This is a genomic window from uncultured Algibacter sp. (assembly GCF_947487575.1).
Taxonomy (GTDB): domain Bacteria; phylum Bacteroidota; class Bacteroidia; order Flavobacteriales; family Flavobacteriaceae; genus Algibacter_B.
In genome coordinates this window covers 1-115,343 of the sequence record NZ_CANKXG010000004.1, presented here as the reverse complement: position 1 = coordinate 115,343, position 115,343 = coordinate 1, and the positions used below count along the sequence as shown (strand labels likewise).

Genomic DNA, 115,343 nt, shown 5'->3' with positions numbered 1-115,343 from the left:
AAAGACTTTCGCGGTTTTCTCATACATGGCTTTTATTGAATCAATTACCGAATAGCCATGTTTACTTGTTGGCTTAAAGCCGTACTTCTTTTCTATTCTATCGAGAAATGCTTGAGGAGCAGATTCCCAAATACCAACCGTTCTATCGCCTTGCACATTTGAATGTCCACGTACAGGACAAGTTCCTGCGCCTTCTTTTCCTATACTACCCTTAAGCAATAATAGATTAACTAATTCACGGATATTATCAACAGCGTTTTCGTGTTGTGTTAAGCCCATAGCCCAACAAATAATGATTTTATCATTGTTCAAAATTAAATCGAAAACCTGATTAAAAACCTCTAAAGTTACTCCAGAACCTTTAATACATTCTAGGAAATTATACGTTTTTAAATCACTAATAAATGTATCATAACCTTGAGTAAATTCATTTATAAAAGTCTTATCAAATATATTTCCCTGTGTGTCTTCTTTTTCTAAAAGCTTTAAAAGTATTGCTTTAAAAAAAGCAACATCACCATTAATAGTAATTGGTACAAAAACATCAGCTATTTGTGTACCACCAGTTAATAATTTAATAGGACTTTGAGGATTGGTAAACTTTATCAATCCAGCTTCTGGAAGTGGATTAATTGCTATTATTTTACCACCATTATTTTTTGTTTTCTCTAAAGCAGAAAGCATTCTTGGATGATTCGTTCCTGGGTTTTGCCCAACAACGATAACGACTTCGGCTTTGTATAAATCATCTAAAGTTACCGAACCTTTACCAATGCCTAAAGTTTCAGAAAGGGCACTTCCACTCGCTTCATGACACATATTAGAGCAATCTGGCAAGTTTGAAGTTCCGAATTCTCGAACAAATAATTGATATAAAAATGCCGCTTCGTTTGTTGTTCTACCAGAGGTATAAAATACCGCTTCATCAGGGTTGTTTAAATTATTCAAATGCTCTCCTACTTTTTCAAAAGCAGCTTCCCAAGAAATGGGTTGGTAATGTTTAGCTCCTTCAGCAAGAAACATAGGTTCTGCTAAACGTCCTGATTTACCAATTTCGAAATCAGACCAACTTGATAATTCATCAACTGAATGTTTTGCAAAAAAATCAGCACCAATCGTTTTGTTTTGAGCTTCCTCAGCAATAGCTTTAATACCATTTTCGCAAAACTCTCCTAAAGATGAGCGTTCATCATCTGGGTCTGGCCATGCACAACCGGGGCAATCAAAACCTCCTTTCTGATTCATTTTCGTTGCCAACTTCAATGCATCAGAAGCATTCATGTATTTTGAAACTTGACCAATAGCAGTCGTAATACTTTTAAAACCTACGCTGTTTTTTGGTGGTTTAGTGCTTTTTAGATTTTCAAAAACTTCTGGTGTTAATGCTTTATCTTTCGATGACTTTCTCATTTAGTTTTAAAATTCTCCCTGTATAATTTTTCGTAATCTTCTTTCGAATCTAAATCTACATTTTTTACAGGAGGTTTAAAAGTTTTCACGCAAGATTCGTGAGTTTTCAAAAGTTGTTTCGCTCCATTATCGCCCGTTAAATTTGATAGTTCTTGAAAGTAGACCTTACCAAAAAGTACAGGCACGCCTTTATTATTATCATAAGATGTTGCAATAATTTGATTTAAGTCTTGATAAAAGTGAGTCATTATATCATTTAAATAATGACTATCAATAAGAGGCTGGTCTGCTAAAGTTATCAATATGCCTTCAACCTGAGGTTTCGATTTTAAAACATACTCTGTTGCACAAGCTATAGATTTTCCTAAACCTAAATCCCAGTCTTCATTGTTTAAAATAGTAATAGAACGATGCTTAACACCCGCTTCAATTAATTTATGATTTGCACCTAGCACGACAATCACTTCATAAGCATCAATTTCTAAAACTGTTTTTATAGCATGATTTAATAAAGTGTCATTGCCCCATTTTAAAAGTTGCTTAGGGCTTCCCATTCGTTTTGAAGCACCTGCGGCTAGAATTACTATGGCAATGTTTGGAATTGACTTCAAGACTTATTGTTTCTGATGAATACGCCCTGTCTTTTGGTTTAGAGATTTCGGGTTTCGATTTCTAGTCACAGCCAAAATCTCTGAAACGATAGAAATTGCAATTTCCTGAGGCGTTTCTGACCCTATGTCTAAACCTGCTGGTCCGTGAATAGATTCTAAAAATTTTTCTGATATCTCAGGACAATATTCAATGAGTTGAGATAGTAAATCTTCACGCCGTTTTGTTGGCCCTAGAAGACCAATATAATTTGGGCTTGTTTCTGCCAAGGCAACTAGGTAACGTAAATCGTAAGCAAAATTATGGGTCATTAATACAACTGCTGTATGAATATCAATTGATAATGTATCTAGATCTTCTGGAGTAGTGGTTATTAAGTTATTGGCACCTTCAAAATAATCAACTGTTTTGGCTTCTGAAACACCCGCGACTATGGTAACTTCCCAACCTGTTGATGCTGCATATTTACATAATTGGACCGCATCATGTTCTGCGCCAATAATCAATAATTTAAAACATGGAGGCATAGTTTGAGAAAACGTCAAGCACTTAACATTTAAAGAGGTTTTATTCGAGATAGAAAAAGGAGTATTACCAATTTTAACTTCTGTCCCAACACCTTCAAAAATACCTTCTTCTTTTTCATATTTTGAAATGACTTCAAAAGATTTTCTGTTTTTCAAACATTCAAAAAAAGCGGTTTCAAAAGGGGTTTCAAAAGTAATCTCTTCTAATAAAATATATAAAACACCCTCACAGCCTAAACGGTATCTACCATCATAAGTCATCATTTTTGATATCCCGGTTTCAAATACAGATTGTGCTTGCAATATCACTTCTTTTTCCACACAACCACCGCTTACAGCTCCTACCATAGCTCCATTTTCTAAAATAAGCATACGAACTCCTGGTTGTCTGTATGATGAACCATCCAAATCCACAACTGATGCTAAAACAGATTTAAATCCATTGCTTTTAGCTTGAATAGACTTCACTATGATATGTTTAAATTCGTGCGTCATAGATAAGTTTATCCGACTATTTCAGTTTTAGAATTCATGTTTTTTATATAGGGTAGTTTCGTTAAGCGCTTACCTGTGGCTTTATAAATAGCATTGGCAACCGCTGCTCCTACTGGCGGTAAAGTTGGCTCACCTAAGCCGGTTGGCGCAATATTACTTTCAATAAAATGAACATCTACTTTTGGTGTTTGTCCCATTCTTATAAGTTGGTAACTATTAAAATTATTGGCAGACGGCACACCATCTTTGAAACTAAAATCAGCATACATGGCATGACCTATTCCATCTAAAACACCTCCTTTTGCTTGGTTCATAGCGCCTAAAGGATTCACAACAATACCACAATCTATAGCACAGGTTACTTTTTTAACCACAGGCACACCATTTTCCATAGTAACATCAGCAACTTCAGCAACATGGGTATTATGACAATAATATACCGACAAACCTTGATAAACACCATCGGCTACATTTCCCCAGTCTGATTTTTCAACTACCATTTTTAGAACGCCTTGTAGTCGTTCAGGGCTATAATCTATTTTTGGATTTGGATTACGTTTTACGTTTTCTAATAAATCCATATGTAATTGTACGCGATCTACCTGTAACTCTTCTGCTAATTCATCAAAGAAACTTTGTTCGGCACTAGCTAAGAAATTCGTATACGGCGCTCTCCATGCACCAACGGTGATGTTACTTTTTAAACGGGCACTATCTACTTGATAATTTTCAATCGCCCCTGCAGGAAAAAAATTTGGAATCAAACCATACATATTACTGTTTACACAAGCTTCTTTTAAATGATAACCTGTTAGTTTTCCGTCTTTTATAGCTGCCGAAATTTTATATGTACTAGCAGGACGATATACACCCGTTGTCATATCATCTTCTCTGGTAGATAACATTTTTACAGGCTTTTTAATAGCTTCTGAAATTTCAGCTACTTCCATAACATAATCATTATATAATCGTCTACCAAAACCACCACCCATTCTAGTAAGGTCTACATGCACCTCTTCTATAGGTCTGCCTAACAAACTAGCTACAGCATTTGCAGCAGCTTCAGGAGTTTGTGTTGGCCCTACCAAATGTACTTTCTCAGGAGTTACATTAGCGAAAAAATTCATGGGCTCCATGGTATTATGTGGCAAAAATGTAGATTCATAAACACGTTCTAAAACTTTATCAGCATTAGCAAACGCTTTATTCACATTGCCATCTTTACGTCGTGTTCTAAATTTTTTACCGTTTACTAAGCTTAATAACTTTTCATTATGTTCTTCAGAGCTTTCTAACGCAGAATCAGTTTTCCACTTGGCTTTTATCGCTTTTTTACCTTTTATGACATCCCAAGTTGTTTTACCAATAACCACAACTTTATCTGTTGTACTTAATTTTACACTCCAATTGGGTTTACCCGCTTTTAATAAAGCTCTAGCTTTTTTACCTATTGTAATCACATCAATAACCCCCAATAAATCTTTAGCTTCAGAGGCATCAAAAGATTCTAATACTTGTCCGAATGCAGGTGGTCGTAATACAGATGCATACACCATACCTTCTTCTTTATAATCTAAACCAAATAAGGGTTTTCCTGTAGTAATCTTATCAATATCTACATTTCCTTTTCCTTGTCCGATAATCGTAAAATCTTTTGGATCCTTTAATGACACTTCCTCTGGAACATCCAATAACGCAGCAGCTTCAACCACATCGCCATAACCCAATGTTTCACCATTTGCGTTAGAAATTATTCCCATTTTAGCTGAACAGGTATTCACATCAACATCCCACTGCGCAGCTGCGGCATTAATCAACATTTGTTTAGCAGTAGCTCCTGTTTCGCGTAAAGGTTGCCAGCTTCTTCTAATAGACTGACTTCCTCCAGCCACTTGACCACTATAATTTTCGATATCTAAAGGTGCTTGCACCACGTAAACATCGTCCCAATCCACATCTAATTCTTCAGCTATAATCATGGGCATTGATGTTTTTACGCCTTGACCAATTTCAGGGTTAACAGAATATATGGTGACTTTCCCTTCTGGGGAAATTTTTATATACGCGTTAAAATCTTTGTAGTTAAGCTGACTTAAATCTACAGGAAGTTTAACATCAGATTTGCAGGCATTAAACAGGTTAAACCCAATTAACATACCACCACTTGCGAGTGCCGATGTTTTTAAGAATGATCTTCTATTGAATGAATTTTTCATTTTCTTCGTTATAAATTGGATTAACTTATTTTTTTTGATGCTAATTTTACGGCTTCTTCAATACTATTGTAAGATGCACATCTACATATATTACCATTCATAGCATTTCGAATATCTTCATTTGAAGGATTTGGGTTTTCATTCAAGAATGCTGAAGCTGTCATAATTTGTCCAGCTTGACAATAACCACATTGCGGCACATCAATGGCCTTCCACGCTTCCTGTACAGGGTGTGTACCGTGTTCTGAAAGTCCTTCGATAGTGGTAATTTCCATACCTTCTGCCTGAGATACTTGCAACAAACAACTACGCATAGCATTACCATCAACATGAACGGTACATGCGCCACATTGCCCAATTCCACAACCAAATTTGGTGCCTACAAGATTAATTTTATCTCTTAAAACCCACAATAACGGTGTATCGGCATCTGCTTCCACAGTATGAGTTTTATCATTAATTTTTAAGTTGAATGTTGGCATATTATAATTTTTTAATAAGGTATAAAAAATATAAATGCATCAAAAGCAGAGTGTTGAATTTTAACAATCACTTAACTAGTTTGAAAAAAAATAATTTATTTTGAATGGGTTTTACAAAATTCCAACGCACGTTTTTCATTATAATACACATTATTTTTATCAATAAACCCGGCATGCCCACCATGATTTGGCATTTCCAAATATAAATTAGCATTGTCTTTAGCCTCTTTAACAGGGTAACATTCTGAAGATAAAAAAGAATCATTTAATGCATTAATAATTAATGTAGGTGTTTTTATTTTTGATAAAAATTGCAAACTACTACATCTTGTATAATAATCTAAAGCACCCTCAAAACCATGCGCTTTTGCCGTATAAACATTATCAAAATCTGTTAGTGTTTTAATCGATTTCAAGGTGTCATCACTTAATAATTCTGGAAATCGCTTTTGTTTTATTTTCAACTTATTACACAAATGCTTTAAAAACCTATCGTGATATAATTTATTTTTTAACGTATGTAATTCTCTAGCAGAACCAGTTAAAAAACAAGGCACCGAAACAGCAATAGCAGCTTTAACTTGAGCATGAATAATGTCTCGCTCTCCCATATATTTCAAAATAATATTTGCGCCAAGACTAATCCCTTTTAAGTAAATTTTCGAATATTTCTTGTTAGAAATAGCATGTTCAATTACGGCTTTCAAATCTTCGGTAGCTCCAGAATGGTAACTATAATATTTCAAATTGTCTTCACCACTACAACCTCTAAAATTTACACAAACTGCATCAACATTATTTTCATTAAAAAGTTTTGCTGTACCTCTCATATAAGGTCGTTGTCCATTGCCTTCTAAACCGTGTAATAGAATGATAAGTTTATCACTTTTTTCTTTTGAAAAACTCCAATCTAAATCCAGAAAATCGCCATCTTTTAAAGTAATACGTTCTCGTTCTTGTTTAAGAGAAACACGTCTTACTAATCCTGAATAAACTGTTGAAATAAATCCGTTTTTAAAGTAAAATGGTGGTTTGTAGGTTGATTCTATTATTGGCATATTTCAGTTGACAGTCGCAGTTTACAGTTATTCTAGGTCATAATTCAAGTGGTACAAATTTAAAATCTTTTCCGTTAAACAAACCTTTATCGCTTAATTTTAATGAAGGAATTACTAATAATGCCATAAATGACAATGTCATATACGGTGCATATAATTGACTTCCTAAAGCTTTAGCTATTTTATCCAATTCGGCATATTGCTTACCTATGGTTTCTCCATCTTTATCACTCATAATACCTGCCACAGGAAGTGATACTATGTTTTCCTCTGAATTGGAAATAGCACATATACCACCTCTATTTTCGATAATGAGATTAACGGCTCTACAAATAGCATCATCTGAAACACCAACAGCAATAATATTATGAGAATCGTGACCTACTGATGATGCAATGGCGCCTTCTTTTAATCCAAAGTTTTTTATAAATGCTATGGCTGGCTTTTGATTTTGATAACGATTAACTACAGTCATTTTTAAAATATCATTCTCCGTATTTGAAACGAAATTTCCGTTTTCAATCGTGGCTTCTTCAACTAATTCATTGGTTACTAGTTGCCCTTCTAAAGCTTCAATAACCCGTATTTTTTTTGAAGATGCTTCAAATTTAAAATCTGAAACTACTTTGGTTTCACAATTGAAGTTATTTAAGTTTTTAAAACTAATTGGCGGTATTAAGGATTCTCCATTATCAAATACCAATTCGCCATTTATGTACGTTTGAAGGGGTTTAAAATCTTTTAAATCTTCAACCACTATAAAATCTGCATCGTCCCCTTTTTGCAATAAACCAACATCTAGATTATAATGCTTTACAGGATTTACACAAGCTGCTTGTAATACTTTAAAAACATCTATCCCTTTTGCTACAGCTCTAGAGCATAGTTGGTTTATGTGTCCGATTATTAAATCGTCTGGGTGTTTATCATCGCTACAAAACATTATGTTTTCAAAATGTTCTGGTAATAAATCAATTAAAGCTTCAAAGTTTCTAGCAGCACTACCCTCGCGAATTAAGACTTTCATGCCTTTTTGAAGTTTCTCTAAGGCTTCCTCATACGTAAAACACTCATGGTCTGTTGAAATGCCTGCGCTAATATATTTAGTAACATCATCACCTCTTAATCCTGGTGCGTGACCATCAATAGGTTTGTTATAATGTTTTGCCCAAGCTATTTTTTTCAGTACCTCTTCATCATCAAAAAGTACACCTGGGTAATTCATCATTTCTGCTAGATATTTAATGTCGGGATTTTCTAGAAGTGATTTTATGTCTTCAGAATCAATGACTGCACCAGCAGATTCAAAATTGGTAGCTGGCACGCATGATGGTGCACCAAAATTAAATTTAAAAGGCACTTGCTTTCCATTTTCAATCATGAATTCCACACCTTTAATGCCTAATACATTGGCTATTTCGTGTGGGTCTGAAACGGTTGAAACCGTTCCGTGTTTTATGGCTAGTCGAGCAAATTCACTTGGAACTAGCATGGAACTTTCTATATGAATATGGGCGTCTACAAACCCAGGTAAGATATAATGATTTACATTATGGTCTTTCTCTTGAATGGCTATTATTTGTCCGTTTTCAAAAGCTATTTCCCCTTTGTAAATGCGTTTGTTTTTTATATCTACTATTTGACCTTGTAACGTCATTTTTAAAAATTGTATACCAAGCGTTATGAATTAACGAATTTACGTGGTTTATTTAACTTAAAAAAAGCAAAAAGAACCAAACAACATGTTTGACTCTTTTTGCTTTTATATAGCTTAATAACTTAGAAAGAAATTATTTCCAAGTTACAATATCCTCAGTATTTCTTCTTGTTTTTGGGTGCTCTGGGTCTGCTTTTCTATGACCAAAAGCTACCATATAAGAAAGTCCATATTTAGCTGTATCTACACCAAACTTTTCTTGTAATAAGGCTTCCGCTTTTTCTTGATGGAACCCTTCTATTGGGCAGCTATCAATACCATGTAATGCAGCTGCTGTCATCATGTTTGCTAATGCAATGTAAGTTTGTTTTGATGCCCAATCAAATAACTTTTTATCAGTATCTAAATCAAAATCTGTTTCTTGAAAGTTTTTATAGAAGTCCGTATACATTTCTATAACATCTTTAGGAAATTGTTTTATATCCTTCATCATGTGCATAATGTAGTCTGCATTCCATTTCGTCATTGGAGCTTTCATACTTAAGCCTAGTATAAAATGGCTTGCAGTATCCAACTTTACAGGTGCACCCCATGCTACTGGCTTTAATAATTCTCTTAACTCTTGGTCTTGCACAACAATAAAATGCCAAGGTTCAAAACCAAAGGAACTTGGTGATAAATTTGCTGTTTTCAAGACAAAATCAATATCGTCTTTAGATAGTTTTTTAGTCGCATCAAACTCTTTTGTGGCGTGTCTAAAATTAAATGCATTTAAAATGTCTTCTTTTGAAATATTAGATGTTTTCATATTTTTAAATTTTAACTATACTTTTTATAGTTGCAAACTTAAGTATAGTATTTTATCTTTGCAATAACGGTCATAAATGATAGTTAGAAAAAAAACTTAAATCATGTATACATTTAAAGGTAAAACTTACCCGTGTTGCACCAGTTTAACCATGGGTATTATTGGTGGTAAGTGGAAAACAGTTATTTTATATCATCTTATTGATAATACGTTACGATATAATGAATTGCGCAAGGAAATACCCTCGGTTACTGAACGCACATTGAGTTTGCAATTAAAAACTTTGGAAAAAGACGGGCTTATTGAACGTAAAGTTTATACCTCAAAACCACCATTGAAGGTAGAATATAAGTTGACTGAGTTTGGAAAAACTACTATTCCATTAATTCAGTCCATTATTGATTGGGGCGAGCATGTTATTGAAAAGCATGTGGAAAAGTAGTTTTTTACTTTTTTAAAAGGAGTGCTGCCTGCGCAATAATGACAATTATTATGCTTTTACCCACTCTGTCCTTCAGACATCTCTCCAAAGGAGAGAATTAGTTCAATCTAATTTTTAAAATATGCTTTGTGTTTTCAGTTACTTTAAATCGATTATCTGCTCTTCTGTTGATTACCCAAACGATATCATTTTCTGAACATAACAACCACGTGTTTTCTTTATCTAAAAGGGATAGTTTTTCGTCTTTAAAGTATTTGCTTAGTTTCTTTTTACCAGTCATTCCCAATGGATAAAAGATATCGCCTTCTTTATATTTCCTGATGGTTAATGGAAATTTCAACGTGCTTTTATCTACATAAATGATGTTGGTTCGTTTTCCGAAAATAGCATCTGCTTCATCAAAAAAAAGCGTTCCGAATGGGGTTTCCACTTGTTTTTGGTTTTCTGAAATTGAAATTATTTTGGATGTTTCTGAAATAATTTCACTTAAAAGTAAATGTTCCCTGTTTTTAATTAATCTGTGGGTTGATGAATATACCTGTTTCCCAGTTTCGGCATCTAGCAAATCAACAACATCGTTCCATTCGGTAAATCCGTAGTCTTTAAAAACTTCAAACAAATAGGCTTTTGGATTGTTTACTTTTTTGAATTCTGAAATTTTAAATGCAATATGATTTTCATCAATAGTTTCAATGGCGCGTTTTAAAACGGCATTTGTACTTTCTTCAACAATATCGGCCGTATCGCTTAAATTTTCAAGTGTAGATTGAAAACTTTGTAACAAACTCGGGTTGATTTCTTTTAGAATTGGAATAACTTCGTGTCGTAATTTATTTCTTAAATACTTGGTAGATTTGTTACTACTATCGTCTCGCCATTTTATGTTGTTTGCTTTAGCATACGCTTTAATATCTTTACTTGAAAATGTCAACAACGGACGCACAAAAACACCATTAATTTCAGGAATTCCGGTTAAGCCTTCTAGTCCTGTACCTCTAGTGAAATTTATTAAAAATGTTTCTAAATTATCATCAGCGTGATGTGCGGTTAAAATATAATCGAATTGTAATTGTTTTGCGAGTTCTGAAAACCATTCGTAACGCAATTCGCGCGCTGCCATTTGAATGGAAACCTTGTTTTCTTCGGCATATTGCTTGGTATCAAAACGCTGAACAAAAACCTCTACATCTAAATGTTCTGCTAATTGTAAAACGAAATCTTCGTCGGCATCACTTTCGTCTCCACGTAAATTGAAGTTGCAATGTGCTAGCGAAATGTTTAGTTTTAGTTGATGGCATAAATGTGTTAAAACAACACTATCTACACCTCCAGAAATGGCGATAAGCAGTTTTGAATTCTTTAAAAAAGGAAGCCTTTTATCTATATGTTTATTTAAGTTTTCAAGCACGCTCAAAGTTAAGTTTTATTTTATTCTCGCAAAGACGCAAAGGCGCAAAGTTTTAGGGTAAGATATTAAATTGCTTTTTTGAAACTGTACTAGCTGATTGCTGCGCAAGGGATAGTAGTGGATAGCCCACAGCCCGACGAAGGAGGTGCGAGGACTTGCAACGGATAGCCCGACCCTTTTGGGTTGCGCCATAAATATTTTAATTTGACATGACAAAAATCATAACTTCATTTTAGAGGTTTTGTACCTTTAATGAACTAATTTTTAAATTATTGAGTTATGTGCGCGATTGATAAATTAAACGATAAGACGACCCAAACGGAATTTGATAAAAAGGTGATTTCGGCAACACAACATTTGCAAGCTTATGTAAAGCACCGCTTGTATATTGCGGAATCAACTAAGATTATCCCGAAAAACATGTATAAATCGAACGATATTATTGATGAGGGTGTCGCTAAGTTTTACGAAAACGGGTATAATATTGATGCAGACGAGAATGCGATTAAAATTGAACTTTTTAAAATTGTTGATTCTGATTTGGATGAGCTGTTTAAGAATGAATCGTTTCATCAAAATACGATGAGTACGGACTCTATTTTAAAAGACGAACTTGATGGTTTGGATGAGGAATTTACTGTAGATGAGGATTATGATTTGATTATGCATGATGAATTAAGCGATATTTCATATCATCAAGACCAAGAAGATAAGCACGTATTTGTTTATGATGATAACAATTCGTCTATTCAGAACGCTTTTGAAATTTCGGATATTTCAACGACACGCAACAAGCATTTATTGGGTAAATATTATACGTGGTTGCCGCTTAGAGTTTCTGATATTGTGGATTTATTTGTGTTCGGAAAATTATCTTTTAAAGACATTGCAACCATTAAAAACATTGAGATAAAACGTGTAGAGCGTGTTCTAGAATTAGCTATTGAAGATTTTAAGGAACATCTTATTTAGTTTATTATTATTGTTTTAGAAGTTGAAAAAGGCATTAGTTAATAGTCATAAGGCATTAACTAGCAAGTTTATTAATAAGTGAATTGAGCATTTTTTCAACTTCTACAGATAAAACATTAATTTTATTTAAATCTTCTTTAACAATAAAACCTAGATTGAAGGCTACTTGTAGCTGTGTTTGCATTTCATATAAAGAGCCTCTTGCAATATTTAAAAATCTGGTGTAATCTTTTGTGTAATTTCTACCATAACCTTCGGCTATATTAGATGGAACAGAGACTGAGCTTCTCTTAATTTGCGACGTTAGTCCGAATTTTTCATCATCAGGAAATTGCTTTACAAGTTTATAGATTATTGTTACAACATCCATCGATTTTTGCCTTATCTCTGAACTAATCCCTTTTTACAAAATTAGTTCTCCAAAACTTCGCGCATGGCTTTGGCTTTAACCAAACATTCTTCGTATTCCTTTAACGGGTTACTTTTTGCTGTGATAGCACCTCCTACGGAATAGGATACGTACTTTTTTGTAGCGTTGTATAGAATGCTACGAATAACCACGTTGAAATCGAAATCGCCATTTGGAGCAAAATAACCAATAGCTCCTGAATACACTCCGCGCTTAGTTTCCTCGAGTGTTTCGATAATTTGCATTGCTGAAATTTTTGGTGCTCCCGTCATGCTTCCCATGGGGAATGTACTCTTGATGATATCTACGGGATGTGTCTGTTCATTTACTTTTGAAGTGACTGTAGAAATCATTTGATGGACTTGGTCGAAGGTATATACTTTACATAATTCTTCTACTTTAACACTGCCTTTAAGTGCGGTTTTTGATAAATCATTTCGGACCAAATCGACTATCATGATGTTTTCGCTTCGTTCCTTTTCATCGTTTGCTAAATTGGTTTTTAATGCTAAATCATCATCAGGATTTATAGCTCTTTTAGCGGTTCCTTTTATGGGCTGAGAAATAATGGTAGTTCCTTCTTTTTTTATGTAACGTTCTGGCGATGCCCCTAAAATGTATTTATCCTCCAACTTTACAAATGTTGCAAATGGGGGTTTAGAAATGCCGTTTAATTTTTGATAGGTTTCTAAAGGGTTAATTTGCGTGTTTTCAGCATAGAATTCTTGACAAAAATTAGCTTCGTAAATATCGCCACGATGAATACGCTCTAGCATATTATTGACTTTATCAAAATAGGCATCTTTATGGATGCGTAGTTTTATCTTTATATCAGAAAACACTTTGCCACGTGCGGCTTGTGCAAGGTATCTGATGGCCATTAAATCGTCATCTAATTCGTCATCAACAAACTTTAAATATTGAATTTCAACCTGATTACCTTTAAATAAAAAGACTTTTTTAGGCTGAAAAAAGCATAAATCTGAAAAGCCTAACCCGTCATGGTTATTAGAGCTTAAATCTTCTACATCATTTTTTAAATCGTAGGTTAAATAACCGAAAATCCAATCTTTAGTATAGGTTTGGTATTCTTTAAGTTTTTCGAAACCTTGATGATAATCCGTTTTAATACTGGTAAATGCATCTACTGCTAGAATGGCATCATAATTAGAATATTGCTGCTCGAAATTGTTAGAATCCAACCAAACCAAATCATCAAATTGCTGTGCCCAGTTTAATAACTGATTTTTAAAATTTTCGATATCCTCGAAAGTATGAATGTGTTTTGTCCTCAATTAAAAATATTATAAAGAATTCATCTTGACTTTTTCTATTTCCTAAAAAATGTTTAAAATTCACCTATATTTCGTTACTTTTTTTTATGCGTAGCCATGCTATGCCTTTCTAAAAGTGCCTCATCTAGATAAATTTTATCTCATTTTCGGTTAAACACAAAAAGTTAAGATGAATTCTAAGCAAAGTTAATTAGAATCCTTAAAAGTTTAAGTATTTTGTGCATTAGTTTAAACATTGAATAGTATGCACACATTACAAAACAATAAACTTAAAATAGCCATTAAAAAAACTGGCGCAGAACTTTGCAAAATAGCCTCGACTAAAAACGGCACTGAATTCATGTGGCATGCCGATCCAGATATCTGGGGGAGCTTTGCACCTAACCTATTCCCTATAATTGGCGCTTTAAAAGAGCATACTTTTATTTATGAAAGTGAAAAATATGAGCTTCCTAAACATGGATTTGTAAGGCATAATGATGATATAATTTTGCATGAAAAAACTGAAAATAGTTTAACTTTCAAATTAACCTCAAATGAAAAATTATTAAAAATATATCCTTTTAAATTTGAATTCTATATCACCTATACTTTAAAGGATAATGTTATTGAAGTTAAGCATACCATTAAAAACCTAGATGATAAAACCATGTATTTCTCGGTTGGTGGGCACCCAGCTTTTAAATGTCCTGTGTATGATGGCGAACATTATGATGATTATGCTTTAGAGTTTGAGCATGCAGAAAACTCGAAAAGGCATTTGATAAATATGGAAAACGGGCTTATTTCTTCAAAAACAGAAACGGTTTTTAACGACTCTAGCACACTGCCATTAACACACCATTTATTTAATAAAGACGCCCTTGTTTTTAAAGACACAACCTCGAGAAAAATTACTTTAAAAAGTAATAAAAATGGAGCTATTCTTTCTGTTGAATATCCAGGATTTCCTTATTTAGGAATTTGGGCAAAACCAAACGGCAACTATGTTTGTATTGAACCATGGCTAGGAATAGCAGATAGCGAAACCACCAATCAGGTTCTAAAAAACAAAGAAGGCATTTTAAGTTTAGATGCCAACAAAACATTTGAGGCGACTTATACAATTGAAATACATAACAGTCATTTAGTCTAAAGCCAAGAATAAGTGTAACTTTGCCAGCTAAATAGCTAGATTTTGACTTTTTCTGATTTAAATATAAACACACCACTTTTTAATGCCTTAGACGATTTAGGTTTTACAACACCTACGCCTATTCAGGAGCAGGCTTTTAATGTTGTAGCCTCCGGAAAAGATGTGGTTGGTATTGCACAAACGGGTACAGGAAAAACCTTTGCCTACATGTTGCCTATTTTAAAAAACTTAAAATATTCTGAACAAGAAAACCCTCGCGTTTTGGTTTTAGTACCTACACGCGAATTGGTGGTTCAAGTAGTTGATGAAATTGAAAAGCTTTCAAAATACATTAATAACAGAGTGCTTGGTGTTTATGGGGGCACTAATATTAACACACAAAAACAAGCTATTGCACAAGGTATAGATATTTTAGTTGCCACTCCAGGGCGTTTGTATGATTTGGCATTAACTCGCGTTTTACAACTAAAATCCATACAAAAATTAGTGATTGATGAAGTAGACGTCATGCTAGATTTAGGGTTTAGACATCAACTGATTAATATTTTTGATATCCTACCACAACGCCGACAAAACATTATGTTTTCGGCAACCATGACACAGGATGTAGATTTTCTAATTAACGATTTCTTTAAAAGTCCAGAGCGCGTATCTATTGCAGTTTCGGGTACGCCGCTTGATAATATTTCGCAACAACGCTATAACGTGCCTAACTTTTATACGAAAGTAAATTTGTTGGTGCATTTATTAAATGATACCGAACATTATAATAAGGTTTTAATATTTGTGGCTTTTAAGCGTATGGCAGACCGCTTATTTGAAAAGTTAGATGAACAGTTTCATGATGAGTTATGTGTGATTCACTCCAATAAAACACAGAATTACAGACTACGAAGCATCGAGCAATTTAGAAATGGCGAAAACCGTATTTTAATTGCTACCGATGTTATGGCGCGTGGATTAGATATTGATAATGTTTCTCATGTCATCAATTTTGACACGCCTGCTTTCCCAGAAAACTACATGCACCGTATTGGTAGAACAGGCCGTGCAGAACGTAAAGGTGAAGCGCTGGTGTTTTCTACTGAAAAGGAACACGAGGCTATTGAGGGCATTGAGGCTTTAATGAAAATGACAATTCCTGTGTTGGAAATTCCAGAAACCGTTGAAATTTCTACAGAACTGATTGAAGAAGAACGCCCGCAAATAAAAGAGCGCAACAACCCACATAAACGCAGAGACGAAGATGCGCCTGGGCCAGCATTTCATGAAAAATCCGAAAAAAACTCCAAAGAAAACCTCGGCGGAAGCTACAAATTTAAAATAGCCGCCAAATACAAAAAGCCAAAAACACGAGGCGATAAAAATTACAATAAACGTAATAAACGAAAGTAGATTTTGGGCGTTACCCGAAAAGGGTCGGGCTTTTTGCTATATCTTTTTAAAACGTCATTGCGAGGAGCGAGCGACGTGGCAATCTTTAAAAGTTTAGTTCTACACTTAGTTAATTACTTCCAAAGCTTTAAAAAGGATGACGCTGCAATCCCTAACGCGGGTATCCGCCAAATTCAGTTCTTATTAAGTATTTTTGTCATTCCTGCGCAGGCAGGAATCCATTTTCAAAGACAAGTGTAAATGCATAAAAACATACACCAATATTACCTATATATACTTTCCAACAAAAAGAACGGAACCTTATACATTGGTGTTACAAACGACTTAGAACGAAGAATGTTCGAACACAAAAACAAACTCGTTGAAGGTTTTACCGAAAAATACGGACTTGATAAACTGATTTATTTTGAAACTTACCAATATGTAAACGATGCCATAAAGCGTGAAAAAAACATGAAGAAATGGAAACGTCAATGGAAAATCAACCTAATTGATGAAGAAAATTCCAGTTGGGAAGATTTATCTGCAGATTGGACTTATTTAATTGATTGATTTTATTCTGGATTCCTGCCTGCGCAGGAATGACAAATAAATGTAATTTGGCTTTTAAGTATAATTATAATGTAAATTTTAATTTACTTTTCACTTAAAAAACCAATACGATAACTAAAAAACACTGCTGTCATTCCTGCGCAGGCAGCAATCTATTTTACATTATTCTCTGTTCTTATTCTTTTCAAAATCAGATTCAGTATCGATTTCTTGAGCATGAATTCTAATTTTATCTGTATAAGATAAAATATTATTAGATTCGTAAAACTTATCCAAATCTTCAATTTCAATCCATCTCGAACCAGCTAAGTTAGTATTGAATAATTCTTCAAAAATGTGTCCTTTAATACTCCTTTCAGAACAGTCCTCTTTACTAATCATTCCTTTCTCTTTAATTATTTTCATAGCTTCACAAATCGGCAAATGTAAACCAGTACTAATTAATTTGCTATCAGCTCTTTGTAGCTTTGAAGTTGGCCTTAAAAACCCTGAACAATATGGAAATCTATAATCTCTATTTTTTGTCTCTGGTCCATTACATAACCCACTCGAACACAAATTATTTTTCATTTTATAAAGTTGCGGATTCAAGTTTTTTGCCTGAGAAATATATAAAGTTTTATTATTCCAAGCCTTATATTGCATATGAGCAAAACGAACTTTATTTGTTCTCATATCAAAATGTTCATAAATCAAATCTACACCTAAAATAGTTTCTTCCCGATCAGGATGCAAAAGTCTCAATCTCAAAACCTTGTCTTTGTTTATTTTAAAATCTTTATAACTATCATTCTCATAAAGAGGTTCTCCAAAATACTCATATCGAGAACGAAGGTAAAAGTCATGATTCAAGGTCTTATGTTCACTTTGATTTCTTGGTGTAAAATATTCTTTTGCTGCAAAAAGGTTAAACTTCTTTTTATTTAAATATGTAAATTTTCCATTTTTTTTTGAAAGTAGCTCTTCAACTCTGCTTAATTCTTTTTCAATTAAATCAACAGGTTCAACTTTATGATCAATTGTAGATTCTGCTTCTGCCTCATCTCTATAATATCTCACTAATTCATTTTCATTTTTACTAGTTAATAGTGTTACAATTGATTTATACAGTTTTGGATTTAAATCATTAATAATTCCAAAAGCGAACTCATAGGTAATTGAAAGCGTAGAATTCCTTGCTAAAGTTACAGATTCTCTAATTGCATTTACTGTTTGAAATGCAGCATCTCTTCTTTCTTCTTCTGGAATTGAATTGTTAGTATAAAAATCTGGATCTTCCGTTGTATTCATAATTGTCAAATCAAGGATACTTTAAATTATTTAAATAATTCAAAGTTAAAAGCTAAGTTAAAACTTTACTTACAAAATCTACAACAAACTTATAAACACTTGTAAACAAATTAAATATGGATTCCTGCCTGCGCAGGAATGACAAAAAGGAATATTACGTATTTTAAAGTTAATAATCTGTAAACCGTTATTTAATTAAAAAATTCTTCAATGTTTCTAGAATTAATATAATGTGTTCTGTCATTCCTGCGAAGGCAGGAATCCACAAATACAAAACTCAAACAAAAAAAATCCCCTTTTCAAATACATGAAAAAGAGATTTTTTAAGTTGTTGGGGTTCTTGATTGATGAAGAACCTTTACCCTACTAGCTTTTCTGTAATGCTTTTAAAATAAGAATTAATAATACCGCACTTACAATAAGCAGAAGTTATAAAAAAGGCGTTTTAGAAGTACTAGAAAAATTTTAGTTGAAGATTCCTTTTTTTGGTTTTAGAATGGTTGGTGCCCAAACTTTAATATCATCAAATTTACCCGTATCATCAAACGAACCAAAACCTAAATATCCAGATTTAAAATGCGCATCTGTTGCTTTCATGATAGGTTTTGTCATGTCATCAAAATAAATTTCAATACCCCCTTCTTTAACTTTTCTAACCGCTCTAGCGGTATGCCAATCGTCCACCGCGCCCCAACTAGTCCCCTTAGTTCTTTCCGAAGCTATACTTTTTCGAGGATTATCATTAACTATAAAAATAGAATTTGCGTGTGCATCTGCTTTTGAAGCGATATGTGTGTAATAAAAATTAGATGCGTTAGTAATGCCAAACATTAAACATAAATCGCGGTGCCCATACTCTCTTCCGTTTTGGTTTAGTCTTATTTCATAAATAAAATCACCAAGAAGCACATTTTTTATCAAAGCTATATTATATGGCGACCTTACTTCTGGTTTGTAATTGCTTTTCCCAACAAGCTCTAAACAGTTGCCGTTGCTTCCTTTTGAAATGCGCCAGACTTTACTGTCCGTCATTTCAAAATCATGTATCGCCTCTGTAGATTCAAAATCTTGACTGTAAACTAGTTTATAATCCTCTGGAATGGTGGCTTGGGCACATAGTTTTATACTTAAAGTAAAACATACAAAAAGAGTAAAAGGAATTTTCATGTAGTGAATATTTATTGTTCTCTAAATTATCACTTTAGATTTTAATAATAAAAAAAATCCCTTTCCAAATTCATGAAAAGGGATTATAACATGTAGAGAGTTTTTCGGTTTACAGAAAAGTAACCAACCAAATTTTAACCCTAACTTAAAGTTAATCCTGTATTCTTACTTGACTCTCTACAATATCTTTAATAGGCACTATTAATTTTCCTTCTTTTGTTTTTAATGTTACTGTTATGCCATCAATAGATTCAACTTCAGCTTTAATACCATTAAATTCTATTTTCTGACCTATTTCGTATGTTTTTCTTGTGTAAAATGTTTTTAATAAATCGCCTACTACTTTTTGTGCTCCAAAACCTAGTGCTAATGCAAAGGCTAATAAGAACGCTGCTAAAATCATTGTTAAATTACTTGTAATAATTTCAGTATCAATTCCTGCTTGGTTTAACGCGGTAATAGAAACAAAAATCAATATGATAAAAAACACAACTTGACTTATTATTTTGGCTCCTGATAAATCCATGGATTCAAAAAATGATTTCAGTCCTTTTTTAATGAGGTTTGCTAAAATTAATCCTACTGTAAATATAACTAGTGCAGCAAATAATTGTGGTAAATAGCCTAAAAGGTTACTAATTTGCTCAGAAATCATAGTTAGATTCATAATATCTGATGCCATGATTAATAGCATGATATACATGACCCATTTTACAAAATTTGATACTACCTTTATTGTATCAAAGTTTAGTTGTTTGCCTTCAACAATTTCTATTTCATTTATTGCATCGTCTAACTTGTTTGCTTTTGCTAGTTTTAACGCCTTTTTAATAATCTTTACAATTAGTTTTGTTAAAAGCCATCCCAGTACTAGCACAATTATAGTTCCAATAATGTTTGGGAATATTGCAGAAATTTCCAGCCACATGGTTGTTAAAGATTCCATGGCTATATTTTTCCATTGTGTTGCTTTTTCCATTGTTAATCTATTTAAGTTAGGGTAATTTATATTTTATTTGTTGGTTTTTCTACTTCTCATAACGGTTTCTATAACATCACCAATATTATATGAAAACAGGGCAGCCAACTCCATTATGAGTTTTGCCATGGCAATATCACTCATAACCTTCGACTTAAGTTCCTGTGGAACCTCCTTAAGCGGTTGGTTTATATGTTTAAATGGATTATCCATTATAATTTGAGTTTTCGTTATAAACGGTTATTAATTTGTCTTTAGCGCGTTTAATTCGCATTTTAACTGCGCTTTCTCCAATATCTAAAGCACTTCCAATCTCCTTTATAGTAAGGAAATCTTGATATTTTAATAATAAAACCATTTTCTCCTCAGGAGAAATAAGTTCTAATGCTACTTTTAATTTATCAACTTTCATATCCAGAAAACTATTATCGTCTTCTTCATAATCATCAGAAAGGTTTTCTATATCTTTATAATCAACCGATTGCTTTTCAAATTTCTTGGCTGTATTTCTGGTTACATAATTTACACAATGATTATAAGTAAACGCATACAACCATGTTGAAAATTTCGATTTTCCTTTAAAACTAGCCAATTTAACAAAGAGTTTTAAAAAAACATCTTGTGTTAAATCTTTAGCTTCGTCCCCATCTTTAGCAAAACCATAGCATTTGTTATATACCAATCCTGCATATCTATCGTACAGAACCTCAAAAAGCAATGTGTCATTAGTAGTCACAATGGCTTTCACCAGATCTTCATCAGATAACTTATTAATGTTGTTGAGGGTCTTCAAATTTAGCTTTCGCTATTTAGTTGTTATAATGTTTAAGACACGACCTTTTTTGATGGGTCACTTAATTTGCAAAAAAAACAAAAAATATATGTATTAGACTAAAAAAGGTGTTATTTATACTTACTCATTTATTACGCAAAAGGGTTTTTATTGAAATATATTGCATAATAAAATATAGTTGATATAATATAAAATATGTTTAAGTTACAATAAAATCTTAAAAATTAGTAATTTTAAATTTAATAAAAAACTTACAACCAAATATTTATAAGAACATGAAAAAAATAATTCTAACCTTAATCGCCTTTAATCTATTTTTTTCTTGTAAAAAAACAAATAAACAACCCAAAGAACTTATTGTAAACAAAACATCTACTTCCAAGTACGCTTGTGTACCTCCTATTACAGATGCACAATGGTATAAAGAAGACAATATTGCACCACTTTTAGATGGTTATGATGTCATTGATTACCCAATAACCACTCAAAATGATTTAGTACAACAGTATTTTAATCAAGGTATGGCTTTAGCTTATGCTTTTAATCATGCCGAAGCTGCACGATCTTTTCATTACGCCACAAAATTAGACCCTACTTGTGCTATGGCTTATTTTGGGTTTTCCTATGTTTTAGGACCAAATTATAATGCTGGTATGGAACCAGATAATTACGAACGTGCTTATACTGCGATTCAAAAGGCAAAATCATTATCTAATAATGCTACAAAAAAAGAAAAACAATTTATTGAAGCTTTAGCAAAGCGATATGCTCCCGAACCACCTGAAGACCGAATTCAATTAGACATCGATTATTCTAAAGCTTTAAAGAAATTATACAATGCATACCCCGATGATACTGAAATTTCTGCGCTTTATGTGGAATCTATGATGAATTTGCATCCTTGGGATTTATATGATAAAAAGGGACAAGCCAAACCTTGGACTCCGGAAATTATATCCACCTTAGAGACATTAATTAAAAAGAATCCCAAACACCCAGGAGCGCATCATTTTTATATTCATGCTGTTGAAATGTCTAACACTCCCGAACGTTCAGATGCATCAGCAAAACTATTTGATCAAGGCTTGGTTTCTGGTTCTGGACATTTATTACACATGCCTTCTCACACTTATATTAGAACGGGCGAGTATCACAAAGGCACGTTATCAAATATTGCAGCCGTAAAAGCTGATAGTACTTATGTTAGTAATTGTCATGCTCAAGGCGCTTATCCATTAGGATATTATCCACATAATTATCATTTTATGGCTGCCACAGCAACTCTTGAAGGAAATAGTCATTGGGCTATGATTGGTGCCAATAAAGTATCTGAATATGTATACCCAGAAATCATGAAAGAACCGGGTTGGGGCACACTACAGCACTATTATACCATACCTTATTATGTGGCTGCAAAGTTTAAAATGTGGGATGAAATTATTGATATGAAATTAGAAACCCATAATTTAAAATACCCTAAAGCCATAAGACATTATGCTGAAGGCCTAGCGCATTTAGGAAAAGGAAATATCAATAAAGCAAAGGCTGAACTTTCTGCACTTGAAATATTAGCAAAAGACGAAAGCTTAAAAGAAGTGACTATTTGGGATATTAATGACGTTCATGTTTTGGTTCAAATAGCTGTAAAAGTTTTAAAAGCTGAAATTCTGGCTCATGAGAAAGATTACAAAGCTAGCATTGTAATCTTGAGAGAAGCCATAGCTATTGAAGATGCACTTAATTATAACGAACCACCAGATTGGTTTTTCTCTATTCGTCATCATTTAGGCCCTGTGCTTATGAAGAATGGACAAAATAGAGTCGCTATTGAATTATATGAAGAAGATTTAAAAAACTTCCCCAATAATGGATGGGCGCATCATGGTTTAAAACAAGCTTATAAAGCTTTAAACGATAACGATAACATAACAAGAATGAATAACCACATTGCTGAAAGTTGGGCATATGCTGATTATGAAATCTAGAGATTCATTAAACTTTTGTTAACTCTATTTTTAAACATGATTCTTATACTTGATATTTATAAATTAGCTAAAAAATTAAGCTTATGAAATTCCTTTGTACCTGCTTTATCGCTATCATTTTTATTTTACCATCAAAGAGTCATGCCGTAGACAATTTTTGGGGAGCAACTGGCCATCGCGTTGTTGGAAAAATAGCTGATGATTATTTATGTGGAAAAGCTAAACGTGAAGTTAAGCGCTTATTAAAAAGAAAATCACTTGCTTTTGTTTCAACATTTGCAGACGAGATAAAAGCAGATAAACGTTATAATGAATTTTACACTTGGCATTACATTAATATGCCACTTGATGAAAACTACGAGAACTCAAAGAAAAACCCGAAAGGTGATTTAGTAACCGGAATAGCGTATTGCAAAAAAATTATTACTGATGATAAATCTTCTGATAATGACAAAGCATTTTACTTGAAGTTATTAGTTCATCTTATTGGCGATTTACACCAACCAATGCATATTGGTTTAGAGAAAGATAGAGGTGGAAACGACTTTAAAGTACAATGGCATTATAAAGATTCAAACCTACACAGAGTTTGGGATAGCGAAATGATTGAGAAATACAACATGACTTATACAGAATTAGCTAATAACGCAGATATTTTAACAAAAAATCAAGTAAAAGCTATTCAAAAAGGGTCTGTTATTGATTGGGTAAATGAAACACATGAACTCACAAAAAAAGTATATGCTTCAGCTAAGCCTGAGGAAAATTTAAGATATCGTTATTCTTATAACAATTTTAAAACAGTTAGAAGTCAATTACAAATTGCTGGAATTCGTTTGGCTAAGGTTTTGAATGAATTGTTTTAAAGATAATATTTATCTTATAAAATAAAAAAGGTTGACTAATTACGTCAACCTTTTTTATTTTATAAGATTCTTGCCTTCACAGGAATTTGTTAAATATGTAATGCCCTATCCTCAGTAGCCGCCAAAGCCGCTTCTTTAATAGCCTCTGTAAATGTTGGATGCGCATGAGACATACGAGATATATCTTCAGCAGATGCTCGATATTCCATAGCTACAACCGCTTCAGCAATCATATCTGCAGCACGAGCTCCAATCATGTGTACCCCTAAAATTTCATCAGTCGTTTTATCAGCTAAGATTTTCACAAAACCATCTAAATCCATGCTTGCTCTACTTCTACCTAAAGCACGCATAGGAAAAGAACCCACTTTGTAATCTACTCCAGCTTCTTTTAATTCTTCTTCAGTTTTACCAACTGCTGCAACTTCTGGCCATGTGTAAACAACACCAGGAATTAAATTATAATCAATATGTGGTTTTTGTCCTGCTAAAGTTTCAGCTACAAAAACACCTTCTTCTTCAGCTTTGTGTGCCAACATAGCACCTTTAACTACATCCCCAATAGCATAAATATTGGATGCTGATGTTTGTAAATGTCCGTTTACTTCCACTCTACCTCTATCATCTAACTTCACACCTGCAGCTTCAGCATTTAAACCATCTGTATAAGGACGACGGCCAACAGATACTAAACAATAATCACCTTTAAATTCAACTTCTTCACCTTTTTTGTTATCAGCTTTTACGATAATTTCATCGCCAACGCGCTCAACAGATTTTACTTTGTGAGACACTTGCATTTTAAATTTCGCTTTCTTGAAAACCTTATTTAATTCTTTAGATAAACCAGCATCCATGGTTGGGATGATTCTATCCATAAATTCTACAACAGTAACTTCTGCACCTAATCGACGGTAAACTTGACCTAATTCTAAACCAATTACACCACCTCCAATAACAATCATGTGTTTTGGAATTTCTTTTAACTTTAAAGCTTCAGTAGATGTTATAATACGCTCTTTATCAATATTTATAAACGGTAGGCTTGATGGCTTACTACCCGTTGCAATAATGGTGTTTTTAGCTTCAATCTCTTCATTCTTATCGCCAGAAATATTAATATGAGTGGCATCCTTAAAGCTTCCTAAACCTTGATAAACATCAATTTTATTCTTCTTCATTAAGAAATCAATACCTCCTGTAGTTTGGTCTACAACGGCTTGTTTACGCGCAATCATCTTCTCTAAATTCACTTTTACTTCACCTGGTACTTCAATACCATGTTCCTCAAAATGCTTTACCGCATCATCATAGTGATGAGATGAATCTAAAAGTGCCTTACTTGGAATACAACCTACATTTAAACAGGTTCCTCCTAATGTGGAATATTTTTCTATAATGGCAGTTTTCATGCCTAATTGTGCGCAACGAATAGCTGCAACATAACCTCCAGGACCAGAACCGATAACGGCTACATCGTATGAATTCATATAATATTTCTTTGATTAAAAAAAGATGCTTTGACTGTGCTCAGCACAACAAAACAAAACTAAAATCAAAAATACGAATTTAGATTCAAGGGCTTTAAAGGATTAAGAGTTTTTTAAACAATTTAATGATGTTTATGAATATCATTTAAAATCCACTCCAATTCAGTATCAATATTTGATTTTCTATCCTTTAAATTTGGTAAAATCTCAACATCTGGTTTAATACCAAATCCGTCTGGTATTTGTTTTTGCGGTGCTTCAATTTGCATTAATCCCATACGTACTTTTACTTTAGATGTCGGTAATTCATATAATTTATAAATACCTGCAACAGTTCCGTTATATGCTCCACCAGTTTCCTCTCCAACAAAAGTAGCACGATTTTTAGCTTTTAAATGTGTTGATAATAGTGATGAGGCCGAAAACGAATTACCATTTATTAGCACATACATCTTTCCTTTAAAATTGAGCGTATTAGGTTCTTTAACCTTAGCGTGCTTACTAAACTTATAGTAAATTTTTCCATCTCTTTTTCTAGTCTTTAAAAGATTATGAGTAGCTACAATTGGAAACAATAACGCACCAGCCACTTTAACACTATTAGGTGTTGTATTACTCATAAATGATTTTAAAAAAGGGGTTCTGCTTTTTACTTCACTTTCAGTAATAAATTGATAATCTTTATCTGTGAGATAAGAATACAAATAATCTATTTCTGAAATACGTCCGCCTCCATTGTCTCTTAAATCTAAAATGAAATACTTTGTCTTTGATGACTTTATTTTTGCAAAACTTTCTTTATAAAACTTTTTATATGGCCCGTTACTAAAACTTCTAATTTTCATATAAGCTATTGTACTATCTTTTCCTATAAAACTAAAGTTACGTGTGTATTGCTTACGCTTTCCTAAATAACCGTATTTTCTATTATTCTTTTTTCTTTTTTTGTTTGCAAGTTTAATTGCCTGTTTTTCTTCTTTAGTTAATTTTTTAGGTTTTGTTTTTTCTACGGAAGTGGTATCTGCTAACTTTTTATTTCCTTTTTTATTTTCATCTTTTTCAACACGTCTAAACATTTTTGAAAACAACGTATCTTTAGACTTAAAGAGTATTTTTAAACTATCTAAATAACCTTTATCCTTGTAATAAAAAACAGAAAATCCTTTTGAAACAAATCTATCATGAAGTGTTTTGTTATGGCCATCAGAAGCAAAACGGGTTTTGTAGGTTTCAACTAATTTTAAAGCAGGCTCATCATTTATACTCACAATTTCATTACCAACTAAAGTAGAGTCTTTTCCTCTGTATGCTTTAACCCAAAGTTTGCCTTCTAAATATTCAAAATCTAAATCGTAAAATTCAAACTTCTTCTTTTTAAGTGCTTTTCGCTCTTTTTTTGTAAACCACTTACTAACTGAACCTACAGACACATGTCCCTGTTTAACTTCTGCAACAACAGGCGCTAATTTTTTGTAAAATGTTCTTGAATCTAAAGGCTGACTTATAGAAGTCTTAAGGCTATCAAATTTAAAATCTAAAATTTCTTTTGAAGTATATTGATATAATTTGGGATGATGTTTCTTTAATTGACTATATAACTTATCAATATCTTCTTGTAAATCAGCAACAGAATGCAACTTGGTAATTTGCTCATTATGTTTCTTTACACTTTTACATGACCCTAATAAAAACAATAAAAGAAATGATAAAAAAACTTTATTCATATAAGCTAAAATAAGAGTATTTATAATATCTAAAAACAGATTAATGTTTCTTTAACTTTTGAATACATTCAAACGAAATCCTTTGAATAATTTATGTAATTTTGTGCTTCATGCAAAAACACATTAACATACAAAACAAGAAAGCACGCTTTCAATATGAAATTTTAGATAAGTACACCGCTGGTATTGTGCTAACAGGTACTGAAATAAAATCGATTAGAAGTAGCAAAGCTTCTATTGCTGAAAGTTTTTGCGAGTTTAGTGAAAATGGTGAATTATTTGTAGTGAATATGACCATTCAAGAATATGCTTTTGGTAATTACTACAACCATAAACCAAAAGCGACCAGAAAGTTACTTTTAAACAAAAAGGAACTTAAAAAATTAAATAAAGAAGTTCAGAATACGGGACTTACTATTATTCCATTACGTTTATTTATCAATGATAAAGGTTACGCTAAGTTAGAGATTGCTCTAGCGAAAGGTAAAAAGCTTTATGATAAACGTGAAACTATTAAAGATAGAGACAATAAGCGCGATTTAGATAGAATCAAGAAAGCTTACAAATAGCATATACTATGCTTAGATTCCCATTTTCAATAGGAATGACAAGTTCAAATAAAACCACAATAAAAATTGTGGAAACCCTTTAAAATTTAAGGGTTTATTAACGCTTCAATTTATTAGTATTCTCTATTTTACAATTCTAAAAACTTTATCATGAAAAAACTATTAGCATTTCTATTTATTGGTGTTATGACATTCAATATTCAAGCTCAAGAAAAGCCTAAAAAAGAAGTTGTAGAAACTAATGAATTTAAAATTGATAGCGCTTCTGTTTTAACTTTAGATAGCACCATAAAAACTTTATACGCTGTAATTTCTGGTGAAAAAGGAGAAGAAAGAAATTGGGAACAATTTAAGTTTCTTTTTAAACCTGATGCCAAATTAATTCCATCTGGAAAAGATAAATCTGGAACTTACAGAGTACGTTATATGACTCCTGACGACTACATTAAAGGTTCGGGCAAATGGTTAGTTGAAAACGGTTTTTTTGAAAAAGAAATACATCGAGAAATAGATACCTTCGGAAATATTACGCAAGTTTTCAGTAGTTATGAATCTTTCTATAGTGAATCGGATGAAAAACCTTTTATGAGAGGTATTAATAGTATTCAATTATTGAACGATGGTAAACGCTGGTGGATAATTAATATTTATTGGACACAAGAATCTGAAGAAAATCCTATCCCACAAAAATACTTACCTTAAACAAGAATAGACCATATAAATTTTAATCCATTATGCTAAAAAAAACAACCTTATTATTTATACTTTTAATAGTACTTACTTTTGAAGTTAAAGCGCAAGAAACTACTAAACCTATTTTTAAAGATGGGGAGGCACAAATAGTTGAAGCTTTTAGTACACCCGAAAAATGGGTAAGACATGATTTATTTGTTGAAACCGAATTTGATACTGATGGCGACGGAAAACTAGACCGCGTACATGTAGATGTTACAAGACCATATCAAACAGATACCGAAGGCTTAAAACTACCCGTAATTTATGAATCTAGTCCGTATTACGCTGGTGTTGCACCAGATGTTGATGGTGTTTTTTGGGATGTAAAACATGAGTTAGGTGACTCGGTAAAAGAACGTGTTCATCCTGAAGTAATACGATTAGGTGAGCGACCAATAATTTCTAATTCGCAAATTGAAAAGTGGGTTCCAAGAGGTTATATCGTTGTGCATTCATCTTCCCCTGGAACAGGATTGTCACAAGGCTCACCTACTGTTGGTGGTGACAATGAATCATTGGCTCCTAAAGCAGTTATTGATTGGTTATGTGGTAGAGCAAAAGGCTATACAGAGCCTTACGGAACTGAAGAAGTTAAAGCCTTTTGGAGTACTGGTAAAGTAGGTATGACAGGAACATCATACAATGGAACAATTCCTTTGGCAGCAGCAACAACAGGTGTAGAAGGGTTAGAAGTTATTATTCCGGTTGCACCTAATACATCATACTATCACTATTACCGTTCAAATGGTTTAGTACGTTCTCCTGGTGGTTATCTAGGTGAAGATATAGATGTGCTTTATGACTATATTCATAGTGGCGGTGAAGAAGCTTTTATACCAAAATCTAAAGAAAAAATAAACGATGCAGAAATCCCTAAAGCTTTTAAAAACAAAAGAGCATATAGTAATACTATGGTTAGAGATACTGAAATGAAAAATGGCATGGATAGAATTACTGGAGATTATAATGATTTTTGGGCTGGACGCGATTATCTAAATGATATGACTCCTATGAAAGCAGCTATGTTAATGTCGCATGGGTTTAATGATTGGAATGTGATGCCAGAACATAGCTATCGTATTTATAAAAAAGCAAAAGAAATGGGTTTAGAAACTGGTGTTTATTACCACCAATACGGACATGGTGGACCACCACCTGTAAGTATGATGAATAAATGGTTTACGCATTATTTACACGGTATTGAAAACGGTATTGAAAACGAATCCAATAAAGCTTGGATTGTTCGAGAAGACGATAAAATGGAAGCACCAACAGCTTACAAAGATTATCCAAATCCTGACGCAGAAGCTGTAATACTACACCTTACCTCGGGCGCCCCAGAAATTGGAGGTTTAACAACTACAAAAACTCAAAAACAAGGCAAAGAAACATTAACCGACAATTACTCTTTTTCTGGAGAAACTTTAGCTCGAGCAGAAATTACAAGTCATCGTTTATTGTATGTAACTCCAAAACTTAAAAAAGATGTTCACATTTCAGGTGTACCACAAATTACAGTAAAATTAACAAGTAATAAACCCGCTGCTAATTTATCCGTTTGGTTAGTTTCATTGCCGTGGAATGATAGCAGAAAAGCAAAAACTACCGATAATATTATAACACGTGGTTGGGCAGACCCACAAAATCATAAGTCGTTAACAGAAAGTGAACCTTTAAAGCCTGGTAAGTTTTATGATGTTACTTTTGACTTACAACCAGATGACCAAATTATTAAAGCTGGACAACAAATTGGTTTGATGATTTTTTCTAGTGATAAAGAATATACTTTACATCCAAAACCGGGTGCAGAATTAACTATTGATTTGGATGGAACGCATTTAACGTTGCCTGTTGTTGGAGGTAGTGAGAATTTGGATTAAATAGTAAACCCTTAATATTTTATAACTAAAAAGTCCTTGATCAAATCAAGGACTTTTTTAATTCTTATCTTCTAATAGAGGCACAAATCTAAACTCTCCAAATTCTTCTTGTTCAAATTCCTTTGGTCCCTTTCTGGTAAACATAGTCATGACTTGAACATCGTCTCCAACAGGAATAACAAGCTTACCGCCTATTTTTAGCTGACTCAATAAAGGCTTTGGAACAAAAGGGGCTCCAGCAGTTACAATAACACCATCAAAAGGGGCTTCTTCTTCCAGACCAATATAACCATCTCCAAAAATGAGTTTTTTAGCACGATACCCTAATTTAGGAAGAAACTTACTCGTTTTTTTAAACAATTCGTTTTGGCGTTCTATACTATAAACCTTCGCACCCAACTCACATAAAACAGCAGTTTGATAACCGCTACCAGTACCTATTTCTAGTATTTTATCTCCTGCTTTTATTTGCAATAATTCAGATTGAAATGCTACCGTATAAGGTTGAGAAATGGTTTGGTCTGCACCAATAGGAAACGCTTTATCTTGATACGCATGATCTAAAAATCCAGAATCCATAAACAAATGCCTTGGTATTTTCCCAATAGCTTTTAAAACATTGATATCGGTTATACCCTTGTTTTTTAATATATTAACTAGTTTCTGTCTTAATCCTTGATGTTTAAAAGTGTCTTTCAATTTTTGGTGGCGTTTGGTTTGCTAAAATTAGGCAAAGATTTTCAAGCTTTAAACTATTTATTCAGATTTTATTTTTCATATCTTTAAAATGAAAAATTCACATTAATAATGCTATTTTTGTTTAAAACGTAAAATTATGCTAAAAGCTGGAGTTCTTGGTGCTGGTCACTTAGGTAAAATTCATTTAAGACTTCTTAAACAATCTGAAAAATATGAGCTTGTTGGGTTTTATGATGCCGATGAAGAAAATGGTAAAGAAGTAGAAGCTGAATTTGGTTATAAATTTTTCAACTCGATTGATGCTTTAATTGATGCTGTAGACATGGTTGATATTGTAACGCCTACACTATCACACTATGATTGTGCTAAACAAGCCATTGCTAGAGGCAAACATATTTTTATAGAAAAACCAATTACCAACACGGTTGAAGAAGCAGAACATATTAGACAACTTTTAGCTGAAAACAATTTACGAGGACAAGTTGGTCATGTAGAGCGATTTAACCCTGCCTATCTTGCTGTTAAGGATGAAATTAACTCACCTATGTTTATTGAAACACATCGTTTAGCAGAATTTAACCCCAGAGGTACTGATGTACCCGTGGTACTAGATTTAATGATTCATGACATTGATATCATTTTAAGTGTTGTAAAATCTAAAGTGAAAAAAGTTTCAGCTAGTGGCGTTGCTGTAATTAGTGACACACCCGATATTGCTAATGCACGTTTAGAGTTTGAAAATGGTTGTGTAGCTAACTTAACAGCTAGTAGAATTTCTTTAAAGAAAATGCGTAAAGCACGATTTTTTCAAAAAGATGCCTATATCTCAGTTGATTTTTTAACAAAAAAATGTGAGGTTGTTAAAATGAAAGACGCGCCTGAAAACCCTGGAGATTTTGATATGATTCTCCAAAATGCTGAGGGTGTTAAAAAGCAAATATATTTTGATAATCCATCTGTACCAGATAATAATTCCATTTTAGATGAATTAGAAACTTTTGCAGATGCTATAAATAATAATACGACGCCTATTGTAACGCTACATGACGGAACAGAAGCCTTACGAGTTGCTACGCAAATTATAAATAGTTTTTAGATGAAAAACGTTGCAGTAATTGGAGCAGGTACTATGGGAAATGGTATTGCTCACACTTTCGCTCAAAGCGGCTTTAAAGTTCAGCTAATTGATGTTAGTGAAGACGCTCTAAAAAAAGGTATACAAACCATAGCTAAGAATTTAGATAGAATGGTTTCCAAAGAAAAAATTACTGAGCAACAGAAAACCGAGACTTTAAATAATATAACCCCTTACACCAATATTAAAGATGGTGTTGATTCTGCTACTCTAGTTGTTGAAGCTGCTACAGAAAATTTAGAACTAAAACTCAATATTTTTAAAACGCTAGATAAGGCGTGTTCAGAATCAGTAATTTTAGCTACTAATACATCTTCTATTTCCATAACCCAAATTGCAGCTGCTACATCAAGACCAGAGCGCGTTATTGGAATGCACTTTATGAACCCTGTACCCATAATGAAATTGGTAGAAATTATTAGAGGTTACAACACTAGTGATGATGTCTCTAATACCATCATGGAACTTTCTAAAAGCTTAGGGAAAATTCCTGTTGAAGTAAATGATTATCCTGGTTTTGTAGCAAATCGTATTTTAATGCCTATGCTCAACGAATCTATTGAAACGCTTTACAATGGTGTGGCTGGTGTTGAAGAGATTGATACCGTTATGAAGTTAGGTATGGCACACCCAATGGGGCCTCTACAACTTGCTGATTTTATAGGTTTAGATGTATGCTTATCTATTTTAAATGTGATGTATGATGGTTTTAAAAACCCAAAATATGCACCATGTCCACTCTTAGTTAATATGGTAAGAGCTGGTAAATTAGGTATAAAGTCTGGTGAAGGATTCTACGATTATGCTGAAAGTAGAAAAGCGGAGAAAGTTTCAACTCAATTTTTAAAGTAAACAGTCTCAGTCGCCGTTATCAGTACTGACACTGAACACTGCGATTGCTATCTTAAAATTATGGCAAAAATAATTCCATTTAAAGCGGTGCGACCAACCCGAGCTATTGTAGGTTTGGTAGCAGCAAGACCTTATCAAAGTTACACGGTTGAGGAGCGCGAATCAAGAATGGATTATAATCCTTACAGTTTTCTTCATATCGTAAATCCAGGATATAAATATCATCAAACTATTCATGGTGAAGCCCGTTATAAACTTGTTCGAAATAGATATTTAGAGTTTAAAGAGGATGGCATTTTTATTCAAGATGAAAAGCCTTCATTGTATGTTTACAAGATAGTTGATAGACACGGACAAAAATTTAACGGTATTATTGCAGCTACCAGTGCTAAAGATTATGAGAATAATGTTATAAAAAAACATGAAGATACTATTGCTAAACGTGAGCAAACCTTTAAAAGCTATTTAAAAACCGTTGGGTTTAATGCAGAACCTGTACTTCTCACCTATCCTGATAATAAAGTAATTTCATCTATAATAGAGCAAACTCAAAAAAATCATGCAGAATTTGAGTTTACCATGACCTACAGAGACACCCATTATTTATGGAAAATAGAAGATGAAGAAGCTATTAATCAAATTCAGAACGAGTTTGAGAAAATGAAGACTATATACATTGCAGATGGACATCACAGATCATCGTCATCTTATCTGTTATATAAAGATGAAAAAGATAAAAACCCAAATCATAATGGTACAGAATCCTATAACTTTTTCATGTCTTATCTAATTCCAGAATCAGATTTGGTAATCCATGAGTTTAATAGACTTGTAAAAGACTTAAATGGATTAACAAAAGAAGCATTTTTAATTCGTTTAGATTCTGCTTATCGAATAGAGAACAGAGGTAACATTCCCTATACCCCATCAAAACCTCATCATTTTAGTATGTATTTGGATGGTAATTTTTATTCTTTATACCTCAGAAAAGCACGATATAAAGTTAATACGGCTTTAGATGAACTTGATGCAGAATTACTATACAAAACCATACTACAGCCTATATTGGGTATAAACGATTTAAGAAACGATAATCGCATAGAATATGTGAATGGGAAACACGATATAATTACTATAAAAAGCAGCGTAGATAGTGGCGAATTTAAAATTGGGTTTGGCATGTGTCCTGCTACTATCAAACAAATAAAAAACATAGCAAATGAAGGTTTAACTATGCCTCCAAAAAGCACTTATATTTTACCTAAATTAAGAAGTGGCATAACCATTTATGAGTTTTGATATTTATAGCTTTTCTATACTTATTTAATATCTCATTAAAACATTTTAAATAAAACAATGTCTATTAAAAATAATTTAAAAAACATAAAATCCGTTCTACCAGAGCATGTTACGCTTGTAGCTGTATCAAAAACCAAACCTGTAAATGACCTCATGGAAGCATATAATGCTGGTCAGCGTATTTTTGGCGAAAATAAAATCCAAGAAATAGCAGAGAAATATGAAGAAATGCCTAAAGATATTGAATGGCATATGATTGGGCATGTACAACGTAACAAAGTCAAATACATGTCGGGTTTTGTCTCTTTAATTCATGGTGTAGATAATTTTAAATTACTCAAGGAAATAAATAAGCAGGCTAAAAAGAGTGAAAGAGTCATTAATTGTTTATTTCAAATAAAAATAGCTTCAGAAGATTCTAAATTTGGTATGACTCCAGAAGACGCTTCAAACATTATTCAATCTAAAGATTTTTCAGAACTAGAAAACATCAAAATCACGGGTGTTATGGGAATGGCAACATTTACTGACAATCAAAGTCAAATAGAAAATGAATTCAAACAATTAAAATCTACTTTTGAAACATTAAAAGTACTTAATACTAACAATTGTAAACTAGAAACTATTAGTATGGGTATGAGTAGCGATTATCCATTAGCAATTGACTGCGGAAGCACCATGATTCGAGTTGGAAGTAGTATATTTGGACATAGAAGTTATAAAAATTAAGCTTTTAAACAATAAAATAACAACTTCCTATTTACGCAATTTTAGACATAGAAACTACCGGTGGAAAGTACAACGAAGAAGGCATAACAGAAATTGCTATTTACAAGTATGATGGGCATGAGGTAATAGATCAATTTATAAGTCTCGTAAATCCTGAGCGTGAGATACAACCTTTTGTGGTTAATTTAACTGGTATAAATAGTAACATGCTTCGCAATGCTCCAAAATTCTATGAAGTTGCAAAACGTATTATAGAAATTACTGAAGATTGCATTTTAGTAGCTCACAATGCGCAATTTGATCACCGTATTTTATGCACTGAGTTCAGACGACTAGGTTATGAATATGAAAGAAAATCACTTTGTACCGTGGAGCTTTCCAAAGATTTAATTCCTGGGCAAGCATCTTATAGCTTAGGTAAATTAGTTCGATCACTCGGAATCCCTGTAACTGACAGACACCGTGCATCTGGAGATGCATTGGCAACAGTCAAGTTATTTAAGATGTTATTAGATAAAGACACCACAAAAAGTATTATTCAAAATTCCATTAGGCTAAACCCCAAACGCCAAATAGAACCAAGACATTTAGATATTATTGATGCTTTACCTGCTATTACAGGTGTTTACTATATCCACAAAGAGAACGGAGATATTATTTACATTGGTAAAAGCAAAAACATAAAAAAACGTATTAATCAACATTTTACAGGTACTAACCATAAATCTAAAAAAATACAAGCCCAAGTAACCACTGTAACTTATGAAGCTACTGGAAGTGAACTTGTTGCGCTTTTAAAAGAAAGTGAGGAAATAAAAAAAGTAAAACCTATACATAACAGAGCATTACGTCGTTCTATTTTTACACACGCTTTGTATAGTTTTAAAGACGAAAACAACTATATAAACTTAAAAATTGATGTCGCAGATGGTCGTAAAAAGCCCATTACTACCTTTAGTAATCGCCAAAGCGGAAAGAGTTTTATAACTAAAGCTGTTGAAGATTATAATTTATGCCAAAAACTTACAGGACTTTATAAAACAAAAACTAGTTGTTTTAATTTCGAAATTAAAAGCTGTGAAGGTGCCTGTGTACAAAAAGAAGCTCCTGAGGTATACAACAAACGCGTTGAAGCGTTAATTGAGAAAAACAGTTATACCAACAAAAACATGATAATTATTGACAGAGGTAGAGACATCGATGAACGAAGTGCTATACTAATAGAAAATGGCGTTTTTAAAGGGATTGGTTTTTTCAATTTAAACTATCAAATTACTAATCTTAAAGTTCTAGAGTCCATAATAACACCTATGCAAAATAATAGGGATACCCAGCATATAATTCAAAGTTACCTTAGAAAAAATAAACACCTTAAAATACTTTCAATAGATTAAACATGAAATACACCGCTTTACTTCTATTCCTAAGTTTTTATATTAATATAAATTCTCAGGAAAATTATAATTCAGAATCATATAGAGTTACTCTAGGAGATATAGAAAGTAAAACCTTCTCCAAAGACTCCACTGCGAATGCCTTAGTCATTTATGAAAAAGGCAATAGTTATGTTAGTAAAAATGATTTTGATTTAAGAACTGAAGAAAAACATAAAATAAAAATTTTAAAAAGAGAAGGTTTTGAACATGCCACAGTAGAAATTCACTTATACAGTAATGGATCTAGAGTTGAAAAAGTAGAAAAGATACTAGCCACTACCTATACCATTATAGATGGAGAGGTAATCAAAACCAAATTGGATGAAGAAAATATCTTCACTGAAAAATACGACGAAAACCACACTCTTGTTAAATTTACGCTTCCAAATGTAAAAGTAGGCTCAGTAATTAGTTATAGTTATACCATTATTTCTCCCTTTATGATGAAATATCATGGATGGGATTTTCAAGGCAGTATTCCAAAACTTTATAGTGAATACACGCCTAGTATTCCAGGTAATTGGGAATACAATATTAAACTTGTTGGTGGCCAAAAACTAGCTATTAACGAATCAGAAGTTGAGAAAAACTGTCTTATTGCAGGTAATGGAGCATCTTCACATTGTTTTAATGCAAGATATGTAATGATGGATATTCCTGCTTTTATTGAGGAAGATTACATGACAAGTAAATCTAATTATTTGATAAAAATAGAATACGATTTAAAAACCTTCAGAAGGTTTGATGGCACTTTAGATCATATTACAAAAACTTGGAAAACCGTTGACAAAGAATTAAAAACACACCCAAAAATCGGAAAACAACTAAACAAATCGGTTGATTTAGAAGAATTCCTATCCGCAGACATCATAAACGAAACAGACCTACTTAAAAAGGCACAATCCATTTTTAAATACGTACAAAACAATTATAATTGGAACGAAGAGTATCTAATTTTCAGTGAAACATCGGTAAAAGATTTGATAAAAAGTAAATCTGGTAACGTCGCTTCAATAAATATTCTATTACATAATTTACTAAATGAAAGTGGGATTGAAGTAAACCCTTTACTAGTATCGACAAGAGACAATGGTTTTCCCACTAAAGTTTTTCCAGTTTTATACGACTTCAATTACCTTATTGTTCAAGTAAACATAAATGATAAAAAATTTATGTTGGATGCTACAGATAGTTTTTTAAATTTCGGTGAGATTCCGTTTAGATGCTTAAACCAATATGGCAGGTTAGTTGACTTTAAAAATGGTAGTAATTGGGTGGACTTGAAACCATACAAGCCTTCAAACATTTTTTATCAAGCTAATTTACATTTTAATGAAAACGGAGACCTTATTGGAGACATAAAATCTAAAAGAACGGGGTATCATGCTTTTTACAAAAAAAAATCTTTCTACTCTAATAAAAATGAATATCTAGATAAACTTGAAAACACTTTTCCTTACATAGGAATATCTGATTTTGATGTAACAAGCGAAGGTAAAAATAGTGAAGACTTCAAGGAAGCCTACAATGTAGAATACAATTTTGATGAGGCAGGAAACAATATATATTTAAACCCTTTTCTTGTAAAGTTTTTTGATGAGAACCCTTTTAAACTACAAGAACGTACCTACCCTATCGATTTTGGCTATAAGGATAGTTACTTCTACATGTTCAAGTTTGAGTTAAATGATAATTACAAGATTGTTGAAATGCCTCAACCAAAAAATGTTATGTTACCAAATGGTTCAGGACAAATCTTATTCAATGCAACTCAAATTGGAAATACAGTAAACGTAAGTTTAAAAATAGCTTTCAAAAAGTCTATTTATAATGCTGAATATTACACATACTTAAAGGAGTTTATGAATGAGGTTGTGAATATTCAGAACAACACCATAATTTTAGTTCAAAAAACTAACTAATCTTTTTATTACTTTTGAGTTTATGAGTAAATACACAAGAAATAAATGGAGGTTAAGACTTCAAGAAATTATTTATGAAGCAGATACACCTTCTGGAAAATTATTTGATGTTGTCTTATTAATAACAATTTTAGCTAGTATTGTACTAGTTATGCTAGAAAGTGTTAATAGCATTGATGAAAATTTTCATGATTTTCTTAATATCTCTGAATGGATTATTACCATATTATTCAGTTTAGAATATATAGCGAGAATTATTACGGTAAGAAAACCACTTAACTATGTCTTTAGTTTTTATGGTATTATAGATTTACTATCTACTATTCCCAAATATATTTCATTAATTTTTGGTGGTATTCATGCACTTGCTGCGTTACGCGCTTTAAGATTATTACGTGTTTTTCGAATATTAAAACTAGCACGTTATTTAGGTGCATCTCACAATCTGATAAATGCTCTAAAAGCTAGTAAAGCAAAAATATCAGTATTCTTATTTGCAGTTATAATTGTTGCTATTATTTTAGGTACAATAATGTATTTAATAGAAGGCGAAGAAAATGGTTTTACTAACATCCCAAAAAGTGTGTATTGGTGTATTGTAACACTAACTACAGTTGGGTTTGGAGATATTGCTCCCCAAACACCCCTTGGGCAATTTATAGCTTCGTTAGTTATGATTTTGGGTTACGGTATTATAGCAGTACCTACTGGTATTGTATCTGCCGAATATACCAATCAAAACAATACGGATAAAAACAAAAAGAATCCCCAAGATTCAGAAATCAACTTAAATTCACAATCCTGTAAAAACTGTCTCACCACGGGTCATAAAGACAAAGCAGAGTTTTGTTTTAATTGTGGCGAAAATCTAAAAAATTAATATTTGGGCTTTACCAATACAACCCTTAACGCTGGTTGTTTTAAATAAAATTAATTGATTAATTTGTAAAGGCATGTTAACTGTGTTTTGCATAAGAATATCTAAAAGTCTGTCAAGAACATTATGTATTTCCTACTGCAAAAGTTTCAAGCCCAATTTTGTTGGTTATCAAACATTTTTTCTCAAATTGCACTCAACATTTCTCGGATATGAAATCGTTTTAATACTTAAACAAGTTTAGCACAGGTGTTTTATATCCGACTTAAACGAAGTTAGTTGCTTTTTTTACAAAAAAAAGCAACTATATAAATCAATGTTTCTATTAAACATTTTAATTCGCATAAATGATTTATTCAAATTAACTTTACCAAATAAATACAACAAGCTATAAACTCAAACGCAAAATATCTCATTTCCATAGTTGGTCCAACAGCCATCGGAAAAACAGCGCTAAGTATAAAACTAGCACAACACTTTAAAACCGAAATTATTTCAGCAGATTCTCGTCAATTTTTTAAAGAGATGCAAATTGGTACTGCTGCACCAACACCCGAAGAATTAGCTGGAGCAAACCATCATTTCATCCATCATAAATCTATAAAAGATAATTACAATGTAGGCGCTTTCGAGAAAGACGCCATAAAACTCTTAGATGATTTATTCAAAAAAAAAGATACAGTAATTATGGTTGGTGGTTCAGGGCTATATATAGATGCAGTCACTAAAGGTCTAGACCATTTTCCAGAAGTAGATGCAACTATTAGAGAAACATTAAACAACCAATTAGCTACAAAGGGTTTAGAATCTCTTCAACACCAATTACAAACCTTAGATCCTGTATCATATAAAAACATAGCCATAGATAACCCACATCGTGTTATTCGTGCTTTAGAAATCTGTATAGGCTCAGGAAAACCTTATTCATCATTTTTAAATAAAGACAAAGGTAAGCGCACTTTTAAAACCATAACGATTGGGCTTTCTGCCAAAAGAGAATTCATATACAACCGTATAAACCAACGTGTTGATATTATGATAAAAGATGGCTTATTAAACGAAGTAATAAGTTTGTTAGAATACCAAAATTTAAACGCTTTAAACACCGTTGGTTATAAAGAACTATTTAATTATTTAAACGGCAATTGGGAATTAGAATTCGCCATTTCAGAAATAAAAAAGAATACTAGACGCTTTGCAAAACGCCAACTGACTTGGTTTAAGAAGAATGAAGATATTATTTGGTTTGATTATCTAACCGAAAAAGAAGAAATTATAAAACACTTAAAAAAGAAATAATAGATAAGTAATTTTACTCCATAGTAACGTGGCTATATTTAGCATTAATTATAATGTTTTTTCCACTTGCTAAATCTCCAGTAGAAAAATTAGAAACATGTTCATCATCCAATTGTTTTGGATGTTTTATATGTGACCGCGTGCCTTTATACTGCACATTACAATTAACGTTTGGTAACTCAATAAAAGCATCATTATTTTGAAGAATCATATTCAAACTAATAAAGTTATCATCAATATTATAGATTTTTACATCTCCAATATTGCCATCAATAATGGCACTTCCAAACAAATTTTCAACATCAATATTAGACGATACCGAGTTTAAAATTAAATGCTTCACATTTTCAAGTTCAACAGCTTTTACATGGTTTAAATTCAATTCTCCTAAATTCCAGTTGGTTACATAAATCGGTGAATAAGAAGCATTAATGGAAGTTAAACTTCCATTAATGCTTTCTGCTGTAAATTTTGTGTACTGTAAATCGGCTTCTAAATTATCAATATTAGCCGCAAATTCAATTTCGCCATGCTTAACATTAACCCTTAATTTAGCGCCTTTTGGCATTTTAATTTTAATTGTTTTATTAACATCGCTATTCGATTTGTTATGAAACAATCGTTCAATCTCTTTCTCTCTATCTTTAATTAAAATAGTACGTTTTTTATGCGCTTTTGCACGTGCCTTTGCTTGCTCTTTATGTGCTTCTTCACGTTCTTTGTGAGCCTCTGCACGCGCCTTTTGAGCTTCTATACGTTCAGCTTGCCCTTCCATTTGTTTAGCAAAACGTTCTCCCCAAGCTTCCATCTTTTTAGCATAATCTTCTCCATACTTTTCTTCCCATTCCTTGCCAAATTTCTCTCCCCATGCTTCCATCTTTTTTGCATAGTCTTTTCCATATCTAGATTCAAATTTTTCAGACCATTCCTCTAAATACTTTTCACCGTTCTTCTGATAAGCATCATAATCAAATTTAATAGCATTAACACCTTCAGGTAATTCAGGTAATTCAGGCATTACTGGCATTTCCGGCATCTCTGGCATTTCAAAATCGAAATCAAAATCAAAATCCATATCAGGCATATCAGCAAGTTCAAATTTTAATTCATTTAATATGGCACCTACCGAGTGGTTAACATGCTCACAACCATCACAACTATCAGAATCTCTATGCACCCATAAAGAAGTACTACGACCACCTCTAGTAGAAATTGAAACCTCATTACTTGTAGCATCAATATCAACATCCCAAGATTTCAAAGCAACTTCAAGTTCTTCCTTACTAAGTTTTTCGCCTTCAATATAAGCCTCTATTTCCATGGTATCTCTATTCCATGTATCAATTATAATATTGCTATAACTAGTGTTTAAGTCAACCACCACATCTTTATCTACTTTTATAGATTGCGATACTTTAGTTAATTTTTGCTGCGCCATAATACCCCCTGTTATAAAGAAGCATAACGCCAATAATCTGATTTGATTTATAATTCTGTTCATTTTTTGATTTTTTAAATTGATTGTAAAACTTCATCTGCCAAAGCATCAGAAGTATTAAATTCTTGCAATTGCGCTCTTAACCGATACAATAAATTCAAACGTAATTTTAAATTATCAATTAAGGCATTTACTGTTAATTCACTTGGTCCAGCCTCGGTTAACTCTAAAGATAGTTTTTGGTATTCCTTATCTAGTTCATTTAACTGAATTAAATAGCCATCAAACAACTCCTTAGTTTCTGGTGTGTATTCCATTTTAGACAATTCTAAATTAATACTCGCTAAATAGTAATCTTCAACCTTTTTTAACCCAGGCGAAATATCACCCAAGGTTTTAGTATCCACCGTTTTGTTAGCAACAACCACTGGTGCATCTGCTATAACATCTGGCTGAAAATACTTAAACGCACCTAAACTTAAACCTAAAAGCACCACAATACTAGCTGCAATTTGCATCCAACTAAACTTGGGTTGTTTTTGCTCTGGCAAGGCAGCATCTAACTTGTCAAGAAAACGTTCTTGATGATTTTTAGGCATCTTCTCACCCGATATCTTGTCATTTTTAAATAACTCTCTAAGATCTTGTGCCATCTTTTCTAAGTGTTAACAGTTTTTGTAATTTTACTTTTCCTCTAGATAGTTGTGTTCTAGATGCAACTTCAGAAATATCTAGAATCTCCGAAATTTCTTGATGGTCATACCCTTCAATTAAATACAACATCACAACGTATTGATACTTTTCCGGCAATATATTAATAGCTGCCTTAACATCATCCAATGTTATTGTATCCTCTACCAACCATTTGTCGTCTTTTGGTGTATCAACAACCTTTAAATGCGCCTCATCCAACTCCACAAGTAGCTGTTTTTTGACCTTTAAAAAATCGATACTTTTATTAACAACAATACGTTTTAACCATGCTCCAAAAGTGACTTCCGCTTTGTACTGGTGTAGTTTAGTAAAAGCCTTAATAAAAGCCTCTTGCACCACATCCTCAGCATCAGCAGCATCTTTCAAAAACCGTTTAGCAACAATATACATCCCGTCGCAATACTGGTTGTATAACTGCAATTGCGCCTTACGGTTATTCTGTTTACATTGTTCAATAATGTCAACTTGAAACATGCTCAATTTACTTTTGGTATAAGTTAGTTCATCTTAAAGACGATTAAAAAATCAGAGTGTTGCAAAAAATTAAAAATCTTTTTCAAAAAAAGGTTTTGGCGTTACCCATCGCTCATACCTACAAGGTTTTTAAAACCTCGCAGGATCGCTCAAGGTCGAGCTATCCGTTACAAGTCCTCGCTCCTATCGTCGCTGTGGGCTTTCCACTGCAATCTCTAACGCGAGTCAATCAGCTAAATTGAGTTTTCAGTAGCAGTCACAATCTCAGTTTACAAACTCCAAACTGTTTGTTCAACTGAGTAAGTCTTCGCGACTTAGCGCCTTTGCGAGATAAAAAACTCAGCAGAGTAATCACCTAAGAGTAATTGTTTCTATTCACATCCTTCAAACTTTCCTCTTCTAACTTCTAACTTCTTCACAACAAAACTAAATAAATTAGCGTTTGCATTTTACTAATAATGCCTTTTAAATTATCTTTATGCTCTTAATAAATTGCTATATATGAACACCTTCTTAAAACGCGTCTTAATTTTACTATCTCTAATAGCATTAGGTTTATTTTTATATTCCACTTTCATAGAAAATATTTTTGTGCAACGTTTAAGTCCAAAAGATACCGTAGAATTTAAGCTAAACGATTTAAAACTTGAAGTGTTTTACAATAGACCCTACAGAAAAGAGCGCGAAATTTTTGGGGCTTTAGTACCTTTTAACCAAGTATGGCGAACTGGAGCAAACGAAGCTACTACCTTCGAAACCAACAAACCTCTACAAGTAAACGGCATGCCATTAGCTAAAGGTAAATATACACTTTGGACGGTTCCAAAAGATTCAACATGGAACGTCATTTTCAACTCAAAACAATATTCTTGGGGTGTAAATGCCGAAATGAAACCCATGTGGGATCCAAACTACGATGCCTTAAACATCGAAGTTCCTGTACAAAAACTAAACAACCACGTAGAGCAATTTACCATTGCCTTTGATAATTCTACAGATAACCTATTTTTAACTATGGCTTGGGATGATGTTAAGGTTGCGGTACCACTTAAATAAGTTACCAGTCGCTGTGTCAGTTTATAGTTCACAAAAAATAAAATTGTAAATTAGACAAACATTAATCTACTAGTGTCAAAACAAAAAAAATCTGCATTACAAGAAAAAAAAGGGGTTTCTATTTCAGAAATTACTAACTCCTCATCTATTGAATCTATTAAAGATAAGCGCAAAGCAAAAATTAGCACAGATAATTTAGTAGAATCTATCCTAAAAAAAGATATTACTGCATTAAGTCGGGCCATAACTTTAGTAGAAAGTAAAAACAAAAAACATAAAGCACAAGCCAACGCAGTATTAAAAGCATGCTTACCACATGCCAATAACTCTATTAGAATTGGTATTACAGGCGTTCCTGGCGTTGGTAAAAGCACATTCATTGAAGCCCTTGGAAAACACTTAACAACTATTAGGAAACGCGTTGCCGTTTTAGCCATAGACCCAAGTAGCAACATAACCAAAGGTAGTATTCTAGGAGATAAAACTCGAATGGAAGATTTAGTAAAAGACGAAAATGCTTTTATTCGTCCGTCTGCTTCAGGTGATTCTCTTGGTGGAGTGGCAAGAAAAACTAGAGAAACCATAATACTCTGCGAAGCCGCTGGTTTTGATATTATTATAATTGAAACGGTTGGTGTAGGTCAAAGTGAAACCACTGTACATAGTATGGTCGATTTTTTTTTATTACTAAAATTAGCTGGTGCTGGTGATGAGCTTCAAGGTATAAAACGCGGTATTATTGAAATGGCAGATGCTATTGCCATAAACAAAGCCGATGGCGATAATTTAAAAAAAGCTAAACTAGCTAAAGTAGAATTCAATAGAGCACTTCACCTCTACCCTGAAAAATCATCACAATGGCAACCAAAAGTTACGCTTTGCAGTGCGCTTAAAAATGAAGGCATTGATTCTATTTGGAACAGTATTTTAGAATACGTTGAAACGACTTCAAAAAACAACTTTTTCAATGAGAAACGAAGTGAACAGAATAAATTTTGGCTTATTCAAACCATAGAAGACCAATTAAAATCTGATTTCTTCAATACGCCAAAAATAAAAAAAGAATTAGCAAATCAAATACAGCTTTTAAAAGACAACCAAACTACACCTTTTGCCGCAGCAGATTATTTGTTAAACCTCAACAATTAAACTGTCACAAATCGCTTTAGTAAAAACTGAGCAAGTTTATAAAACATAAACCCAGAAATAGCGCCAAAAGTCATTCCGCAAACAATATCTATTGGGTAATGCACACCAACATAAACTCTGCTATATGCAACCACAGCACTCCAAAACAGTAAAATAAAAATTAAATTTTTGTAGTAAGGCTTTAATAACAGACCTGTAAAAACTGCCGCTGCCATAGAGTTTGAAGAATGCCCTGAGAAAAAGCCATATTTACCACAACGTACTGCAATATATCTAATTTCATCAGCAATTTCATCTACACGACATGGCCTAGACCGCATAAAAGTGCGCTTAAAAATATTTGTTATTTGGTCTGTAAACGTTATCATTAAAGCTATCACAACCACAAAAATCAACATAGATTTTAATCCATAATTTTTATACAACAGAAATAGCAAAAAGGCATACAACGGAATAAATGTTAACTTATTTGTTATAATCAACCATAACTCATCCCAAGTTGAAGAACCTAAATTATTCAAAAACAAGAATAGTTCTGTATCGTATTCTAAAAGTTGTTCAATCATCTGTATACGCTTAATTTCACTCTTTACTCATCATATTTAGCTACTTCACTATCATAAAATGCTGTAGCATCTTTTATAGCAGTTTCGGTTTCGGTTTCTAATTCCTTTTGGTCCTCAGCATCAAAATCTTCAAACCACTCAACATTATCATTTTCAAGATTAATTATAAACCTAGGAAACTCAGTATGAATAACGTAAATAGCATTTGGAAATTCAGTATTATCACCTAGTATAAATTTTGGAATACTCATTTTTAAAATTATTTAGTGTTCGACAAAATTAATCTTTTAGTCAAATAATTAAACCGAATATATAATAAAATTGCAGCAGTTGTTAAACCTGCCAATAATCCTAGCCAAATGCCAAAACTTCCATAAGCATCTTCTTTCCCTAAAAGCCAACTTATTGGAAAGCCAACTAACCAATACGATATAAAAGTAATAATGGTAGGTATTTTAACATCTTGTAATCCTCTTAAAGCTCCCAAAACTAAAACTTGAATACTATCACTTATTTGAAAAATAGCAGCTGCAATCAATAATTTTGAAGCTATACTTACAACTTCCATATTATCAACTAAGTTTTCTGCATCATCATAATTAACATATATTTTTGGTAGGTAATCATGCAACACAAAGAAAACTAAGGCGAAACCAATAGCTAATAATGTTCCCATTAAAAATAAAGAAAAGGCTATTCTACGCAATTCAAAATACGCCTTTAACCCTTTTTGGTTACCAACTCTAATCATTGCTGCAACGCTTAACCCCATGGCTACCATAAAAGTCATTGAACTTAAATTTAATGCAATTTGATTTGCTGCTTGCGGGTTTTTACCCAGTAAACCACTAAGCCAAATAGCAGCTGTAAAAATGGCGACTTCAAAAAACATTTGCATGGCGCTAGGTGCTCCTAAGTTGATGATTTTTTTAATCATCAATTTATCTAGCACAAAGAATTTAATATTTGTTACAAAGGTTTTTGACTTTTCTTTCCCTTTTAATAAATACCATAAATAGCCAACCATTATAATTCTAGAAGCTAAGGTTCCATAAGCTGCCCCAACTATTCCCATTTCTGGAAAACCAAACTTTCCAAAAATCAACACATAGTTTAAAACAATATTAATAATATTACCCAGAAGCGTAGCATACATTGGGTATTTAGTCATTGACAGCCCATCACTAAATTGTTTAAACCCTTGAAAAATAATTAATGGAATTAATGAAAATGCTACCAAATCTAAATAAGGAATCGCTAACTCAACAACCTCAACTGGTTGTTTCATTAAATACATGAGTGGTTTTGCAAAAAACACTAACAAAAAGAGAAGCACTCCTAAAACGGTACATAAAAATAAACCATGTTTAAACGAAGATTTTCCCTTAACAAAATCTTGAGCCGAATCTGCTTCAGCAGTTAAAGGTGTAATGGCTGTAGAAAAACCAATTCCTAAAGACATGGCAATGAACATGAAACTATTCCCTAATGATACTGCGGCCAATTCAGCTGTTCCAAGTTGCCCTACCATAATATTATCCACAAAACTAACAAAAGTATGACCAAGCATACCCAGCATTACTGGTGCAGCTAATTGCCAATTATATTTAAACTCTTTTGTGTAATTTGAAAATTGCATTGAACAAAAGTACTATATCACTTTTATCTTTTAATAATTTGCAAGCAATCTTTTTGATTTTATGAATTATTAACAAATGTTAATAATTATTTGTAATTTTTCTCATATAAATTGAAGTAATATATTACATTCGCGATGTTCCAAATCGTTTTCCCTAAGTTCTCAGTAGTATAGAAACGTAAGCTTCATTTATAGGGATTAAAATTAGTGCTGGTTTCTAAAAAAGAAAGGGAGGGAATTTAATTTCCTCCTTTTTTATTTCATCAATTATTTAAAAATATTCTTTTAAATATTTACAATTTCTTTCTTAGATAATTCAAATTCCTTTACAATACCCTCTACAATTTCTGCTACTGGCTTTACATCATGAATCAATCCAGAAATTTGACCAATTTCTAATTCGCCTTCCTTTAAATCACCTTCAAACATACCACGTTTTGCTCTTGCTCTACCTAATAATTGTTTAAGTTGCTCTAGTGTTGGACTGAACTTATATAAATCTTGAACTTGATTATAGAATTCGTTTTTTATTAATCTAACCGGCGCTAATTCTTTTAAAGTTAATTGAGTATCCCCTTCTTTAGACTGAACAACTAAATTTTTAAATGCATCATGAGCGGAACTTTCTTCACTAGCTACAAATCGGCTTCCTATTTGTACGCCATCTGCCCCTAAAACCATAGTTGCCAACATTGCTTTACCTGTAGCTATTCCTCCTGCAGCTATTAAGGGTATTTTAATATGTTCTTTTACTATAGGTATTAAGGTTAGTGTTGTAGTTTCATCTCTTCCGTTATGTCCTCCAGCTTCAAAACCTTCGGCGACAATGGCATCAACTCCTGCTTCTTGAGCCTTTAATGCAAATTTTAAACTACTTACAACATGTACTACAATAATACCTTGTTCTTTCAACCAAGAAGTCCAGACTTTAGGGTTTCCTGCGGAAGTAAAAACAATCTTTACACCTTCTTCAATTATTATATCCATAATTTCTTGAATATTTGGATACAACATAGGTACATTAACACCAAAAGGTTTGTTAGTAGCCTTTTTACATTTCTGAATATGCTCACGCAATATTTCTGGGTACATAGAACCTGCTCCAATAAGTCCTAAAATTCCAGAGTTACTAGATGCGGAAGCTAATCGCCAACCACTATTCCAAATCATACCTGCTTGTATAATAGGAAACTTTATATTGAAAAGTTCAGTAATTCTATTTGACATTATTGCTTAACGATTTTAAAGGTTTTGGAAATTGTATTACTTGTTAATTTGAATATATACAGACCTTTGGATAATTGCTTTAAATTAATCTCTTTATTAGTTTTTGAAAAACTATTTGCTTCAACCTCTTTTCCAAGAATATCAAATACTCTTAATGAAATTATATTTTCTTCTGAAGGTAACTCTAAATAGAGCTTATCTTTTACAGGATTAGGATATATTTTAATGTTTTCATTTATATCAGAGTTTAATGACAAAAAACTTAAAGCCATTTCTAAATCTGGTATACCATAGCCAATAGAATAATCAGGATTTGAGGATTGAGAAGAAAATTGTCTTACCAAATCCATAATTTCTGTATTTGTATCTAGAGGGCGTGCTTGCCATAAACAAACTATTCCTCCTGCTAAAATTGGGGAACTAAATGATGTACCATTTAATGTTCTAATTACATCATCTGGTCCAATAACATAACTTGCTTGACCCTGTGCAACAACATCTGGTTTATTGTTTGGTTGCGTAACATTTCCTTTAGAGCTAAAATTAGCATAATCTCCATTTGCTTTAACTGCTCCAACTGTAAAAACACCAGGTGCATCAGCAGGTGCTCCAACTATTCCCCAAGAATCATTACCAGAATTTCCAGCCGAAGTAATCAACAAAAGGCCTTTTTCAAAAGCAATATTTGCCCCTTTAGTTATGAACGCGGAGTTACCATCCATATCGGCTTGTGTATAACTATAATTTGGATTATCATAAGTTGTGTAACCTAAAGAGGTATTAATTACATCTACTCCTAAACTATCAGCACGTTCAGTAGCTTCAACCCAATAACTTTCTTCAACGGGGTTTTCGTTTGGTGCATCCTCTGTTATAAATAAATAATATGAAGCATCTGGTGCTGTACCAACAAATTCATTTTCAATATAACCTGCCATATTACTTAAAACAAAAGTTCCATGATCGCTATTTGTCCCCGTATAAACATTAACCTCGCGATTTACAAAATCATAACTTCCTAATAAATTACCCGCATCTCGCAATCTTTGAAACGATGCCATCGTATTTACATTTGTAAAACCTGAATCCATAATGGCTACAGTCATTCCCGTTCCTGTAAAACCAGCAAGATGCAATTCATCTCCTTTAAACATCTCTATTTGATTGGATGCATCACCATAATTAAATATTGTAAATGTATTTTCTAATTTGGAATGGTTTTTTTTCTTTCCTTTTTTAACAACAGACTTTGAGTTTAAACTTTTATCAGCAAAATCAATAGTATCAACAAAACTTAAATCTGTTAAAGCTTGGATATCTGTCTCAATACCTCTTACATGAACAGCATTAAACCATTTAGATTTGGCCAAAACTGTTATCCCTGTAGCATTTTTTAATTGCGTTATATAAATCTCATTAACAGGAACATCTCTAGCATCAATAGTTACACCATGTTTATTTTTTCTATCAATAGCTTTTTGGGTAAGAATACTTATTGGATTGTTTATTGAAGCTGTAACATTTTGTTTATCTGTTAAATAAACCCAAGCGTCTTCAATTTGTGCAAATACACTGAAACTGATAAAAACAAAAAATAGTAGTATTGATTTTTTCATAACATAGCGATTAAGCAATGCTAAGTTATGAAATTACTCCCGAACCTATAAGTTCATCATTTAGATACCAAGCAACAAACTGACCCTCGGTAATTGCTGACTGAAAATTTTCAAATTCAACATATAAACCACTATTTACTTTATGAAGTGTAGCATTTTCTAGAGTTTGTCGATAACGAATTCTAGCTTTAACTTGCATGGTTGCATCAATTTGTAACTCCAAATCTTCACGAATCCAATGCAATTCTTCATTACTAACAAATAGTGCTTTTTTGTATAATCCAGGGTGTGTTTTTCCTTGACCAGTGTAAATCACATTATCATCTACATCTGTATCAATTACAAATAAAGGTTCAACTGTGCCGCCTACTCCAAGACCTTTTCTTTGTCCTTTTGTGAAATAATGGGCACCTTGATGCTTACCTACTATTTTACCAGAATCCATTTTATATTCTATTTTACGAGACAAATATTCTAATTTTTCTTCTTCAGAATTAAATTCAGTTTGAATATAGTTGTAAATATCTTGTTCACTCGGAACCTCCACAATAACACCTTCTTTTGGTTTTAGTTGTTGCTGTAGAAAATCTGGTAATTTCACTTTACCAATAAAACACAGTCCTTGAGAATCTTTTTTCTCCGCAGTAACCAAATCAAGTTTTGTTGCAATAGCTCTAACTTCTGGCTTTGTTAACTCACCAATTGGAAATAAGGCTTTTGATAATTGCTCTTGAGATAATTGGCATAAAAAATACGACTGGTCTTTATTATTATCTGCACCAGCTAAAAGTTGATAGACATCTTTACTATCTTTTTGAATAGTCCCTTTTCTGCAATAATGACCCGTAGCTACATAATCTGCTCCAAGCTCTAAAGCTATTTTCATGAACACATCAAACTTAATCTCTCTATTACAAAGTACATCTGGGTTTGGTGTTCTACCTTTCTTATATTCATCGAACATATAATCAACAATGCGTTCTTTATATTGTTCGCTTAAATCGACAGTTTGAAAAGGAATACCTAATTTTTCAGCTACTAGCATAGCATCATTACTATCATCTAACCATGGACACTCATTAGATATAGTTACAGAGTCATCATGCCAGTTTTTCATAAACAAGCCAATTACCTCATAACCTTGCTCCTTTAATAAATAAGCAGCAACGCTAGAATCCACACCTCCTGAAAGACCAATAATTACTCGTTTCATCATTAAAAATTAGTGCACAAAGATACATAATATTGTAAGATTCTGTGATTAATTAAAAAAATGAAATAATCGACGAAATACATTTTGTTTAATTTATTTATAAAAATATTAAACATAATTTGATATTTTGTTTAATTATTTTATATATTTGTTAAACAAACATAAAACTTTTGAAAAATGAAAAATTTAAATCCCATGAAAAAATTTGCTATAATATTATTTTCAGTGCTTACAATTACATCATGTAGTAATGATGATGACGATAGCACAATTGAATTTGAACCTACAAACAGCATTGTAGAACTTGCACAAGCTACACCAGAACTTTCTAGCTTAGTTACTGCCTTAGTAAAATATCCAGACTTAGTTGATTTATTAAGCGGAAATGGAACTTATACAGTTTTTGCTCCAAACAATACGGCTTTTGCTGACTTACTTGGCGCCATAGGACAAACATCTATTGATGATATTCCAGAAGATGTACTTAAAAGTGTTTTGCAGCATCATGTTTTTGCTTCAGCAGCTTTAGAAGCTAGTGACGTAACATCTGGCACCATTACAATGGCTGGTGGCGAAACTGTTGACGTTGTTGCAGATTCTAATGGCGTATTTATAGATAGCGCTCAAGTTATTGCTGTAGATGGTTTAGCAACAAATGGTGTAGTTCATGTAATTAATAGTGTACTTGTACCGCCATCAATGTTACCTATAGTTGGAACTATTGTAGCACCAGCTTATTTTAATAAAAACTTTACGACACTTATTGAGGCAGTTCTTGCAGCCGACCCAAGTATATTAGAGCTTTTATTAAGTAATGGCCCAGGTGATAGTGGTTTAACTCTTTTTGCTCCTACTAACGATGCATTTACTGCTGCTGGAATAACAGATTTAGCAGACGTAGCAGACATTGTTGATACTGTTTTAGCTTATCACGTTGTTGATGGTACTATTATGCAATCTATGCTCCCTGATTCAGGTATAGCAGCTGCTGAAGTTTCTACTTTAGGAGGAAATATATACATTACAAATGCAGGAGGAGCAGTTTCAATAAATGGAACAACTATGGTAACAGCAACAGACATTACTGGGTCTAATGGTGTCGTTCATGTTATTGACAGAACTTTAATTCCACCGACTAATACCATTAATGATATAGTAGCTAGTCTTGCTGGAGGCAATCCTGCTGAATTTACAATGTTAGCTGCGGCATTAGCTCAAGCTGGTTTAGGTGATACTTTTGGTACTGCAGGTCCATTTACAGTTTTTGCCCCAACAGATGCTGCATTTATGGATGCTGGTTTTGCTAATGTTGATGCAATTAATGCCACAGATGCAAGTGTTCTAGTAGCAATATTGACTCATCATGTAGTTGAGCCAAGCGTGTATATCTTTTCAACAGATTTGACTGATGATTTACAAGCTCCTATGTTAAATGGACAAAACGTAACAATTGACTTAGATACTTTAACTATTCAGGATGCAGCAGGATCAACTCCAGCAGGGTTGGTTACTTCTTTACTAAATGTACATGCAACAAATGGTGTTGTTCATGTTATTGATAAAGTATTACTACCGTCTAATTAATAAAATTAGTTTGGTTTGTTGATTGTAGGCAAACATTAGTAATTCCCGCTAAAATTGTCTATGAAAAAGAGGGCGCCTTAAGAAATTAAGGCGTTTTTTTTATGTATTTAGGTTTATAGGTAAAGTCTTTTTCCTTTACAAGTTTTGCGTCTTCGTAGTACTTCCAAACGCCGTGTTTTTTACCTCTTTTATATTGACCTTCAGATAGTAATTCCCCTTTAGGGCTATAAAATTTTGCAGCGCCATGCAATTCGTCATTTTCATATATATATGTTTTTAAAACTACATTTTTTTCAGATAGCCAAAACGATTCACCATTCAATTTGCCATTAATATAATTTTGTTTTTCGGCTATTTGTCCATTTGGGTAATACACCAAACGCTCCCCTACTAACTCGCCTTTATCATTATAATTTTCGATTGTAAGTAATTGATCTGAATTTTTTTGATAGTATTTCCAAGTACCAATATATGTTTTACCATTCATGTTTCCTTCACTAATCACTTTTCCATTAGATGCCAAAAACTTTACCTCAGCTATTTTATTTGCCTCATTAAATAATTTAGTTGCCGAAAGAATAGCTTTCTTTTTATAATTCTTATAAAATTTAAACAACCCTACTTCCTTTCCATGATTAAACTGTCCTTCGTATCTTAAAATATTAGTGTCCTCAAAATGCTTTTTCCATACACCATGGCGCTTTCCGTTGGTATCAAATTGATTTACGTTTTGAGCAAACATGAAACTATTAAACATTAAGAAAAATAAAAAACTATAATACATCTTCATTTTTAAAATTTTATTTTATCCCTTTATTCATTATTCATTATTTAATATTAATGAATTCATGAATCTTACGATTTCGCGGAAAATTACATTTAGTTAACGACTAAACTTTAATTATGTTATAACAAAAAAGCTGCCAAAAATGTTTTCTTGACAGCTTTTATATTTTAAAAGATACTGAAAGACCTTCAGCACTAACAATTACTTACCCTTTTTTTGAGCTTGCTTTTGCTTTTCTGCTTGCTCCATCATTTCAGCCATTTTCTTTTGAAAACGACCTTGCTTTTTAGGCTTCTTTTTCTTCTCTTGCATATCAGCATGAATTTTATCTTCATCAAGAATAAAATTTTTAATAACTAAAATAATTCCAATACTAATAACATTCGAAATAAAGTAATACAAACTCAAACCTGATGCATAGTTATTAAAGAAAAACAACATCATTATAGGAGAGAAATACATCATGTACTTCATCATTTTCGCCATATCTGGCATCCCTTCTTGCTGAGGTTGAGATTGCATATTCTGTCCTGTTGTTAAACGCATGTAAAAGAAAATTGCAACAGACGCTAATATTGGGAACAAACTCACGTGGTTTCCATAAAAAGGAATGTTAAAAGGTAAGTTTGCAATAACATCATAAGAAGATAAATCATCAACCCAAAGGAAAGATTTCTGTCTTAAATCAAACGCAGATGGAAAAAATTGAAACAGTGCATAAAACACAGGTAGTTGAATTAAAGCTGGCAAACATCCCGCCATAGGGCTTGCTCCTGCTTTGTTTTGCAACGCCATAGTTTCTTGTTGCGCTTTCATTTTATTATCCTTATGTTTTTCTCTAATAGCATCTAATTCTGGCTTTAAAATTTTCATTTTTGCCTGAGATAAAAACTGCTTGTATTGTACAAAAGATAATAGGAATTTCACCAAAACAGTCATCACAACAATAGCAATACCATAAGACATAAATCCACCTAAGAAACCAAACAATGGCATAAAAATATAACGGTTTATCCAACCGAAAAGTCCCCAACCAAATGGCACCAATTCGTCTAAATTTCTATCATATTTATTAAGTACTTTAAAATCACTTGGTCCGTAATACCAATCCATAGTTTGATTGATTTCTCCACCTTGCAATTCTAAAGGGATTGTTGCTGCAAAACTTTTAGTATAAACCGTGTCTATAGTCTCGTCTTTTACTAAGTTTTCAGTTTTAACTGTTACATTTTTAAAACGTGTATCTGTTAATAATGCTGACGAAAAGAAATGTTGCTTATAACCAATCCAAGCTACATCTTCAATCTCATCCTCACCATCTCTTGTGTAATCTGCTTTTCCTCCTTCATAATCATAATGAATATCTGTATATCTGTTTTCATAAGAAATACTTTTTGCATGACGATACCCTTTCAATTTCCAATCTAAATTGATGGCTTGCGAACTATTAATCACATTGCTTAATCCTTGAGAACGAATAGCAAAATCAATCATATAATCACCTTGCTTCAACTCATAGCGGTATTCTAAAAACTGACTTTCGGAAACTTTAAGTTTCATAGAAACTACAGTAACATTTCCATTTTTAGTAACCTGAGGAACAAACGGTAAATCTTTTGTATTTAAAATTCTGCTGTCAGTGGTTCCAAAATTAATATTGAAAGAGGCATTATTATCTTTAATTATGTAGATTGGAATAGAGTCGTAATCGACAAATTGTTTTAATCTTACCTCAGAAAGATAACCCCCTTTATTACTAAACTTAAGTGCCAGTAAATCACTTTCAACAACTGTTTCTTTATCATTAGATTGAGAAGCAGAATATGCAAATGCCCCTAATTTATTTTTAAGTTGAATCATTTGAAGTGAATCTACTCCTGAACCAACCGTATAATCAGTAGCAGTAGTAACTAAAGTCTCTTCTTTTTCTTTTTGTTCAGCTTCAACTTGTTCTTGTTTTGCTTTTTCTTGAGCTTCTAATTCCTCTGGCGAAGGCTGGTTCTGCCAAAGCATGTATGCTAGAATTCCAAAGATGAGTACAAAACCTATAATTGAATTTATGTCTAATTTTTTTTCTTCCATCTAATTTTAGTTGATGTTATTCTGAATGTAATGAAAAATCTATTTTAAAGATATTTCGACTGCGCTCAATATGACAAACATTATTTATTATAAAGTTTATTGAATAATCAAAAAGCTATCCAATTTTACTTTTGTGCCATAGTGGCATTATTTTTCTTTTTCTTATGATTTAACGACGCTTCTACAAAAGCTACAAAAAGCGGATGCGGATTTGCTACTGTACTTTTATATTCTGGGTGATACTGCACCCCAACAAACCAAGGGTGTTCTGGGATTTCAACAATTTCAACTAATCCTGTATCTGGATTTAAACCTGTCGCAATCATGCCAGCAGCTTCAATCTTTTCTTTATAATCCCCATTAAATTCATAACGGTGTCTGTGACGCTCAGTAATACTATCTAATTTATAAATACCTCTTACAGCACTTCCCTTTTTTAAATCGCAAGCCCATGCACCTAAACGCATGGTTCCTCCTTTATCTGTAATATTCTTTTGGTCTTCCATCAAGCCAATTACAGGATTGTTTGTGCTTGCATTCATCTCTGTAGAGGCGGCATCTTTAATTCCCAAGACGTTTCTAGAAAATTCTATAACTGCCATTTGCATCCCTAAACAAATCCCTAAAAAAGGCACATTGTTTTCTCTAACATATTGTACAGCATCAATTTTACCATCAATACCACGCTCACCAAAACCAGGTGCTACTAAAACACCATCAAGATGTGCTAGTTTTAATTTTGCGTTATCTTTATTTATATATTCTGAATGTACAGACTCTACATTTACTTTAACTTCATTTTCCGCCCCTGCATGAATAAAAGCTTCTAAAATAGATTTATAAGAATCTTGAAGCTCAACATACTTTCCTATTAAACCTATAGTAACTTCGGTTTTTGGGTTTTTATGTCGGTGTACAAATTGATTCCATTGTGTAATATCTGGTTTTGAACTATCTAAATTTAATTTTTCAAGAACCACCTTATCTAAACCTTCTTCAAGCATTAAATTAGGTACATCATATATTGTAGAGGCATCAATGGATTGAATAACAGCTTCTTCTTTTACATTACAAAATAATGCCAATTTTCTACGAAGGTCTTTAGGTAAGTTGCGTTCTGTTCTACACACCAAAATATCTGCTTGCACACCACTTTCCATAAGTGTTTTTACACTGTGTTGTGTTGGTTTAGTTTTCAATTCGCCGGCGGCCGATAAATAAGGCACCAAAGTTAAATGAATAACAATACCATTATCTTTTCCTAAATCCCATCGTAATTGACGCACAGCTTCAATGTATGGCAAGGATTCAATATCACCAACGGTTCCACCTATTTCCGTAATAACAATATCGTAATTTCCAGATTTACCAAGCATTTGAATACGCTCTTTAATCTCATTCGTTATGTGTGGAACAACCTGAACCGTTTTTCCTAAAAATTCACCACGACGCTCTTTATCAATAACACTTTGGTAAATTCTTCCAGTTGTTACGTTATTAGCTTGACTTGTTGGTCGGTTTAAAAAACGTTCGTAATGCCCTAGGTCTAAATCGGTTTCTGCTCCATCTTCAGTAACATAACATTCGCCATGTTCGTAAGGGTTTAGAGTTCCTGGGTCAACATTAATATAGGGGTCTAATTTTTGGATAGTAACTCTATAGCCTTGGGCTTGAAGTAATTTAGCTAATGATGCTGCTATGATTCCTTTTCCTAAGGATGATGTAACCCCACCGGTTACAAAGATGTATTTTGCTGTATTTGTCATGTTGCGCTTATAAACGCAGGCAAATTTACAAAATTAAAATAGTTATTTTAGTGGGACTTGTTAACAATTTTAGAATAGATTTTAGACTACAAAAAATTGAGATTGTGATAAATTTGCTATCGATTGATATAAGTCATTGAAGCTACGTAATAAAATATGAATAAAACATGCCAACTCAATTGACTTTATTGAAAGATATGACAAAATGGAAATATATAATAAATATACTTTTCTTAAAAGAACCTATACATCTGAATTAATGCATATAAATATCATAAATAAATTACTATATCAAATCAAAAAAATAGTTATGAAAAGTAAATTACTACATTTTTCTTGTCTTTTTCTATTCATTTTTAGCTGTAGTGAAAATGAAGAAGAAATTATCTTTTTACCAGAATTAACAACAGAACAAACTACAAATCTCACTCATAATTCTGTAAACATTACTGGAATTATATCAGATAATGGAAACAGTCAAATTTCTCAAAAAGGAATATGTTGGTCTGAAACTTCTGTAGAACCAGACCTAAATGACAGCAAAACAACTCATGGCGCAGGAGATGAAAACTTTACAAGTAAAATTGAAAATTTACAACCTGGAACTTTATACTTTGCAAGAGCTTATGCAACTAATGAAGTTGGTACAAGTTATGGAAAGATTATTCGCTTTGAAACAAATCCTTCATTAGTAAATATACTAACATTAGAAGCTTCTTATATTGAAGAAGCATCTGCAACTGTTGGTGCAACGATGCAAATCGAGAATATAGACATCATAGAAAAAGGCATTTGCTGGTCTACAACTTCTTTATATCCAGATATTAGTGATAGTAATACAAAAGAAGGAACTGGGAATGATGATTTTGAAAGTGAAATTAAAGAATTAAGCCCTGGCACAACCTATTATGCCAGAGCTTACGCGACGTCATCAGAAGAAACTACTTATGGTAACTTTATACTTTTTAAAACGAAATTGCCTTTACCTGAAGTAACTTCTGTTGCGGTAACTGATATTGCACAAAATTCTGCTATAATAAATGGAAAAGTTGAATTCCCTAGCAATCTATTAATTACTCAAAGAGGTGTTTGCTGGGGTATAGAAGCCTTACCTACCATTACTGGAGATTTTACAAGTGATGGAACAGGCTCAGGAGAATTTAGCTCTACCCTAACATCACTTACAGAAAACACAATATATTACGTCAGAGCATACGCCATTAATAGCGAAGGAGAAATTGCTTATGGAGAAGATATTTCTTTTAAAACTAAGGCACTAGCCCCAATCCTAACAACAACAGCAATTAGTGAGATAGAACAAACTACAGCTAAAAGTGGAGGAGATATTACAGATAATAATGGGAATGAAATTGCTACAAGAGGGATTTGCTGGAGTACCGCAACTAATCCTACCATAAGCGATAATAAAACTATTGACGGAAGTGGTCAGGGCGTTTTTGAAAGCTCATTTACTAATTTAACTCCAAATACAACGTATTATGTAAGAGCTTATGCTACAAATAGTGAAGGTACTACGGCCTATGGCAATGAAGAAACCTTTACTACACTGCCTGCTAGTATAGAATATCCAGAAACAGGTTTTTTTGGTGATAATATTTTAGCGAATTCATTTACAGAAGCAAAAACTCGAGAGAGGTATAGTTTTTCAGCTATTTTGCCTAAAAATACAAGTTTAAAAATAATAATAACTAGAATATCAACTCATCCAATTGGTGATGATTTGCCACAGCCTTACTGGAGTTATTCAATAACTTCAAGAGTAAATTGGTTTATAGAACAACTAGATAGAGATACTCACACGCAAGTTATAGAAGCAACTTCAGATGACTTAACTACAGACTTGAACATTACTTCTTATCGACCTCTTACTATGCAAATTGATATTTACGAAAATGGTGATGAAACACCTACCATAACAAAGGTTGTTAATATCACTAACTAATAAAAATGCCAAAACAAAAATTTGTTTTGGCATTTTTATTTAATATTTAAAAACAAAAAACTCACTTTTTATAGTGAGTTTTTTGTTAGGTTCTGATTTTCATCAGAATTAAATCTTCTACCCTACCTACAATATTAGCATCAACATTAAAAGACTTTGATATTGCAATAATATCTTTTGCAATTTCTGAAGAAACATACCAGCTACAACAACATATAAAATTAATGTGTATTTTGGGTCAACAAAGATAAAAACACAAAATAAGTATAAGTTTAGTGGCTCAGTCGACAATCTCCCATAGTAATCTTATACAAAACCATGGAATCCATTCAGCGAAAAGCTGACCAAAATGGCTCGGCAACTATGTTGCTCCCACCCTTCTGTCTGGCGTAAGGATTCCATCTACCAGCTAAACCTGTAAGACTTCTTCTTTCTGAAACACATAGGTTAAAAACCACATAATAGTAAAGGTTGGAATAATATCAAAACCTGGAATAATTTCTTCAATAAACGACACCACACCAGCAATTTTACCTCTGGTGCCTTTGTACATTTTACTCATTAAATAACCAGATGCTGGCGCCCAAATAATATCGAAGATGGTTAACATACCAATAGCGTCAAATACAAGGCTTAATACGAGTTTTTTATATTTACTTAAGTTATCTAAATTCATTCTATATATTTATTAAAAATATAACAAGAAACGTACCAAGTTTATTTTCCAATAAGCTTTAGAAACTCATTTCTAGTTTCAATTTTTTCAAACTGACCTCTAAACCCAGACGTTGTAGTGGTCGAATTTTGCTTTTGTACGCCACGCATCATCATGCACATATGCGCTGCCTCAATTACCACAGCTACACCTTGTGGTTTAAGCGTATCGTTTATGCAGTCTAAAATTTGTTCTGTTAAACGTTCTTGTACTTGTAAACGCCTCGCAAAAACATCTACTATTCTAGGTAATTTACTTAGCCCTACAATTTGCCCATTTGGTATATACGCAATATGTGCCTTTCCAAAAAATGGCAAAATATGATGTTCGCAAAGTGAGTATAGCTCAATATCTTTTACAATAACCATTTCGTTATAAGATTCCTTGAACATAGCTCCTTTAAGGATTTCAACAGGGTCTTGATCATAGCCTTGTGTTAAAAATTGCATAGCTTTTGCCGCACGCTCTGGTGTTTTTAAAAGACCATCACGATTAGCGTCTTCTCCTAAATCTTTAATAATATTTTCGTACCTCTCTTTAACATCATCGGTAACTTTCATACTATATTCTTCAAAATTCTTATACGGCATATTGGTGTTTTTAGTCTCTTAATTTTAAAAATAAAGATAATTAAAATATATGTTGATAACCTACTCTTTAATACTACTATAAAAATTTTTAACTTTTTATTGTGAATAATAAAACATAACAAAATTAGTTTTGTTGTAGTAATGTGACTAATAACATACATCATCAATCAAATCAAAAAACATGAAGCAAGCAACATTTTTAATGCTGTTCTTTTGCATATTTACAATACTAGAAGCTCAACCCAAAAAAGCTTATCAAATAACTAGAGCTAAAAAAGCACCAACTATTGATGGTGTTCTTGATGAAAGCATTTGGGATAATTCACAAGTAGCAACTAATTTTATTCAGTTTAGACCAGACGTAGGCAAATTGGCTGTTAAAGAAAAACGTAGCGAAATTAAAATGTGTTATGATGATAACGCCATTTATATTTCTGCATACCTACATGACAATCCTGAAGACATTATGCGCCAGTTTACGCAACGTGATAATTTTGGGCAATCCGATTTTTTTGGCATTATTTTTAACCCAAATAATGATGCTCAAAACAACACCGAATTTTTTGTTTTTAGCTCTGGCACCCAAGCCGATGCTGTTGAGAGCCCTAGTAACGGTGAAGATTTTGGATGGAATGCAGTTTGGGAAAGTGCCGTAAAAATAGTTGAAGATGGTTGGATTGCAGAGGTAAAAATACCTTATAGAGCGCTTCGTTTTACACAGCAAGAAAACCCAACTTGGGGTATTCAATTTCATAGACATTTTAGAAAAACTAGAGCACAATTTACGTGGAATGCTATTGATGTAACAAAAGGAAATATTGGCTTATACAATGCCGAATTAAAAGGACTTAAAAATATTAAACCACCAACAAGATTGAGTTTTTACCCGTATGCTTCAGGATTGGTGAGTGATTTTGAAGGAGAAACCGAAACCGATTTTGCAGCTGGCTTGGATGTTAAATATGGCATTACAGAAAACATTACTTTGGATGCTACCTTAGTTCCTGATTTTAGTCAAGCTGGTTTTGATAATGTAGAACTAAATCTTGGACCATTTGAGCAACAATTTACTGAACAACGACAGTTTTTTACCGAAGGTGTAGATTTATTCAATAAAGGAAACTTATTTTATTCTAGACGTGTTGGTGACAGTCCTTCAGCAACTCCTGAAATTGATGATGATGAAGAATTTATTAATTTTCCAAGTAAAGTACAATTGATAAATGCTATAAAAGTATCTGGAAGAACAAAAAAAGGATTAGGCATAGGTTTCTTTAACGCCATTACAAAAAAAACGTTTGCCACTATTAAAAAAATCGAAATTATAAACGAAAACACACCCGAAGAAACTTCTAGAGAATCAAAAAGAGATACATTAGTAGAGCCACTAGCAAACTATAACATATTGGTTTTAGACCAACAGTTTAACAAAAACTCTTCTATTACACTAATTAATACAAACGTAACTAGAGATGGTGATTTTAGAGATTCTAATGTTACTGGGCTTTTATTAGATTTAATGAATAAAAAAAACACCTATGGCGCTATAGGTGAAGTAAAAATGAGTTCTTTTAATGATGCTGAAGATAAAAATGTAGGTTACAGCGCAAGAGTTGGTATTGGAAAAAATAGCGGAAAATTAAGATATAGCGCTATATTCAACTACGCTGACCAAAATTATGATATTAATGATTTAGGAATACAGTTTAGAAATAATTACAGCAATTTTGGTGCTGAAATAAGCTATAGAATATTTAAACCAACAAAAAAGTTAAATAATTACCGAATAAATAGTTGGTTTAATTACAATCGACTAGCTAATCCAAATACATTTACTGGTGCTAATATTGGTTATAATTTTAGAGCGACAACTAAAAAACTACATTCTTTTGGAATTAATGGTAATTGGAATATTGGAAAACGCTTTGATTATTTTGAACCCAGAAATGGATTTGACAGCTATTTCGTAACTAAAAATTATGCACAATCCAACATTTGGTTTTCATCAAATTTTAATGCTTTTTTTGCCATTGAAACAAACATTGGTTATGCCAAATTTTTTGAAAAAGAAAGAGATAACTTTAATAATTGGTGGTATGGTATAAACCCACGTTTTAAATTTAACGAAAAACTATTGGTTGTATTTGGGTTTGAGTATGATGATTATACGGCTGACAGAGGCTACATAAACGGACAAGATATTGATAACGAAATTATTTTTGGCCAGCGTAGGCGTATTGAGACCGAAGTAAATATTTCTGGAAGCTATAATTTTAATTCGTTTAAAGCATTAACACTAAGCTTCAGAAACTATTTAAGTAGGGTTACTTATGATAATCAAGTTTATAATTTACAAAACAACGGAAGTCTTTTAGTATCTAATACACATACAAAAAATACTATTGGTGAAGATGCCGATTTTAACCCTAATGCAAACTTTAATACTTGGAATTTAGATTTTAGTTATACTTGGCAATTTGCACCTGGCAGCCAACTTACAGCACTATATAGAAACCAAATTTTTAACAACACCAATGATTCAAAAGATAGTTATTTTGATAGTTTAAAAAGCTTATTTAAACAAGATAAACGAAATACATTTTCTTTACGATTAGTTTATTTTATTGATAACAAAAATATTAAGAATGTATTGCGTAACAAAAACAGTTCATAATTGTACATCACATTATAAAGTAGTAAATTCACATCTGTTATTTTTCACAAATGGTTCAAGCGAAAAACATTCATAAATATTACGGCGATTTACAAGTTTTAAAAGGCGTAAATATTCACATAAAAAAGGGTGAAATTGTTTCTATTGTTGGCGCTTCAGGAGCTGGAAAAACCACCTTACTGCATATTTTAGGCACACTTGATAAAGCAACCTCAAAAGCAGACTCAGAAATAATAATAAACAACACTCAAATAAATTCACTTAAAGATAAAACTTTAGCTAAATTTAGAAATGAGCATCTGGGTTTTATTTTTCAATTTCATCAATTATTACCAGAATTTACAGCTATAGAAAATGTTTGTTTACCTGCTTTTATAAAAGGAACAAAAAAGGCAGATGCCGAAAAACGCGCTAAAGAACTTTTGGGTTTTTTAGGTTTGTCTGAGCGCTATGATCATAAACCAAATGAGCTTTCTGGAGGAGAACAGCAACGTGTTGCAGTAGCTAGGGCTTTAATTAATAATCCGGAGGTGATTTTTGCTGATGAACCTTCTGGGAATTTGGATAGCGAATCTGCTGAAAGCTTACATAACTTATTTTTTAAACTTCGTGATGAGTTTGGACAAACTTTTATTATTGTAACTCACAATAAAGACTTGGCTAATATGGCAGATAGAAAGCTAACTATGGTTGATGGGGAAATAATTAACTAGCCCCTCCCTAGCGGTCTTTTATCTTAAAACACGAATACAATCCTAAAATAGGTCCAATAGCTAGCATTAAAAAAAGGTATTGAACATCTACTTTATTTACTAAATAACTAAATAGTTGAATACTCACTATGGTAATTGCGAAGCCTATAGAATTAACTATAGTTAAAGCAGTTCCTTTGGATTCTGCTGCTACATTCTGCGCTACTAAAGTAGAAAACAAAGGCGAATCTGCAATAACAACTACACCCCAAAACATTAAGAATATTATAAAAGTGATTTCTGAATTAAGCATAAAAAATACTGGCGACAACAAACAGCATATACAAGATAAAGTAAGAGCAGAAAAAGCAACATTTTTAACTGCATATTGCTGTGACAAATAGCCAGAAGCTACACAACCTAAACTACCAATAGCAATAATTAAGAAACTTAGCAATGGTATATTTATGAGTGCATTTCCATGATACTCTGCATATCCCTTTAACAGAATTGGAACAAATGCCCAAAAAGTGTATAACTCCCACATATGCCCAAAATATCCATATGCCGCGCTTCTAAATTTTCTAATTTTAAAAACATTATAAAACACAGAAACATCAAATTTTTGCATGCGCTTTTTATAAGGACCGTCAGGAACTAATAAAAACATAATTAAACCACCAAACGTAGCTAAAATAGAAGTTATATAAATCATGTTTTTCCAAAGTAAAAAATCCTTAAACCCCTTTAATAAATGCGGAAAAGCAGTTCCTAAAACTAATGCTCCCACTAAAAAACCTAAAGATTTACCTAACCCTTTTTGGTAATAATCTGATGCAATTTTCATTCCTACAGGATAAATTCCAGCTAAAAAAAACCCTGTAAAAAAACGAAGAATAACCAAACTTATTAAAGTATGATTACCAAATACTATTAATATATTAAAAACTGAAGCAATTAAAGCACTAACCAAAAATACTTTGGATGGTGAATACCTATCAGAAACGGTAAAAACCGCAAACAAGAAAGTTCCTAAAATAAACCCAAATTGTACTGCAGAAGTTAAATTACCTAAAGCTGATGGTTGTAAATTAAAACTATTTGCTAAGTCATTAATAAAAGCATTACCAACAAACCAAAGTGATGTACAGCAAAACTGAGATAATACTATAATTGGTAAAATGAATTTTCTTTGAGCCATTTAAGCTATTACTATCAATAAATATTTATAATTAATATCCTAAGTCTACTTTTTGTTAAGCTAATTACAATTATTTTTGTTTAACTATGAAAGAAAAAACAAAGAAACTAACTAAAAGTGAGCTTAAAGACTTTTTGGACGCTAAAGTTATTCAATATAATAACCCAAAATTTATTGAAAGCGACCCCATACAAATACCACATAAATACAGTAAAAAGGAAGATATTGAAGTTTCTGGTTTTTTAACAGCAACTATTGCTTGGGGAAACCGAAAAAGCATTATAAATAATGCTAACAAACTGATGAATTTACTAGACAACGCACCTTTTGATTTTATAATTAACCACGAGGAAATTGATTTAGAAAAACTTCAACCCTTTGTCCATAGAACGTTTAATGGTAATGATTGCACACAATTTATAAAATCTTTACAGCATATTTATAAAAATCATGGCGGTTTAGAAAATGTTTTTGCTAAGCATACTGAAACACATAATTTACAAAACTCTATTTCGAAATTTAAATCTGTTTTTTTTGAAATTGAACATCTACAACGCACCCAAAAGCATGTTAGTGACCCTTTAAAAAATTCTGCTGCTAAACGTATTAATATGTTTTTACGTTGGATGGTTAGAAACGATAAAACTGGTGTTGATTTTGGTATTTGGAATAGCATTTCTCCTAGCCTATTATCTTGCCCTTTGGATGTACATTCTGGGAACGTGGCTAGAAAACTTGGTCTGTTAAAAAGAAAACAAAATGATGCTAAGGCTTTAGCTGAATTAGATACTGCTCTTAGAAAACTAGACCCAACTGATCCTGTAAAATATGATTTTGCTTTATTTGGATTGGGTGTTTTTGAAGGGTTTTAATATTTGCTTTATTTCTTAATATTTTTCAAGTAGATTCTTGCCTTCGCAGGAATGACAAAACTTAGAGAATAAAAACTAAATTGGCAGACTAAACTGCATTAGGGATTGCAGTGGAAAGCCCACAGTGAGGCACGAACGAGGACTTGTAACGCAAAGCCCGACCTATATCCTGAACTAAATTCAGGATATAGGTAATGCCATAAAAAAAAACGATTGACAAATTTTAAATTCACCAATCGTTAATCTTAAATTCTTTATTCTAAAATTACTCTATCCTTTTAGCCAAGCGTTTCGCAATGCATTTTGAGCAGCCGTGGTGTTTTCTTTTTGTTTTAACGCCTTACCTAAGGTATATCCTTGGGTTGTAGTAGTTTTAATGATAACCTCTTTACCGTCTCTTTCCAATTTAACCTCGATATCTCTTCCTGGTTTCCAACCAAAAACTGTACCTAAGATTTTATTAGCGTTTTGAAGTGTTACCTCTTCTCCATCAATCGATTTTATAATGTCGTTAGGTTGCGCGCCTTGCTCTTTCCAGAAACTATTTTCTAAAACAGTATCTATAAAAAAGATGCCTTTAGTTGGGTCTCCACTAACAATTGGAGCGCCATTCATTAAAATATAATTTGCTTCTATTTTAGATTTGCCAATTTCCAAACCTGCTTTTTCGAAGAATGTGTTGTAATTGATTGGAATATCCCCTACTACGTGTGTGTTTAAAAATTCGCCTACAGATGGATAAGTCATTGCTGTAATTTCTTCAATCAACTTATCGTCATTAAAGGGTTTGTTTTTTCCGTATTTATTTGACAATTCTTTCATTAAAGAAAGAATACCTCTGTTACCATTACTTTCTTCGCGTATTAAAATATCAATACACATCCCAATTAACGCACCTTTTTGGTACACATTCAAATATTGGTCTTTATAAGGTGCTTTTAAGACATTTTCGCTCATAATGGTAAAACTCATAGCGTCGTCTAATTTTTTTGAGGCATCTATTTTACTCATTATTTTCTTATAAAAATCTGCCTCTTCAACTAAGCCTTGGTCTACTTGAAATAGGGTTGCAAAATACTCTGTAACCCCTTCATACATCCATAAATGCTTAGAAAATGTTGGATTGTTATAATCGAAATAATGTACATCTTCTGAATGTACGCTTAATGGTGTTACAATATGAAAAAACTCGTGCGAGACAACATCTGTCATGGTTGATGCTATTCTTGCTTCATCCATAGACTCTGGCAATACAACAACAGTAGATGTATGATGTTCTAAAGCACCGAAACCTTTTGGAGACTCTGCTTTGCCTTCTGATAAATACAAATAAATATCATATCGCGGTGTTGTATTAACATCACCTAGATACGCTTTTTGTGCTACCATCATCTTAAGAACAATATCTTTAAGTGATTTTGCGGTATGTACTTTGTTTGGTGAGTAAACACTTAATACAATTTTGATGTCGCCGACTTGAAACTCTTCTACATCCAAATTACCATACATCATTGGGTTATCTGTAATATCGAAATATCTAGGTGCAAAATAACTTGTAGTAGTTAATTTTTCATCTTCTGTAGTTTTTGAACTTACATTTTGTAAGGCCGAAGTACGAGCAAAATCTGCAGCCGCAGTAACATCTAATTTATACTGATTATTTTTTAACGAATCAAAATAACCAATAAAACCATGTAGGTTTAATACATAATTGTTGGGTTCTAAATTGGTTCCTGCTGGAGAAAAAGGGGTGTCTTTTCCAATGCCACCCTGTACTTCAATATCATAAGTATCATTAACTAAATACGTTATTTTGTCTAACTGCTTAGCATTTGCAATGGTCCATGAGTTGGTATCTGATTTATTTACAGTCATTTCATTTCCTTCATAATCAAAGGCTTTAAAGTCGTCAATATACTTACCAAAGTCGCTCACAGAGTATGTACCTTGTATAACTCTAGGTAATCTATATGTTACAGTTTCTACAGTAAAACGTCCTGGGTTAATTGTTACAGGAGCTTTATCTTCAGAAATATTAGAAAGATTTATTGAGGTTTCTATAGGTAAGCTTGTTGCTAAATCGTTACTAATATTTTTAGTAGACCCACAGCCAACTAATACAGCACCAGCAAATAACGAGAATAGTGTTTTTGTATACATCCAAATGGTTTTTATAATTTTTTAATTGACGCGCAAATTACCACATTGTTACACGTTGCTTTCTTAAGGTTTTGTTAAATTCGCAGAATGCAAAGCCCATTAGTAAGCATATTGATTCCTTTTAAGAACACCGAAGCATATATTGGCGCTTGTTTAGAATCAATTATAAACCAAACTTATACCAATTGGGAACTGCTTATTGTTGATGATAATTCAATTGATGCTAGTTTTTCGATAGTTGAGTATTTTGCCAAAAATGATGACAGGATTAAACTAATTAAAAATTCTGGAAGTGGTATTATTGATGCATTGCAATTAGCCTTTAAAAAAAGCTCAGGCGAGCTAATAACTAGAATGGATAGTGACGATGTTATGTTGCCCAACAAACTAGAAGTTTTAGCTAGTAATTTAATGAACTACGGAAAAGGACACCTTGCGGTTGGAATGGTGCATTATTTTTCAGAAGAAGGCATAAAGGAGGGCTACAAAAGCTATGAGGTTTGGTTGAATGGATTAACTAAAAACGGTTCCAATTATTCTGAAATATATAAAGAGTGTGTTATCCCTTCGCCTTGCTGGATGCTACATAAAGACGATTTATTAACTTGTGATGCTTTTAACCCCAATAGGTATCCAGAGGACTATGATTTAGCATTTCGATTTTATAAGCATGGTTTTAAATGCATTCCTTGTGATGTTGTTGTACATAATTGGAGAGATTATAGCCATCGCACCTCTAGAACTGATGCTCATTATACTGAAAATCATTTTATCCCTCTGAAATTGGACTATTTTTTAGACTTAGACTATAATTCTGAAAAAACACTTGTGGTTTGGGGTGCAGGCAATAAAGGGAAGTTTATTGCTAAATCGCTTATTGAAAAGCATATTGCTTTTGAGTGGATTTGCGATAACCCAAAAAAGATAGGAAAAGATATTTATGGCAAAGTTCTGAGACCTTTTAAGGATTTAGAGACTATTGAAAATACACAGAGTATTATTACGGTTGCCAATAAAGAAGCACAAATAGAAATAAGAGATTATCTTAATAAATTAAGTCTTAAGTCTATTGAAGATTATGTTTTCTTTTGTTAATGAAAAAAATTATATAGATTTGCTCAATCTAAAACAACATGCAGTTTAAACACCCAGAACTTCTTTACGCATTATTTTTACTGCTTATCCCAATTATTGTTCATTTATTTAAGCTTCGTAAGTTTCAAAAAGTTGATTTTACTAATGTGGCATTTCTAAAAGAAGCAACATTACAAACTCGTAAAAGTTCGCAAATAAAAAAATGGTTAATTCTCCTCACTAGATTATTATTACTAGCCGCCCTTGTTTTTGCATTTGCACAGTCTTTTACTTCAAAATCAAATAGCTTTAAAACTGAAAAAGAAACGGTAATTTATTTAGATAATTCGTTTAGCATGCAAGCTAAAGGCACACATGGAGAATTACTAAAACGTGCGGTTCAAGACATCATATCAAATGTACCAGAAGATGAAAATATATCGATTTTCACAAACGATAATGTTTTTAAAAATACCACAATAAAAGCTATTAAAAACGACTTATTAAAACTTGATTACACCTCAAATCAATTAACAATTGAGGCGGCTTTATTGAAAAGCAAAGCTTTTTTAACAAACAAAACTAAAACTTTAAATAATATAATTTTAATATCTGATTTTCAGGAATATGAATCAACTTTAAACATCAATAAAGACTCATTAACCAACTTGAATTTTGTAAAATTAAGCCCTTTAAGCAAAAACAATATTACAATAGATAGCCTATACATTTCTGAAACCAACCCTACATCGGTAGATCTAAAGGTTATACTAAAAAACAGTGGAAGTTCAGTTGAAAACTTACCCGTTTCATTATTCAATAATGATAAGCTTATTGCAAAAACTTCAGTTGCAATTAAGCAGGATGCCGAAGCCACTTTTTCGCTTCCTATTAGTCAAATTATAAATGGAAAAATAACTATTAACGATTCTAGTTTACAATTTGATAATACGCTTTATTTCAATATCAATCAAGCTTCAAAAATTAATGTTTTTAGCATCAACGGACAGGATGATTCATTCTTAAAACGCATTTATAACCCATCTGAATTTAATTATAGTGCCACTTCAGAACGCGATTTAAGTTATAATTTAATTGATTCGCAACACCTTATTATTTTAAATGAATTAAAAAACATTCCTATTGCATTAAGTTCAGCTTTAAAGCAATTTACAAATCAAGGTGGCTCAATAATTGTCATACCTTCAAAAGCAAGCAATCTCTCATCTTACAATCAATTACTAGCTAATTATAATAGTGTTTTTAATGGTTTAATTAACTCAGAAAAGCGCATAACTACCATAAACTATTCGCATCCATTATATAACAATGGTGTTTTTGAAAAACAAGTTAAAAATTTCCAATACCCGAAGGTTAATAGTTTTTATAACATAAACACTAACAATCTTTCATCTGTATTAAATTTTGAAGACGGCAAACTCTTTTTAGGGCAATATAAAAATGCCTTTGTTTTCACCTCCCCTTTAAACAGCAATAATTCTAGTTTTAAAAATTCACCTTTAATTGTTCCAACACTTTACAATATAGCGAAGCAAAGTTTTAAAATTCCTGAATTATATTATACCATTGGAAAAGAAAACACATTTGATGTTGATACAAAAATGCAACAAGATGCTGTTTTATCGCTTAAAAAAAACGACATAAATATTATACCCAAGCAACAATACTTTAATAATAAAGTGGTTGTAAATACTTCCGAAGAACCCTCTAGTGCTGGGACTTATGCTTTAATTAACAAAGATGATACTATAAAAAACCTGAGTTACAATTATAACAGATCTGAAAGTCATTTAGCCTACAGAGATCTTTCTAATATAGAGCATGTAACCGTTAGTGATTCAATTACCGAAATTTTCGATACCATAAAAAGTGACACAAAAGTTAACGCCCTATGGAAATGGTTTGTTATTTTTGCATTAGCGTTATTGATTATTGAAATGCTCATCTTAAAATTCTTTAAATGAACATACTTATAAAATCGGCCACAATTATAGATTCAAAAAGTGAGTTTCATAATACAACTCAAGATTTATTAATTGAAAACGGCAAGATTACTAAGATTTCCAGCAGCATTAAAAACCCAAAAAATTACAAAGAAATTAAACGTGACAACCTCTATATTTCTCAAGGTTGGTTTGATAGTAGTGTGAGCTTTGGAGAACCAGGGTACGAAGAACGCGAAACGATACAAAACGGATTAAAAACTGCGGCTTATTCTGGATTTACTTCAGTTGCTGTAAATGCGAACACAAACCCAGTAATTGATTCTAATTCTGATATTACATTTTTAAATTCAAAAGCAAGTAAAAACGCCGTTAATTTATTGCCTATTGGCGCTTTAACAGCTGCTAGTAAAGGAAATGATTTAGCTGAGCTTTACGATATGAGTTCTGCAGGCGCAGTAGCATTTTACGATTACAAAAAACCAATAGCAAACCCAAATATGATGAAAATTGCTTTGCAATATGCAAGTAATTTTGACGGATTGGTTTGCTCTTTTCCTCAAGAAAACAAAATTTCTGGAAACGGTGTTATGAATGAAAACATAACAAGCACCAGATTAGGTTTAAAAGGCAATCCTGCTTTAGCTGAAGAATTACAAGTAGCAAGAGATTTGTTTTTACTTGAATATACGGGCGGAAAATTACACATTCCAACCATTTCAACAGCAACTTCGGTGGCTTTGATACGAGAAGCAAAAAAGAAAAAATTAGATATTACCTGTAGCGTAGCAATTCATAACTTATACTTCTCTGATGCTGTTTTAACGGACTTTGATACCAATTTCAAGGTGTTACCTCCTTTAAGAACACAAACGGACATTGACGCTCTAATTGAAGCTGTAAAAGATGGCACTATTGATATGGTGACTACAGATCACAACCCTATTGATGTAGAAGAAAAAAAGATAGAATTCGACCACGCCAATTATGGGGCGATTGGATTAGAAAGTGCTTTTGGAGCTTTGCAAAGCATATTCACTACTAAAAAAACAATCGACATTTTAACGAAAGGAAAAACTAGATTCGGTATTGAAGCAACACCAATAGCTATTGGAAATATGGCAAATATTGCGCTCTTTAACCCTGATACTAAATACACATTTTCTAAAAAGGATATCGTTTCAAGATCTAAGAACGCCATTTTTGAAAATGAATCTTTAAAAGGAAAGGCTTATGGTATTATTGCAAACAACCAAGCCGTTTTAAATTCTTAAACAATGACAGAACAAGATATTGATAAAGGGCGCCAAAACGCCATTATAAGTTATATCACCATTTTTGGAGTTATTATAGCGTACTATTTAAATAATGAAGATGCTAAAAAAAGTACTTTTGCTAGTTTTCATATTAGGCAGTCTTTGGGTTTATGGCTTACTTTTTGGGCATTAGGCTATATTATTGGAAGTTTTGATAGTTGGTTAGTAACCTCTAGTTTTTATTTATTTTTTGCTGTGCTTTTTGTTTATGGATTATCAAATGCCATTGGAAGAAAAGCACAAACTGTTCCTTTAGTTGGTGATTTCTACCAAAAAATATTTTCAAACCTTGGATCTTAAATTAGCTCTGAACACGTCTGCGAGCTAATAAATTCCAAAATAAAAAAACAAAATTCCAAAAAGGATTCAATCGAGCCACGAACCATCAAGTCTAAAACAAATACATGTTAAATAGCAAACTCTCTTTACATCATATTATTCGTGAATCTAGTTTAACCGAAAATGCACCATTACTTATTTTAATGCATGGTTATGGTAGTGATGAAAACGATTTGTTTTCGTTTGCTGCAGAATTACCTGAAAACCTTTTTATCATTTCAGTGAAAGCGCCCTACCCGATGCAACCTTTTGGCAATGCTTGGTATGCTATTAATTTTGATGAAGACAAAGGGAAATGGAGTGATAACGTACAAGCTAAAGCATCTCGAGATTTAATTGCAAATTTTATTGATGAAGCTATCGCTGAATATCCTGTAGATAAAAACAATGTATCGCTCTTAGGGTTTAGCCAAGGTTCTATTTTAAGTTATGCTGTGGCTTTAACGTATCCTGAGAAGGTTAAAAATATTGTAGCACTTAGTGGCTATATTAATAAAGATATTTTTCCTGAGGATATAGAACATCGAGATTACTCAAACTTAGATTTTTACTGCTCTCACGGAAGTTCAGACCAAGTAATTCCTGTTAGTTGGGCAAGACTTACACTTCCTTTTTTAGATGGCTTAAACATCAAGCACAAATATTCTGAGTTCCCTGTGGGACACGGTGTTGCTCCTCAAAATTTTTACGAGTTTAAGGATTGGTTGATGAAACGCATTTAAATTATCGTAGGAAAAATTAATTATATTTACGGGATAACAACGACGCAAAACTTTCCATATCCTGACTTATTTACGGGATATCGACAATAAAATTGATTATATAACGAGTTGTGCAACATATGAAAAACCGAACTCAAAAATACATTTTACTGATTTTAGTGCTTATTTTTAGTATGAGCTGTTCGAAAAATGAAAAACTTGGACAAGTGGAAATATTAGAAATAAACTCATATGACAAAGATGATTTATATTTCCCTCATGATTCTTCTACGAATACTGATTTTATATTGGAGAATACTTTTGAGTTACGAGAAAATGGTGAAAATATTTTAATCGTTAACAATAACAACGATGGACTCACAGGACACTATGTAACTCTTGAACTGAATTCAAAGCTCGAAATCATAAATGCTGAATATGACGAATCAACTGATGTAATTGATGGAAGTGAGATGACTTTTAAAGTGGATAGTGTTGACTTAAAACTGAATTCTAATCCGTTTAATTCTAAAAAAATAATCGGTTACTATTCTATTTTTTTGACCCAAAACTATTTTGCTGGAGAATTAAAAAAACAAGGAGCAAAAGATGAAATTTTTAAAAGAGAGTTTAAAGGAAAATTTAAGACTTTCTAAAAATAAAATACGTTGCACAACAACGTATAAAAATAATTGCTATTTTGTGCTTAAACAAAGGTAGTTGCGTATTTGCTACATCTGATTTTCCTTCGGAAAATCCTCGCACGCAAACCCGCAACTATTCTTATACAAACACGTTGTGGGCAATTAAAACCAATATTTCGGCTGAAAAACAAAATTTTCATCAGAAATCATCAGGTTTTCATTTTAGTTTTCTCAACAACTTACAAATTACGATTATTGACTGTCAAATCGAACGACTGAATTTGACTTGAATATAATGTTGGGAACAAACCGAAAAGCAAACTGAATTTTGAAGTAGGTCAATTTTAACAACTTAGATTTATGAAAAAACAATTTATGATTTTAGCCCTATTGACTATTATTTTTACTTTTTCCTGCAGTAATGATGATGACAATAACAATTCTAGTGACGCTATACTATTAATCGAAACTCTTGATTTAAATGGTAATCCAAAACAAGGAATTGAGATAAGCGTAGAATTGAATACAAATCTATATCCAAATTACGATTATCCAAATCTAATTACTGACCAGAATGGTGAAGCGAGATATATTCCAGAAGATTTTTTCTTTGATGATGATGAAACACCTACTTTCTATTTTGAAGTTCCTCTTTCTAGTGGTGGTTTATCCGGTTTTACACTTACAGCAATAAAAGGTGAAACAGTGTCAATTACAATTCAAGACCAATAGATAGTAGAAGTTTTTTAATCTCGAATTGGAAAAAAACAACTGCCCGTAACATGCGTATATAACACATAAAAGGTTGTAAATTCTTATTCAAATTTCTAAGCTCTAAACTATGTATTTAGTAGGTACGAAAACAACTTTAAATAAGCACCAACTTTAGTAAACCAACCCGCGTTAGGGATTGAACGGCATGTTTGAAATCCTTTTTGCTTTTCGCAAAAAGATTGAGTAGTGAAAGCCCGACCCCTTTTCGGGGTAACGCCCAAAACAAAAAAATCCTGCATGAAACAGGATTTTAAATATCATAAAACGGTGTTTTTTACTGGTTTATTACCAATCTAAAACCTTCGCCGTGGATGTTTAGTATTTCTACTTTATCGTCTAATTTCATGTACTTACGAAGCTTTGCGATGTAAACATCCATACTTCGGGATGTGAAATAATTATCGTCTCGCCAGATTTTTGTTAGCGCTAATTCGCGAGGCATTAAATCGTTTTCATGCAATGCTAATAAACGTAATAACTCGTTTTCTTTTGGTGATAGTTTTACGGGATTTTCTCCATCGAACTTTAGGAAACGGAGTTTTGAATTTAAATCGAAACGCCCAATTTTAAACTCGAATTGTTTGCTATCTGAAATAGTCTCGGTAGCTTTTCGTTGGATGATGGCTTTAATTTTCATTAAAAGCACCTCACTATCAAAGGGTTTGTTTAAATAATCGTCTGCGCCTACTTTATACCCTTTTAAAACGTCTTCTTTCATCGTTTTTGCGGTTAGGAATATAATGGGAACGTCTGTGTTTTTTTCTCTTATTTCTTTGGCTAGTGTAAAGCCGTCTTTATAGGGCATCATAACGTCTAGGATGCATAAATCGAAATCGTCTTTCTTGAATTTTTCGAAGCCTTCCATACCGTTTTTGGCGTGGGTTACTTCGTAATCATTCATCATTAAATAATCTTTAAGTACGGTTCCGAAATTTGGATCGTCTTCTACTAACAATATTCTTTTTTTAAAGTCTTCCATAGTTATGATATTAGCGGCAGCTTAATTATAAATGTGCTTCCTTTGTCTTTTTCTGTTTCTACTGATACATGACCTTGATGGTCTTCTACAATTCGTTTAACGTAAGCTAAGCCTAATCCATGGCCTTTTACGTTATGAATATTTCCGGTGTGCTCTCTATAAAATTTTTCGAACACCTTTTTGGCAGCTGCTTTACTCATACCGCTACCATGGTCTTTAATTTTTAATATAATATTTGTTCCAACATTTTCTGTATACACTTCAACTTCAGGAGCTTCAGGTGAATACTTTATGGCATTATCCATAATATTTACTATAACATTGGTAAAATGAGTTTCGTTTGCTAAAATCGACGCTTTATCGGCATTAAAAAAGGTTTTTATATACCCTTGTCTGTCTTCAACTATAAGCGCAACATGTGTTAAGGCATCGTCAATTAAGTCGTGTAGCTCTACTCTATCCTTACTAATATTTAATTCGTTTTTCTCTAACTTAGATATTCTTAATACGTTTTCAACCTGCGCATGCATCCTCTTGTTTTCCTCCTTTATCATGCCAAGATATCTTAGCACTTTTTCCTTATCATCAATTATTTTAGGGTTCTTAATAGAATCTATAGCTAAATTAATTGTTGCAATTGGCGTTTTAAACTCATGTGTCATATTATTAATAAAATCAGTTTTTATTTCTGAAATTTTACGTTGTTTTACTAACTGAAATAAAGCACTTGAATACGCTAATATGATAATTGATGTAAATGTTATTGATAACAATATCATCCCAATAATACCAGACAAAATAAACTTACTATCGTCAGGAAAATTTACTATAAGTCTATATGGTGTTTGGTTATTTTCATCATACAAAATAGGAACTTTAAAGTTTGATTCTGGCCTGTTTTCAAAATTATCGCTTCTCACTTTTGTTGCTAAATCGTTACTGTAAATGGCAAATTCAAAATCGATATTGATATCATCTTTTTTGAGCTTATCTACCAGTAATTCTTTAATTTCTTTTTCCGACACACGTTTATGAATGGGATACGTTTTACGCATTTCTTTAAACCCTTTTTCAAAACTTAAACGCTGCCCTTCATCAATACTTCCACTTTTTATGATTTTTGAAATAGGGCTTTTTATATCCTTATCATCACCTCCTGCACTACTATATATTTCGGTTGTTGATTTTGAAGTAATATTCTTGATATCAAGACTATCGAAACCAATGTCAAAGAGCGAAGAAGTTAGTTTATAGTTTTCTTCTAAAACATCACCTCTGTAAACAAACATTTCTTTTGTACTGTTGTTTTTTTGATAAATTAACAACTGCGAAACGGCTTCTTCATCTACTTTTTTCTCACTATCTAATCCTATAAACTTAGAGAAATATTGTTCTGATTCGTTTTCTTCAATAATATTAGAAACGTAATTAAGCGCCGTTAGAACATTAAACTTAAAACGTTCCTTTTCGTTATTAACTGAATCGTTAATATAATAAGCTTGAATCGCAATAATACCAACTAGCGACAAGCTCATGAGTATTATTAGCAGGATGAATAACTTTTTGCCCATCATTCAAAATTAACATTTTAACATATAGTAATCTTGTTTTTAACCTTACATTAACAAAAATGTTAAAATTTAAGCCTTTTATGGTTTAACAAGAAGTTTCTTATGGATTTTTTTAACTTGATTTATAGTCTTTTCAAGTTCTGTATTATCAATTACAAAATGAGAATGCTTAATTTTTTCTTCATCTGTCCATTGATTTTTCATGATTGCTTCAATCTTCTCTTTTGAAGTATCATCTCGTTTTAGCAAACGTTTTATTCTTGTTTTTATTGGAGCCACAACTGTAATTACAAAATCGCAGGTTTCGTTACCTCCGTTTTCAAACAAAATTGCCACTTCTTTAATAACATAAGGTGCATCTTGCTTTAATACCCACTTTTCAAAATGCTTTGCTACTTTTGGGTGAACAATAGCGTTCATTTTTTTCAAATAGGATTTGTCATTAAATATAATACTAGCTAAAAATGGCTTATTTAATTCACCATTAATATAAGCATCGTTACCAAATAATTTAATGAGTTTTCTTTTTATGATTTTTGACCTTCGCATTAAGCTTTTAGCTTCATCATCAGCAATATAAACAGGGATTCCTAATTTCAAAAATTGTTTGGCAACAGTAGTCTTGCCACTGCCTATACCACCCGTAAGTCCTACAATAATCATTTTGTAATTATAAATTCTATACGTTGTTGACTAATTTTAGAATGCTGCACTAAGCCTGGAGTTTTAACCAATTCTGGAATTAAAAAAGACTGATTTTCATTTGTTTTATTAAAATCGCAAACTACTTTAAAATCATTTGCTTTTATAGCATTAAAGTTACTTAAACTGACATAATATGAAACGCTTACCATCCTAGGAAAGTACTTTAAATTTGTATTTTTAGGCGCATTAATTATTGAAACTGGAATTTTAAGTGTACCCTCCGTGAATTTTTCAACTTTAGCTTTTAAAACTACTTGATTCGTTGAAAACTTTAAATCAGATACATTTTGAGGTAACTTAATATTTACTTTTTCAAGTATATCTGATTTAATATCTTTAAAAGTAACGTCCTCCAATTCTAAAGACTCAATTTCTGAAACCAATATATTTGGACCCACGACAGTTACTGAATCTGGTTCAGAAATTATAGCGCTAGTTGTACTAAAACCAGGGCTAAAACTAACATCTGTATTAAATAAAACAGGAACTGTTTTAACCATATTAACGCCATATCTAAAGGTTATTGGGTCTGGTGAGATATTGAGAATTTCTACTGCTTTATCAAATTGTATGTTATTCAAATAGGCTTTTGATTTGTTCCAAACAAAAACACCTTCTTTTTTATGAACGTCTTCATTAAAGTCTATTTTGATTTTTGGCTTAGAGAAATAATACTTTAACCACCTAAAACCATGAGTTTTTAATGTGATATTAATTTTTGTTGAATCGTTTAAAATAATATTCTCTTGAGGTATGTTTAGCTTTTCAACATCAAAAGCAATAGTATTAGTGTACTCTTTTGAAAGCTTTGTAAACATTAAAATAACAAATGCAAAAAACAGAAATAAAATGAATACATTAATTTTTCTATTTTTAAACGACGTTAAGATATCTGCTCTTAGTTTTTCCATTATTTTAATTTAAAAAATAATTTAGGGAAATGTACTTCTGGGGTTTTATTTAATACTGAAATTGCTAAAGTCGATTTTAAAAACCCATAACCATAACCAAAAAACTGAACTAAAATTGCAGGTAAGACTAATACCGATACTATTACATTTCTAGTACTAAATAGAGCTAACATCAATGCTATAAAAAAATATAATCCGTAACTAACAAATAACCATTTAAAACCAAATATGAACAGCAAAAATGCTACTATTAAACCTAAACTAAACAATGTAGGAAACCAATAAGTAAGCTTTTTTGTAGACGGATGCCACTTATTTAAAATAGGACGTACCATACCAAATTTATTGACTTGTTTATAAAAGTTACTCCAAGATATTCGACGCTTATGATACACAAAAGCTTCTGGGATTAATTTGGTTTTATAGCCTAACTCCCAAAGTCTAATTGATAAATCTGGATCTTCACCTGGATGAATTCTTCCAAAACCTTTAGAGTCTTCAAAAGCTTTTTTAGAAAGCCCCATATTGAAACTTCTGGGTTGAAATTTATCGACACTTTTCTTATTTCCTCGAATACCTCCAGTAGTAATAAAAGATGTCATTGAAAAATTAATGGCTTTTTGTAAATTAGAAAAGGAACTATGAGCCGCATCTGGACCTCCAAAACAATCTACATAATCTGCTTTTAAACTTTTGTTAGCTTCAACTAAATAATCTTTGGGTAAAATACAATCTGAATCTAAAATGATAAAATAATTCCCTTTAGCATGCTGCATTCCAAAGTTTCTGGAATCTCCAGGCCCAGAGTTTTCCTTGAAAAAATATGAAATATTTAAACTTTTACTAAATGTATCAACAACTGCTTTTGAGGTTTTAGTTGACCCATCTTCTACAATTACAATCTCAAACGGCACATCTCCTTCTAAAGCTATAAAACTCTCCAAAAGTTCTTGAACTTCATCAGGGCGATTATAAACTGGAATTATGAATGAAAATTGTATTTGCATAACACAAAAGTAACAAAAAAGCCACCGTTTTATTGGTGGCTTTCTTCAATATAAATATTTAATTTATTCTTCTCCTACAAATGTACTCATTACAGCATCACTTACACCCATATTGTTGAAACCACCATCATGAAATAAGTTTTGCAATGTAACACGTTTTGTTAAATCACTAAACATTGATACTGTATAGTTTGCACAGTCTAAAGCAGTCGCATTTCCAAGTGGCGACATTTTATCAGCATAAGCAATAAATCCATCAAATCCTTTTACACCACTTCCTGCTGTTGTTGGTGTTGGTGATTGCGAAATTGTATTTACACGAACTTTTTTATCTCTACCAAAGAAATAACCAAAACTACGAGCAATACTTTCTAAATAGGCTTTATTATCTGCCATATCATTATAATCAGGAAAAACACGTTGAGCTGCCATATAGGTTAATGCTACGATACTTCCCCATTCATTCATAGCATCTGCTTTATATAATGTTTGCATAACTTTATGAAAAGACATAGCAGAAACATCCGTTCCTTTTTGTGTCCAAGCATAGTTTTGGTCGGTATAATGTTTTCCTTTTCTAACGTTTATAGACATTCCAATAGAGTGTAAAACGAAATCGATTTTACCTCCTAAAATTTCCATAGATTGCTCTACAAGATTTTTCAAATCCTCTTCTGAAGTCGCATCAGCAGGAATAATTTGAGAACCTGTTTTTTCTGCCAATTCGTTTATTTGTCCCATTCGCATAGCTACTGGAGCGTTTGTTAAAACAAATGTACCGCCTTCTTCATGAACACGTTCTGCAGTTTTCCAAGCAATTGAGTTAGAATCTAATGCCCCGAAAATAATTCCCTTTTTTCCTTTTAGTAAATTGTATGACATATTTAGTTAGTTATTTTTTATTGATTTAATCAAGATTATCAAATATAGTATTAAAATTATAATTTAAATAGTTTTCTCTTCACAGGAATGATAAGCTAATTGAGTAATTCTTTTGCATGAGCAATAGCCGATGTTGACATTTCTGTCCCTCCCAACATTTGTGCTATTTCTACAATACGCTCATCGTGATTTAATTTTATCAAATTGGTTTCTGTCACCTCATTTACATCTTCTTTATATACTTTAAAATGTGAATGTCCTTTGGCTGCAACTTGTGGTAAATGAGTTATAGACAATACTTGCATTGTTTTACTCATTTGCAACATAATATCTCCCATTTTATTTGATATTTCACCAGAAACACCAGTATCAATTTCATCAAAAACAATAGTTGGCAACTTAATATATTTGGCTAAAATCGATTTTATAGCAAGCATAATTCTTGATAATTCTCCTCCAGAAGCTGCCCTTTTAAGTTCATTAAAACTCCCTCCCTTATTAGCGGAAAATAAAAAAGACAATTCATCTTTTCCATTTGTAAAAAATGAGTTTCCGTACAAAGCTTCAATTTTAAACTGTGCATTTGGCATACCTAAACCAATTAAAATGGCTTCTAATTGTTTTTTTAATTGTGGAATAACTTCTGAACGTTTATCGTGAATAGCCTTAGTAATCGTATTCAATTGATTTTCTTTTGAGGTTATTTCAGATTGTTTTTTCTGAATAACTTCATCAAGGTTTTCGGTAATTGACACTTTTTTATCTAGTTCATCTTTAATAACAATTAGCTCTGAAACATTTGCAGCTGCATGTTTTTGCATTAAGTTATGAAGCGCTTTAAGTTTAGTATCAACAAACTCTAACCGCTTTGGGTCTGCATCGATATTTTCTTGAAAATCATTGACTTCACTATACAAATCATCCATTTCAATCAAGCTACTATTTACTCTATTGTATAATTCTTCATATTTAGATGAAAACCCAGATAGCTTTTGAAATACGCTTTTTAATGCTGTGATTGAGGCTATAACACCTAAATCATCATCACTTAAAAGTTGATATGCTTCCGAAAGTTTCTCTTTAATACCCTCAATATTATTTAAGGTTTCATATTCTTCCTCTAAACGCTCTACTTCACCTTCAACTAAGTCTGCCTCTGTTAATTCATTTAATAAAAACGAATTATAATCGTGTTCTTTAATAGCCTCAACTTGAAACACATGAAGTTCTTCAAGCTCTTTTTTAAGAGCTTTATATGTGTTTAATTCGGCACCGTAATTTTGTAATGCGTCTTCATTATTTGCCAAAGCATCAATAACCTGAAACTGAAAATCGTTACTTGTTAGTTGGAGTGTTTGGTGTTGCGAATGCACATCTATTAACCTTGCTCCTAATAATTGCAAACTGGCTAGGTTTACAGGAGAATCATTGACAAACGCCCTAGATTTTCCTGAAGGCAAAATTTCTCTTCGTATTATTGTTTGCGGCTCATAATCGAAATCTTCAGATTTAAAAAGTGATTCCAACTTGTAATTCGATATATTAAAAACAGCCTCTATAATACATTTTTGAGAAGCATCTTTTAAACTACTTAAATCTGCTCGTTTACCTAGTATTAATGATAACCCGCCAAGTAGTATTGATTTTCCAGCTCCAGTTTCACCAGTAATTATAGAAAAACCATCATTAAAATCGACATGAAGCTTATCAATTAAAGCGTAATTTTTTATGGAAAGTGAGGTTAGCATATTCTAATATTGGTTGCAGTATTGAGTTAACAATCAATTTGTATCAATAAATTGCAAACTTATTTTAAAGCTTTATATTTTGCCACTTACTACTATGTAAGGGTGCCACTTTTTGGAGTGTTTCTTTTAAACTTGCAATATTAACAGGTGGGCCATCTGTAAATATTTGCTCAATTTCTTCTGCTTTGGCATCAAAAAATGTTCGAAGTAAAAAGGAGTTTGGTCTACGACTGTTCATTGCCGTAAATTTCTCTAAAGAAGACGCAACTTCAGCTTTTCCTGCTTTTACATTATCGCTCATTAAATCTAAACCTTTTCTGTGGTAATTGTACATAATGTCACGATATTCCTTAAAAGTGGGAGACAACACATTATCAATTAGAGTAAACCTACTTTGTAAACCATCTTCTAATTTCCAACCTTGAAAATTACTTTGTTGTGAATAGTTTGTTATAATTTGAGCTTGCTTATAATATTCATCACCCCCTTTTTCTGAAAATGAGTCGGCATCCATAGCTAAAATTATATTTATATGAAACGCCAAAATAGATATTAAGTTAGACTCAAACTGATTAGGGTTATAAATTAAATTTTGAAATTCTAAATATCTAAAACTAAAATCTTTATCATTAAAATTGTAGATAGGAGTACTAAAAGATGACCCGTAAATTGGTCTTGAAGATTGTATTTGTAAAGTCCCTTGAAAAGATTCGCCACTATAATCTGTAATATTCAAAAACATGTTGCAACTAATGCGTTCTTGGTCTTTAAAAGTTTTTTTAGTCCATTTTGTATTATTAACAAACTCATTAAGTTGTTTCTCTAGCGTTTTAAATATGGGGAAATTTTCGTTACCCGTTTGTTCTGCATTTACAACAACATTACAATTTAACTCTTGCGAGCCTCCTTTAATTCCAAGAAAAAATATTAATACAATTAAAATATTACGCATCAATTTCTGATATTATTTTATTTAATAAATCTGAAGCAACTTCACTTTTCGACTTTAATTGAAACTCTAATATGTTTTCTTTATCATCAATAAAAGTTACTTTATTAGTGTCAGTTTTAAAACCAGCACCTTTGTCATTTAACGAATTTAACACAATTAAATTTAAATTCTTTCTTTTTAATTTTCCTTTTGCATTTTCAAGCTCGTTGTTAGTTTCTAATGCAAAACCAACCAAAAACTGATTTTTCTTAATAACTCCTAGAGATGCTAAAATATCTTTAGTTTTTTCTAACTCTAAAGTTAACGTTTCAGACTTCTTTTTTATTTTCTGACTAGCTACTTCTTTTGGTGTAAAATCTGCTACAGCCGCAGAAAGTATAGCAATATTTGTGGTATCAAAATACTTATGCACTTCATTGTACATATCTTGCGCGCTAATAACTGGCACTATTTTTATGTTTGAATGTGTTACATTCTGATGTGTCGGCCCAGTTATCAATACAACCTCAGCGCCAAGATTAGCAGCTGCTTTAGCAATTTCAAAACCCATTTTACCACTAGAATGGTTTCCTATAAAACGAACGGGATCAATAGCTTCGTAAGTTGGTCCGGCGGTAATTAATATTTTCTTTCCATTAAGTGGTAATGTTCCTAAAATATCTTGCTCTATAAACTCAACAATATCTTCAGGCTCTGCCATTCTTCCTTCTCCCACTAATCCACTAGCTAATTCACCAGTTGCAGCAGGAATCATAATGTTTTTAAAAGCATCCAACTTTTTAAAAGACTCTATCGTTGAAGGGTGTTTATACATATCCAAATCCATAGCTGGAGCAAAATATACAGGGCATTTTGCAGATAAATATGTTGCTAATAATAAATTATCACAAACACCATTTGCCATTTTAGACAAGGTGTTTGCAGTGGCTGGTGCAACAATAAATATATCTGCCCATAGTCCTAAATCTACATGATTATTCCAAACAGCATTATCATCTTCTTCATTAGTAAAAGAAGAATGAACAGGGTGTTTTGATAGTGTAGATAGCGTTAATGGTGTAATAAAATCTTTAGCAGCAGGCGTCATTATAACTTTTACCTTAGCACCAGTTTTTACAAATAACCGAACAAGTGAAGCTGTTTTATAAGCGGCAATACCACCAGTAATACCTAATAATATATTTTTTCCACTTAGTATACTCATAATACCTTTGTTTAATAACCAAATAAACTACCTTGAATAGCCCACAAGGTATTAAAATTTAAAAAAAAGTAAGCCCTTAGTTTTTAAAACCCTAAAAACTAATAAACTCCAAGACCATTTATTAAAACGGTATTGGAGTTTATTTAATGGTGTTTAAATTTAGAAATTATTCCTGACTATCTTCGTCAGTATTTCTAAAATATATTTTATCTGTTAGCCATTCTTGAACAGCTAATGCATGAGGTTTTGGTAATTTTTCGTAAAATTTAGAAACCTCAATTTGCTCTTTGTTTTCAAAGATTTCTTCAAGACTATCATTATAAGTAGCAAATTCTTCTAACTTATCAATAAGTTCTTTTTTAATCTCTGTGTTAATTTGTTCTGCACGTCTTGATATAATTGAAATTGACTCGTAGATATTCTCTGTTGGCTCATCAATTTGATTTCTATCATACGTTACCGTATTAACTGGAGCATTGGTTTTTTTTAAATCCATTATATTATTATTTAACTTTTTGTGCTGTAATTTTTTAATTCATCATTGATTTCTGAAGCCATCTCATTTACATCTTCAATATATTTTGAATTAGCATAGGCTAATTTAAACGCATCTGAGTACTCTTTTGCAGCTTCTAAACGTTCTTTTTTCAAATATACCAAACCCGCTTGAAGTGTTCTTTTAACTTCTATACTATTAAGCGCTAATTTATAAGCTGAATCTAGTCTATAATACAAGGCATCTTCACGCAACTTAGAACCTGGAAACTCGAAAATAAAATTATCAAAAGATCTTACAGATGCAGGATAATCAGAAATTTGATTATACTGTTTTGCTGTCTCATAAGCTTTTTTCTCAAGTTTAAAATCTAATTCTTGAACTAGTTTACTAGCTTCTGAAACATTATTTGATTCTGTATATACATTTATAAACTCTTGAAGTTTTTCTATAGCTTCCTTAGTTTCTGTTTGATCTTTACTATAAACAGGTGATAATTGATAAGCACTTTTTGCACTTAAAAAAGAAGCCTCAGCCACCTTTTCGCTTTTAGGATAGCTTGAAGCAAAACGCTCAAACTGATAACCAGCTACATAGTAATCTCCCATTTCATAAAACGTATGAGAATACAAGTACATTAATTTTTCAGCCTGTGGTTTCCCCCTATAATTAGGAACAATTTGTGCAAAAAGTCTATTGGCCTTAGCAAATTTACCTTCTTTATACAACGCTTCTCCCATTTTAAATTTTTCAGCAATAGCACCTTCTCCATCAGCCTTTAAAGCCTTTTGATATTCGCTACAACTACTAAAAACAGCAAAAGTTGTTAATATGTAAAAAATTTTTTTCATAGATTTTTAATACAGCATGCAAAAATACGCTATTAATATGGAATTTAAAAATATTATTTGAATGCTAAAATAATGGCAAATATGCAGCAATTATAAGGTTTAAGTAATATTTAACAGATTAGAATGTTTTTACAAAATCTGTTATTTTTGATTTTAAGTTTTTAGACGCTGGGACTATAGGTAATCTAACTGTATCCTGGCATAAATTTAAGGCTTCAAAAACGGCTTTAATTCCAGCAGGGTTATTCTCTTCAAAAATATAACCAATAACATCCATAAGTCTAAAATGAAGCTTGTAAGCTTCATTAGTTTTGCCTTTTAACCCTAACCGAATCATGTTTGAAAATTCACTAGGAAAAGCTTGTCCTATTACAGAAATAACTCCAGAACCTCCTGCTAAAGTTACCCCTAGTGCCAAATCATCATCACCAGAAATTATTAAAAAATTTGATGGTTTATTTTTTATTAACTCTAAATATTGAGCCATATTGTTTCCTGCTTCTTTAACTGCTATAACATTCTTGAAATCGTTAGCTAGTCTCAAAGTAGTTTCTACCTCCACGTTTTTAGAAGTACGTCCAGGAACATTATATAAAATTATATCTACTGGAGATGCTTCTGAAACAGCTTTGAAATGTTGATAAATGCCTTCTTGCGTTGGTTTGCTGTAATATGGAGAAACAGATAATATAGCATCAATACTACTTAAATCTGTAGATTTAATCTCTTCAACTACAGCAATTGTGTTGTTTCCCCCAATACCTAAAACCAGTGGCAATCGTCCTTTATTAGCCTCTGAGATGATAGCTACTACTTCTTTCTTCTCTTGCTTAGTAAGCGTTACACTCTCTCCTGTTGTTCCACAAATCACAAGATAATCTGTACCATTTTCAATATTATAATTTACAATATTGGTTAATGCTTTATGATCTATACTTAAATCTGAATTAAATGGTGTAACTAATGCAACTCCCGTTCCTACAAACTTATTATTCATTACTACTTATTTTTTTAAAAATGGTTAGGTATTTAAACACTTCTTCTTTAAAAAGATTGAACTGTTTTAAATTGGTTTTAATAATTAAATCATTCAAACGCTCATCAGGTTGTAAAATCCCGATTTTAAATTTTGCTTTGGATTCAGCAGTTATTAACTTCAACTCTAGAATTTCTTTTTCATAATAACTTATCAAGACATCAAATTTAGTATCTAAAAAAGTTTGTAATTCTGAATTTTTTATATCTCCTTTCCAACCAAAATCTTTAGGATTATAACATTCATTCCAAGACAATAAATCATTCTTTTTACTTGAAGAGTATGCTATAATTTTCAATCTATTTGGGCGTACTTTTATATATTCAGCTAATATGTTAAAGGCCTCAAAATCATCAAACTCATCAATATTTAAGATAACACCTAAACTTATAACTTTATCGTTATTAACATTAACTTGTCGGTTATCTAACAATTTATTTAAGTGCTTTTTATTAGATTTTTCTTTAAAACCCTTTAAAATCATTTATCTTTATTCTTTGCGCAAAGGTAGCAAAAGTACATTCAAATTATAGATTTTCGTATGAGGTTTACACATTTCTTTATTTTGTTATATGTTTTAATTTTTCTGAATTGCAAACAAGATAAATTACAACTTTCTAAAATTAAAGGTACACAAATTCAAATTACAGATTCGCTGGCTATTGACTCAAATATTGAAGCATTTATAAAACCGTTTCGAGATAATATCCAAAAAGATTTAGATAGTATTATAGCCTATTCACTAAGTACATATTCAAAAAACGATGGTAATTTTAATACTGCTGTAGGTAATTTTATGGCAGATGCAGTTTATAGTGAAGCTAATCCTATCTTTAAAAGCAGAACAGGAAAAGAGATTGATTTGGTTTTGTTAAATCACGGGGGTATTAGATCTCCATTAAACAAAGGAGGAGTCTCAAAAAGAACAGCTTTTCAATTAATGCCTTTTGAGAATAGCATTGTTGTTGTTGCACTTAAAACTAATCAAATTGATAGTTTAATTCATTATTTAATCAGAGCAAAAAGGGCGCATCCAATTTCAAAATTAAATTTATCTATTGATAAAAATTTCAATATCATTGAAGCTAAAATAAAAGGTAAAACAATAAAACAAAACAAAACCTATTATGTTGCCACCAGCGATTATTTATATAATGGTGGAGATAACATGTATTTTTTTAAACCAAACGATAGTATTTATAGATTAAATTATAAAATTAGAAACGCTATAATTGATAAGTTTAATAAACTTGACACTATAAAACCTAATATTGATGATAGATTTATTCAAATAAAGTAAATTATGAAGCGTAGACATTTTATACAAAAAGCATCAGCAGGAACAGCTTTAGCAACTATAGGAAGCTTAGGTTTACAATCCTTCACTAATTTGCCAAAGGATACAAAAATTACTATTCTTCATACAAATGATGTGCATAGTCATATTGATACTTTTGGACCTGACCATGGCAGAAACGCAAATAAAGGCGGAATAGCTAGACGTGCAAGTTTAGTAGAATCTATAAAGAAAGAAAACCCTAACACTTTATTACTAGATGCAGGCGATATTTTTCAAGGCACACCATATTTTAATTACTATGGTGGAGAATTAGAGTTTAAACTTATGAGTAAGTTAAAATACGATGCTGCAACTATTGGTAATCATGATTTTGACAATAGCATTGATGGTTTATATGCACAATTACCCCATGCCAAATTTCAGTTTATAACTGCAAATTATGATTTTTCTAACACCATAATGGATACACATACAAAACCTTATAAAATTTTTAAAAAGGATGGTATAAAAATAGGTGTTTTTGGTCTTGGAATTAAATTAGATGGGCTAGTTGCCCCAAACATGTTTAAGGAAACAAAATATTTAAACCCGGTTGAAATTAGTCAAGATATGTCACGAATTTTGAAAACTGAAAAAGGATGCGATTTAATTATCTGTCTATCACATTTAGGTTATTATTATAAAAATAATCCTAACAAAATAAGTGATTTAACACTTGCAAAAGCTACAAAAGATATTGATTTAATTATAGGCGGGCACACTCATACTTTTTTACCAAAACCTACTGTTGTTAAAAATATTGAAAATAAAAACATGCTAGTTAACCAAGTTGGATGCTATGGTATAAACTTGGGGAGAATAGATTTTTATTTTGATTCAAATAAGGGCAAGTCAGCCAATGGAACTTCAATAATTGTATAAGTAGTTTTATCTTTTTGTTATGAATTGAGGTTGAGAGCGTCTAAGTTTTTAACTAAACATCCGTATTATGAAAAAACACATTCCTTTCGCTTTACGACTTATTGTAGCCGTTATTTTAATACAAACTTTACGTTTTAAATTTTCCGCACACCCAGACAGTGTCTATATTTTTAAAACTGTTGGTTTAGAACCAGTAGGAAGAATTGGTATTGGAATTTTGGAACTAATTGCTGGTATTTTACTTCTCATACCAAAAACTGTTTGGATAGGAGCTGGTTTAACTCTAGGTATTATTGGTGGAGCAATCATGATGCACTTAACGCAATTGGGTATTGAAGTAAGAAATGATGATGGTGTGCTCTTTGGCACAGCTATAGTTACTTTTGCACTTTCTGCTATTATTCTTTATTTATACAGGAAAGATATTCCTTTTTTAAAAAAAGCATAACTTTTTTACTCAGTAACAATATATTTCTCTTCTTCATTAGCAATATTTAATAATTTTGATTGTTGAAAGAAGAAACAAAAGGCTCCTAAGGCAAGTGTTGTTGCCAAAAAGTTTAAAAAATATCTTTGAGATACATATATATAAGCTATATCTAGTACTTCAGAAAAAACAATACACAACGCTCCTAGAAATAAGTAAAGTGATTTTGTATTGTCCTTATAAAAATAATTTAATAATGATAAAGACAGTAGAAAGAGAACAACAATATTATAAGTTAATTCTAAGTAATAATCACTTTCAAGCACAAGATTAGGGTCAATTATATCATGCAAAACATATAACAGGTAAACATTTAGAACACATAACACTAATAAATGAAGCTTGAAGTTTTTAAAAATATGAGAAAAGCTAAGAGATTTACTGATTTTTATTATCAGAAAAAAATAAGCTAATATATATAGCGAATTACCAACATAATATTCAAAATCATAAAGTTTTTGTGATTCATCATAAGGCATATTATCAATTACTATTCCTAAGATGTCTGATAAAGAATAGCATACTAAAAACATTAAAAATAATTTGCTTTTTGGCTCAATAAATAAAATGTAAATAATTGTAATTAAGGGTACAATTAATGAATTAAAGTAATATGCTACCACTTCATTACCACTAAATTCAAAAATAGCAAATAAGAAATAACACATTAAAACAAATCCTACCAAGACTTTCGACTTGTACATGAGAGTAATTTATTGTTGAAGTACAAATATAAGTTATTTTTACAATTAAACGTATAAAATTACTTTTAATCGATAAAAATGTGCAATTATTTTATTTTTTGTAAGAATTCACTTTCTGAAATTAATGCAATTTGTAGTTTTTCTGCTTTTTGTTTTTTACTTGGCCCCATATTATCCCCTGCAACTATATAACTAGTTTTTGAAGAAATTGAACTACTCACCTTACCACCATTGTCTTCAATAAGTTTTTTTAGTACATTTCTGGTAACCGAGTGAAATACTCCAGATACAACAATTATATCTCCTTTTAATTTATCAGTCTGTCCTACAAGTTGTTCTTCAGACATTTCTAACTGAACTCCAAAATCTTTTAATCTGTTAACTATAGCAACGTTTTCTTCAGATTCAAAAAAAGCAGTAACACTTTCAGCTATTTTTACTCCTATTTCATCAACATTTTCCAATTCCTCATGCGAAGCAACTGCTATAGCATCAATACCCTTATAATGTTTTGCTAATTTTTTTGCTACAGTCTCTCCAACGTATCTAATCCCTAAAGCATAAAGTACGCGCTCAAAAGGAATGTTTTTTGACTGCTTAATACCATTAATTAAGTTTTCAGCACTTTTTTCAGCCATACGTTCTAAAGGAACCACTTGTTCTTTAGTTAACTCATACAAATCTGAATAATTAGTAATCAATCCTTCATTTACTAAAAGCGCTACCGTTTCTCCTCCTAAACCATCAATATCCATAGCTTTTCTGGATATAAAATGTTGAATCCTTCCTATTATTTGTGGATTACAACCATTATAGTTTAGGCAATAATGTTGCGCCTCGCCTTCTTGTCTAACTAATTGTGTTTCACATTCAGGACATTGAGTAATATAGATTGTAGGCTCTGAGTTTGCTGAACGTTTACTTAAATCAACACCCAAAATCTTAGGAATAATTTCACCTCCTTTTTCAACATACACTTCATCACCTTCTCTAATATCAAGTTTTTCAATTTGATCTGCATTATGCAAAGAAGCTCTTTTAACCGTTGTTCCTGCTAATTCTACAGGTTCTAGATTAGCCACAGGAGTAATAGCTCCTGTTCTCCCTACTTGATACGTAATAGTATTTAATCTTGTTGAAACTTGTTCAGCCTTAAACTTATAAGCAATTGCCCATCGTGGCGCTTTAGCTGTATAACCCAGTTCTTCTTGCTGTTGTAAATTATTCACTTTAATAACCACACCATCCGTTTCGTAAGGCAAATCATGGCGACGCACATCCCAATAATTTACAAATTCTAAAACTTCATCAATTGAATTAGCCAATTTAGCAGCTTCTGGGACTTTAAAACCCCATTGTCGTGCTTTATCTAAACTTTCAAATTGTGTTTTAACTCCTAAAGTATTACCCGTTAGGTTATATAATAGACATTCTAACGGACGTTTAGCAACTTCAGCACTATCTTGTAATTTCAAACTTCCTGATGCTGTATTTCTTGGGTTTCTGTATGGCTCCTCTCCTATTTCAATACGTTCTTCATTCATTTTATTGAAACCATCAAAAGGCAAAACGATTTCTCCTCGTATATCAAACTTTGGTGGATAATCGCCTTTTAACTGTAACGGAACAGATTTTATAGTTTTTATATTGGCTGTAATATTATCGCCTTGCAACCCGTCCCCTCTAGTAACAGCTTTTAGAAGTTTTCCGTTTTCATAGGTTAAACTTATAGAAGCACCATCATACTTTAATTCACAAGTATAATTAACATCTCCATCTACTAATTTTTTAATTCGTGTTTCCCAATCCTCTAAATCTTCTTTAGAATAGGAATTGTCCAAGGAATACATACGATGCTCATGAACAAGCGTTTCGAAATTCTTTGTTATTTCTCCTCCAACACGTTGTGTTGGGGAATTTGCATCAAAAAACTCTGGATGCTTTGCTTCTAAATCTTGAAGTGTTTTTAATCTAAAATCAAAATCATAGTCAGATATTCTCGCATTATCCAACACATAGTAATTGTAATTATGCAATCTTAATTCGTTACGAAGGGCTTCAATTTGTTCTTTTACTGTATTCATTGCGCTTTAATACCTTTTATCATCCTATCTTTTTTAAAGATATCTTGTTTTAATTCTATCTTTTGAAAATCATTTTTATTTAATAATACAATCATATCATTGCCTAAATATTCATTAATTTCAAAAAACAATTGTCCTTTACTATTTAAATTACTTGTTGCAAACTGAGATATAGCTTTATAAAAAAGCAATGGGTTTTCATCCTCAACAAACAATGCTAAATGTGGTTCGTTATCCAAAACATTAGGTTTCATAAGTGCTTTTTCTTTTACTCTTACATACGGTGGATTAGAAACTATAATATCAAAATTTACATCTATATTCTGTTTTACCTCTTCTGCATTTAAAACATCAGCTTCAATAAATTCTAGTATTACCTCGTTTAATTTCGCATTTCGTTTTGCGGTTTTTATCGCTTTCGCGGAAACATCCAGAGCATAAACTTCAGCATTTGGTAAGTTTTTAGCTAACGAAATAGCAATACAACCACTTCCTGTACCTATATCCAAAATAGTAATAGGCTGATTTTTATTAACGTCCTTCAAAATCCATTCAACTAATTCTTCGGTTTCAGGTCTAGGAATTAGTACATTTTCATTCACTCTAAAAGATAGTCCGTAAAACTCCGTTTCTCCTATTATATATTGAATTGGCCTTTGCTCTTTTAATAATTGTAAAGCACTTAAAATGTTTTTATAATCATCTATAACCAAATCAGGATTAACGGCTAATTGAATTCTGGTTATATTATTATAATGCTCTATCAACATAAAAAAGAAGCTATTAACTTCTTCTTCTCCATAAAGAACATCTAATTCTTTATGAAACTTATTTTGAACATCTTTTATCTTCATAAATCCTTTATCATCCATACACCACAAGAGTAATGACCTGTATTTCCAAGAGCATTACCTAAATGCTTAAACCCGTAACTTTCATAAATATGAATAGCAGCTTTAAGTTGCGAAGCAGATTCTAAATAACATTTTTTATATCCTAAATCTTTAGCAGCTTTCATACATTTTTCAAACAATTGTCTACCATAACCTGCACCTCTTACTTTAGGAGAGAAATACATTTTTTGAATTTCACACACATTACCTTCAAAATCTGGTAAAGGTTTTACGCCGCCACCGCCTAAAACTTCATCATTTTTAACAATTACAAAATACACATCATTATCATTTTGATAAGATTCATACATTCTAGGTGTTTCATTATCAGAATATGCAGTGCCTTCTAACGGAATTTTAAACTCATGAAAACACGCCCTAATTACTTGCTCCATTTGAGCATTGTCTTGAGGTTCTATTTCTCGAATAACTATAGTATCTTTACTCACTTTAAGTAGCACTTTTAAGGTAGTGAAGATACGTTAAATCGAAAAAAAATATCATGGGAAAACTTATAATTTTATCAACAATTTGTTTAGCTTTTTTAAGCTGTTCTGTAAATGAAAAACCTCAATTTATTGGTCTAGAAAACATCAAGGTTTTAGAATCGACTTCTAAATACATCACTTTTACTGCCGAAGCAAAGTTTATAAACCCAAATGATATTGGTGGCGAACTACAAACCGATGAAATAAAAGTGTTTGTAAACGACAACGAAATGGCAAGTGTTTCTACAGAAAGCTTTGAGGTGCCAGCAAAAAAAGAATTCTCAGTGCCTTTAAAAACAAATGTACCAACAGATAGCATATTTAGCAATAAAAGTATTGGTGGATTAATTGGAAGTTTATTTAGTAAGAAAGTTAAAGTGCAATATAAAGGCGATATTAAATATAGAGTATTAGGGTTTTCATCGACTTATGAAATTAACCAAACTGAAGATGTGAAAATTAAATTTTAGAATTGACACTACACGAAACATACATAAAACGCTGTCTTGAAATAGCAAAAAATGGTTTAGGAAACACCAGGCCAAACCCTATGGTTGGTAGCGTTATTGTCCATAATAATAAAATTATAGGTGACGGTTACACAAGCGCTTATGGATGTAATCATGCTGAAGTAAACGCCATAAATTCTGTCTCAAATAAAGGTTTACTAAAAGAAGCCACAATTTATGTAACGTTAGAACCTTGCTCCCACTACGGGAAAACACCACCTTGTAGCGACCTTATTATAAAACATCAAATACCAAACGTTATTATTGGTTGTGTTGATGACAATGAAAGAGTAGCTGGTAAAGGCATAAAAAAACTTATAGCTGCTGGTTGTACTGTAACTGTTGGTGTTTTAGAAGATGAATGTAAAAATCATCATAAACGTTTTTTTACGTTTCATAATAAAAAACGACCTTATATTATTTTAAAATGGGCAGAAACTAGTGATGGTTTTATTGCTCCAAAAACTAAAAGTGAACAAAAACCAATTTGGATTACGAATACGCTTTCTAGGCAATTAGTGCATAAATGGCGAGCTGAAGAACAAGCTATTTTAGTAGGAAAAAATACCGTTTTAGAAGACAATCCAAGTTTAACCACTAGAGATTGGATAGGCGAAAACCCTATTAGGATTGTTATTGATAAAGACGAGAAATTATCTAAAAGACTTCATGTTTTTAATAAAGACTCAAAAACTATATTAATCTCTAAAAACAACACTGATTTCACTAAGCCCCTGACAAAACAAATTGCAGGTTTATTATTTAGTAATGATATAAATTCAGTGATTATTGAAGGTGGTGCAAAAACACTTCAAACCTTTATAAATGAAAACCTTTGGGATGAAGCAAGAGTTTTTACTGGACAGATTGAATTCAAAAAAGGTATAAAAGCGCCCAATTTCAAAGGAAAATTAATTTCTGAAGAAAACTTACTAACTGATAATCTTAAAATATACTTGAATGATTAAAACTATCATTTTCGATTTTGGCAACGTATTTATTAATTTAAATATTGAAGCTGCACATAAACATGCCCTAGAAACTTTTGAAATAGAATCTCTATCAGATGAAATGCTTGGGTTTAATAGTTTTTATGAGCAAGGATTAATTTCAACAGATGAATTTCTTCAGTTCTATACTGAAAATTTCCCGAAATTATCAAAAGAAGGACTTATTAATCTTTGGAATCTTATGCTGAAAGATTTCCCGAAACAGCGTTTAGAGTTTTTAAAAGAACTTAAATCATCTTCAAAATATAAATTGATATTATTGAGTAACACAAACGAACTTCATATTAATTATATAAAAGAGCATGTTTCATTTTATGAGGACTTTAAAAATTGCTTTGATGCCTTTTACCTTTCACATGAAATAAACTTAGTAAAACCAAATGAAGATATTTTTGAATTTGTTTTAAATGAAAATAAACTCAAAACTAAAGAATGCCTTTTTATAGATGATAATAAAGACAACATAGAAACTGCAAAGCGTTTGAATATTAAAACGTGGCACATTAATCCTGAAAATGAAGATATTGTGAATCTTTTTGAAACTAAGAAAAATCTCTTCTAAATAGCTTGACTGAAAAGGACACATATAAAACTATTGAAACTATTCCTGAACCAGCTTTGTTTAAAGACAAAAACAGCAAGTTTTTTGGATACACTTTTCCTGTTATAAATGAAGAACATATAAAAAAACACTTAGAGCAATTAAAAAAGAAACATCACGCTGCAAGGCATTGGTGTTATGCTTACCAGTTAGGGACAGAGACTATTACTTACCGTGCAAATGATGATGGAGAACCTAGTAATTCTGCAGGAATGCCTATTTACGGACAAATACAATCTTTTGAGCTTACCAATATTTTAATTGTTGTAGTGCGTTATTTTGGTGGTGTAAAACTAGGTGTTGGTGGTTTAATTAATGCTTACAGAACTGCTGCTCAAATGGTTCTTGAGAATTCCGCTATAATTGAAAGAACTATTAATACTGATTACCTTATTTATTTTGACTATAAGAATATGAATAGTGTGATGCGTGTCATCAAAGAAAAACAACTTAAAATAATTAATCAAAAATTAGAAATGAGTTGCGAAATAACAATTACAGTAAGAAAAAATGAAGCAAAATCCATTTTTGAGATTTTTAATCATCTTTATGAAGTTGATATAAAAAAACTTAATTAGCCTTCAATTAATTCTAAGATATACTGAGGCGCCCTTACTGGACGATTTGTTTCCATATCTATAAAAACCAATGTTGTTTCGGCAGTTGTTAAAATCTCGCCATCCGTATTAGTAATTTCATACTCAAACTCTATCTTTGCTGTTGGCTTCTTTTTTAGTTGAGTTTTTACATTAATTACATCATCATAACCTGCTGATTTTTTATAGTTTATATTTAAAGAAACTACAGGTAACATAATACCATTTTTTTCCATCGCTTTATAAGAGACTCCCAACTTTCTTAACCATTCAATTCTCCCCATTTCAAGGTATAATGCATAATTACCGTGGTATACAACACCCATTTGATCTGTTTCACCATATCTCACTCTTATTTGTATTTCATCGATTTTCATAAGTTTATTTAAATATTTTTTTGTAGTTTCGGCATGAGCTTAAACATGAGGAAAAAATTCTTAAAATTCAATAGTAATTCATTTTTTTTTTAAGAATTTTGTTCACATATTTGCGTGAAGTTCAAAAGGGGGATATGAAAAATCAATTTTCATATAAATTCTAACTAAAAAATACAACAAAAACAAAACATGAGTGTAACTGCGCAATCGGTATGGGATAATTGTCTAGGGTTTATAAAAGATAATATTCAACCGCAAGCATATAAGACTTGGTTTGAACCAATAAAAGCAGTTAAATTAACTGATACCGCTCTTAGTATTCAAGTGCCTAGCAAATTCTTTTACGAGTGGCTTGAAGAGCATTATGTTAAAATTCTTAAAGTTTCACTCACTAAAGAATTAGGGGAAACCGCCAGACTTGTTTACATTATAAAAATGGAAAACACGTATGGTAACAAGCAACCATTTACTGAAAAAATCCCAAGTGCTAATAGAGGTGCTTTAAAATCACAAGATGTTGATGTTCCTTTAAACAATAAGAGTCCTGAACTTAGAAATCCATTTGTTATTCCTGGTATTAGAAACGTAAAGATTGAATCTCAACTTAATCCCAACTATAGCTTTGAAAACTTCTTAGAAGGCGACTCTAATAGATTAGCACGAAGTGCAGGGTTAGCTGTTGCCAACAAACCTGGAGGTACATCTTTTAACCCGTTATTAATTTTTGGAGGTGTTGGTTTAGGAAAAACACATTTAGCACATGCTATTGGTGTTGACATTAAAGATAAATATCCAGAAAAAACAGTTTTATATATTTCCGCTGAGAAGTTTACGCAACAATATATTGATGCCGTAAAAAAGAATAATAGAAATGATTTTATTCATTTTTATCAAATTATTGATGTTCTTATTATTGACGATGTTCAATTCTTATCTGGAAAAACAGGAACACAAGATGTATTCTTTCATATATTCAATCATTTACACCAAAATGGTAAGCAAGTTATTTTAACCAGTGATAAAGCACCGGTTGATATGCAAGATATTGAACAACGTCTATTATCACGCTTTAAATGGGGATTATCTGCTGAATTACAAAATCCAGATTTTGAAACTCGTGTTTCAATTTTAAAAAATAAATTATATCGCGATGGTGTTGAAATGCCTGATGATATAATTGAATATGTTGCAAAAAACATTAAAACTAATGTTAGAGAGCTAGAAGGAGCAATTATATCATTGATTGCGCAATCGTCTTTCAATAAAAAAGAAATTACAATTGATTTAGCTCGAATTATAGTAGAGAAGTTTGTAAAGAACACAAAACGTGAAGTTTCTATAGATTACATTCAAAAAGTTGTATCTGACTATTTCCAAATGGATGTAGATACTTTACAATCTAAAACTAGAAAACGCCATATTGTACAAGCCCGTCAATTAGCTATGTTTTTTGCTAAAAAATTCACCAAAGCATCACTTGCTAGTATTGGTTCTCAAATAGGAAAACGTGACCATGCAACCGTTTTACATGCTTGCAAAACAGTTGACAATCTATCATCAACAGATAAACAATTTAAAAAATACGTTGACGATATCGGTAAAAAACTTTCTGTTTAAAATACATTCACATAATGACTAAAATTTTAATGGTTTGCTTAGGAAACATTTGTCGTTCTCCTCTAGCTGAAGGCATAATAAAATCTAAACTTTCAAATAATTTTATAGTTGATTCTGCTGGTACAGCAAATTATCATTCAGGAAGTGCTCCAGATAAACGTTCTATAGCTGTGGCAAGAAAACACGGTTTAGATATCTCAAATTTAAAAGGTCGCCAATTTAATGTTTTAGATTTTGATACTTTTGATTTCATTTACGTTATGGATGAATCTAATTTTCAAAACGTAATTAAGCTTGCTAGACATGAGGACGATATTGCTAAAGTGAAATTAATTTTGAATGAAGTACACCCAAACAAAAACCACGAAGTCCCAGACCCATACTACGGAGGAGATTATGGTTTCGAAAACGTCTACCAAATGTTAGATGAAGCTTGTGATATTATTGCAAAAAACTTACTATAAAATTACAGCTACAATATGAATAATAAAAAAGGTAAGCTTTATTTAATTCCAACTACATTAGGAGATAACAACCCATTAGACGTTTTGCCAATAACAGTAAAGCAAACTATTAATAATATAGATACTTTTATTGTTGAAAATGATAAAACAGCAAGGCGTTTTATAAAAAAAATTAGTCCAGAAAAATCACAGCCCTCTCTAAATATGTTTCATTTAAATAAATTTACAGATGAAACCGAATTACCATCGTTTTTATTTCCATGTCTAAATGGAACTGATGTTGGGTTATTGTCTGAAGCTGGATGTCCTGGCGTTGCAGATCCAGGTGCTGAAATTGTAAAGATTGCACATCAAAAAAGCATAAAAGTAATACCTTTAGTTGGCCCCTCATCTATTCTAATGGCCATTATGAGTTCTGGAATGAACGGACAAAGCTTCACATTTAACGGTTACCTTCCTATAGATAAGGGTGCGCGTAAAAATGAAATTAAAAGATTAGAGCGTCTTTCATTTGAGAAAAATCAATCACAAATTTTCATTGAAACACCATATAGAAACAATAAGATGTTAGAAGATTTATCATCAGTTTTAGAGAACAACACTGGTATTTGTGTAGCTTGTGATATTACCCTAAGTAGTGAGTTTATAAAAACGCAGTCGGCAAATCAATGGAAAAAAAATAAGGTAGATCTTCATAAAAGACCTACTATATTTATTATTCATAAAAGCTAAATAACTACAGAGCTTTAGCCTTTTTATTTCCTTTTATAAAAGACGTATCGTATCCAGAAAAACGCTTCATATAATTGTGTACTGTAGTACCATATCCATCAGCAAAGTTATCAAGACCGTAGCTTCTTAAGTATTTTTTAACACTTCCAGGGCCAGCAAGGTGTGCTGCTGCTAACATTCCAGATTCTGTTATTATAATTCCGTTAATTCGCTTTCCAACAAAATTCTTAATATCACGCCTTAATATCCATTTGTTACGAGCTGAATTAGCAATAAATGCTTTTTCTTGTAATTTTGGATTCTTTAAAAATTTTGTAGGATTATGAATTCCAATAAGTTTTAAAGTTTCAGACCCAAATTGATATTTACCTAAATAGCCATATGTATTTACTGAAGAATAATCGCCTCCAGACTCTTTAAAAGCTAGTGCTTCTTTAAAGCCAACAAATGATTTTCCTAAATAAGGTGAAAACTCAAAATCTGAGTCGGTTAGTGCAGAATGATTATCATTTACAGTTGCATCAATACTTACTGTGTAATTTAAAATCAAGCCTTCAGTAGAATACTTACTCAAATCAATTGTTTCTTTTGACTGAAACGAAGCATACAATAGTGTTAATATTGTAAGCGTAACAGATACGTAACTTGCAATATTTCTTACCATAATTTTAAATTTTTTCAGCATATTTTTAAATTAAATATGCCTTGAAATTTGAGCGTGCAAAATTAGTCTTTTTTTAAATAACTTCAAAATTAATCGTTTAAGTGTAATTTCTAATTGTAGAATAGATGAAATACAGCTCCATTTTTATTGAACTCAATGGTTGGAAATGGTATTTTTATCATATTAACAACATCAAAAATAGACTTTAACAATTTTGAATTTGTCCTAATTGCATTCAAATTTAAGTCAAAACTTAAATAGTACTGCCTATACCGTTGATTAGTTGTTAACACTTGATTGTCAACATCTTTTAAACCTGTCAGCATCCCTTCTGCACCAAAGCCTACGGCAACATTTAACCATTTAGGTATTTTACTTTCTTTAAAAAAGGCATGCAAATTAGCACTAAGCCAGTAGGTTTGCCCGTTATAGTCTTTCAAAATTTGCTCTAATAAGTTTTTACCAAGCTTATCTGGCCGCTGTTTTGCATATTTTGTTTGATGAAAAGAGTATTTTAAGGCAATTCGTTGTTCTTTCCATAACAATTCTTGCCCAATATAAAGACTTGACCCTGCACCATTTGCTAAAACATCACCCCATGAAAAGCCCCACTCTGAAGAATACCCGTCAAGAACTTCTACTGCTGTTAAAAATGCAAAACCTAATGTAGCTCCATATAATAATTGGTCGCGTTTACTTACTCCACTCCAATTTAAAAGTTGGGCTCCGTGCTTTCCAAGTTGATAAGAGGCAAAAACATGTCCCATTTTGTCCATTTGTAACCATTCATTATTATCATTTGTAGTATGAAAATTTGAACGTTTAAAATCAGCATACCACAGTTGATTTAAACCAACAAGCGTTATTGCTCCCAAAGAAACTTCAGAAATAACAACTGCATTTCTTCTTGGTTTATTAAGTGTATCACTGGGTGTTAAAAACGTATTTAGCTTAGATTGTTGAGCAATGGAAAACAGTGGTAATAAAAGAAAATAAGCAATATATTTTACACCAGAAAAATGCACTATTTATTGATCCCTTGAGATGATAAATAACGTTGATATTCTCTAGCATTTACATTATGCTGAGATAATGTTTTAGCAAATTTATGAAAACCAAAACGCTTCGTATCGGCAGCAAAATATAAGTATTTATGCTTTTCATAATTTAAAACTGCATTAATTGCTGAAATGTCTGGCATTGCAATAAGTCCTGGTGGTAATCCTCTATTTTTATAAGTATTATATGGCGACACAATATCTTTATGTACATTAAGCACACGTTTTATAACGGTGTTTTTATATTTAGGGAGTTTGTAAGCAGCAAACTTTAATGTTGGATCTGCTTGAAGTGGCATTCCAATTTTTAGTCTATTCATATAGACACCTGCTATTATTGGTTGTTCAGATGCTTGTTTTGACTCTTCGTAAACTATAGAGGCCAATGCAATAACTTGATCTTGAGACAAGCCATTATCATGCGCTTTTTTAATTTTTGCATCAGTCCAGAAACGGTTATATTCTTTTAACATACGCGATCTAAAAGATTTAGCAGAGGTATTCCAGAAAAACTCATAACTATTTGGAAGATACATACCCAACGCAGTTTCTTCTTTAAACTTGTTTTTAGTTAAAAAAGAAGCATTTTTCATGGCGTTTAAAAGAGAAATACTGTCAGCTTCTATTTCTTTTGAAACTCGTCCAGCTAATTTTTCTAAAGTGCTTTGATTATTAAAAGATACTTTAATTGGTAAATTTTTACTTCTAATAGAATTTATAATATCGTTATTGGTCATTCCCTTTTTTATCGCAAAACGACCAGCTTTTATATTAGTTGTATATTTTTTCTGTTCAGCTAAATCATCAAAAGAGTCAATATCATTAAGCAAAGGCTTAAGTTGGTTTCTAACTTGGTCGTAGCTAGCTTTAGTTGGTACAAAAATATAGGCGACTTCGTTATTAAAAGTAGTATTGGGTTTCAACATAGCTTTATAAACAAAATTCGCAAAAAATGCGGCCACTATAAGACCAATGACCAAAATCGTTAAGAGTATCTTTTTTATGTACATTTAATTATTAATAAGCTGATATAAATATTCGTTTTTATAAGAACCATTTACATAGTTCCATTCTTTTTTTAATCCAATTTTTTTAAATCCTTGATTTGAAAACAATTTAATACTGGCAGCATTTTCCTCTGAAATATTACAATATAATTGATGCAAATCTAAATGTATAAAACTATAATCGATTAGTAATTTTAAAGCCTCTCGCCCATAACCCTTTAATCTATCATTAGGTTCTTTAACCAAAATACCAACTCCTGCTCTTCTGTTTTTAAAATCAAAATCGAATAAATCAATCATACCCAAAGCGCTATTATCATAACTTGAAATAACCAGTCGTAATTGTTTCACTTCGAAAATATCTTTGTGAGCATGTTCCAAATATTGTTTGATTAAAAATTTAGAATATGGTGTTTGGGTATTACTAATTCCCCAAATAGATTCGTCGTTTTCAATAGTATGAATAAACTCTAAATCCTCTGGTTCTAAGGCACGTAAAAATATGTTTTTGCCTTTTAGCGTTATCATATACTTCCTTTAAATACAAGTGTTGCAGGGCCAATTAGCCATACATTTTTATAGATCCCATTTTCAACATCAAAACATACTTCTAGTTTTCCGCCTTCAACATTTAAAGTAACTTGATTTTTATCTGTTTCGCCTAAATGATGCATTGCTATAGCTACTGCTGTAACACCGGTACCACATGATAGGGTTTCATTTTCTACGCCTCGTTCGTAAGTTCTAACTCTAAAGGTTGTATTTGATGCTTTCTTTACGAAATTCACATTACTACCAGCGTTATAATAAGGTGCTCCATAACGAATATTAGCGCCTTTTGATTTAATATCGAACTTTTCAATATCGTTTTCAAATTGTACATGGTGTGGCGAACCTGTGTTTAAAAAAACATGATTTTTATAAGTTTCAACAGTATCAACATCTAACATTTGAAGCTTAACTATATCGCCGTCTATACTAGCATGGTGCAAACCATCTATAGCTTCGAAAGCAGCTTTATTTGTAATGACGCCTAACTGTTTTGCGAATGCCACAAGACAGCGTCCCCCATTACCACACATAGAACTTTCATTACCATCTGCGTTGTAGTATACCATTTTAAAATCATATTCAGGATGATTTTCTAATAGAATTAAACCATCTGCACCTATGCCAAAACGTCGGTCGCATAAAAATGCAATATGTTTGGTATTATTTTTGTCGAAAGTTTGTTGACGATTATCAATCATCACAAAATCGTTTCCTGTGCCTTGGTATTTGTAAAAGGTGTGCTGCATAATATGTTGCAAAGATAAAGAAGTGATTTAAATTTTTTGATTCTTAGCGATAATTTTGGCAGGTAGAAAAAAGCTTACTTTTTTTGCAGATGTTTACAACGAAGTGCGTTAGGGATTGCAGAGGAAAGCCCACAGAGAGGCACGAGCGAGGACTTGTAACGAAACATTTATGTTCATGAATTCAAAAATTTGAAATAGAAATCCATGAATAAAAGCCCGACCCTTGCGGTAACGCCCAAATTGTTAATGATACAAGGATTGTTAAATAGTCGTTAAAGTTGAATTTTTGATTCAATAAATATTTAATTTTAATCGTTAATAGATTCCCGTTTACACGGGAATGACAAATTCAAAGGAAACCTTAAGTATAAATACTTAAGGAATTATTTTAAACTTAAACTGAAAATTATGAAAAAGATTTTGACATTAGTATTGGTTTCGGCTTTAGGCGGTATTTTTACATTAGGAACCTACAAACTATTTTTAGAGGAAGATAAACCTATTTTGGTGGCGGCTGAAAGCGCAAACGCATCATTTTTGCCCACCAGCAATATGAATACTCTATTTAAGGCTGAAAACACCATAGATTTTACTATTGCAGCTGAAAACACCGTTAATGCAGTTGTACACGTTAAAAATGTAACACTAAGTTCAGGTCAATATTCGCTGCAAGATTTGTTTTCTGGAAGGAGCTCTGAGCGTGCACAAATGGGTACTGGATCTGGTGTGATTATTAATGCTGATGGATATATCATAACCAATAACCATGTTATTAAAAATGCGCATGAGTTATCTGTTACTTTAAATAACAATAAAACTTATGTTGCTGAATTAATTGGCACTGATGAAAAAACGGATATTGCGCTTTTAAAAATTGAAGCTAATGAGGACTTACCGTTTGTAACTTTTGCAGATTCTGACAATGCTAAAATTGGCGAATGGGTTTTGGCTGTTGGGAATCCTTTTAACTTAACATCGACCGTTACTGCTGGTATTATAAGTGCAAAATCCAGAGATTTATCGGGTACTAGCAGACAATCTTTTATACAAACTGATGCGGCTGTAAACCCAGGGAATTCTGGTGGTGCGTTAGTTAATACTAATGGTGAATTGGTTGGTATTAATACCGCAATAACATCACAAACAGGCTCTTATGTAGGGTATTCTTTTGCTGTACCTAGCAATATTGCTAGAAAAGTAATTGAGGATATTATGGAGTATGGCAATGTGCAAAATGGCATTTTAGGAATTCAAGGAGGTGCTCTTAATAGTATTATGGCTAAAAAAATTGGAATTTCTGATACAGAAGGTGTTTATATTGATAGTGTTGTTGAAGATTCTGGAGCTGAAAAAGCGGGTGTTAAAAAAGGTGATATTATTAAAGAAATAGACAATATTAAAGTTTCTAAATTTTCTGATTTAACAGGTCATTTAAGCGCTAAGCGTCCTAATGATATTGTTAATTTAAAAGTTTCGAGAGATGGTGACATTAAAAATATACCTGTTAAACTTGCCAAAAATAACACATTTACTATGCCTTTAGTAGGCAGAATAAAAAATGCAAAACCTTCTGAACTTAAGAAATATAATGTAACGTATGGCGTTATGATTACAGAGCTGAATTCGAAATATGCCGATTATTGGAAAAAGAACGGAATTCATGAAGGCTGTATTATTACTTCAATTAATGATTTGAAAGTTAAAAATATAAATGATGTACAAGAAGCTTTGAAAAATAAGTCGAATTATGAAGCGTTGCGCTTAGAACTTATAAATAAAAATGGTGATTTAGAGCGTTATAATTTTAGATAAACAATACGTTTTATTATTAAATTAACCCTTCAAAATATATAATTTTTGAAGGGTTATTTTTTTATTAAAATAGCTTACGAAAACGTTTGAAATATGGTACTTTTGTTAAAATTTAACAACTAAACTATTTTAAGCAATGGGTTCTAACAAAACTTATGAAAAAGAATTAGCCTTTCAAGCCGACCGTAGAAAAGCGACAGTTGAATTTATTAAAACTGTAAGTGATTTATGGTATGATAAATCTATCGAATTGGTTTTATTTAGAAACCAGTTAATTGATAGAAATGTGAGCCAAATTTTAAATTTACACGACTATGCAGGCAAATTTGTTCAAAAACCAATTTCAATTTTTGACTCTGTAGAAATAGCTCAAGCAATAAAAACGCTTAATGTACCTCCGGCAAAATTAGATATTGGAAAGCTTACTTATGAGTATCACTTAGATGACAACAAACATAATAATGCAAAAGCTTTTGTAGCATCTAAACTCAGAGACGCTAGTAAAAATGGGAATATAGAACCAAAAGACGTTGTGCTTTATGGTTTTGGCAGAATTGGACGATTAGTAGCCAGAGAGATTATGGTAAGAACTGGAAAAGGCAGCCAATTACGGTTAAGAGCCATTGTTACAAGAGGTACTATTGATACTCAAATATTAGAAAAAAGAGCTTCATTACTTAGAAATGATTCTGTACATGGCGATTTTCCAGGTACAGTTTCTATTGATACAAAAAACAATGCATTGATTATAAATGGTACTACAGTTCATATTATTTCCGCTAATTCTCCTGAGGAGATTGATTATACAAAATTCAATATAAATAACGCCTTAGTTATAGATAATACTGGTGCTTTTAGAGACAAAGCTACGTTAAGTAAACACTTAAAATCTAAAGGTGTAGATAAGGTTTTACTAACAGCCCCTGGAAAAGAAATTCCAAATATTGTATATGGTGTAAACCATAGAGAGCATAGTCCAGATAAGGTAGATATTTTTTCTGCAGCCTCTTGTACAACAAATGCTATTACACCAGTTTTAAAAGCTATGGAAGATTCTTTTGGTGTAGAAAGCGGCCACTTAGAAACGATTCATGCTTATACAAACGACCAAAATTTAGTTGATAATTTCCATAAAAAATACCGCCGAGGTAGAGCCGCTGGTTTAAATATGGTAATCACAGAAACTGGAGCTGGAAGTGCAGTTTCAAAAGCATTACCAAGTTTGGATGGCAAGCTAACATCAAACGCTATTCGTGTGCCTGTGCCAAACGGATCTTTGGCTATTCTTAACTTAGAATTAAAAAACAAAACATCACTTAATGGTGTAAATACTATTTTAAAGAAATATGCTCTAGAAGGTGACTTGGTCGAGCAAATAAAATATGAATTGAGTGATGAGTTGGTATCTAGTGATATTGTTGGAAGTTCGGCTCCTTCAATTTACGATAGCAAGGCTACTATAGTACGTAAAGATGGAAAAAACATCCTGCTCTATATCTGGTACGATAATGAATATGGTTATAGCCACCAAGTTATAAGGTTAGCAAAATACATCGCCAAAGTTAGACGTTATACCTACTATTAAAAAATAAATTTATATTCAAAATCTATTTTTTAATTTGAATCGTATATAAATTAGCCTCATAATAATGAGGCTTTTTTATGATTTATAATCAATTAATAAACAATATTTTATAAATTCGCAAACCAAATAAAACCAAAAAACTCATTTAGAATGAATCCTATAAAACCCATAATTTTAATAGTCGTTACATGCTTATTTAGCTTAACTTCATTATCTCAATCAAAACAGGATAGCGATCAATTGTCTTTATACAAAGGCACTATTGATAATCAATTCGAATATATTCTTAAAAAGTCTGGTAATTTTAAAGGTACTAATGGGCAAGCTTATGAGGCCGTAAAGCGTAGCATGTTTCTAGCTTTAAGAGCGCATACTTTAGACTCGTTAAAAACCGTACATAAAAATTTAGCAGAAACGCAAGCAGTAGTTAAAACTCAGGCTAAGGAAATTTCAGATTTAAAAACAAATCTTTCAAATACCCAAACTAATTTAGACACCACTAATGCTGAAAAAAACAATATGGCGTTGTTTGGTATGCAAATGAGTAAAACCAGCTACAACGTGCTTATGTGGTCTATTATTGCAGGGTTATTGGCACTACTTATCTTCTTTATCTATAAATATAAAAATAGTAATGCTATTACTAGAAAAGCCAATCATAATTTAGCTGAAATTGAAGAAGAATTTAACGAACACCGCAAAACAGCTTTAGAACGTGAGCAAAAAGTGAGACGCCAATTACAAGACGAAATTAATAAGCAGAAGAAAGGGTAGAAAAACTGCCGATTTTTCATTAGTCTGACAGTTTAAATTTTGGAATATTTTTTGCTTTACTTTTTAAATAAATATTTTTTATAGTTTAATTTTTAAAAATCTTAGATTATGGAGAAAAAACCCGCTAAAGTAAAGCTAATAGGAAAAGAAAAGCAGTATTACTTAATTAAATTTCCAAATTTAAAAGTTCCCGTAAAAGTTAATCAAAACTTATACACCAAAATGAAACAAAGTCAGGATTATGTGTTTTCTAATTCAGATTATGAAGTGTTTAATTCACATTCTGCTTAAACTAAAAATTAATTAAAGGTTGAATTTTAAAATTCAGCCTTTTTACTTTTAGGATATTTAAATATGAAACCTATATATCTGCTGAATGATTTATATATAGATGCTAATTAACTGAATAAAAGTATTGGTACTCCTTTAATTAATAAAGCTAAAACACTTTGCTGAGATAAAAATTATTAAGGACTTATTATTCAAACTGTAAACACAAATCTAGTGCAACATTTATAAACGTGAATGCTTTGTTTTGGATACCGATTTATCGTTTTTTGAAAGTGTGAATAAGCTTAACTTTATCAGAAAAATTAGCTACCTTCGTTTGACGTCAGATATAAAACATTGAAACGATTTCATATCCGCCTAGTTAAACGAAATCCCAATAAAAAGCAATCTTTTTATTTTGCTTTCTTTTTATATTTATCCATCAGGAAAACAGGATTAAATATCCTAATTTCCCTATCCTGAAAATGAAAAGCAGCGCTGTTATTACAACTTATTTTTTTTGTTTTAAAATGTTAAGTGAAATAAATTTCGCTTAACATTTTAAAACAAAAAAAGTTTGCATTCTCATGCAAACTTTTCGAGTTAAGTGGGGAGAGCAGGATTCGAACCTGCGAAGACGTAGTCAGCAGATTTACAGTCTGCCCTCGTTGGCCGCTTGAGTATCTCCCCAAAACTGACTGCAAATATATTATTGTTATTGTTTATTTTCAAATAAAAGTGGTTTGATTTTTGTATTTTTCAAACTGCAATGAAATATACTTTTTACATCGTACTTTTTTTTTCGGTTTCAATATTTGCTCAAGAATCTATTGAAACAAAATTTATTAAAAAATTTAACTTAAACGCTGACACTCTGGTTTCTGTTGATGATTTTGGCACTTCTTATTACTTAAAAAACAATGTTATTTACAAAAAAACTAATGATAACTCAATAACCTATAGCAATTTACAGTTAGGAACCTTATATTCTGCAAATACTTTTAATCCCTTAAAAATTAATTTATTCTATAAAGATTTTAATACGGTAATTATACTAGACAATCGGTTAGCTGAAATATTCAAAATAGACTTTAACACACTTTCGTCATATAAAAACGTTTCGCATATCTCTACCGGACATGATAATACTATTTGGATATTTAATCAAGACATACAAAAATTAGAATTATTTGATTACAAAACCAGAACTACACGTGCCCAAACTGTACCTGTACAAAGTACTGTACTAGACTTAAAAAGCAATTATAACTTTTGTTGGTTACTCACAGAAAAATATTTATACACATATAATTATTTTGGTAGCCTATTAAAAAAGGTTAAAAATTCAGGTTTTACAACATTGGTAGAAAGTAATGAAAACATCATCTTAAAAAAAGCAAACTCTTTATTCTACATAAAAAAAGAAAGTTATAAAATAACACCAATAACAACATCCAATTTGTTAATAAATCAGTTTTTTGTAACCAATGAAACCTTGTATATTTACAACAATAAAATCTTACAACAATTTCAACTAAAAATCAATTAACACTATGCATATTGCTATTGCCGGAAATATTGGCGCTGGAAAAACAACCCTCACAAAATTATTAGCTAAGCACTATAATTGGGAAGCGCAATTAGAAGATGTAGTAGACAATCCATATTTAGATGATTTTTATACCCAAATGGAACGTTGGAGTTTTAATTTACAAGTTTACTTTTTAAACAGTAGATTTCGTCAAGTGTTACAAATTCGTCAAAGCGGAAAAGATATTATTCAAGATAGAACCATTTATGAGGATGCTCATATTTTTGCACCCAACTTGCATGCCATGGGTTTAATGCCAAATCGTGATTTTGAAAACTATAAATCGCTTTTTGATTTAATGGAATCTTTAGTGCAAGGTCCAGACGTTTTAATTTATTTACGTAGCTCCATTCCTAATTTAGTAGCTCAAATTCATAAACGTGGCCGTGACTATGAAAACTCAATAAGTATAGATTATTTAAGTAGACTAAACGAGCGTTACGAAGCTTGGATTCATGGTTATGACAAAGGAAAACTATTAATTATAGATGTTGATAATTTAAACTTTGTGGATAATCCTGAGGATTTAGGTGATGTTATAAATACTATTGACGCTGAAATAAACGGGTTATTTTAATTTTTTTTGGGCGTTACCACAAGGGTCGGGCTTTTATTCATGGATTTCTATTTCAAATTTTTGAATTCATGAACATAAATGTTTCGTTTCAAGTCCTCGCTTCTGCGCTAAGGCTTCAAAGCTGTGGGCTTTTCTCTGCAATCCCTAACGCACCTAACAGCAAACTACAAAGGCTAAAACCTAAATCTGGTAGTATATTTGCCATCAAAGCACAAAACCATTTTCTTTAGCATGCTCAATAGCTTGTTCGCTATTTTCAACCAATAATACAGGTGTTGTATTATAACCATCATATAAAGCAGAAACACGAAGCATTTTCTTTTTATGATTTACGCTTCTTAAATATATAGCCAAAATTCTATCAGGATAAGATTCAGCAATTTCCATATAAATATCTGGGTCATGTTCCCCGCTATCTCCAATTAAAATAAATTTAAGCGTTGGATACGTTTTTAAAATATTGATAATCTCTTTATGCTTTTCTGGTTTTTCATCTTGGCTTTTTTTGGGAAAATATTTAGGGAAACTTCTTAGCACTATTGGTCCTTTCGGGAAATTATTCTTATTTAAAAAAAACTCTAAATAACGATATAAATTCCAAGGGCTATGACTTACATAAAATATTGGGTTGGTCTCCAACCCAGTTTTACCCTTATGCAGCAAATGATAAAACTCTGGAGCACCTTCTAAGGGTAAACGCTTACCTGCTGGTGTAAGAAGCGTGTTTATTAAAACGCGCCATTTTAAAACAGATGTTAAACCAGTTTGTAAAATGGTATCATCAATATCACTAATAACTCCAAAAGATGCTTTTTTTGAAGGAATAAGCATTTCTCCAGGAAATCTGTTTTGTGATTGTATTATTCTTTTTAATTGTTCTTTTTGATATGAGAATTCTAAATTCACCCAACCATCTACATTTGTGTAGTCGCTTAAATTTTCAACCTTTTCATCTAATATAAAATAACCTCTATTATCAGTCTTGGTATAATAGAATCGATTATCCCCTATTTTAACACGAAGTTCGGTGTTTTTAATCTCATCAGTTTCAAAACGTTTCCAAGCATTAACAAGGAGTTTAAAAACCCCTTGTTGTTCAAGGTTAATACTTTCATCTTCAATTGCTCTTCCTCTTAAGTATAAATGATTAGAAGTTCCATAGGTTTGAAAAGCAATAATTTGAAGCGGATCTTTTTTAAACATAAGTGTTTTTCAATTCCTTATAAAAATACAAAAACCACGTTTAACAACGTGGTTTTTGTATTTTTATAAGGAAAACTAAATAGACTATTTAACTACCTCTTTTTCAATATCTTTTACTATATTTTTAGCTTCAACTATAATATCATTTCCTTTTTCTTTTAAAGCACTAATACTTGCCTTAACTTCAGCTTCTGTTCCTTCAAAATTTTCATAGCTAGTAGATGATTCTCCGTTTTTAGTGGTTACCGTAGTAACAACTGCTTGAGTTGTACCATCATCCGTTTTAGTCATTTTAACTTTAACTTCTTTAGTAACTTCAATTTGTTCTGAAGCATTTATATTATCTGCATAGGCAGTAACTCCTGTTGGAGACATTGCTATACTTGGTGCAATTACCAAAGCTACCACAGACATTAATTTCAATAAGATATTTAAAGAAGGCCCTGAAGTATCTTTAAAAGGATCACCAACAGTATCACCAACAACAGCTGCCTTATGAGAATCTGTTCCTTTTTTACCTTGCTCTTCTATAGTTTTCTTTGCATTATCCCAAGCACCACCTGCATTAGATTGGAAGATAGCCATAAGCACACCACAAGTTGTTACACCTGCAAGAAGCCCTCCTAACATTTCAGCGCCACCTAAAAAACCAATAGCTACAGGTACAGCAATAGCTAACAAACCTGGTAATACCATTTCTTTTATAGATGCTTTAGTTGAAATATCAATACATTTACCGTAATCTGCAACACCATCAGCAGCATCAAAAATAGCTCTTTGCTCTTTTGTAGCTTTAGTCATATCAGAATCAACAGCTCGCATAACTTCTAGAGCAGCTTTTAATTTTGGAATATCTCTAAACTGACGACGAACTTCTTCAATCATTGCCATAGCCGCACGGCCAACAGCATTCATTGATAACGCAGAGAATACAAATGGCAACATGCCACCAACTAATAACCCTGCCATAATTTTAGGCTCAGAGACATCAATTGCAGTAACACCTGCAGTTTTCATAAAAGCAGCAAATAATGCTAAAGCAGTTAAAGCCGCAGAAGCAATAGCAAAACCTTTACCTACTGCTGCAGTTGTATTACCAACAGCATCTAATTTATCAGTACGTTCTCTAACTTCACTTGGTAATTCTGCCATTTCAGCAATACCACCTGCATTATCACAAATTGGCCCGTAAGCATCAACAGCTAATTGAATACCTGTATTTGCTAACATTCCTACCGCAGCTATAGCTATACCATATAACCCAGCAAAATGATGTGAAATCATAATAGCAGCAGCAATTAAAAGAATAGGAATCATTGTAGACATCATACCAACACCTAAACCAGCAATAATATTGGTAGCTGCTCCAGTTTCAGATTGCTCAACAATAGACATTACAGGCTTTTTACCTGTAGCTGTATAATACTCGGTTATTTTACCAACACCTAAACCAGCTACCAAACCAGCTATTGTTGCCCAAAATACACCCATTGCTCCAAAAGGTAAACCTTCAACAGATTCAGGAATTAAAGCATTAATTATAAAATAAGAAGCTATAACCATTAAACCTGCAGAACCAAATTCACCAATGTTTAAAGCTGTTTGTGGATTTCCACCATCTTTTACTTTCACAAAAAATGTGCCTAAAATAGACATTACAATACCTACAGCTCCAAGAACTAAAGGTAAATAAACTGCGCCTAAACCGCTAAAATCTGGTGTTAGAATAAAAGCACCCAATACCATCGTTCCTATAATAGAACCTACATAAGATTCAAATAAATCTGCTCCCATACCAGCAACATCACCAACATTATCACCAACATTATCTGCAATAGTTGCAGGGTTTAATGGATGGTCTTCTGGAATACCAGCTTCTACCTTACCAACTAAATCAGCACCAACATCAGCCGCCTTTGTATAAATACCACCACCAACTCTAGCAAATAATGCAATTGATGAAGCTCCTAAAGAAAATCCAGAAAGCACATTTAATACCATACTTAAATTTTCACCTCCAGGCCACATGGATTGATAGATCACAAATAAACCACTCAATCCTAAGATACCAAGACCTACAACGCCTAAACCCATTACAGCTCCTCCTGCAAATGCTACTTCTAATGCACGTCCTAATGATGTTCTTGCAGCTTCTGTAGTTCTAACATTAGCTTTTGTTGCAACTTTCATCCCAATAAATCCTGCTAAGGCAGAACAAATAGCTCCAATAATAAATGATACTGCTACCATTCCGTTAGATCCTATTTCATTTGTCCCCTTAAAGAAAAGTAAGACCGCTACGGCTGCTACAAAAATTGCTAAAACCTTGTATTCAGCTTTTAAGAATGCCATGGCACCATCAGCTATATTCTTAGCAATACGTGACATTTTTTCATTACCAACGTCCTGTTTCGAAACCCATCCGCTCTTTAGAAAAACGAAAATTAAAGCTACAACACCAAAAACCGGTAAAAATTTTACTATTAATTCCATATTAATTAGTCAGTTTTAAATTAATTATTTTTTCATTTGGACGAAAATATGAAAATATAAGTGATAAAAAAAGCCTATATAAATTAAAGATTATATATTTATTAGACCCTTAAATTATTATATTATTAATACTATGACATCTGTTAGTTTTTTTTAAGTCTACCATTGAAATTTAATATTATAATAAAGTATTTAATTGATTAATGTAATATCGAAATCAAATATTGTCTAGTCCTAAATAGTCGATACAGATTATTAAAGGATTAAATTTATTAATTAAAACTGAACAATCATATGATT

The 115,343-nt window shown here is 32.0% G+C and carries 108 protein-coding genes and 1 tRNA gene (1 of these 109 running past the window's edge); 48 read left to right on the top strand and 61 right to left on the bottom strand.

The window, feature by feature from the left end:
- From Q0870_RS05445 to Q0870_RS05410, 8 genes are all read right to left on the bottom strand, one after another.
- A protein-coding gene (locus Q0870_RS05445) for an FdhF/YdeP family oxidoreductase (RefSeq protein ID WP_298552910.1) crosses the window boundary here: on the bottom strand, positions 1–1,410 show its 5' portion. The gene continues 885 nt to the left of window position 1, outside the view; the window shows 1,410 of its 2,295 coding nt (coding positions 1–1,410); the start codon lies at positions 1,408–1,410; the stop codon falls past the left edge of the window.
- Positions 1,407–2,021 (bottom strand): nucleotidyltransferase family protein, encoded by a 615-nt coding sequence (locus tag Q0870_RS05440; protein WP_298552892.1) that lies wholly within the window; start codon positions 2,019–2,021, stop codon positions 1,407–1,409. The genes Q0870_RS05445 and Q0870_RS05440 overlap by 4 nt, the downstream gene beginning before the upstream one ends.
- Before the next feature lie 3 nt (positions 2,022–2,024).
- Positions 2,025–3,014, bottom strand: a complete 990-nt coding sequence (locus tag Q0870_RS05435; RefSeq protein WP_363317926.1) for an XdhC family protein — start codon at positions 3,012–3,014, stop codon at positions 2,025–2,027.
- Between the two features lie 35 nt (positions 3,015–3,049).
- Positions 3,050–5,257 carry a molybdopterin cofactor-binding domain-containing protein gene (locus Q0870_RS05430; RefSeq protein ID WP_298552877.1) on the bottom strand — a complete coding sequence of 736 codons (2,208 nt, stop codon included), beginning with the start codon at positions 5,255–5,257 and terminating at the stop codon, positions 3,050–3,052.
- A 20-nt stretch (positions 5,258–5,277) separates the two neighbouring features.
- Positions 5,278–5,739 carry a (2Fe-2S)-binding protein gene (locus tag Q0870_RS05425; protein ID WP_298552851.1) on the bottom strand — a complete coding sequence of 154 codons (462 nt, stop codon included), beginning with the start codon at positions 5,737–5,739 and terminating at the stop codon, positions 5,278–5,280.
- Between the two features lie 95 nt (positions 5,740–5,834).
- Positions 5,835–6,797, bottom strand: coding sequence for an alpha/beta fold hydrolase (locus Q0870_RS05420; RefSeq protein ID WP_298552835.1), 963 nt, complete (start codon positions 6,795–6,797; stop codon positions 5,835–5,837).
- Positions 6,798–6,834: 37 nt separating this feature from the next.
- Positions 6,835–8,454 carry an adenine deaminase gene (gene ade, locus Q0870_RS05415; RefSeq protein WP_298552817.1) on the bottom strand — a complete coding sequence of 540 codons (1,620 nt, stop codon included), beginning with the start codon at positions 8,452–8,454 and terminating at the stop codon, positions 6,835–6,837.
- 133 nt (positions 8,455–8,587) lie between these two features.
- The gene (locus tag Q0870_RS05410) at positions 8,588–9,262 is read right to left on the bottom strand and encodes an NAD(P)H-dependent oxidoreductase (RefSeq protein ID WP_298552806.1); all 675 of its coding nucleotides are present in this window, start codon (positions 9,260–9,262) and stop codon (positions 8,588–8,590) included.
- A 103-nt stretch (positions 9,263–9,365) separates the two neighbouring features.
- On the opposite strand from Q0870_RS05410, the gene Q0870_RS05405 reads away from it, so the two are divergent.
- Positions 9,366–9,704, top strand: a complete 339-nt coding sequence (locus Q0870_RS05405) for a helix-turn-helix domain-containing protein (protein ID WP_298552796.1) — start codon at positions 9,366–9,368, stop codon at positions 9,702–9,704.
- Positions 9,705–9,801: 97 nt separating this feature from the next.
- Here Q0870_RS05405 and tilS read toward each other — a convergent pair whose 3' ends face one another.
- Positions 9,802–11,112 carry a tRNA lysidine(34) synthetase TilS gene (gene tilS / locus Q0870_RS05400; protein WP_298552780.1) on the bottom strand — a complete coding sequence of 437 codons (1,311 nt, stop codon included), beginning with the start codon at positions 11,110–11,112 and terminating at the stop codon, positions 9,802–9,804.
- A 279-nt stretch (positions 11,113–11,391) separates the two neighbouring features.
- Here tilS and Q0870_RS05395 point away from each other — a divergent pair, with 279 nt between their 5' ends.
- Entirely contained in the window at positions 11,392–12,084 is a 693-nt protein-coding gene (locus Q0870_RS05395; RefSeq protein ID WP_298552765.1) for a hypothetical protein, read from the top strand.
- Between the two features lie 55 nt (positions 12,085–12,139).
- On the opposite strand, the gene Q0870_RS05390 is transcribed toward Q0870_RS05395, so the two are convergent.
- Positions 12,140–12,469 carry a four helix bundle protein gene (locus Q0870_RS05390; protein ID WP_363317931.1) on the bottom strand — a complete coding sequence of 110 codons (330 nt, stop codon included), beginning with the start codon at positions 12,467–12,469 and terminating at the stop codon, positions 12,140–12,142.
- A gap of 26 nt (positions 12,470–12,495) precedes the next feature.
- Positions 12,496–13,788: an aminodeoxychorismate synthase component I gene (pabB, locus tag Q0870_RS05385; protein ID WP_298552750.1), complete on the bottom strand. Its 1,293-nt coding sequence runs from the start codon at positions 13,786–13,788 to the stop codon at positions 12,496–12,498.
- 244 nt (positions 13,789–14,032) lie between these two features.
- On the opposite strand from pabB, the gene Q0870_RS05380 reads away from it, so the two are divergent.
- The 3 genes from Q0870_RS05380 to Q0870_RS05370 all read left to right on the top strand — a co-directional run bounded on the left by Q0870_RS05380 (position 14,033) and on the right by Q0870_RS05370 (position 16,870).
- Entirely contained in the window at positions 14,033–14,923 is an 891-nt protein-coding gene (locus Q0870_RS05380; RefSeq protein ID WP_298552733.1) for an aldose 1-epimerase family protein, read from the top strand.
- Positions 14,924–14,965: 42 nt separating this feature from the next.
- Positions 14,966–16,318 (top strand): DEAD/DEAH box helicase, encoded by a 1,353-nt coding sequence (locus tag Q0870_RS05375; RefSeq protein ID WP_298552716.1) that lies wholly within the window; start codon positions 14,966–14,968, stop codon positions 16,316–16,318.
- 240 nt (positions 16,319–16,558) lie between these two features.
- Positions 16,559–16,870 (top strand): GIY-YIG nuclease family protein, encoded by a 312-nt coding sequence (locus Q0870_RS05370; protein WP_298552703.1) that lies wholly within the window; start codon positions 16,559–16,561, stop codon positions 16,868–16,870.
- Positions 16,871–17,032: 162 nt separating this feature from the next.
- Here the strand turns inward: Q0870_RS05370 and Q0870_RS05365 are convergent, their stop codons facing one another.
- The 5 genes from Q0870_RS05365 to Q0870_RS05345 all read right to left on the bottom strand — a co-directional run bounded on the left by Q0870_RS05365 (position 17,033) and on the right by Q0870_RS05345 (position 21,099).
- On the bottom strand, positions 17,033–18,160 hold the full coding sequence (locus tag Q0870_RS05365) for a hypothetical protein (RefSeq protein ID WP_298552686.1): 1,128 nt from the start codon (positions 18,158–18,160) through the stop codon (positions 17,033–17,035).
- A gap of 465 nt (positions 18,161–18,625) precedes the next feature.
- Complete coding sequence (locus tag Q0870_RS05360) at positions 18,626–19,327, bottom strand: hypothetical protein (protein WP_298552670.1); 702 nt, start codon at positions 19,325–19,327, stop codon at positions 18,626–18,628.
- Positions 19,328–19,478: 151 nt separating this feature from the next.
- Complete coding sequence (locus Q0870_RS05355) at positions 19,479–20,306, bottom strand: mechanosensitive ion channel domain-containing protein (RefSeq protein WP_298552657.1); 828 nt, start codon at positions 20,304–20,306, stop codon at positions 19,479–19,481.
- A 33-nt stretch (positions 20,307–20,339) separates the two neighbouring features.
- Positions 20,340–20,519 carry a hypothetical protein gene (locus Q0870_RS05350; protein WP_298552630.1) on the bottom strand — a complete coding sequence of 60 codons (180 nt, stop codon included), beginning with the start codon at positions 20,517–20,519 and terminating at the stop codon, positions 20,340–20,342.
- Positions 20,512–21,099, bottom strand: a complete 588-nt coding sequence (locus Q0870_RS05345; RefSeq protein ID WP_298552616.1) for an RNA polymerase sigma factor — start codon at positions 21,097–21,099, stop codon at positions 20,512–20,514. The genes Q0870_RS05350 and Q0870_RS05345 overlap by 8 nt, the downstream gene beginning before the upstream one ends.
- 275 nt (positions 21,100–21,374) lie before the next feature.
- On the opposite strand from Q0870_RS05345, the gene Q0870_RS05340 reads away from it, so the two are divergent.
- The gene (locus Q0870_RS05340) at positions 21,375–23,084 is read left to right on the top strand and encodes a hypothetical protein (RefSeq protein ID WP_298552608.1); all 1,710 of its coding nucleotides are present in this window, start codon (positions 21,375–21,377) and stop codon (positions 23,082–23,084) included.
- Positions 23,085–23,167: 83 nt separating this feature from the next.
- Positions 23,168–23,950 carry a S1/P1 nuclease gene (locus tag Q0870_RS05335; RefSeq protein WP_298552594.1) on the top strand — a complete coding sequence of 261 codons (783 nt, stop codon included), beginning with the start codon at positions 23,168–23,170 and terminating at the stop codon, positions 23,948–23,950.
- An 89-nt stretch (positions 23,951–24,039) separates the two neighbouring features.
- Here the strand turns inward: Q0870_RS05335 and lpdA are convergent, their stop codons facing one another.
- Together lpdA and Q0870_RS05325 are read right to left on the bottom strand one after the other, a co-directional pair.
- Entirely contained in the window at positions 24,040–25,440 is a 1,401-nt protein-coding gene (gene lpdA, locus Q0870_RS05330; RefSeq protein WP_298552582.1) for a dihydrolipoyl dehydrogenase, read from the bottom strand.
- Between the two features lie 122 nt (positions 25,441–25,562).
- Positions 25,563–27,164: a S41 family peptidase gene (locus tag Q0870_RS05325; protein WP_298552573.1), complete on the bottom strand. Its 1,602-nt coding sequence runs from the start codon at positions 27,162–27,164 to the stop codon at positions 25,563–25,565.
- Positions 27,165–27,274: 110 nt separating this feature from the next.
- Between Q0870_RS05325 and smpB the strand changes: the two genes are divergently transcribed.
- The 3 genes from smpB to Q0870_RS05310 all read left to right on the top strand — a co-directional run bounded on the left by smpB (position 27,275) and on the right by Q0870_RS05310 (position 30,348).
- Entirely contained in the window at positions 27,275–27,733 is a 459-nt protein-coding gene (gene smpB, locus Q0870_RS05320; protein WP_298552558.1) for an SsrA-binding protein SmpB, read from the top strand.
- Positions 27,734–27,883: 150 nt separating this feature from the next.
- Positions 27,884–28,435, top strand: coding sequence for a hypothetical protein (locus tag Q0870_RS05315; RefSeq protein WP_298552544.1), 552 nt, complete (start codon positions 27,884–27,886; stop codon positions 28,433–28,435).
- Between the two features lie 32 nt (positions 28,436–28,467).
- Positions 28,468–30,348 (top strand): Xaa-Pro dipeptidyl-peptidase, encoded by a 1,881-nt coding sequence (locus Q0870_RS05310; RefSeq protein ID WP_298552531.1) that lies wholly within the window; start codon positions 28,468–28,470, stop codon positions 30,346–30,348.
- A gap of 57 nt (positions 30,349–30,405) precedes the next feature.
- On the opposite strand, the gene Q0870_RS05305 is transcribed toward Q0870_RS05310, so the two are convergent.
- The gene (locus tag Q0870_RS05305) at positions 30,406–31,047 is read right to left on the bottom strand and encodes a protein-L-isoaspartate(D-aspartate) O-methyltransferase (RefSeq protein ID WP_298552516.1); all 642 of its coding nucleotides are present in this window, start codon (positions 31,045–31,047) and stop codon (positions 30,406–30,408) included.
- Positions 31,048–31,183: 136 nt separating this feature from the next.
- Here Q0870_RS05305 and Q0870_RS05300 point away from each other — a divergent pair, with 136 nt between their 5' ends.
- The 8 genes from Q0870_RS05300 to miaA all read left to right on the top strand — a co-directional run bounded on the left by Q0870_RS05300 (position 31,184) and on the right by miaA (position 40,596).
- Positions 31,184–32,143: a Gfo/Idh/MocA family oxidoreductase gene (locus Q0870_RS05300; RefSeq protein WP_298552499.1), complete on the top strand. Its 960-nt coding sequence runs from the start codon at positions 31,184–31,186 to the stop codon at positions 32,141–32,143.
- Complete coding sequence (locus Q0870_RS05295; protein WP_298552485.1) at positions 32,144–33,034, top strand: 3-hydroxybutyryl-CoA dehydrogenase; 891 nt, start codon at positions 32,144–32,146, stop codon at positions 33,032–33,034.
- Positions 33,035–33,094: 60 nt separating this feature from the next.
- Positions 33,095–34,333, top strand: a complete 1,239-nt coding sequence (locus tag Q0870_RS05290; protein WP_298552469.1) for a DUF1015 domain-containing protein — start codon at positions 33,095–33,097, stop codon at positions 34,331–34,333.
- Between the two features lie 57 nt (positions 34,334–34,390).
- A complete protein-coding gene (locus tag Q0870_RS05285) occupies positions 34,391–35,062 on the top strand; it encodes a YggS family pyridoxal phosphate-dependent enzyme (RefSeq protein ID WP_298552454.1) in 672 nt (223 codons plus the stop codon).
- Positions 35,063–35,091: 29 nt separating this feature from the next.
- Positions 35,092–36,456, top strand: coding sequence for an exonuclease domain-containing protein (locus tag Q0870_RS05280; RefSeq protein WP_298553446.1), 1,365 nt, complete (start codon positions 35,092–35,094; stop codon positions 36,454–36,456).
- A 2-nt stretch (positions 36,457–36,458) separates the two neighbouring features.
- Complete coding sequence (locus Q0870_RS05275; RefSeq protein ID WP_298552440.1) at positions 36,459–38,420, top strand: DUF3857 domain-containing protein; 1,962 nt, start codon at positions 36,459–36,461, stop codon at positions 38,418–38,420.
- Between the two features lie 22 nt (positions 38,421–38,442).
- On the top strand, positions 38,443–39,300 hold the full coding sequence (locus Q0870_RS05270; RefSeq protein WP_298552425.1) for an ion transporter: 858 nt from the start codon (positions 38,443–38,445) through the stop codon (positions 39,298–39,300).
- A 387-nt stretch (positions 39,301–39,687) separates the two neighbouring features.
- Positions 39,688–40,596, top strand: a complete 909-nt coding sequence (gene miaA / locus Q0870_RS05265; RefSeq protein WP_298553444.1) for a tRNA (adenosine(37)-N6)-dimethylallyltransferase MiaA — start codon at positions 39,688–39,690, stop codon at positions 40,594–40,596.
- Between the two features lie 13 nt (positions 40,597–40,609).
- On the opposite strand, the gene Q0870_RS05260 is transcribed toward miaA, so the two are convergent.
- Genes Q0870_RS05260 through Q0870_RS05250 form a run of 3 tightly spaced genes read right to left on the bottom strand, consistent with a single transcriptional unit; the run spans position 40,610 to position 43,222 of the window.
- Complete coding sequence (locus tag Q0870_RS05260) at positions 40,610–42,097, bottom strand: DUF4097 family beta strand repeat-containing protein (protein WP_298552415.1); 1,488 nt, start codon at positions 42,095–42,097, stop codon at positions 40,610–40,612.
- An 11-nt stretch (positions 42,098–42,108) separates the two neighbouring features.
- On the bottom strand, positions 42,109–42,687 hold the full coding sequence (locus Q0870_RS05255; protein WP_298552403.1) for a hypothetical protein: 579 nt from the start codon (positions 42,685–42,687) through the stop codon (positions 42,109–42,111).
- A complete protein-coding gene (locus tag Q0870_RS05250) occupies positions 42,671–43,222 on the bottom strand; it encodes an RNA polymerase sigma factor (RefSeq protein WP_298552389.1) in 552 nt (183 codons plus the stop codon). The genes Q0870_RS05255 and Q0870_RS05250 overlap by 17 nt, the downstream gene beginning before the upstream one ends.
- Before the next feature lie 501 nt (positions 43,223–43,723).
- Here Q0870_RS05250 and Q0870_RS05245 point away from each other — a divergent pair.
- Complete coding sequence (locus Q0870_RS05245; protein WP_298552375.1) at positions 43,724–44,278, top strand: DUF2911 domain-containing protein; 555 nt, start codon at positions 43,724–43,726, stop codon at positions 44,276–44,278.
- Positions 44,279–44,350: 72 nt separating this feature from the next.
- Complete coding sequence (meaB, locus tag Q0870_RS05240; RefSeq protein ID WP_298552363.1) at positions 44,351–45,427, top strand: methylmalonyl Co-A mutase-associated GTPase MeaB; 1,077 nt, start codon at positions 44,351–44,353, stop codon at positions 45,425–45,427.
- Here meaB and Q0870_RS05235 read toward each other — a convergent pair.
- From Q0870_RS05235 to mnmA, 6 genes are all read right to left on the bottom strand, one after another.
- Positions 45,424–45,993, bottom strand: a complete 570-nt coding sequence (locus Q0870_RS05235; protein WP_298552343.1) for a phosphatase PAP2 family protein — start codon at positions 45,991–45,993, stop codon at positions 45,424–45,426. The two genes, meaB and Q0870_RS05235, sit on opposite strands and share 4 nt — an antisense overlap.
- A gap of 23 nt (positions 45,994–46,016) precedes the next feature.
- The gene (locus Q0870_RS05230; RefSeq protein ID WP_298552305.1) at positions 46,017–46,244 is read right to left on the bottom strand and encodes a hypothetical protein; all 228 of its coding nucleotides are present in this window, start codon (positions 46,242–46,244) and stop codon (positions 46,017–46,019) included.
- Positions 46,245–46,252: 8 nt separating this feature from the next.
- Positions 46,253–47,632, bottom strand: coding sequence for an MATE family efflux transporter (locus Q0870_RS05225; RefSeq protein WP_298552295.1), 1,380 nt, complete (start codon positions 47,630–47,632; stop codon positions 46,253–46,255).
- A 285-nt stretch (positions 47,633–47,917) separates the two neighbouring features.
- Positions 47,918–48,859, bottom strand: coding sequence for a nitronate monooxygenase (locus tag Q0870_RS05220; protein ID WP_298552292.1), 942 nt, complete (start codon positions 48,857–48,859; stop codon positions 47,918–47,920).
- Complete coding sequence (locus Q0870_RS05215; RefSeq protein ID WP_298552285.1) at positions 48,859–50,475, bottom strand: S8 family serine peptidase; 1,617 nt, start codon at positions 50,473–50,475, stop codon at positions 48,859–48,861. The genes Q0870_RS05220 and Q0870_RS05215 overlap by 1 nt, the downstream gene beginning before the upstream one ends.
- A gap of 25 nt (positions 50,476–50,500) precedes the next feature.
- Positions 50,501–51,688 carry a tRNA 2-thiouridine(34) synthase MnmA gene (mnmA, locus tag Q0870_RS05210; RefSeq protein ID WP_298553443.1) on the bottom strand — a complete coding sequence of 396 codons (1,188 nt, stop codon included), beginning with the start codon at positions 51,686–51,688 and terminating at the stop codon, positions 50,501–50,503.
- A gap of 177 nt (positions 51,689–51,865) precedes the next feature.
- Between mnmA and Q0870_RS05205 the strand changes: the two genes are divergently transcribed.
- Positions 51,866–53,272: a fasciclin domain-containing protein gene (locus Q0870_RS05205; protein WP_298552276.1), complete on the top strand. Its 1,407-nt coding sequence runs from the start codon at positions 51,866–51,868 to the stop codon at positions 53,270–53,272.
- A gap of 85 nt (positions 53,273–53,357) precedes the next feature.
- On the opposite strand, the gene Q0870_RS05200 is transcribed toward Q0870_RS05205, so the two are convergent.
- From Q0870_RS05200 to Q0870_RS05190, 3 genes are all read right to left on the bottom strand, one after another.
- A complete protein-coding gene (locus tag Q0870_RS05200; protein WP_298552261.1) occupies positions 53,358–54,062 on the bottom strand; it encodes a toxin-antitoxin system YwqK family antitoxin in 705 nt (234 codons plus the stop codon).
- A gap of 198 nt (positions 54,063–54,260) precedes the next feature.
- Positions 54,261–56,141, bottom strand: a complete 1,881-nt coding sequence (gene yidC / locus Q0870_RS05195) for a membrane protein insertase YidC (protein WP_298552248.1) — start codon at positions 56,139–56,141, stop codon at positions 54,261–54,263.
- A gap of 125 nt (positions 56,142–56,266) precedes the next feature.
- Entirely contained in the window at positions 56,267–57,907 is a 1,641-nt protein-coding gene (locus Q0870_RS05190) for a CTP synthase (protein ID WP_298552236.1), read from the bottom strand.
- Positions 57,908–58,217: 310 nt separating this feature from the next.
- Here Q0870_RS05190 and Q0870_RS05185 point away from each other — a divergent pair, with 310 nt between their 5' ends.
- On the top strand, positions 58,218–59,870 hold the full coding sequence (locus Q0870_RS05185; RefSeq protein WP_298552226.1) for a fibronectin type III domain-containing protein: 1,653 nt from the start codon (positions 58,218–58,220) through the stop codon (positions 59,868–59,870).
- Between the two features lie 409 nt (positions 59,871–60,279).
- Here the strand turns inward: Q0870_RS05185 and Q0870_RS05175 are convergent, their stop codons facing one another.
- Both Q0870_RS05175 and folE read right to left on the bottom strand, forming a co-directional pair.
- Entirely contained in the window at positions 60,280–60,546 is a 267-nt protein-coding gene (locus tag Q0870_RS05175; RefSeq protein WP_298552202.1) for a hypothetical protein, read from the bottom strand.
- Between the two features lie 41 nt (positions 60,547–60,587).
- Positions 60,588–61,175 carry a GTP cyclohydrolase I FolE gene (gene folE / locus Q0870_RS05170; protein ID WP_298552189.1) on the bottom strand — a complete coding sequence of 196 codons (588 nt, stop codon included), beginning with the start codon at positions 61,173–61,175 and terminating at the stop codon, positions 60,588–60,590.
- Between the two features lie 181 nt (positions 61,176–61,356).
- Between folE and Q0870_RS05165 the strand changes: the two genes are divergently transcribed.
- Positions 61,357–63,849, top strand: coding sequence for a DUF5916 domain-containing protein (locus Q0870_RS05165; RefSeq protein WP_298552180.1), 2,493 nt, complete (start codon positions 61,357–61,359; stop codon positions 63,847–63,849).
- 50 nt (positions 63,850–63,899) lie between these two features.
- Positions 63,900–64,562 (top strand): ABC transporter ATP-binding protein, encoded by a 663-nt coding sequence (locus tag Q0870_RS05160; RefSeq protein WP_298552168.1) that lies wholly within the window; start codon positions 63,900–63,902, stop codon positions 64,560–64,562.
- Positions 64,563–64,569: 7 nt separating this feature from the next.
- On the opposite strand, the gene Q0870_RS05155 is transcribed toward Q0870_RS05160, so the two are convergent.
- Positions 64,570–65,742, bottom strand: a complete 1,173-nt coding sequence (locus tag Q0870_RS05155) for an MFS transporter (protein WP_298552137.1) — start codon at positions 65,740–65,742, stop codon at positions 64,570–64,572.
- 86 nt (positions 65,743–65,828) lie between these two features.
- Here Q0870_RS05155 and Q0870_RS05150 point away from each other — a divergent pair, with 86 nt between their 5' ends.
- Complete coding sequence (locus Q0870_RS05150) at positions 65,829–66,614, top strand: TIGR02757 family protein (RefSeq protein ID WP_298552125.1); 786 nt, start codon at positions 65,829–65,831, stop codon at positions 66,612–66,614.
- A 270-nt stretch (positions 66,615–66,884) separates the two neighbouring features.
- Here the strand turns inward: Q0870_RS05150 and Q0870_RS05145 are convergent, their stop codons facing one another.
- Positions 66,885–68,774, bottom strand: a complete 1,890-nt coding sequence (locus Q0870_RS05145) for a peptidase M61 (protein ID WP_298552117.1) — start codon at positions 68,772–68,774, stop codon at positions 66,885–66,887.
- A gap of 87 nt (positions 68,775–68,861) precedes the next feature.
- Between Q0870_RS05145 and Q0870_RS05140 the strand changes: the two genes are divergently transcribed.
- The 7 genes from Q0870_RS05140 to Q0870_RS05110 all read left to right on the top strand — a co-directional run bounded on the left by Q0870_RS05140 (position 68,862) and on the right by Q0870_RS05110 (position 75,544).
- Positions 68,862–69,869 carry a glycosyltransferase gene (locus tag Q0870_RS05140; protein WP_298552107.1) on the top strand — a complete coding sequence of 336 codons (1,008 nt, stop codon included), beginning with the start codon at positions 68,862–68,864 and terminating at the stop codon, positions 69,867–69,869.
- Between the two features lie 38 nt (positions 69,870–69,907).
- Positions 69,908–71,833, top strand: a complete 1,926-nt coding sequence (locus Q0870_RS05135; RefSeq protein WP_298552094.1) for a BatA and WFA domain-containing protein — start codon at positions 69,908–69,910, stop codon at positions 71,831–71,833.
- Entirely contained in the window at positions 71,830–73,086 is a 1,257-nt protein-coding gene (locus Q0870_RS05130; RefSeq protein WP_298552082.1) for a dihydroorotase, read from the top strand. The genes Q0870_RS05135 and Q0870_RS05130 overlap by 4 nt, the downstream gene beginning before the upstream one ends.
- 3 nt (positions 73,087–73,089) lie before the next feature.
- Positions 73,090–73,428: a hypothetical protein gene (locus Q0870_RS05125; protein ID WP_298552047.1), complete on the top strand. Its 339-nt coding sequence runs from the start codon at positions 73,090–73,092 to the stop codon at positions 73,426–73,428.
- 104 nt (positions 73,429–73,532) lie between these two features.
- Positions 73,533–74,189 (top strand): alpha/beta fold hydrolase, encoded by a 657-nt coding sequence (locus Q0870_RS05120; protein WP_298552033.1) that lies wholly within the window; start codon positions 73,533–73,535, stop codon positions 74,187–74,189.
- A 119-nt stretch (positions 74,190–74,308) separates the two neighbouring features.
- Positions 74,309–74,824 carry a hypothetical protein gene (locus Q0870_RS05115; protein ID WP_298552021.1) on the top strand — a complete coding sequence of 172 codons (516 nt, stop codon included), beginning with the start codon at positions 74,309–74,311 and terminating at the stop codon, positions 74,822–74,824.
- Between the two features lie 348 nt (positions 74,825–75,172).
- A complete protein-coding gene (locus Q0870_RS05110; RefSeq protein ID WP_298552006.1) occupies positions 75,173–75,544 on the top strand; it encodes a hypothetical protein in 372 nt (123 codons plus the stop codon).
- Positions 75,545–75,860: 316 nt separating this feature from the next.
- Here the strand turns inward: Q0870_RS05110 and Q0870_RS05105 are convergent, their stop codons facing one another.
- The 13 genes from Q0870_RS05105 to Q0870_RS05045 form a co-directional block, all read right to left on the bottom strand.
- Positions 75,861–76,565, bottom strand: a complete 705-nt coding sequence (locus tag Q0870_RS05105) for a response regulator transcription factor (protein ID WP_298551994.1) — start codon at positions 76,563–76,565, stop codon at positions 75,861–75,863.
- A gap of 2 nt (positions 76,566–76,567) precedes the next feature.
- Positions 76,568–78,100, bottom strand: a complete 1,533-nt coding sequence (locus tag Q0870_RS05100; protein ID WP_298551982.1) for a HAMP domain-containing sensor histidine kinase — start codon at positions 78,098–78,100, stop codon at positions 76,568–76,570.
- A 114-nt stretch (positions 78,101–78,214) separates the two neighbouring features.
- The gene (gene coaE / locus Q0870_RS05095; RefSeq protein WP_298551970.1) at positions 78,215–78,799 is read right to left on the bottom strand and encodes a dephospho-CoA kinase; all 585 of its coding nucleotides are present in this window, start codon (positions 78,797–78,799) and stop codon (positions 78,215–78,217) included.
- Positions 78,796–79,752, bottom strand: a complete 957-nt coding sequence (locus tag Q0870_RS05090; RefSeq protein ID WP_298551956.1) for a CdaR family protein — start codon at positions 79,750–79,752, stop codon at positions 78,796–78,798. The genes coaE and Q0870_RS05090 overlap by 4 nt, the downstream gene beginning before the upstream one ends.
- Positions 79,752–80,759 (bottom strand): glycosyltransferase, encoded by a 1,008-nt coding sequence (locus Q0870_RS05085; RefSeq protein ID WP_298551927.1) that lies wholly within the window; start codon positions 80,757–80,759, stop codon positions 79,752–79,754. Before Q0870_RS05085 ends, Q0870_RS05090 begins: the two co-directional genes overlap by 1 nt.
- A 63-nt stretch (positions 80,760–80,822) precedes the next feature.
- A complete protein-coding gene (locus Q0870_RS05080; RefSeq protein ID WP_298551919.1) occupies positions 80,823–81,641 on the bottom strand; it encodes an SDR family oxidoreductase in 819 nt (272 codons plus the stop codon).
- A gap of 95 nt (positions 81,642–81,736) precedes the next feature.
- On the bottom strand, positions 81,737–83,389 hold the full coding sequence (gene recN / locus Q0870_RS05075) for a DNA repair protein RecN (protein WP_298551914.1): 1,653 nt from the start codon (positions 83,387–83,389) through the stop codon (positions 81,737–81,739).
- A gap of 64 nt (positions 83,390–83,453) precedes the next feature.
- Positions 83,454–84,341 (bottom strand): DUF4835 family protein, encoded by an 888-nt coding sequence (locus Q0870_RS05070; RefSeq protein WP_298551913.1) that lies wholly within the window; start codon positions 84,339–84,341, stop codon positions 83,454–83,456.
- Entirely contained in the window at positions 84,334–85,545 is a 1,212-nt protein-coding gene (gene coaBC / locus Q0870_RS05065) for a bifunctional phosphopantothenoylcysteine decarboxylase/phosphopantothenate--cysteine ligase CoaBC (RefSeq protein WP_298551903.1), read from the bottom strand. The genes Q0870_RS05070 and coaBC overlap by 8 nt, the downstream gene beginning before the upstream one ends.
- A 166-nt stretch (positions 85,546–85,711) precedes the next feature.
- Positions 85,712–86,041: a DNA-directed RNA polymerase subunit omega gene (locus Q0870_RS05060; protein ID WP_298551876.1), complete on the bottom strand. Its 330-nt coding sequence runs from the start codon at positions 86,039–86,041 to the stop codon at positions 85,712–85,714.
- A gap of 11 nt (positions 86,042–86,052) precedes the next feature.
- Positions 86,053–86,892 carry an outer membrane protein assembly factor BamD gene (bamD, locus tag Q0870_RS05055; protein ID WP_298551868.1) on the bottom strand — a complete coding sequence of 280 codons (840 nt, stop codon included), beginning with the start codon at positions 86,890–86,892 and terminating at the stop codon, positions 86,053–86,055.
- Between the two features lie 118 nt (positions 86,893–87,010).
- Positions 87,011–87,889: a 4-hydroxy-tetrahydrodipicolinate synthase gene (gene dapA / locus Q0870_RS05050; protein ID WP_298551836.1), complete on the bottom strand. Its 879-nt coding sequence runs from the start codon at positions 87,887–87,889 to the stop codon at positions 87,011–87,013.
- Positions 87,882–88,412: a hypothetical protein gene (locus tag Q0870_RS05045; protein ID WP_298551829.1), complete on the bottom strand. Its 531-nt coding sequence runs from the start codon at positions 88,410–88,412 to the stop codon at positions 87,882–87,884. The genes dapA and Q0870_RS05045 overlap by 8 nt, the downstream gene beginning before the upstream one ends.
- Positions 88,413–88,469: 57 nt before the next feature.
- Here Q0870_RS05045 and Q0870_RS05040 point away from each other — a divergent pair, with 57 nt between their 5' ends.
- The 3 genes from Q0870_RS05040 to Q0870_RS05030 all read left to right on the top strand — a co-directional run bounded on the left by Q0870_RS05040 (position 88,470) and on the right by Q0870_RS05030 (position 90,597).
- A complete protein-coding gene (locus Q0870_RS05040) occupies positions 88,470–89,228 on the top strand; it encodes a 5'-nucleotidase C-terminal domain-containing protein (RefSeq protein ID WP_298551824.1) in 759 nt (252 codons plus the stop codon).
- Between the two features lie 3 nt (positions 89,229–89,231).
- Positions 89,232–90,149, top strand: coding sequence for a metallophosphatase (locus Q0870_RS05035; RefSeq protein WP_298551817.1), 918 nt, complete (start codon positions 89,232–89,234; stop codon positions 90,147–90,149).
- Between the two features lie 67 nt (positions 90,150–90,216).
- The gene (locus Q0870_RS05030) at positions 90,217–90,597 is read left to right on the top strand and encodes a DoxX family protein (RefSeq protein WP_298551809.1); all 381 of its coding nucleotides are present in this window, start codon (positions 90,217–90,219) and stop codon (positions 90,595–90,597) included.
- A gap of 5 nt (positions 90,598–90,602) precedes the next feature.
- On the opposite strand, the gene Q0870_RS05025 is transcribed toward Q0870_RS05030, so the two are convergent.
- The 4 genes from Q0870_RS05025 to Q0870_RS05010 form a co-directional block, all read right to left on the bottom strand.
- Positions 90,603–91,340, bottom strand: a complete 738-nt coding sequence (locus tag Q0870_RS05025; RefSeq protein WP_298551804.1) for a hypothetical protein — start codon at positions 91,338–91,340, stop codon at positions 90,603–90,605.
- An 86-nt stretch (positions 91,341–91,426) separates the two neighbouring features.
- Complete coding sequence (gene ligA, locus Q0870_RS05020; protein WP_298551789.1) at positions 91,427–93,424, bottom strand: NAD-dependent DNA ligase LigA; 1,998 nt, start codon at positions 93,422–93,424, stop codon at positions 91,427–91,429.
- Positions 93,421–94,278: a peptide chain release factor N(5)-glutamine methyltransferase gene (prmC, locus tag Q0870_RS05015; RefSeq protein ID WP_298551777.1), complete on the bottom strand. Its 858-nt coding sequence runs from the start codon at positions 94,276–94,278 to the stop codon at positions 93,421–93,423. Before prmC ends, ligA begins: the two co-directional genes overlap by 4 nt.
- Entirely contained in the window at positions 94,275–94,766 is a 492-nt protein-coding gene (locus Q0870_RS05010; protein ID WP_298551766.1) for a GNAT family N-acetyltransferase, read from the bottom strand. The genes prmC and Q0870_RS05010 overlap by 4 nt, the downstream gene beginning before the upstream one ends.
- Positions 94,767–94,819: 53 nt before the next feature.
- On the opposite strand from Q0870_RS05010, the gene Q0870_RS05005 reads away from it, so the two are divergent.
- From Q0870_RS05005 to Q0870_RS04990, 4 genes are read left to right on the top strand one after another with little or no spacing between them, the layout of a single operon-like run.
- Positions 94,820–95,275 carry an LEA type 2 family protein gene (locus Q0870_RS05005; RefSeq protein WP_298551754.1) on the top strand — a complete coding sequence of 152 codons (456 nt, stop codon included), beginning with the start codon at positions 94,820–94,822 and terminating at the stop codon, positions 95,273–95,275.
- A gap of 2 nt (positions 95,276–95,277) precedes the next feature.
- Positions 95,278–96,282 carry a bifunctional diaminohydroxyphosphoribosylaminopyrimidine deaminase/5-amino-6-(5-phosphoribosylamino)uracil reductase RibD gene (ribD, locus tag Q0870_RS05000; protein WP_298551745.1) on the top strand — a complete coding sequence of 335 codons (1,005 nt, stop codon included), beginning with the start codon at positions 95,278–95,280 and terminating at the stop codon, positions 96,280–96,282.
- Positions 96,275–96,886, top strand: a complete 612-nt coding sequence (locus Q0870_RS04995) for an HAD family phosphatase (RefSeq protein ID WP_298551738.1) — start codon at positions 96,275–96,277, stop codon at positions 96,884–96,886. Before ribD ends, Q0870_RS04995 begins: the two co-directional genes overlap by 8 nt.
- Positions 96,887–96,891: 5 nt before the next feature.
- Positions 96,892–97,503 (top strand): YigZ family protein, encoded by a 612-nt coding sequence (locus Q0870_RS04990; protein ID WP_298551734.1) that lies wholly within the window; start codon positions 96,892–96,894, stop codon positions 97,501–97,503.
- Here the strand turns inward: Q0870_RS04990 and Q0870_RS04985 are convergent.
- Positions 97,500–97,898, bottom strand: coding sequence for a thioesterase family protein (locus Q0870_RS04985; RefSeq protein WP_298551730.1), 399 nt, complete (start codon positions 97,896–97,898; stop codon positions 97,500–97,502). The two genes, Q0870_RS04990 and Q0870_RS04985, sit on opposite strands and share 4 nt — an antisense overlap.
- Before the next feature lie 189 nt (positions 97,899–98,087).
- Here Q0870_RS04985 and dnaA point away from each other — a divergent pair, with 189 nt between their 5' ends.
- The 3 genes from dnaA to Q0870_RS04970 are packed head-to-tail and all read left to right on the top strand — an operon-like array spanning position 98,088 to position 100,711.
- Positions 98,088–99,515 carry a chromosomal replication initiator protein DnaA gene (gene dnaA / locus Q0870_RS04980; RefSeq protein ID WP_298551725.1) on the top strand — a complete coding sequence of 476 codons (1,428 nt, stop codon included), beginning with the start codon at positions 98,088–98,090 and terminating at the stop codon, positions 99,513–99,515.
- A gap of 14 nt (positions 99,516–99,529) precedes the next feature.
- The gene (locus tag Q0870_RS04975) at positions 99,530–99,979 is read left to right on the top strand and encodes a low molecular weight protein-tyrosine-phosphatase (RefSeq protein WP_298551720.1); all 450 of its coding nucleotides are present in this window, start codon (positions 99,530–99,532) and stop codon (positions 99,977–99,979) included.
- A gap of 15 nt (positions 99,980–99,994) precedes the next feature.
- On the top strand, positions 99,995–100,711 hold the full coding sequence (locus tag Q0870_RS04970) for an SAM-dependent methyltransferase (RefSeq protein ID WP_298551717.1): 717 nt from the start codon (positions 99,995–99,997) through the stop codon (positions 100,709–100,711).
- A gap of 4 nt (positions 100,712–100,715) precedes the next feature.
- On the opposite strand, the gene Q0870_RS04965 is transcribed toward Q0870_RS04970, so the two are convergent.
- The 5 genes from Q0870_RS04965 to dapF form a co-directional block, all read right to left on the bottom strand.
- Positions 100,716–101,375, bottom strand: coding sequence for a peptidoglycan-binding protein LysM (locus Q0870_RS04965; RefSeq protein ID WP_298553442.1), 660 nt, complete (start codon positions 101,373–101,375; stop codon positions 100,716–100,718).
- Positions 101,376–101,485: 110 nt separating this feature from the next.
- Complete coding sequence (locus Q0870_RS04960) at positions 101,486–102,400, bottom strand: DUF2279 domain-containing protein (protein ID WP_298551715.1); 915 nt, start codon at positions 102,398–102,400, stop codon at positions 101,486–101,488.
- Positions 102,400–103,443 carry an endolytic transglycosylase MltG gene (gene mltG, locus Q0870_RS04955; protein ID WP_298551713.1) on the bottom strand — a complete coding sequence of 348 codons (1,044 nt, stop codon included), beginning with the start codon at positions 103,441–103,443 and terminating at the stop codon, positions 102,400–102,402. The genes Q0870_RS04960 and mltG overlap by 1 nt, the downstream gene beginning before the upstream one ends.
- Entirely contained in the window at positions 103,444–103,968 is a 525-nt protein-coding gene (locus Q0870_RS04950; protein WP_298551711.1) for a GNAT family protein, read from the bottom strand.
- On the bottom strand, positions 103,965–104,738 hold the full coding sequence (gene dapF / locus Q0870_RS04945) for a diaminopimelate epimerase (protein WP_298551709.1): 774 nt from the start codon (positions 104,736–104,738) through the stop codon (positions 103,965–103,967). Before dapF ends, Q0870_RS04950 begins: the two co-directional genes overlap by 4 nt.
- A 408-nt stretch (positions 104,739–105,146) precedes the next feature.
- On the opposite strand from dapF, the gene Q0870_RS04940 reads away from it, so the two are divergent.
- The 4 genes from Q0870_RS04940 to Q0870_RS04925 all read left to right on the top strand — a co-directional run bounded on the left by Q0870_RS04940 (position 105,147) and on the right by Q0870_RS04925 (position 109,200).
- Complete coding sequence (locus Q0870_RS04940) at positions 105,147–106,550, top strand: trypsin-like peptidase domain-containing protein (RefSeq protein WP_298551708.1); 1,404 nt, start codon at positions 105,147–105,149, stop codon at positions 106,548–106,550.
- Positions 106,551–106,686: 136 nt separating this feature from the next.
- Positions 106,687–108,135 carry a glyceraldehyde-3-phosphate dehydrogenase gene (locus Q0870_RS04935; protein ID WP_298551707.1) on the top strand — a complete coding sequence of 483 codons (1,449 nt, stop codon included), beginning with the start codon at positions 106,687–106,689 and terminating at the stop codon, positions 108,133–108,135.
- Between the two features lie 150 nt (positions 108,136–108,285).
- Positions 108,286–108,909: a tRNA (guanine-N1)-methyltransferase gene (locus Q0870_RS04930; protein ID WP_298551706.1), complete on the top strand. Its 624-nt coding sequence runs from the start codon at positions 108,286–108,288 to the stop codon at positions 108,907–108,909.
- 108 nt (positions 108,910–109,017) lie between these two features.
- Positions 109,018–109,200 carry a hypothetical protein gene (locus Q0870_RS04925; protein WP_298551704.1) on the top strand — a complete coding sequence of 61 codons (183 nt, stop codon included), beginning with the start codon at positions 109,018–109,020 and terminating at the stop codon, positions 109,198–109,200.
- A gap of 587 nt (positions 109,201–109,787) precedes the next feature.
- On the opposite strand, the gene Q0870_RS04920 is transcribed toward Q0870_RS04925, so the two are convergent.
- Positions 109,788–109,869 (bottom strand) — tRNA-Tyr (locus tag Q0870_RS04920).
- A 79-nt stretch (positions 109,870–109,948) separates the two neighbouring features.
- Between Q0870_RS04920 and Q0870_RS04915 the strand changes: the two genes are divergently transcribed.
- Together Q0870_RS04915 and Q0870_RS04910 are read left to right on the top strand one after the other, a co-directional pair.
- Positions 109,949–110,728: a hypothetical protein gene (locus tag Q0870_RS04915; protein WP_298551702.1), complete on the top strand. Its 780-nt coding sequence runs from the start codon at positions 109,949–109,951 to the stop codon at positions 110,726–110,728.
- A gap of 4 nt (positions 110,729–110,732) precedes the next feature.
- A complete protein-coding gene (locus tag Q0870_RS04910) occupies positions 110,733–111,347 on the top strand; it encodes a deoxynucleoside kinase (RefSeq protein ID WP_298551700.1) in 615 nt (204 codons plus the stop codon).
- A gap of 204 nt (positions 111,348–111,551) precedes the next feature.
- Here Q0870_RS04910 and Q0870_RS04905 read toward each other — a convergent pair whose 3' ends face one another.
- Positions 111,552–112,550 carry a phosphatase domain-containing protein gene (locus tag Q0870_RS04905; RefSeq protein ID WP_298551699.1) on the bottom strand — a complete coding sequence of 333 codons (999 nt, stop codon included), beginning with the start codon at positions 112,548–112,550 and terminating at the stop codon, positions 111,552–111,554.
- An 84-nt stretch (positions 112,551–112,634) separates the two neighbouring features.
- On the bottom strand, positions 112,635–115,043 hold the full coding sequence (locus tag Q0870_RS04900) for a sodium-translocating pyrophosphatase (protein WP_298551698.1): 2,409 nt from the start codon (positions 115,041–115,043) through the stop codon (positions 112,635–112,637).
- Positions 115,044–115,343 lie beyond the last annotated feature (300 nt).

Coding starts and splice junctions, on each gene's coding strand:
- Q0870_RS05215 (WP_298552285.1), bottom strand. CDS start 50,475: ATGAAAAAATCAATACTACTATTTTTTGTTTTTATCAGTTTCAGTGTA.
- mltG (WP_298551713.1), bottom strand. CDS start 103,443: ATGTACATAAAAAAGATACTCTTAACGATTTTGGTCATTGGTCTTATA.
- Q0870_RS05270 (WP_298552425.1), top strand. CDS start 38,443: ATGAGTAAATACACAAGAAATAAATGGAGGTTAAGACTTCAAGAAATT.
- Q0870_RS04970 (WP_298551717.1), top strand. CDS start 99,995: ATGAATAATAAAAAAGGTAAGCTTTATTTAATTCCAACTACATTAGGA.
- Q0870_RS05410 (WP_298552806.1), bottom strand. CDS start 9,262: ATGAAAACATCTAATATTTCAAAAGAAGACATTTTAAATGCATTTAAT.
- Q0870_RS05285 (WP_298552454.1), top strand. CDS start 34,391: ATGTCTATTAAAAATAATTTAAAAAACATAAAATCCGTTCTACCAGAG.
- Q0870_RS04940 (WP_298551708.1), top strand. CDS start 105,147: ATGAAAAAGATTTTGACATTAGTATTGGTTTCGGCTTTAGGCGGTATT.
- mnmA (WP_298553443.1), bottom strand. CDS start 51,688: ATGAAACGAGTAATTATTGGTCTTTCAGGAGGTGTGGATTCTAGCGTT.
- Q0870_RS05035 (WP_298551817.1), top strand. CDS start 89,232: ATGAAGCGTAGACATTTTATACAAAAAGCATCAGCAGGAACAGCTTTA.
- Q0870_RS05155 (WP_298552137.1), bottom strand. CDS start 65,742: ATGGCTCAAAGAAAATTCATTTTACCAATTATAGTATTATCTCAGTTT.
- Q0870_RS05120 (WP_298552033.1), top strand. CDS start 73,533: ATGTTAAATAGCAAACTCTCTTTACATCATATTATTCGTGAATCTAGT.
- Q0870_RS05030 (WP_298551809.1), top strand. CDS start 90,217: ATGAAAAAACACATTCCTTTCGCTTTACGACTTATTGTAGCCGTTATT.
- Q0870_RS05380 (WP_298552733.1), top strand. CDS start 14,033: ATGCACACATTACAAAACAATAAACTTAAAATAGCCATTAAAAAAACT.
- Q0870_RS05025 (WP_298551804.1), bottom strand. CDS start 91,340: ATGTACAAGTCGAAAGTCTTGGTAGGATTTGTTTTAATGTGTTATTTC.
- recN (WP_298551914.1), bottom strand. CDS start 83,389: ATGCTAACCTCACTTTCCATAAAAAATTACGCTTTAATTGATAAGCTT.
- Q0870_RS05160 (WP_298552168.1), top strand. CDS start 63,900: ATGGTTCAAGCGAAAAACATTCATAAATATTACGGCGATTTACAAGTT.
- Q0870_RS05185 (WP_298552226.1), top strand. CDS start 58,218: ATGAAAAGTAAATTACTACATTTTTCTTGTCTTTTTCTATTCATTTTT.
- Q0870_RS05395 (WP_298552765.1), top strand. CDS start 11,392: ATGTGCGCGATTGATAAATTAAACGATAAGACGACCCAAACGGAATTT.
- Q0870_RS04975 (WP_298551720.1), top strand. CDS start 99,530: ATGACTAAAATTTTAATGGTTTGCTTAGGAAACATTTGTCGTTCTCCT.
- Q0870_RS05315 (WP_298552544.1), top strand. CDS start 27,884: ATGAAAAAACTATTAGCATTTCTATTTATTGGTGTTATGACATTCAAT.
- Q0870_RS04900 (WP_298551698.1), bottom strand. CDS start 115,043: ATGGAATTAATAGTAAAATTTTTACCGGTTTTTGGTGTTGTAGCTTTA.
- Q0870_RS05040 (WP_298551824.1), top strand. CDS start 88,470: ATGAGGTTTACACATTTCTTTATTTTGTTATATGTTTTAATTTTTCTG.
- Q0870_RS05115 (WP_298552021.1), top strand. CDS start 74,309: ATGAAAAACCGAACTCAAAAATACATTTTACTGATTTTAGTGCTTATT.
- Q0870_RS05105 (WP_298551994.1), bottom strand. CDS start 76,565: ATGGAAGACTTTAAAAAAAGAATATTGTTAGTAGAAGACGATCCAAAT.
- Q0870_RS05060 (WP_298551876.1), bottom strand. CDS start 86,041: ATGGATTTAAAAAAAACCAATGCTCCAGTTAATACGGTAACGTATGAT.
- Q0870_RS05190 (WP_298552236.1), bottom strand. CDS start 57,907: ATGACAAATACAGCAAAATACATCTTTGTAACCGGTGGGGTTACATCA.
- Q0870_RS05205 (WP_298552276.1), top strand. CDS start 51,866: ATGAAAAATTTAAATCCCATGAAAAAATTTGCTATAATATTATTTTCA.
- bamD (WP_298551868.1), bottom strand. CDS start 86,892: ATGAAAAAAATTTTTTACATATTAACAACTTTTGCTGTTTTTAGTAGT.
- Q0870_RS05300 (WP_298552499.1), top strand. CDS start 31,184: ATGCTAAAAGCTGGAGTTCTTGGTGCTGGTCACTTAGGTAAAATTCAT.
- smpB (WP_298552558.1), top strand. CDS start 27,275: ATGCAAAAACACATTAACATACAAAACAAGAAAGCACGCTTTCAATAT.
- Q0870_RS05340 (WP_298552608.1), top strand. CDS start 21,375: ATGAAAAAAATAATTCTAACCTTAATCGCCTTTAATCTATTTTTTTCT.
- Q0870_RS05070 (WP_298551913.1), bottom strand. CDS start 84,341: ATGCGTAATATTTTAATTGTATTAATATTTTTTCTTGGAATTAAAGGA.
- coaBC (WP_298551903.1), bottom strand. CDS start 85,545: ATGAGTATACTAAGTGGAAAAAATATATTATTAGGTATTACTGGTGGT.
- Q0870_RS05045 (WP_298551829.1), bottom strand. CDS start 88,412: ATGATTTTAAAGGGTTTTAAAGAAAAATCTAATAAAAAGCACTTAAAT.
- Q0870_RS05005 (WP_298551754.1), top strand. CDS start 94,820: ATGGGAAAACTTATAATTTTATCAACAATTTGTTTAGCTTTTTTAAGC.
- Q0870_RS04925 (WP_298551704.1), top strand. CDS start 109,018: ATGGAGAAAAAACCCGCTAAAGTAAAGCTAATAGGAAAAGAAAAGCAG.
- dnaA (WP_298551725.1), top strand. CDS start 98,088: ATGAGTGTAACTGCGCAATCGGTATGGGATAATTGTCTAGGGTTTATA.
- Q0870_RS05130 (WP_298552082.1), top strand. CDS start 71,830: ATGAACATACTTATAAAATCGGCCACAATTATAGATTCAAAAAGTGAG.
- Q0870_RS05290 (WP_298552469.1), top strand. CDS start 33,095: ATGGCAAAAATAATTCCATTTAAAGCGGTGCGACCAACCCGAGCTATT.
- Q0870_RS05125 (WP_298552047.1), top strand. CDS start 73,090: ATGACAGAACAAGATATTGATAAAGGGCGCCAAAACGCCATTATAAGT.
- Q0870_RS05405 (WP_298552796.1), top strand. CDS start 9,366: ATGTATACATTTAAAGGTAAAACTTACCCGTGTTGCACCAGTTTAACC.
- Q0870_RS05140 (WP_298552107.1), top strand. CDS start 68,862: ATGCAAAGCCCATTAGTAAGCATATTGATTCCTTTTAAGAACACCGAA.
- Q0870_RS04965 (WP_298553442.1), bottom strand. CDS start 101,375: ATGGTAAGAAATATTGCAAGTTACGTATCTGTTACGCTTACAATATTA.
- Q0870_RS04930 (WP_298551706.1), top strand. CDS start 108,286: ATGAATCCTATAAAACCCATAATTTTAATAGTCGTTACATGCTTATTT.
- Q0870_RS05165 (WP_298552180.1), top strand. CDS start 61,357: ATGAAGCAAGCAACATTTTTAATGCTGTTCTTTTGCATATTTACAATA.
- ligA (WP_298551789.1), bottom strand. CDS start 93,424: ATGAATACAGTAAAAGAACAAATTGAAGCCCTTCGTAACGAATTAAGA.
- dapF (WP_298551709.1), bottom strand. CDS start 104,738: ATGCAGCACACCTTTTACAAATACCAAGGCACAGGAAACGATTTTGTG.
- Q0870_RS04915 (WP_298551702.1), top strand. CDS start 109,949: ATGAAATATACTTTTTACATCGTACTTTTTTTTTCGGTTTCAATATTT.
- Q0870_RS04985 (WP_298551730.1), bottom strand. CDS start 97,898: ATGAAAATCGATGAAATACAAATAAGAGTGAGATATGGTGAAACAGAT.
- Q0870_RS04950 (WP_298551711.1), bottom strand. CDS start 103,968: ATGATAACGCTAAAAGGCAAAAACATATTTTTACGTGCCTTAGAACCA.
- Q0870_RS05275 (WP_298552440.1), top strand. CDS start 36,459: ATGAAATACACCGCTTTACTTCTATTCCTAAGTTTTTATATTAATATA.
- Q0870_RS05430 (WP_298552877.1), bottom strand. CDS start 5,257: ATGAAAAATTCATTCAATAGAAGATCATTCTTAAAAACATCGGCACTC.
- Q0870_RS05350 (WP_298552630.1), bottom strand. CDS start 20,519: ATGGATAATCCATTTAAACATATAAACCAACCGCTTAAGGAGGTTCCA.
- Q0870_RS05200 (WP_298552261.1), bottom strand. CDS start 54,062: ATGAAGATGTATTATAGTTTTTTATTTTTCTTAATGTTTAATAGTTTC.
- Q0870_RS04935 (WP_298551707.1), top strand. CDS start 106,687: ATGGGTTCTAACAAAACTTATGAAAAAGAATTAGCCTTTCAAGCCGAC.
- Q0870_RS05370 (WP_298552703.1), top strand. CDS start 16,559: ATGCATAAAAACATACACCAATATTACCTATATATACTTTCCAACAAA.
- Q0870_RS05150 (WP_298552125.1), top strand. CDS start 65,829: ATGAAAGAAAAAACAAAGAAACTAACTAAAAGTGAGCTTAAAGACTTT.
- coaE (WP_298551970.1), bottom strand. CDS start 78,799: ATGATTATTGTAGGACTTACGGGTGGTATAGGCAGTGGCAAGACTACT.
- Q0870_RS05110 (WP_298552006.1), top strand. CDS start 75,173: ATGAAAAAACAATTTATGATTTTAGCCCTATTGACTATTATTTTTACT.
- Q0870_RS05090 (WP_298551956.1), bottom strand. CDS start 79,752: ATGGAAAAACTAAGAGCAGATATCTTAACGTCGTTTAAAAATAGAAAA.
- Q0870_RS05230 (WP_298552305.1), bottom strand. CDS start 46,244: ATGAGTATTCCAAAATTTATACTAGGTGATAATACTGAATTTCCAAAT.
- Q0870_RS05135 (WP_298552094.1), top strand. CDS start 69,908: ATGCAGTTTAAACACCCAGAACTTCTTTACGCATTATTTTTACTGCTT.
- Q0870_RS05355 (WP_298552657.1), bottom strand. CDS start 20,306: ATGGAAAAAGCAACACAATGGAAAAATATAGCCATGGAATCTTTAACA.
- prmC (WP_298551777.1), bottom strand. CDS start 94,278: ATGAAGATAAAAGATGTTCAAAATAAGTTTCATAAAGAATTAGATGTT.
- Q0870_RS04995 (WP_298551738.1), top strand. CDS start 96,275: ATGATTAAAACTATCATTTTCGATTTTGGCAACGTATTTATTAATTTA.
- Q0870_RS05250 (WP_298552389.1), bottom strand. CDS start 43,222: ATGTTTCAAGTTGACATTATTGAACAATGTAAACAGAATAACCGTAAG.
- Q0870_RS05310 (WP_298552531.1), top strand. CDS start 28,468: ATGCTAAAAAAAACAACCTTATTATTTATACTTTTAATAGTACTTACT.
- yidC (WP_298552248.1), bottom strand. CDS start 56,141: ATGGAAGAAAAAAAATTAGACATAAATTCAATTATAGGTTTTGTACTC.
- ade (WP_298552817.1), bottom strand. CDS start 8,454: ATGACGTTACAAGGTCAAATAGTAGATATAAAAAACAAACGCATTTAC.
- Q0870_RS05420 (WP_298552835.1), bottom strand. CDS start 6,797: ATGCCAATAATAGAATCAACCTACAAACCACCATTTTACTTTAAAAAC.
- Q0870_RS05295 (WP_298552485.1), top strand. CDS start 32,144: ATGAAAAACGTTGCAGTAATTGGAGCAGGTACTATGGGAAATGGTATT.
- Q0870_RS04910 (WP_298551700.1), top strand. CDS start 110,733: ATGCATATTGCTATTGCCGGAAATATTGGCGCTGGAAAAACAACCCTC.
- folE (WP_298552189.1), bottom strand. CDS start 61,175: ATGCCGTATAAGAATTTTGAAGAATATAGTATGAAAGTTACCGATGAT.
- Q0870_RS05235 (WP_298552343.1), bottom strand. CDS start 45,993: ATGATTGAACAACTTTTAGAATACGATACAGAACTATTCTTGTTTTTG.
- Q0870_RS05100 (WP_298551982.1), bottom strand. CDS start 78,100: ATGAGCTTGTCGCTAGTTGGTATTATTGCGATTCAAGCTTATTATATT.
- Q0870_RS05260 (WP_298552415.1), bottom strand. CDS start 42,097: ATGAACAGAATTATAAATCAAATCAGATTATTGGCGTTATGCTTCTTT.
- Q0870_RS05145 (WP_298552117.1), bottom strand. CDS start 68,774: ATGTATACAAAAACACTATTCTCGTTATTTGCTGGTGCTGTATTAGTT.
- lpdA (WP_298552582.1), bottom strand. CDS start 25,440: ATGAATTCATACGATGTAGCCGTTATCGGTTCTGGTCCTGGAGGTTAT.
- Q0870_RS05255 (WP_298552403.1), bottom strand. CDS start 42,687: ATGGCACAAGATCTTAGAGAGTTATTTAAAAATGACAAGATATCGGGT.
- Q0870_RS05245 (WP_298552375.1), top strand. CDS start 43,724: ATGAACACCTTCTTAAAACGCGTCTTAATTTTACTATCTCTAATAGCA.
- Q0870_RS05425 (WP_298552851.1), bottom strand. CDS start 5,739: ATGCCAACATTCAACTTAAAAATTAATGATAAAACTCATACTGTGGAA.
- dapA (WP_298551836.1), bottom strand. CDS start 87,889: ATGAATAATAAGTTTGTAGGAACGGGAGTTGCATTAGTTACACCATTT.
- Q0870_RS05220 (WP_298552292.1), bottom strand. CDS start 48,859: ATGTCAAATAGAATTACTGAACTTTTCAATATAAAGTTTCCTATTATA.
- Q0870_RS05325 (WP_298552573.1), bottom strand. CDS start 27,164: ATGAATAAAGTTTTTTTATCATTTCTTTTATTGTTTTTATTAGGGTCA.
- Q0870_RS05365 (WP_298552686.1), bottom strand. CDS start 18,160: ATGAATACAACGGAAGATCCAGATTTTTATACTAACAATTCAATTCCA.
- Q0870_RS05175 (WP_298552202.1), bottom strand. CDS start 60,546: ATGAATTTAGATAACTTAAGTAAATATAAAAAACTCGTATTAAGCCTT.
- Q0870_RS04905 (WP_298551699.1), bottom strand. CDS start 112,550: ATGTTTAAAAAAGATCCGCTTCAAATTATTGCTTTTCAAACCTATGGA.
- Q0870_RS05225 (WP_298552295.1), bottom strand. CDS start 47,632: ATGCAATTTTCAAATTACACAAAAGAGTTTAAATATAATTGGCAATTA.
- Q0870_RS05335 (WP_298552594.1), top strand. CDS start 23,168: ATGAAATTCCTTTGTACCTGCTTTATCGCTATCATTTTTATTTTACCA.
- Q0870_RS05085 (WP_298551927.1), bottom strand. CDS start 80,759: ATGCAAATACAATTTTCATTCATAATTCCAGTTTATAATCGCCCTGAT.
- Q0870_RS05360 (WP_298552670.1), bottom strand. CDS start 19,327: ATGAAAATTCCTTTTACTCTTTTTGTATGTTTTACTTTAAGTATAAAA.
- Q0870_RS05080 (WP_298551919.1), bottom strand. CDS start 81,641: ATGTCATACAATTTACTAAAAGGAAAAAAGGGAATTATTTTCGGGGCA.